Below are 115,343 nucleotides of genomic sequence, written 5' to 3' on the forward strand. Positions count from 1 at the left end.
GCGGCGGCAGGCGCGGCGTTATCGGCAGGCGGCCTGAGAAAAGGGCGGCCCGCAGGCCGCCCCATTCCGTGTCGCCAGACGCGGGAGCCGGGCCCGGGCGATGTCCGGCCTATCTGGCCGCGCCCGCGCCCGCATCCGGGCTTTGGCGGGCGACGGCTTTCGCCTTCGCCTGATCGTCCATCAGCTCGTACCACATGGCGTTGAGCACGGCGAAAGCGGCTGCGAGCGGCAGTCCGAGCATCCAGGAAAAATACCACATGCGATCGTCCTTCCTTTCTCAGTAAGCGTGACCGTCGCCGGATTCGATGGCTTTGGCGTCGACCTTGCCCCACAGCACCCGGTAAACGAAGGCGGTGTAGGCGAGGATGAGCGGCAGGAAAATCACCGTCGCCACCAGCATGATGAACAGGGTGAGGTGGCTCGACGAGGAGTCCCACACCGTCAGCGAGACGTTCGGATCGGCCGAGGACGGCAGGATGAACGGGAACATCGAGACGCCGACCGTGGCGATGACGCCGAAGATGGCGATGTTGCTGCACAGAAGGGCCGAAACCTCGCCCCGGGCCCGCATGGCGATGAAAGTCGCCAGCGCGCCGAGGACGCCGAGAACAGGCGCGATCAGTGTCCAGGGCGCCGCCTGGTAGTTGGCGAACCAGGCCAGCGGCGCCAGCGCCACTGTTTTGGCGTGCGGGTTGGAGGCGCCGCCGCGCACGATTTCGCTGGTGAAGCGGTAGCCGTCGATTCCGTAATACAGCCAGACGCCGGCCAGCACGAACAGCGCCAGCGTCAACAACGCCGTGACCGAGCCGATGCTCCGGGCCCGGTCGCGCACCACGCCTTCAGTCTTCACCTCGAGCCACGCCGCCCCATGGGTGAGCAACATGCAGACGGAGAGGACGCCGCACAGCAGCGCGAACGGATTGAGCAGGCCGAAGAAGGTTCCGTCGTAGAAAATCCGCATGGTGTCGTCGAGCCGGAAGGGCACGCCCTGCAACACGTTGCCAACGGCGACGCCGAAGATCAGCGACGGCACGAAACCGCCGATGAACAGCGCCCAGTCCCAGCCATTGCGCCAGCGCGCGCTGTCGATTTTGGAGCGGTACTTGAAGCCGACCGGCCGCAGGATCAGCGCCATCAATATGGCGAACATCGCCAGATAAAACCCTGAGAACGATACGGCGTAGAGCTGGGGCCAGGCGGCGAAAATCGCGCCGCCGCCAAGGATCAGCCACACCTGGTTGCCTTCCCACACCGGCCCGATGGAGTTGATGGCGACGCGTCGCTCCACATCGGTCCGCGCCACGAAGGGCAGCAGCGCGCCGACGCCAAGATCAAAGCCGTCGGTCATGGCGAAGCCGATCAGCAGCACGCCGAGCAGCACCCACCAGATCAGGCGCAGATGTTCGTAAGAGATCAGTTCGTGAAGGATCATGACTTACTCCGCAGGCGCGAGGGCGGCCGGAACGAGGGCGGCTTCCGGATCGTGATCCGGCTCCGGCCCCTTGCGGATGGCGCGCAGCATCAGCTTCATCTCGATGACGATCAGGACAAGATAAAGCGCCGTGAAGCCAATGATGGTCATCAACACGGTGTGCGCGCCAAGGCTCGACACCGCGAGGGCCGTCGGCAGCACGCCTTCGATCACCCACGGCTGACGGCCCAGCTCCGCCACCATCCAGCCCGCCTCGATGGCGATCCAGGGCAGCGGAATGGCCAGCACCGCCAGCCACAGCAGCCAGCGCGGCCCTTCCAGGCGGCGCCGGGCCGACTGGACGAAGAACACGGCGGTGAGCGCGATGAAGATCAGGCCGCAGCCGACCATGATGCGGAACAGCCAGAAGATCGGCGCCACCATGGGAACCGTGTCATTGGCCGCCCTGAGGATCTGCTCCGGCGTCGCCTGACGCGGATCGTCCACATAACGCTTCAGCAGCAGGGCGTAGCCGAGATCCTTGCCATTCTCCTCGAAGGTCTTGCGCAGATCCTCCGGGATGGCCGAGCCGCGCGGCAGGCCGCGGATCTTCTGCAGGGCGTCATAGGCGATAACGCCCTTCCTGATGAAACCTTCGGCGCGCTGCGTCAGTTCGTTGATGCCCATGATCGGGGTGTCGAGCGAACGGGTGCCGATCAGGCCCATCACCCAGGGAATGTGGATGGCGTAATGGGTCTCGCGCGCCGCCTGATCGGGGAAACCGACGATGGTGAAGGAGGCCGGCGGCGGCTCCGTCCGCCACATGGCCTCGATCGCCGCCAGCTTCATCTTCTGGTGTTCGCTGGTGAGGTAGCCGCTCTCGTCGCCAAGCACCACGACGGAGAGGGAGGCCGCCAGGCCAAAGGAGGCGGCCACGGTCATCGAACGCTTCGCCAGTTCCAGATGACGGCCCTTGAGCACGTACCAGGCCGAGACGCCGAGCACGAAAATGGCGCCGCAGACATACCCGGCGGAGACGGTGTGAACGAACTTGGCCTGGGCGACCGGGTTCATCAGCACGTCGTAGAAGCTGGAAACCTCCATGCGCATGGTTTCCGGGTTGAACACGGCGCCAGCCGGATTTTGCATCCAGCCGTTGGCGATCAGAATCCACAGCGCCGAGAAATTGGTGCCGAGCGCCATCAACCAGGTGACCGTCAGGTGGCCGACGCGGGACAGGCGGTCCCAACCGAAGAAAAACAGGCCGACGAACGTCGCTTCCAGAAAGAACGCCATCAGGCCTTCAATGGCCAGCGGCGCGCCGAAGACGTCGCCGACATAGTGGCTGTAGTAGCTCCAGTTCATGCCGAACTGGAACTCCATGACGATGCCGGTGGACACGCCAATGGCGAAGTTGATGCCGAACAGCACGCCCCAGAATTTGGTCATCTGTCGCCAGATGGGCCGACCGGTCATCACATAGACGGTCTCCATGATGGCGACGAGAATGGAGAGCCCGAGCGTCAGCGGCACGAACAGAAAGTGATACAACGCCGTTAACGCGAACTGCAGTCGCGACAACGCGACGATGTCCAGTTCCATCTGTTTCGCCAGGACGTCCGCCCTGGCCCCCTGGTTGATCCGCCCCGTGGGGGGCGAATGTCAGCGCCTCACCGGGTAGAACCCGGCGTGAGGCAATGCGGTCCCGCGTCTCGCCGGAAATTCTTGCCGGCGCGGTTGTCTGCGACGGCAAGGTTCTGGCTGGAGCGCCGCTCCATGGTTCCCGGAGCTGTCGCCGGAACGCGTGACCTTGCGTGTGCGGCGTTCGCCCGGACCGGGTTCAAGGCCCGGCGTTTCTGCCCCTGAGCGGTTCCGGTCCACAGACCAGAATTCGCTCAAGGGTTTGTTGTTCAGGGCGAATTCTGATCGACCAGACGATCCGGCCGGGTCAGAAAGCGCTCTGGCGCGACAACCTCCGCCGTCGCCGCCCCCGCCAATCCTCTCAAGGCGCAGCACGGGCTGCACGCCGGGCGCCGCCAGTCAGTCCGGCCGCAGCCCCGCCAGCAGGACGTCGAACGCCGGTTCGCCGCGCCGCGCCTCAGCCGTCAAACGGCCATGGTTCATCACCAGCAGCCGGTCGGCCAGGTCGGCCTCGCGGCGCAGATGGGTGGCGATGACCACGGCGCGCCCCTCCGCCAGTCGCGCCGCGCATCCCAGCACGTCGCGGGCGGTGGCGGCGTCCAGCGCCTCGGTTGGCTCATCCAGCAGCCAGAGCGGCGCATCGCGAAGCAGCAGACGGGCAAGCGCCAGCCGCCGGCCCTGGCCTCCCGAGAGGCCGGCTCCGCCTTCGCCCAGGGGGGCGTCAAGCGGTGATGTCATAGCCCCGGTGGACCGCCCCCGTATGACGTCGTCGAGGCTTGCCGCCGTCAGCGCCGCCATCAGCGTGGCGTCGTTGGCCTGGGGCGCCGCCAGTTGCAGATTGCCGCGCCAACTGTCCTGAAACAGTTCGGTGCGCTGGGTCAGCAGGCTGGCGGGACGATTGCGGACCTCCCCGGTGGTCGCTTCCAGTTCCCCGGCCAGCAACGCCAGCAGCGTGGATTTTCCGGCTCCGCTGGCGCCGATGATGGCGATGCGTTCGCCAGCGCCGACCGTCAGGTCGACATCGGCAAATACGGGGCGGGCGGCGCCTGGATGGCGCACGCTGACCTGGCGCAACGTCGCGACGACCTGGTCGTCCGCTGGCGCCTGCCGGACCGGCGCCGCGGACTGATCGACGAGGCGGGGGGCCAACCGGCCCACGGCCAGCAGGGCGCGGCCCAGTTCCATGGCGCCGCGCCGCAGGGCGGCGAAGGGTTCAAGCGCCGCGAGCGCCACCAGCACCGCCATGGCGGCGACGGGCGCGCCGATCGCGCCGCTTTCGGCAAGGGCGGCGACCGTCAGCAGGGCGGCGGTGAGCAGGAGCGCTGTCGCCACGCTGAACGCCGCCGTCACCCGGGCCTCGATGCGGTTCAGCGCATTGTCCGCGTCGGCGAGGCGCGCGTCGGCGGCGGCGAGGCCGGCCTGCGCCGCAGCCATGCGGCCGGTCATGACCAGGTCTGTCTGGCCAGCCGTGAGGTCGATGATGCGCTGCCGCAAGGTTTCCAGGCCACTGCTGCGGCGGCGCGACGGCGTCAGCGCGCGGCGGGCCGCGAGCGCCGGCACGCCAAGGCCGGCAAGCAACAGCCAGAGGCCGGCGAGCAGGCCAAACCAGCCGTTAACCAGCCCCAGGGACACGCCGGCCGCCAGGGCCGCCCCCAGCGCGGCGGCGGCGGGAACCAGAATGCGCAGGTAGAGCGAATCCAGCGCGTCAATGTCGCTGGTCAGGCGGAACAGCAGGCGGGCGGGGCGAAGCAACAGCCGCCGCGCCGCGCCGGGCTGGGCCCAGCCGCGAAACGCCCGTTCCCGCAATGCGGCCAGCACCGCGAAGGTCGCGTCATGGGTGACCAGGCGCTCGCCATAACGGGCGGCGGTGCGGGTGAGGGCGAGGAAACGGATGCCGGCCGATGGCGCGAACACGTCGAAGGCGAGGGCTGTCGCCGCCGACAGGCCCGCGATGGCGGTGGCGGTGATGAACCAGCCGGAAAGCCCGAGCAGGGCGATGCCAGCCAGCACGGTGAAGGCGGCCAGCGCCGCGCCCAGCAGCAGGTGGTTGCGCTGACCTGTCCAGAACAGCTTCAGCACGGCGCCAAGACTGCGGGGGAGACTGCGTGAAAGGCTGCGTTGAAGGGCGGGGCTGCGCGAGCCGGCCGGGTTGCCCGGCGGGGCGGGGCGCGGCGTGGTGGGCGCTGGAGCTGTCATGTCCGCTCCTCCGGCGCGTCTGTCGCCGCCAGGCGAATGGTCCTGTCCATGCGTGCGGCCAGCTCCGGGTCATGGGTGGCGACGATCAGCGTGCGCCCTTCCGCCAGATCCAGCAGGCTTTCCGTGACCGCGCTGGCGGTGGCGCGGTCAAGATGCGCCGTCGGCTCATCGGCAAGCACGAGGCCGGCGTTGTGGTTGAACGCGGCGCGGGCGAGGGCGAGCCGCAGCGCCTCGCCGCCGGAGAGGCCAACGCCGCCCTCGCCGATGATGGCGCCGCCACGGTTGGCGGCGACGTCGGCGAGATTGGCCCAGCGCAAGGCCTGCCGGGCGCTCGCGCCAACGTCCGGCGCGGGGCGGCCAAGACTGACATTGGCTTCAAGGGCGCCAGTGAAAATGTGCGGTTGCTGGCCGATCCAGGCCATGCGCTGGCGCAGCCCCGCGACGTTTGCGTCATTGAGTGGCTGGCCGCCGATGGCGATGACGCCGTGTTGCGGCGCGGCGAGGCCGGCCAGCAGCGCCAGCAGCGTGGACTTGCCGTCGCCGCTCGGGCCGAGCAGCGCTACGCGTTCGCCCGCGGCGATGTCGATGCTGAAGGCCTCCGGCAGGGCATGGGCCGTTGCGCCCGGATAGCGAAAGCCGAGGTCATGCGCCGCCACCGCCAGCGGACCCGCGGGCAGGGAGATCTCCAGGGGCGGGCCCATGGGGAAGGGGCTGGCCGCCGCGTCGGCTGGCGTTTCCGGTTGCCGCGCGCCGGGCAGGGGCAGCGCTTCGCCTGCCGTGTCTGGCGTCGACAGCCTGTCCAGCGCCGCCATGGCCGCTTCGCCGGCCGCCTTGTCGTGCCAGACGGCGGAAAGCTCGCGCAGCGGGTCGAAAAACGCCGGCGCCAGCAGCAGGATGAACAGACCCTGGGCGAGCGTCAGCTTGCCGCCCCAGGCGCCGAATGGCAGTTGGCCGAGCAGGTGAAAACCGATGTAGACGGCGACAAGCGCCACGCCGAGCGCCGAGAACAGCTCCAGCACCGCGGAAGACAGAAAGGCGATGCGCAGCACCGCCATGGTTTTGCGGCGCACGGTTTCGGCGTTGGCGCGCAGGCGCGTCGCTGTGGCTTCCACGGCCCCGAGGGTGCGAATGGTGGCGAGTCCGCGCAGGCGGTCGAGCAGAAAGGCGTTCATCGCGCCCATTTCCACCAGTTGCGCTTCGCTTGCGGCCTTGGCCCGCCAGCCGATCAAAGCCATGAACAGCGGAATGAGCGGCGCGGCGACAAGCAGGATCAGGCCCGCCACCCAGGAAAACGGAACGACGCAGGCGAGGATGACCAGCGGAACAATGCTGGCTTTCATGCGCGCCGGCTGGAAGCGCGAGAGCCAAGCCTGCACCGCCTCGGCCTGCTCGCCAACAATGGCGGCGGCTTCGCCGGAGGCGACCCGGTTCATGTCGAGCGGCGAGCGCGCCGCAATGGCTTCGCAGGCGGCGCGGCGGCGCGCCGTGAGCGTCGGGCGCGCGCCCCTGAAGGCCTGGCGCACGCCCAGTGCGTCGAGCGCGGCGCGCAACAGGCCAAGCCCCAGCACGCCAGCCGCCGGCGCGAGCATGGCGCTGGCTGGCGCGCCATGGGCGAGACCGCCGATCGCCCAGGCGATCAGCGCCGCCTGCGGCAGCCAGATGAGCGTCGCCGCAGCCTGGATCAGCGCGGCCTTGCGCGCGGCGTCCCGATCCTCGCGGCCGTGCTGGCGCTTGCGGGCTGGCTGTCTCGCGGGCGCGGCCCCAACCGCCAGTTGCCTGGCGGCAAAACGATCCGCGGCGACAGCGGCAGGGAAAGCGGCTGCGGCGTCGTCGGCGGCGGAAGCGACGCGTCCGGTCGCCGTCATCGTTTCGCGCTGTTGCAGGGGGGCGGGCGCGCCGCCAGTTTCCGCTGGCCAGGGATTGCCTCGCATGGCCTCAGCCCTTTGTGGTTGGGCGCCGTTTCCGGCCGAGGGACACGATCCTGTCTGTGGTTTCAAGCAGTCTGGTGACCCGCGACCCCAGGGTCAACAATGTCGCAAGCCTTTCCTGATCAAGCTGCTTCACATCATCGTACCAGGTGGTCAGCCGTTCGATCATGTTGTGCATTTCGGCCATGCGTTGCTGGGCGTGCCGTTCGATGTCGCTGGCCGGTTGCTCCATGAGAATTTCGCGCAATACCGAAAGGGTGGGATCGACTTCCCGTTTTTTGCGCTCTTCTGCGAGGGTGCGGAGAATGAGCCAGATATCGTCCGGCGTGGTGAAGAAATCCCGACGGTCGTCAGGCAGGTGCTTCAGCAGCACCAGACTCCAGGCTTGCAATTCGCGCAGGCCCATGGAGACGTTGGAGCGGGAAATGCCAAGCGCCGCGACAATCTCATCGGCGCACAGGGGCCCGGGCGAGACATAGAGCAGGGCGTAGATCTGGCCGACGGTGCGATTGATGCCCCAGCGGCTGCCCATTTCGCCGAAATGAAGCACGAAGGACTGGACAAGCGGCGGCAGGTTCATGGACATGACGGACCAAACGGTAGTTTCAGAAATTTCTGAAATTACCATACAGCCTGACGTCGAAATTTCAACGCCTGACCCAGGCGCGCGCCAGCGCGGGGGTTGTGGCCGGAGGTCGCGGCGGCTGTTGACGGACGTCAGACGGACGCGGAGCCGCCATGGCGTCGCCCCGATTGGGCGATTGCAATGAAACGCAGCCTGTGTATCCGCTTTTGTGGAAAAGGCGGCGGGGGCTGGCTACCAGGCCCGGCAAACCGGAATGTATGATGAGGCTGCGGCTGGCCGGGATCGCCCGGCAATGTCGGGACGCAGCGCCTCTGGCAAAGGGAGACTATATGTCGAGCGCCATCAGCCCGCTGGCGGGCAAACAGGTCGAGCCGTCGCAGCTGATCAATACGCCACGGCTGGTCACCGACTATTTCGTCCTGAAACCCGACGTGAACATCCCTGCCCAGCGCGTGGCCTTCGGCACCTCGGGCCATCGCGGCTCGGCGTTCGACGCCGCGTTCAACGAAGCGCACATCCTCGCGATCTCCCAGGCCATCTGCGAACACCGCAAGGCGGCTGGCGTCGATGGGCCGCTGTTCATCGGCAAGGACACCCACGCCCTGTCGGAACCGGCCTTCGCCAGCGCCATCGAGGTGTTCGCGGCCAATGGCGTGGATGTGCGCGTCGACGCTGATCTGGCCTGGACGCCGACGCCGGTGATTTCCCACGCCATCCTGTGCTGGAACCGGGGGCGCGACAGCGGTCTGGCCGACGGCGTGGTCATCACGCCGTCGCACAATCCGCCGGAGGACGGCGGCTTCAAGTATAATCCCCCCCACGGCGGCCCGGCCGGCGCCGACATCACCGACCTGATCCAGAACCGCGCCAACGACATCATCCGCGGCGGCCTCGCCGACGTGCGGCGCATGCCTTTTGCCCGCGCCATGGCCAGCGGCCACGTGCAGCGCCATGATTACGTGACGCCTTACGTGGCGGATCTTGGCGCCATCATCGACCTGGAGGCGGTGCGCAATGCCGGCGTGCGCATTGGCGTTGATCCGCTGGGCGGCGCCGCCGTGCGTTATTGGGGGCCGATCTTCGAGCGCTACGGCCTGAACGGAACCGTGACCAACGACGCGGTCGATCCGACGTTCCGCTTCATGACCGTCGACCACGACGGCAAGGTGCGGATGGACTGCTCCTCGCCCTGGGCCATGGCCCGGCTGATCGACCTGCGCGAGCGCTTCGACGTCGCCTTCGCCAATGACACCGATGCGGACCGCCACGGCATTGTCGCGCCGTCGGTTGGCCTGCTCAATCCCAACCATTATCTCACCGTGGCCATCGCCTGGCTGTTCGCCAACAGGCCGCAATGGGGCGCGCATGTCGGCGTCGGCAAAACGGTGGTGTCGAGCAGCGCCATCGACCGCGCCGTGGCGCGCCTCGGCCGCCGGCTGGTCGAGACGCCCGTGGGCTTCAAATGGTTCGTCGACGGACTGATCGACGGCTCGCTCGGCTTTGTGGGCGAGGAAAGCGCCGGCGCCTCGTTCCTGCGCCGCGATGGCGGCGTCTGGGCCACCGACAAGGACGGGCTGATCGCCGGCCTGCTGGCGGCGGAAATGACGGCGCGTTCGGGGAAGGACCCGGGCGAACTGTACCGCGATCTGACCCGGGAAATTGGCGAGCCGGTCTACGCCCGCATCGACGCCCCGGCCAACGCGGCGCAGAAGGCCGTGCTGAAGGCGATCACCCCGGAGCAGATCACCCGCGATACGCTTGGGGGCGAGCCGGTTACCGCCCGCCTGTCGCGCGCGCCCGGCAACAATGAAGCGATTGGCGGCGTCAAGGTGACGACGGAAAACGGCTGGTTCGCCGCGCGCCCGTCCGGCACCGAGGACGTTTACAAGATTTACGCCGAAAGCTTCCTGGGCGAAGACCATCTGAAGCAGATCCAGGCCGAAGCCCAGGATATCGTCTCCGCCTGCTTCAAAGCCGGCGGCGCAGCCTGAGGGGGGCTGGTCCCGTCAAACGGGGCGTTCTCGCCCCGGGGGCGGCCTGCGCATCAGGCCATGTCGCCAGACATCCGTGTGTTGGCCAGCCGCCTCCTTGGCCAGCCGGCCCTTGGCCCGCCGCCTTTTGGCCAGCCCGCTGCTCAACGCCGCGTTCGTGAATGGCGGGGCATGCCCGGGCATGAATGCGGCGGGCGGGGGATAGCCGTCCTGTCTGGCCAGAACGTGCGGCCGCGTAACCAGCCGGGGGCCGCCTGCCTGACGGCCCGTCCAGTCGCCGCGCGCTTCAGCTACCCGCCGCCGCCGAGACGGGTAGCTGTTTCGGATCCTGTGCCCACGCGTTCTGTCCTGTCTGTTCCTCGGACTTTTCCGCGGACGGAGCGATGGAAGCGGTTTCCGCCGGGGGCGTAGCGCTTCCCGCGCCACGGGCTTCCGCGCCATTGTCTCCCGCACTGACCGGCTGGCCCACTGGCCTTTCCGGCGCTTCAACACCAGGCGCGGGGCGCGGCGGCAGCGGGGCGGGATGGGGATTGGCGATTCCCTCCGGGAACAGCGGCAGGCGTTTTTCCGCCTCGAACATGTAATCGCGGGTCAGCGGAACCGTGTCCACCTTCTTCGCCATCTGGATCTGGAACACCATGTGGCCGCCGTAGCGGAAGGTGACTTCCGAGCCGGCCAGATAGAACTCCCACATCCGGCAGAATTTTTCGTCGTACAGCGAACGGATGGCCGCGCGATTGGCGTTAAAACGTTCGCGCCAGGCTTTCAGCGTCTCCGCATAGTGCAGGCGCAGGATTTCGATATCGGTGACGATGAGGCCGGCGCGTTCGATGGCCGGCAATACTTCCGACAGGGCGGGAGAATAGCCGCCGGGGAAGATGTATTTCTGGATCCAGGCGTTGGTGGCGCCGGGCCCGTCGGAGCGGCCGATGGCGTGCAGCACCGCGACGCCGTCGCCGGTCAGCAGATCGCGCACCTTGCGGAAAAAGCCGTCGTAATGGTTGATGCCGACGTGCTCGAACATGCCGACCGAGATGATGCGGTCGTAGCGTCCCCGCTCGTTGCGATAGTCGCAATGGCGGAAGTCGACGCGGTCGGCGAGGCCGCTCTCGGCCGCCCGCTCGCGCGCCACCAGCAACTGCTCGTCGGAGAGGGTGATGCCGCTGACCGAAACATCGGCGGCGCGGGCGAGGTAAAGCCCGAGGCCGCCCCAGCCGCAGCCGATGTCCAGCACCTTCTGCCCCGGCTCCAGCATCAGCTTGGCGGCGAGGTGGCGCTTCTTCTGCGCCTGGGCCAGCTCGATGCTGTCGTCGGGCCTGGCGAAATAAGCGCAGGAATACTGGCGGTCCGGATCAAGAAAATTATCGAACAGGGCGGCGGACAGATCGTAGTGGTGCGCCACCTGACGACGCGACGCGCCGACCGGGTTGAACTGCTGGGCGCGGCGAATGAGCCGCCGCCAGGTCTGGTTCAGGAGTTCGGTGGGCGGCGTGCGACCGCTGGCCCAGAGGTTCTTCGCCGCCAGTTCGAGCAGATCGTAGATGTCGCCTTCGACAATCTCCAGATCGCCGTCCATGAACGCTTCGCCGATCAGCAGGTCGGCGTTCAGCAGCAGGCCGGGGCGCGACAGCTTCTCGCTGACGCGGATGACGACGGGCCTGCCTTGACCATCGCCCCACATTGTCTCGACGCCGTCGGGGTTGATGAGTTTGAGTGAACCCGTTTTCACAAGCGATTTGAGCAGAAACGCAACGTAATCCATGAGACTGCCGCTCCACCTCGTCCTGGGACCAGCGGCAGGCGCAGGCCTGTCGCCACGGCGCAGCGCCTGAAGCAGCGGTGGGCGAAACCAGAACTGGCGTCGCCAGGGTCGCGCCCCAGGCTCTGGAAAAGAGGCGGTTCCCGGCTCAGGTCGCGACGCGGCGCGTTCTGGCATGAGGGGACCGGCTCCGGCGCGCCCGCTTCATGGGCGTCGCTATGGCCCAGCCTATGACTGCCGCGCGGCGGCGGCAATCCTTGCCGCCGGCATTTTTCCATTGCCAAATTGAGGCGATGCATGGGCTCCTCGGTGCGGCGAGCTGTCGCATGAACGGCCGGGGCCCAGCCGGGGGGCAGCCGTTGGCGTCGCCGGCTCGCGGCGCGATTCTTGACGCATCATGTATCTGCACATTAGCTTCCCGTCCGGTTGCTCCGCTGGCCGGTTGCGCTTCATAAAGAGGCGGCTTCCCCCGGGAGCGCGCGATGCCTGGAGCAGGCCCCCGGTCAAACCGGACCGGGATCTTGCTCCATCTCTTTGAACGAATGCATTTTCCTCACTTGCAGCGGCCTTCGCTCCGGTGGGAATACGCCAGGGCAGGTTTTTACGGATGACGCCTTTTTCGACGCTGATGGCGGGCATGACGCCCGCCGGCGATGGTTTTTCGACGTTTGTGAGTGAGGACTGGCAACAGGGGCGCACCACTTATGGCGGCATGTCGGCCGCCCTGTGCGCCCAGGCCGCGGCGCTGATGGACCCGGAGTTGCCGCCGCTGCGCTCGGCGCAGTTCAGCTTCATCGGCCCGGCCAGCGGCGCGCTGGAAGCCCGTCCGGCGCTGCTGCGCCGGGGCAAATCCGCCGCCTGCATCGGCGTTGATCTGGTCAGCGATCAGGGCGTCGCCACCCGCGCCATGCTGACCTATGGGGCAGCGCGTGAATCGCGCCTGCGATACCACGGCAAGCCCTATCCCCGCGCCGCCGCTGTGGAAGATTCGGCGGATTTCTTCGGTGGGCGTCAGGGGCCGGCGTTCTCCCGGCATTTCGAATTCCGCACCGCCGGCGGCGTCATGCCCATGTCCGGTTCGGCCGAGCCGGAATATCTGATCTGGCTGCGGCATCGCGATGAAGCCGCCGGCAGTTCCGCCGCCTCCCTGCTGGCGCTGACCGACGCGCCGCCGCCCACCGCGATGGCGCTGTTGCGTGAATTCGGTCCGATCAGCACCATGACGTGGATGGTGGATTTCACGGCCGAGGCGCACCAGGACACGCATGAGTGGCGGCTGTTGCGCATGTTCGCCGAGGATATCGGCGAGGGCTACTCCACCCAGGAGACCGCGGTCTGGTCGCCCTCCGGCAAATTGCTGGCGATTGCCCGGCAGACCATCGCGCTGTTCGTCTAAGGCAACCGGACGGCGGCGCCTCCGGGACGGGCGCGCCGCGCCGGATCCCGGCGCCGTTGTCGATCCGTATGGATCGGCAGCGGTTGTCGCCTTCTTTCGCTTTGAGCGAATTCCCGTCGACCAGCCAATGCGGTCTGGCGGCAAAGCGCCCTGGTCCCGCCGTTCTGAATTGACGCATTTTGCGCACGCGAGGCGGTATCCACTTCGCTGGCAAAATGCTTTAGGGATATGGGCGCGGCGGGCGTCGCCGTCCGGGATTGTGAACGCGTGTGGCGCTGTGACCTCCGACCTGACGGCCGGTTTTCTCCAGATCTGGGGTCTTCTCCAGATCTGGCCTGCACGGATCTGGTCTGGGCCGCGGCCTGCCTGTCGGCCGGCGATGCGCCGGGACTGGTGTTGCTCGACACCGCTGCGCCGGCGCCGGATGCGGGCGCCTTCCCCGTGGCGCGCTGGTCGTTTCTGGCGGCTGAGCCGTTCGGAATATTCCGGGTGCGCGAAGGGCAGGCGTTCTGGAACGAAGCGCCGCTCGCCGACGCCCCGCTTGTCGCCTTGCGCCGTCTCATCAACCGTTATCGTCTGCCGCCTGATCCTGCTGATCCGGCGCCGTTCCGGGGCGGGCTCGCCGGATACATTGCCTATGATTTCGGCCGTCGGCTGGAGCGGCTCGCGGAGCCGCGACGGCCAGCATGCGTCGACGACATGGCGCTCGGGTTCTACGATGTGGTCGTGGCGCTGGATCACGCCACTGGCCAGGCGGCGATCTATTCCTCGGGTTTTCCGGAAACCGGCGCCGCCGGCCAGCAGCGCGCGCGGCGACGGGGCGAGGCCATGCGCGCCCGGTTGCTGGACGCGGCGCTGCGGCCGGGGGCGCTGCCGCCTGGGGGGCTGCCGGCTGATCCGGAAGCCGGAGCGCCCGGCGATGCAACCGCAGCCGCGCCCGGCCAGCCAGAAAACGCGAGGGCGTTTCACCCCTCGACGGGGCGTCGCGCGGGTTTCCCGGCGGCCTTCCCCGAAAGCTTCCAGGCGAGTCATGATCGCGACGCCTGGCTCGCGGCAGTTGAGCGCGTGCGGGATTACATTCGCGCTGGCGACATCTTTCAGGCCAATATCGCCCGCCGCTTCAGCGTCGCGCTGCCGTCCGGCTTTGATCCGTTCGCCTTTTACCGCGCGTTGCGCATGGAGAATCCGGCTCCGTTCGCCGCGTTCGCGGATTTCGGCGACGTCGCCATCGCTTCCAGTTCGCCGGAACGTTTCCTGACCTTGCGCGGCGGAATGGTGGAAACCCGGCCTATCAAGGGCACGGCGCCGCGCGGCGCCGACGCCGCCGCCGACGCGGCGGCCGCCGCTGCCCTGCAGGCTTCGGAGAAAGACCGGGCCGAGAACGTGATGATCGTTGATCTGCTGCGCAATGATCTCTCCCGGATCTGCGCCCCGCACAGCGTGCAGGTCGATTCGTTGTGCGACCTGGAGACCTACGCCAACGTGCACCATCTGGTTTCGGGCGTGCACGGCCGCCTGCGGGAGGGGCGCGACGCCGTCGATCTGATCGCCGCCACCTTTCCCGGCGGCTCGATCACCGGCGCGCCGAAAATCCGCGCCATGGACATCATCACGGAGATCGAGGGCGTGGCGCGCGGCGTTTATTGCGGCGCCATCGGCTATATTGGTTTCGACGGCGACATGGATCTGAACATCGCCATCCGCACCGTGGCGTTCCAGCATGGCGAAGCCGTGTTCCAGGCTGGCGGCGGCGTCACCCTGCTGTCCGATCCGTCGCAGGAGTTCGATGAGACGGAAACCAAGGCGGCGCGGCTGTTTTCGGCCTTCGCCCGTTACCGGAGCGGCGCATGCTCCTGATCATCGACAATTACGATTCGTTTGTCTTCAACATTGCCCGTTATTGCGAGGAACTGGGAACGCCGACGCGGATTGTCCGCAACGATGCGATCGCGCCCGGCGAGATCGCCGCCATGCACGCCGCCGGGGCCATTGACGGGGTGCTGCTGTCGCCGGGGCCATGCACGCCGGACGAAGCGGGGGTTTCGCTGGCGGTGGCGCGCGAACTGTCGGGGCGGACGCCGATCCTTGGCGTCTGCCTGGGTCACCAGTGCATCGGCGCGGCGTTCGGCGGCGTCATCGCCCGGGCGCGCGAGCCGTTGCACGGACGGGCCACCGCCATCCGGCACAGGGGCCAGGGGCTGTTTGCGGGATTGCCGACGCCGCTGACTGTCGGTCGTTACCATTCCCTGGTGGTGGAGGAGCGCCCGGCCATGGCGGAGCATCTGCGGGTCGACGCCCGCAGCCCGCAGGGGGAAATCATGGCTCTGTCGCATGTGCGGCATCCGACATTCGGCGTGCAGTTTCATCCCGAATCGGTGCTGACCCGGCATGGTCATGCGTTGCTGGCCAATTTTATCCGCCTCGCTGCCGCATGGAGGCGCGCATGATCTGGCTCAACGGCGAACCGCTTGCCGGAACGCGCGCCGGCTTTGACCTGACCGACCGGGGGCTGCTGCTGGGCGACGGCGTGTTCGATACGGCGCTGGTGATTGACGGCGCGCCGGTGTGGCGGGATGCGCATTTGCGGCGGCTGTGCGACGCCTGCGCCGTCATCGGTCTGGACGTGCGCGAGCGTGACCTGGAACGGCGGATCGACGCGGCGATGACGCTGGCCTCCGCCGGGCTGGCGGCTGGCTCCCTGCGGGTGACGGTGACGCGCGGGCCGGGGCCGCGCGGCGTCGCGCCGCCGGAGCAAACGGCGCCGACGGTCATTGCTTCCCACGCCGCGCTGACGGCGTTGCCGGCCTTCCAGCCGCTCAGCCTGTGGCTGTCGCCGGTTCGGCGCAACGAAACCTCGGTGACGTCGCGAATCAAGACGCTCGCCTATCTGGACAATGTTCTGGAAACCGGACGGGCGCGGGCCGCCGGCTGCGACGAGCCGCTTTTTCTCAATACGCGCGGCGATGTCGCCTGCAGCGGCGTCGGCAATATTTTTGCCTTGTCTGGCGGACAACTGTTAACGCCGCCGCTGGCCGCCGGCGTGCTGCCTGGCATCGCCCGCGCCGCCCTGCTGCGGCTGGCGCCTGCCGCGCGCCTCGTCGCCGGCGAGCAGACGCTGGGGCTGGACGATCTGAACCGCGCTGACGCGGTGTTCGTCAGCAACAGCCTGCGATTGCTGGCGCCGGTGACGCGCATGGGCGACGCCCGGTTGCGCCAGGCGCCGGAGGTGTTCGCCCGTCTCCGCGCCGTACTGGCGGAGGCGGCGGGCGTCGGCGCGCATGCCGGCGAAGCGGGCGCGACTTCAAGCCAGAGCACGCCCGGGAGACCCACGCCCGGCCTTTCGTGAAAAAGGCGGGCGTGTCGCGAGCAAAATGCGTCAGGCCAAAGCGGCGGGTGTTGTCTGTGATCCATCTTCATCAACGGCCCCCTGGCGGAAGCGCGCGGGCGATGCGCGCAACGCCAGCTCCATCATCCGGCGCTGCGGGCCGGGGCCAGCAAGGCCATGACCACTTGCTGGCTTCTTCGCGGGACTGATGAGTTTGGCATTTGCGCGCGGCGAGACGTGAGGCCGGAGCAAACGCCCGAACTGTTCCTGTGGAACAGAACTCGTTCATTCTGAACCAGGTTTTCGCCAGATCTCTTTAATTCGACGCGTTTTCTTCACGCAAATTGGGCGCTATTTTTGCCGAAACTGCTTTAACCGCCGGCCTGGTCCGACAGGCGGCAGACGGCCTGCTTTGGCCGGTCGTCGACAATCAGCTGGAAGATGTCCGGTCGCGCATAATGTCCGGTTACGTCGAAGTCATATTTGCCGCGGGCGATCGCCGCCGGATCAATATCGGCGTAGAGCAGGGTTTCGCTGTCGAAGGCCGGTCCGGCCAGCACCTCGCCCAGCGGATCGACGATGCAGCTTCCGCCACGCAACAGCACCGTCTCTGGGGCGTCGCCGAGGGCGCAGGCATAGTCCTCGGGCCAGGCCTCGCGACGGATGTACTGGCATGAGGACAGCACGAAACAGCGCCCTTCGCGCGCGATGTGGCGCATCGAGGGCAGCCAGGTTTCACGGTCGTCCGCCGTGGGGGCGCAATAGATCGAGACGCCCTGGCTATACATGTGCATGCGCAGGGCGGGCATGTAATTTTCCCAGCAGATCACCGCGCCAATGCGGCCGATGGGCGTCTCGAACACCGGCATGGTCGAACCGTCGCCAAAACCCCAGATCAGCCGCTCGGCGGCGGTGGGCATCAGTTTGCGGTGCTTGCCGATGAGACCGCGGGCGCCGTCGAAGAACAGGGCGGTGCAATAAAGGGTGCCGAGGTCGCGCTCGATGCAGCCGATGACCACGAACATGCCGGTGGCGGCGGTCGCCTCGGCGATGATCGCCGTCTCGTCGCCGTCCAGATCGATGGCTGCGTCATAGTATTTGCGCCAGGCCTCCCGCCCTTCGGGCGTGCGCATGCCGACGGGGGCGCCAAAGGAGTTGCCCTTGGGGTAACCGCCAAGAAAGGCTTCTGGAAAAACGATCAACCGCACGCTTTTGCGAGCTGCCTCCCGGATCAGGGTCGCGGCCTTGCGGGCCGTCGCAACCGTGTCGGTGGGCAGGGACGCCGCCTGGGCGACGGCGACGCGAACCGGTCCTGCTGTGTTCCCTGACATGACGCTCCTCGCCTGATGCGTTTCCATTCGCCATGCGGGCGCCGGCGCATGGCTGGACGTCCTGGCGCAAGGCGCGGAAATCCACGCCTGACGGGGCGCGTTCAAGCAGGGCGTCGGGAGCATGGCCCGGCTGGCGGCGCGGATCAAGGCTCGGTGGCGTGCGGCCGGGTGAGGGGCTGTAAAGAATATTTCATGTATTAATTGTATATTCTCAGCAATTAATCAATAATAATTTTAAATGAATCATGTGTATCTGGCGCGGGGGTGGGTAATGAAGCTGACCGGCTATGTTCTTGAGGGGCAGACCATCAGCGTCCGGCCGGCTCCGCTGGAACGGGCGTGGATGGACGCCACGCCAAACCGTTTCGCCTATCGCTGTCTGCCGCTCAATATCGCCAACTGCCATGGCTGGGAGGTGTTATGTCGACGGCGCCTCGCTGCGGTGTGGGACGGGGGCGTGGGACCTGAGGCGATCCAGGTAAGTTGCGATGGCGACAGCATGGCGGTCAGCCATTTTGGTAGCGGCGTCCTGACCTTTCACGTGCCGGTGCTGTTCCGCACCGAGCCGGGTCACGACATTTTCGTCACCGGACCGCTCAACCGGCCGAAGGACGGGATCGCGCCGCTGACTGGCGTGATCGAGACGGACTGGGCGCCTTACACCTTCACCATGAACTGGCTGTTCACCCGGCCTGGCCATCCGGTGGTCTTCGAGGTCGACGAGCCGGTGTGCCACTTCTTTCCCGTGGCGCGCGGCGCGCTGGAGGCGGTGTGTCCGGCGTTCGAGGCGATCCAGCAAGACGGCGATCTCAACAGCTCATACCGGCGCTGGGCGCGCGAGCGGGACGCCTTTAACGATGGCCTGAAACAGGGAGATCCGGATATGGCCCGCGCTGGCTGGCAGAAGGCTTACTTTCGTGGCCACATGCCCGATGGCCAGCACGGCGCCGGCGACCATCGCAGCAAATTGCGGCTACGGGCCTTCACGGTCGGGCAGGGGGAACTGGTCAGGGAGTCTGAGTAACACCCAAACCCGACTGGCTCGGCTCACCGGATTTGGGTAAAACTTGGGGTGGCCTTTGAGGTTTTCAGGTCATGGATGCGTTTGCGGTTTCGTAATCTGACGTAAGGCCGGGCGCCTTGCGAAATGACGCCCGCGTCGCGCATGACAATGGCATGATCATCCGTGCGGGTTGTTCGGGACAGTTTCAGATCCAGGTGGATTGGAGACTGCGCATACCCCCGTTCGTTCTGAGCGAATGCAGGTCGGCCAGGCTGCTGTTCAGGCAGGACCGCGCCATGACTGCACAGCAACGGGCCAAATGGCGAAAGGGCGCATCATGCGCTGGATGGACTGGTTCAGGAAACGGCCCGCGCCACGTCCGTTCAGCGGGGCCGCGTGGCCCGGGCGCCAGACGCCGCGCATGGTGTTCCACGCGATATCGGATGGAGAGACCGACGCTTTCGGCTTCGTCGGCTGGGACCATGGCGAGCCCTGGCTGAACCTGACGGCGCATGGAGCGCCCGGTGGGGACGGCGTTTCCCTGGGCATGGTAGTGGGCGGGCGGTTGCTGGACGCCGGGGACATTGCGACGCTTGTTGATGGTCTGCGGCGGGAGACGTGGTTTCGGGGCGTTCACCTCGTTTCCTGTCACGGCGGATCGGATGCGCTGCTGCGGCGTTCCTTTGCCCAGGAGGTCTCGGAAAAACTGGGGGACATGCCTGTGCTGGCCTATCGCGGGGTCGTGCGGAGCGCGAATTTCTCATCGCTTCCCCCCATTCCCCCTTGACGAGATTGAGGGCAGCGTCCCGGTCCGGCGCTGGCTGCGGGCGTATATGGTGAACGGGCCTGTCATTCAGTCAGGGCGCGTCGCCGCGCCGGTCCGGTTCCATGGACCGATTGCCGAGCACGAAGTCCGGGACGATTTGCCGGTGGCTGGAGCGCGCGAGAGGGCAAAGCTCTCAAATCTCTATGAGAAATTATTGCACGATGGCGCGGTAGAGGCTGTTTAGGGCATATGTATAGTGTTTATGCAACCCCAAGGTTGCTGGAGGATAACTCATAATTGTGCATTTATAGCTGTCAGCGTGCTGGAGTGGTCGCGTCAATGAAAGACTATGGTCTGATGTTTTATCCAGGGCGCGGGGCGGGTAGCTATCTCGATTTCGAGAACTTCTCCCTTGAATTTCGCTGGAACGCCAGGACGAAGCAGTGGGACCTGATTACGCATCTGCCGTTTCCCGGCGGCGGCGGGCTCCAGCATTTCTGTGGCGGCCTGTTCAGGCTCGACGGGCCGGCCCTGTCCGTCGATCTCTTTAATCGTCAGGTTGGGGGCCGCAACGGAGCCGCTGTCGGCTACGGTTTCCATCCCTATGCCTTCAACTGGATCTCGGGCCTGGGCGGCGGGGGGATTGGCCGGACGGCCTCGGTGCGTCTGAGTGGGAAGGGCCTTGTCAACGGTTCCGGCGAAGGCGCGCTGGACGCGGCCATGAGTTACGTTTCTCACGACGCCGGCATACCGCTGATGGATCTGGGTCCGGTCGGGCCGATTGCGCGGGAGATGCTCGGCCCCGGCGACCAGGCCAGCGACGGCGGTGCGGATCGCGCAGCGGCCAGCCGGCCGCCTGCGCGATCCGGGGTGGGCGCGGCGGGGCGCTTTGGTGGCGATGACAGGGCGGGCTCCTGGCCCGCTGCGATGCCGGCGCCTGCCGATATGGGCGCCGGGCGCATCCGGCGCCTTTCCGTTGGCAGGGGCGACGCCCTGATCGACGGGCTTGAGCGGGAGGTTCGCGCCGGGCTCATCTGCTGATGCAACCGCATCGCCCCGCAGATATGGCCTGGGGCGTTCGCGAGTTGGAGCGCCTGTAACCTGAAGCCCCACGATCTGTAGCGCCATGCGCAAGCCGGAGCGTGACGGGCAGGGTGTCCGGCGGCGCTACATGGCGCTGGTGTCGACGTGATCCTGCCAGGCGGCGCGGACGATTTCATCGGCCAGCACCCGGGCCATGCAGGCGTAGCCGCGATCGCTCATGTGGAACTCGTCCGACGACAACATGGCGCGCAGTGTGTCGGCGGAGTCCTCGCCCCATTGCCGCATCAGGGCGTAGCGGTTGAAGACGCAGGCGCGCTTCTTCAGGCCGGCGTCCTGCACCATGCGGACGAAGCGTTCGTAGCGGGCCTTGTGACGGATGGACGGGAAAAACTGCTGGTTCATCAGCACCAGGTCGGCCTGGGTGGCGTTCACCGAAGCAATGCCTTTGTCCAGCAGGGTTTTGAAGGTCTCTTCGCCGACGTCCGAGAGGGCGTCGTTGGTGCCGACCTGCCAGATCACCAGGTCCGGATTGTGCGCCGCCAGCTCACGCTCCAGCCGGGCCAGGGTCTGCACGGCGGTTTCGCCGCCGACGCCAGAAATGCGCATGTCCACTCTGGCGTGCGGCAGCAGCCGCTCGATCTCTTTTTCAAGCTGGACTGGATAGGTCCGGTCCGGCGCCGTGGCGCCGACGCCCTCGGTCGTGGAGGAGCCGATGGCGAGAATGCGCAGCGGCCTGCCTTCGGCCAGCCGCTGGCCGGTGTGCCGCAACGTGCCGGACGTCGCCAGCAACGGGCGGGCCGAGACGCAATCCGGCGCGCTGAGGCGGGGGCGCATCATGGGGCGCGCCGGCGCGTCGCCATGGGACATCTCCGGAATCTTCCGCTCAATGCCTCCGCGCTCCTGTGATTCACCGGATTTCAGGGCGTCGCCTCCAGGCGCCGACGGCGCCAGGGCGGCGGGCTTCGGCGGCGCCATCATGGCGTCGCCGGCCGCGGCCGTCATCACCGGCGGCCCCGCACCTGCTTCGCCGGCGCGCGCACACGACAGCGCCGTGAATGTCATCAGATAGCCTGCGGAGAGGGCGAGAATCAGGCTTCGGCGCCATTGTGCTGGCTGGCGTCGCCGGGTGCATGGGACTGACGGGCGCTGCCCCGCTGTGAGCGTGCGGTTGAAAACCATTCAAGACAACTTGCAAAGGTCACGAGACCGGCAATACCCGCGACGACATAGACGACGCCCACAATGGGCGAACCATGGCTGACTGCAAGCAGAATCTGTCCGAGCGCGCTGGCCAGCGAACCGGCGGCGAACACCGCCAGGCCGTGACGCCCCATCAGGGTGAGCTTGTCGGCGCCAGGCAGGCGCAGGATGGCTTCGCCAACCCGCATCTGGGACAGCACATAGGCCAGAGCCAGGAAGTGGAACATGCGGCCGAGGCCGAGATCGGTCTTGCTGAGATCGGCCCAGGCGCGCGCCTCATCATATAGTCCAGGGGACTGGCCGAAGCCGTTGGTGACCACGATCAGGCTGATCAGCAGCCAGGCGATCGAGAGGCCGAACAGGGTGGGCGAGAATGGCAGCTTGCGGCCGCGCCACACCACGCCGCAAACGATGCCAACGGTGAACAGCAGTTGCCAGCCCAGCGGATCGAAAAACCAGCGGCCTTCAATGGGCCAGGTTGGCAGGCCGAAATCGCTGAAACGCGACCAGGCGTAAACCGCGATGGAGATCGCCAGCGCCAGTACGGGCCGCACCCAGGCCAGCATCAGTAGCGGAACCGCCACCAGCATCAGCAGGATGTACAGCGGCAGGATATTGAAGTAGCCGATCTGGTGACTGAGCAGCGCCAGTCCGGCCAGGGCCCGCGCCGGCTCCATGAAGCTGATGTCGCGACCATGGTTGGTGGCCAGTTCGGTGATGCCGGTGGCGAGGAATGCCTGGCCGAACATCACCAGCGCCGCCAGCGTGAGCAGCAGGTGCACGCCATAGAGCTTGACGGCGCGTTTGACGCAGCGTCGCGCCGTGCCGAACCAGTCGCCAGCGTTCAGTTTCGGGAAGTAGGCGAGGGCGACGGCCAGACCGGAGACGAAGACGAAGGCTTCGGCGGAATCGGAGAAGCCGAAGTTCTTCATGGTCAGGTGTTCGAGCAGATTGCCGGGCACGTGATTGATGAAAATCACCACCAGCACGAGCCCGCGCCACATGTCGATGGTTTCAACCCGCCTGGAGGCGGGAGGCGCGGCGGCCTCCAGCTGCGCGTCGGCGCGCGCCTGCAACTCAACCGGCGAAGCCCCTGTTGCCTGCCGCCGCATGCCAGTGGTGTCGGAGGTTTCCGGGCGCATTGCTGGGTCCCTGTGATTCCGGCGTTGGCGTCAGGCCTGACAGGCCCAGGCGTCGACCGATCCCGAAAAAATGCGATCCAGCCCGAGGCGAGAAAGCGCATCGTCACAACCTGACCCGGATTTGGGTCGGTAATTGGGCGTTTGTTTGAGCAAATTGCATGCCAACGCTGGTCGTGATGCGTCGCGGACATATCATTGTCCCGCAGTCATGCAAAATTGGGCGATGCGCCCAATATGTCATTGCCGGGCCGTAGCGTCGGGGTTAGAGCGCTGTCCGGCTAGGCAGCGCTGTCTGGTCGATCAGAATTCGTTCGAAACAGGAAAATCTGGACCGGTTGCCGATCCAGCCAGCCTGCAGTTTCCTTCAACAAGATGTGACGACAGTCCGTCCGCGCCGGGACGGTCGTCACACGTGGCCGCGACCGCTGTCAGGTCATCCGCCCAGGTCTTTCCATGAATATCCGCGATTTTGTCCTTCTCGTGCTGATTTGCCTGGCCTGGGCGTTCAGCACGGTGCTCAGCAAGGTGGTGATCTCGGAGTTGAACGCGCCGCCGCTGTTCTATGCCGCCGCGCGTTTCATGGTGGTGGCGCTGGTGTGCGCGCCCTGGCTGCTGCCTGTTCCAAAACCATTGTGGCGCATCATTCTTGTCGGGCTGTGCATGGGCGCGGGCAGCTTCGCGCTGGTGTTCATCGGCCTGGAGACTGCGACGCCTTCGGCCACCGCCATCGTCAGCCAGCTTGGCGTGCCGATCACCACCATCCTGTCCGTCATTGTGCTCGGCGAGGTTATCGGCTGGCGGCGCAGGCTGGGCATTCTGCTGGCGTTTAGCGGCACCATGCTGGTGATGTGGGACCCGCGCGGCGTCAGCGCCTCGACGGGACTGGCCTTCGTCGCCGCGGCGGCGGTGTGCTCCTCCGTCGGCGCCATCATGATGCGGCAGATGTCCAGGGTGCGGCCGCTGCAGTTCCAGGCGTGGGTGGGGCTGGTCAGCGCCATTCCGCTGGCGTTCGGCACGCTGCTGCTCGAGGATCAGGTGATGCCGCGGGCGATCAATGGCGGCTGGATGCTTTTCTTCGCCGTGATGTTCGCCGCCCTTGTCGTCTCGGTCTGCGCTCACACCACCTATTATGGCCTCATCAAGAAGTACGAGGCCAGCCTGATCGCGCCGCTCACCCTGATGTGCCCGCTGTTCACCATCGCCCTCGGCATGGCGATGACGGGCGACCGGCTCACCGTCAGCACGGTGCTGGGCTCGTCCATCGCCCTTGGCGGCGTGCTGCTGATCGCCGTGCGCCGCAACAGCAAGCTGCCGATTTCGCGAACGGCGGCGGCGACGCGATAGCGCATTTTCCGGTCCATGCGGATCGGAAAATGCCCATGATTTCCCGTTTTGCGCGAATTCTGACCGATCAGGCTTCTGTCTGGTGAAATAACCGCCCCAGGCTCGGGCGCATTTGTCGCTTGACCATATAAAGATATGTTTATATCTATTCGGCAACGCTGATTTCAGCGCCGGGGCCGTGTGCGCGTCCCGGTTTCCTTCGTGGGGTTGCGCGTGTCCGTCGTCGACAACGTCTCGTTTGACGCCATTCTGGCCGCGCTGAAGGCGGCGGCGGAAGAAACGCGCCTGCGCATTCTGTATCTGCTCGCCCGGGGCGAGTTCAGCGTCTCCGATCTCACCGACATTCTCGGCCAGTCGCAGCCGCGCATTTCCCGCCATTTGCGCCTGTTGTGCGAGGCTGGCCTGGTGGAGCGGCGGCGCGAGGGCGCCTGGGCATTTTTCCGCCTCGCCGGCGGCGGCGGCCTGCCTGCGCCGCTGCGGGCGCTGGTCGACGCCCTGCCACAGGACGACGCGCTGCTCGCCCGCGATCTCGAACGTCTCGCCCAGGTGCGCGAGGAGCGCGCCCGCGCCGCCGGCGCCTGGTTTGCGCGCATCGCGCCGGAATGGGACCAGTTGCGCTCGTTGCACGCGCCGGAAGCGGCGGTGGAGCAGGCGATCCGCGATCTGGTCGGCCCGGCGCCGGTGCGCGCCCTGCTCGACCTTGGCGCGGGCACCGGGCGCATGTTGCAATTGCTGGCGCCGCAGGCGCAACGTCTCGTCGGCGTCGACGCCAGCCCGGCCATGTTGCAGGTGGCGCGCGCCAATCTGGAGCGGGCGGGCGTTACCCGCGCCGAACTGCGCCAGGGCGACATCAACGCCCTTGATGTGGAGCGCGGCGCCTTCGACCTGGTGGTGGTGCACCAGGTGCTGCATTTTCTCGACGACCCCGGCCGCGCCCTGCGCGAGGCCGCCTCGGCGCTGGCGCCGGGCGGGCGGCTGCTCGCGGTCGATTTCGCCACGCACGAGCACGAGTTTCTCCGCACCGGGCACCAGCACCGGCGGTTGGGATTTGACGATGCGCAGATGGCGGCGTGGTTCACCGCCGCCGGGCTTGAGCCGCGACAGAGCGTGCGTTTGCCCACCGATGGGCCAGACGCGGCGAAGGCAGGCTGCGCCGGAAGCGGCGGGGACGGCCTGACGGTCGTGCTGTGGCTGGCCCGCGATCCGCGCGTCATTACCGACTGGTCGCCGGACGGCCAGAATTCAGGGGTTGCATGATGATTGCCCAGGGAACACGAGAAGAGACGCGCGACGTGGTTCGCCAGGGGTTCCGTCCGAGCCGCGACAGCCTCCGCGTCCCGCGCGCCTCATTCGAGTTCTTTCCGCCGAAAACGCCGGCCATGGAGGAGCAGCTGTGGAGCGCCATCCGGCGGCTGGAGCCGATGCAGCCGCATTTCGTTTCCGTCACCTATGGCGCCGGCGGCTCCACCCGTGAGCGCACCCACGCCACGGTGAAGCGCATCGTCGATGAAACGGCGCTGACGCCGGCCGCGCATCTCACCTGCGTCGCGGCCTCGCGCGATGAGGTGGATGAGGTGATCCGCGGCTATCACGCCGCCGGCGTGCGCCACATCGTGGCGCTGCGCGGCGACGCCATCGAGGGGCCTGGTCACGCCTTCCACGCCCATCCGCAGGGATATCAGTCTTCAGCAGATCTGGTGGCTGGCATCCGCGCCATCGGCGACTTTGAGGTGTCGGTGTCGGCCTATCCGGAAAAGCATCCGGAAAGCCCTGATCTCGACGCTGACATCGACATGCTGAAGCGCAAGATCGACGCGGGCGCCACGCGGGCCATCACCCAGTTCTTCTTCGATAACGACGTCTACTTCCGCTTCCTCGACCGGGCGCGGGCGCGCGGCGTCGATATTCCGATCGTGCCCGGGCTGCTGCCGGTGCAGAACTTCACCCAGGCGGCCAGCTTCGCCGCCCGCACCGGCGCCAGCGTGCCGGGCTGGCTGGCGCAGCGCTTCGAGGGACTGGACGATGACCCGGAAACCCGGCGGCTGATCGCCTCCGCCGTGGTGAGCGAGCAGGCGGCGGAGCTGATTGATCGCGGCGTCGCCGATCTCCATTTCTACACCATGAACCGGGCCGACCTGGTTTATGCGGTTTGCCATCTGCTGGGCTTGCGCCCGGCCGCCGGAGCACCCGGCCAGCAGGCGGACTGACGCCAGCCCTGTCCCCGGGCGACCGGCCGGCTGCCGGGGGCGATTGATGCCAGGGCGAAACCGGTTCATGCTGAACCGGAGTGTCGCCCTATCTATTTGAGTAAATGCACTTTTTCACGCCGGGCGATGTTCGCCTCGCTGGAAAGGTGCGCCAGCCCGACGGCGCGGCCGGCCTCCGGCAGCCTGCCGGTGTTTGCCCGTTGCTCCAGCCGGCGCTTTTCGCGCAACCGGATCAAGCCATGACCCAGACCACGACCCTGCCGATCAATTCCACCGCCGCCAGCCCGGCCGATGGCGACGCCGTGCGCGCCGCCCTGGACGCCGCCGCCCGCGAGCGCATCCTGGTGCTCGACGGCGCCATGGGCACGATGATCCAGGGACGGAAGTTCTCGGAGGAGGATTTTCGCGGCGATCGGTTCCGCGACCATGGCCACGATCTGCGCGGCAACAACGACCTGCTGATCCTGACCCAGCCCGACGCCATTCGTGAGATTCACCTCGAATATTTCATGGCCGGCGCCGACATCGTCGAGACCAACACCTTCTCGGGCACGGCGATCGCCCAGGCCGATTATGGCCTTGAAGCCATCGTCTATGAGCTGAACCGCGAAGGCGCGCGGCTGGCGCGCGAGGCGGCTCAGGAGGCGGAGCGCCGCGATGGCCGCCCGCGCTTCGTCGCCGGCGCCGTGGGGCCGACCAACCGCACCCTGTCGATCTCGCCGGACGTCAACAATCCGGGTTACCGGGCCGTCAGCTTCGACGAGGTGCGCGACGCCTACGCCGAGCAGATCCGGGGGCTGGTCGACGGCGGGTCGCACATCATCCTGATCGAGACAATCTTCGACACGCTGAACGCCAAGGCGGCGGTGGTGGCGGCGGGGCAGGTCTTTGCGGAGAAGGGCGTGCGCCTGCCGCTGATGATCTCCGGCACCATCACCGATCTCTCTGGCCGCACCCTGTCCGGCCAGACGCCGGAGGCCTTCTGGAATTCGCTGCACCACGCCCGGCCTTTCAGCATCGGTCTCAACTGCGCCCTTGGCGCCCGGGAAATGCGCGCCCACATCCAGGAGCTGTCGCGGGTCGCCGATACGCTGGTCTGCGCCTATCCCAACGCTGGCCTGCCCAACGAATTCGGCCTGTATGACGAGAGCCCTGAGGCCATGGCGACGCTGGTCGGCGAGTTCGCCGCCTCCGGCCTGGTCAACGTGGTGGGCGGCTGCTGCGGCACGACGCCGGCGCATATCGCCGCCATCGCCGGAGCGGTGGCCGGCAAGGCGCCGCGCGTCGCGCCGGAGGTGGAGCCGCGCCTGCGGCTGTCGGGGCTGGAGCCATTCACCCTCACCGACGACATTCCGTTCGTGAACATCGGCGAGCGCACCAATGTCACCGGCTCGGCGAAGTTCCGCAAACTGATCACCGCCGGCGACTACGCCGCCGCGCTCGACGTGGCGCGCGATCAGGTGGCCAATGGCGCCCAGATCATCGACGTCAACATGGACGAGGGCCTGCTCGATTCGCAGCAGGTGATGACCGACTTCCTCAATCTGGTCGCCGCCGAGCCGGACATCGCCCGCGTGCCGGTGATGGTCGATTCCTCCAAGTTCGAGGTGATCGAAGCCGGACTGAAGTGCCTGCAGGGCAAGGGCATCGTCAACTCGATCTCGCTGAAGGAAGGCGAGGAGAAGTTCATTCACGAGGCGCGCATCGTCCGCGCCTATGGCGCCGCCGTGGTGGTGATGGCCTTCGACGAGCAGGGCCAGGCCGATACGGCGCAGCGCAAGGTGGAGATCACCGCGCGCGCCTACAAAATCCTCACCGAACAGGTCGGCTTCCCGCCCGAGGACATCATCTTCGATCCCAACATCTTCGCCGTGGCGACGGGCATCGAGGAGCACAACAACTACGGCGTCGACTTCATCCAGGCGACGCAGCGCATCCGTCAGACCCTGCCGCACGCCCATATTTCCGGGGGCGTTTCCAATCTGTCGTTCTCCTTCCGCGGCAACGAGCCGGTGCGCGAGGCGATGCATGCGGTGTTCCTGCTGCACGCCATCCGCGCCGGTATGGACATGGGCATCGTCAACGCCGGCCAGCTCGCCGTCTACGACGAGATCGATCCGGACTTGCGCGAGGCCTGCGAGGACGTGGTGCTGAACCGCCGTCCTGACGCCACCGAACGGCTGATGGACGTGGCGGAGAAGTTCCGTGGCGGCGCCGGCCGCCAGGCGCGTGAGGCCGATCTGACCTGGCGCACCTGGCCGGTGGAGAAGCGGCTGGAGCACGCCCTCGTCAACGGCGTCACTGAATATATCGACGCCGACACCGAGGAGGCGCGCCTCGGCGCCGCCCGCCCGCTCGACGTGATCGAGGGGCCGCTGATGGCCGGCATGGGGGTGGTTGGCGACCTGTTCGGCGCCGGCAAGATGTTCCTGCCCCAGGTGGTGAAGTCTGCCCGTGTCATGAAGCAGGCGGTGGCTTGGCTGATGCCGTTCATGGACGCGGAGAAGGCGGCGGGCGGCGATGGCCACAGCAGCGCCGGCAAGGTGCTGATGGCCACCGTGAAGGGCGACGTGCATGACATCGGCAAGAACATCGTCGGCGTCGTGCTGGCCTGCAACAATTACGAGGTGATCGACCTCGGCGTCATGGTGCCGGCAGCCAAGATCCTTGATGTCGCCCGCAAGGAGCGGGTGGACGTCATCGGCCTCTCCGGGCTGATCACCCCCTCGCTTGACGAGATGGTGCATGTGGCTTCGGAGATGGAGCGCGAGGGGTTTGACATTCCGCTGCTGATCGGCGGAGCGACCACCAGCCGCGTGCATACGGCGGTGAAGATCCATCCCAATTACCATCGCAACCAGGCGGTCTATGTCGCTGACGCCAGCCGCGCCGTCGGCGTGGTCTCCAGCCTGCTCTCTGACATGCAGGCGACGGACTATGTGGCGGGCGTGCGGGCCGAGTACGAGAAGGTGGCGGCCGGGCACGCCCGGGCCGAGGCGGAGAAGCAGCGCCTGCCGCTGGCGAAGGCGCGCGACAACGCCATGAAGGTCGATTGGGCGGCGCTGACGCCGCCGAAGCCGACGTTCCTCGGCGAACGGGTGTTCCGCAGCTACGACGTGGCCGAGCTGGTTCCCTATATCGACTGGACGCCGTTCTTCCAGACCTGGGAGCTGAAGGGGCGCTTCCCGGCGATCCTGGAGGACGCCAGACAAGGCGAGGCGGCGCGTCAGCTCTATGCGGACGCCCAGGCCATGCTGAAGCGCATTGTCGATGAGCGCTGGTTCACGCCGAGGGCGGTGATCGGCTTCTGGCCGGCCAACGCGGTGGGCGACGACATCCGCCTTTATACCGGCGAGAGCCGTCAGGAGACGCTGGCGACCTTCTTCACCTTGCGTCAGCAACTCAGCAAGCGCGATGGCCGCCCCAACCTGGCGCTGGCCGATTTTGTCGCGCCGGAAGGCGTCGGCAAGCCGGATTATGTGGGCGGATTCGTCGTCACCGCCGGCCCGGAGGAAGATCGCATCGCCAGACGCTTCGAGGGCGCCAACGACGATTATTCGTCGATCATGGTCAAGGCGCTGGCCGACCGCATCGCCGAAGCCTTCGCCGAGCGCATGCACCAGCGGGTGCGCGCCGAGTTCTGGGGCTATGCGCCGGGCGAGAACCTGAGCAATGACGAGCTGATCGCCGAGACATACGACGGCATCCGCCCCGCGCCGGGCTATCCGGCCCAGCCGGACCATACCGAGAAGGCGACGCTGTTCGACCTGTTGCAGGTGGAGAAGCGCATTGGCGTGAAGCTCACCGAGAGCTACGCCATGTGGCCAGGCGCCTCGGTGTCGGGGCTCTATCTGTCGTGCCCTGAGGCCTATTATTTCGGCGTCGCCAAGGTGGAGCGCGATCAGGCCGAGGACTACGCCCGGCGCAAGGGCATGGACCTCGCGGAAGTGGAGCGCTGGTTGGCGCCGGTGCTGAATTACGACCCGGCCGCCTACGCGAAAAGCGCCGCCTGAACAGCTTCCGGCCAGACACATCTTCGGGTCGCCGCGCATCCGCCAGGCGGACGCCCGCGGTCCATGAATCGAAACGCCGCCCTCAAGCAACACGCGGGCGGCGTTTTCGCGTCTGGATTCCGTGTGCGCCGGAGGGGCGCGGGGAACAAAATCCGGATGTTAACGGTTGGATGTCTGGGCTTCGTTGGCGGCGGTGCGGACCACCGGCGTCACCACGACAGGCGCGACGCCGCCCATTCCGAGGGCGCGGGCCGCAGCGGCGGACAGATCAATCACCCGGCCGCGCTTGAAGGGGCCGCGGTCATTGATGCGGACCACGATGGAACGGCCGGAACGCTTGTCGGTGACGCGAACCATGGAGCCGAAGGGAAGGGTGCGATGCGCGGCGGTGAGGGCCTTGCCCGTGAAACGCTCGCCGCTGGCGGTCTTGCGACCGTAGAAGCCGGGTCCATACCAGCTGGCGACGCCATGCTGGCCGGATTGGCTGGATGAAGGTGTATCTGCGAATGCTGCTGATGTGGTGAAAGCTGCGAACCCGACCAGGGTGGCGGCAAATACTTGTTTCCTGGATAGCAACGATCCGTCCTTTGTTGTTGCGGATCGCGCCAGAAAATGGCGGGTCGTGACCACAATGTGGCGCACGGTTTCACCTGCAACGGTGAAGCTGTGGCATGAATGCACATTGCTTGACTATATTCCTCCAGGCGCGGGTTCGGCTGTGCTGGAGGGGGTATTTCATGTGAGCGCATGAATACTTGATAATGCAATATTGGTCGGCTGCGGCCCGCATCTCCCATGATCTGGGGACGTTATGGGCAAGCAACGCGCAGCAATCCGGCGCGCCGCCAAAATGCGCTGTGGATACCGGAGTCGTGCGACAATCCGTCGTCGTGAAAAATACAAACGATTCATACGCGGGTAATGATTTGCCGATTTGGCTCCCCGGCTCCCCGGACCTCCAGGGGCGGAATGTGCTCCGACCGAATCGGGTTCGCTCCTGCGCCCCTGCGTCTGGACACACGTCCGCTGAATGGACGCGTCCCGCGCGTCAGCCGCCGCCCTGGAAAACGCTCAGGGCCGGCAAACGTTGCCGATGTCCAGGATCAGAATGCCGGCCCATGCGCCGCGGAGAGCCAGCCGCAGCCCGGCTGGTCCGTTTCGTCCAGTGCGGGGCGGACGCGTCAGGCGCCGTGACCGGCAAACGCCAGCCAGGCGGCGACGCGCGCTTCCGGATCGGCGTTCATGGTGACGTCGCTGACCACGGCGATGGAGTCGGCGCCGGCGGCGAAAACGTCCGGGGCGCGCTCCAGGGTGACGCCGCCGATGGCGATCAGCGGCGTCGCGCCAAGCCTGCGTTTCCACTCGCTGATCCGCTCCAGCCCCTGTGGTGCAAAGCGCATGACTTTCAGGGTGGTGGGCCAGATCGGGCCGAGCGCCACATAGTCGGGCCTTGCCGCGAGCGCCGTCTCCAGCTCCGCTTCGTCATGGGTGGAGACGCCCAGCGTCAGCCCGGCGTTGCGAATGGCGGTGAGGTCGGCCTCGGCCAGGTCTTCCTGGCCCAGGTGCAAATGGCCGGCGCCGGCGTCGATGGCCGCCTGCCAGTAGTCGTTGACGATCAGCTGCACGTCGGCGGGCAGGGTGATCGCCAGCGCGGCGCGGATCATCGCCACCGCGTCGGCGTGATCCAGCTCCTTGGCGCGGAGCTGCACCGTGCGCACGCCGCAGCGCACGAGGCGATCGACCCAGGCGACGCTGTCGACGATGGGATAAAAACGGTCAGGAGTTTGCAGCATGCCAGAACGGCGTCCCTGGAACAGGCGTTGACGGAGAGGCGAAATCGCGCGGGGGCATCAGGCCGGCTTCCCACGCGGCGCGGCCGGCCTCCACCGCCTGGCCGAAGGCGCGGGCCATGGCCACCGGGTCGCCGGCCTTCGCCACCGCCGTGTTGAGCAGCACCGCGTCATAACCCAGCTCCATGGCGTGGGCGGCGTGTGAGGGCGCGCCGAGGCCGGCGTCGACCACCAGGGCGATATCCGGAAAACGGTTGCGCAGCAGGGTCAGCGGGCCCGGGTTGACGATGCCTTTGGCGCTGCCGATAGGCGCGGCCCAGGGCATCACCACCTGGCAGCCGGCGTCGACCAGCCGGGTCGCAACGGTCAGGTCCTCGGTGCAATAGGGAAACACCTGGAAACCGTCGCGGATCAGGATGTCGGCGGCCTCGACCAGCGCCACCACGTCCGGTTGCAGGGTGTCGTCGTCGCCGACAACCTCCAGCTTGATCCAGGGAGTTCCGAACAGTTCGCGGGCGAGCCGGGCGGTGGTGACCGCCTCGCGCACCGTGCGACAGCCGGCGGTGTTGGGCAGGATTTTCAGCCCCAGCTCGCGGATCAGCGCCCAGAAACTGTCGCCGGTGGCTCCGCCCGCCGTCTCGCGCCGCACCGACACGGTGAGGATGCCGGCGCCCGAGGCGCGCACCGCCGCCTGCATGACGGCGGGGGAGGGATACAGCGCCGTGCCGATCATCAGTCGGGAGGCGATGTCCTCGCCATACAGTTTCAGCATGCTGGTCATCCACCCTGTCGCGGCGAGACGATTTCGATGTCGTCGCCGTCGCGCAGCAAATCCTCACCCCACCGTCCGCGCGAAACCACCGACTGGTTGACGGCGACGGCGATGAATTCGCCGTCATAGCCCAGGGCCTCGAGCAGCGCCCGCACGCTGGCGGCGGCCACCTGCTGGCCTTCGCCATTGACGGTGAGCCTGAGGACGGGCGCGTCGGTCATCAGGTTGTCGTTCATGGCGTCGCCTCCTCAAGCGCCGGGGCCGCGGTCGCGCGGCCCGCCATATGAAACAGTTCGTCATCCCGCACGCCGTCGACGATCCAGCGGGTCACAGCTTCAGCGATGGCCGGGGCCATCAGGAAGCCGTGCCGGTAGAGGCCGTTGACGCGGGCGATGCGGCCGGCGACGGTGACGCGCGGCGCATGGTCCGGAAACGCCGGCCGGAGTCCCGCGCCCATTTCGACGATGCGCGCCTCGCCGAAGGCCGGATGGATGGCGAAGGCGGCGCTCATCAATTCGAGCGCCGAGCGGACGGAGATGCGGTCATCCTCGCTCTCGATGGTGGAGGCGCCGATGACGAATCGGTTGTTGGGGCGCGGGATCACATAGAGCGGCCAGCGCGGATGCAGCAGGCGCACCGGGCGGGTGAGGCTGATTTCCGGCGTCTCGATGGTGACCACCTCGCCCTTGACGCCGCGCAGGGCGGGCAGGGCGTCGCGCGCCGCCATGCCCCGGCAATCGATCACCAGGCCGTCCAGGCTGTCCGGGTCGACCGGCGCGCCGAGGCGCAGGCTGACGCCCAGCGCCCGCAGCCGCTCGTGGATCGCCGGCACCACCCGGCGCGGCTCCACATGCCCTTCCGCAGGGAAGAACAGACCATCGCGAAACCGGCCTTCCAGCGCCGGCTCCAGCGCGGCGATCTCCGCAGCGTCAACCCGCTCGTGACCGGGGGTGATGCGGGCGAAGCGCTCGAAATCGGCGCGGTCGCGCGGGTGGGCGACAATCAGCGAGCCGTGGAACGCCGCATCGGGAAACGCCGCGCGCCACAGGGCGAGGGAGCGGTGGCCAAGGCGCATCACCAGCGGCTCGGAAACCTCGGCCTCGCAATCGGGCGCCAGCATGCCGCCAGCCCAGTAGCTGGTGGCGCCGGCCAGATCGCCGGCCCCCTGATCATACAGGGCGACGGCGCAGCCCGCCTGCGCCAGCGCCAGCGCGCACCAGCTTCCGGCGACGCCGGCGCCGACCACCGAGACGGTGGGCGCATCACGGAGCGTGTCTGGAAGGTGGGTGTTCGCTGTGGTCATGCCGTCCCTCCGCCGATGCGGGACATTCCTGGACGCCGGGAAAGCGTCCAGGAATGTCCCGTGCCTTGAGTCGGCGCCGGATCAGCCCGGAAAGCGGTCTCCACTCTCCGGCCCGGCGCCAGCCGGATCAGGTTCAAAGGATTTGGCGTCGCGCCATCTCAGCCCTGACCATCAGGCAGGGCACTCCCCGGACTGTCGTGAGTTAGCGCTAACTCACAAAATGTAGATACGCCCCGGCCGCCAGCTCCGCAAGGCGAGGGCCGGTCAGGCCACCAGCGGACCCTGCCGGCTGGCGATGAGGTCGCGCAGGGTGGTGATGGTGGATGCGTCTGCGACGCCGTCCACCAGCTCTGGCCGGAAATGCCGCTGGAAGGCGCGCACCGCCGCCTCGGTGCTGGCGTCATAGTCGCCGTTCATGTCAACGCCATAGCCGTAAAGCGCCAGCATTGCCTGCAGCGCCTCGACCGGCGGGCCGCTCTCGCCAGGGCTGAGGAAACGTCCGCCGCTGACCGGGGCCGGGCGGACCCAGTGGCCGACGCCAGCCTGGGCGAGGCGCTCCCACGGAAACAGCTCGCCGGGGTCTTCCTTGCGCAGGGGCGCCACGTCCGAGTGGGCCAGCACGTTCCCGGGCAGGATCGACCAGCGCTGGATGATGTCCTGGGCAAGGCGCGTCACCGCGGCGATCTGCGCGTCCGGGTAGGGCGGCAGGCCGCCTGGATGGCCGGCGTTGGCGATCTCGACGCCGATGGAGGCGGAGTTCACGTCGGTCACGCCATTCCAGAAGCTGGCGCCGGCGTGCCAGGCCCGCCGCGCCTCAGGAACCATCTGGACCACATGGCCGTTTTCGAAAACGAAATAATGCGCCGAGACTTCCGCCACCGGATTGCACAGCCGTTGCAGCGCCTCGCCGGCGTCCGGCATGCCGGTGTAGTGCAGGATCAGCAGGCGCGGCGCCTGGCCGCCCGTGCGTTCACCGTGGTTTGGCGAGGGAAACACCCTGGCGGCGACCGGGCTGTCAGGTTCCAGTCGGGACATGAACACTCCTGCAAACAAGGCCTCTGCAAACAAGGCTGCTGCAAACAAGACCCCTGCCAATCCGCCGTGCGCGGCGAGCCGCGGCGCGACCGGCGGCCCGCAGAGGTTGCGCCTGTTTCACCTGAACGCCGGCAAAGCTCAACCCGTTGCCGGCGATGTCAGGCGGCGTCAGCGCTTTTGCCGCCGCGCAGGGCGCGGATGCGGGCGAAGGCGTCATTGATGGCGGCGGCGCGGTCGTTGGCGACGACGATCGCCTCCTGCGGCATGCCGGCGGCGATCAGCCGGTCCGGGTGATGCTCGGCGATCTGCCGGCGGTAGCACTGCAGCAGTTCCGCGTCGCTCATGTCGCGGCGGGCGCCGAGGATGCGCCAGGGATCGTCCGGCATGGCCATGTGATTGGCCTGGATGGCGACGAACTCGTCGTGGCTGAAGCCGAAAATGCGCCCCACTTCCTCCAGAAACGCCAGTTCCGCTTCATGGATGGCGTGGTCGGCGCGGGCAATCTCGAACAGCGCGTCCAGCACGCTTTCCAGCAACGGCCGGTTGTCGGCGAAATGGTCGGCGAGCTGGCGGGCGTAAGCGTCGAAACCGTGGATGGTCTGGCGGGCGAGATTGAACAGGCGCTCGACGCGCGGCAGATCCTCCGCCGGCACGTCGATGATGCGGCGGAAGGCGGCGATTTCGTTGTGGGTAACCACCCCGTCGACCCGCGCCATCTTCGCGCACAGGGCGACGAGGCCGGTGGCGTAAACCACCTCCGGCGGCGGCGGCCCGAAAATTCCGCCCGGTGCGAACAGCCCGGTGCTCTCCAGAAACCGTCCGGTGGCGGCCCAGGCCTGGGCGCCGGGGCTGTCGCTCCGGTCGAGCAGCACGTGGCCCGTGGCGGCGCCAACCAGCGCCCCAAGCGGTCCGCCGAGCACCGCGCCAAGCCCCAGGCCGCCCAATTTGCCCCAGACGCTCATCGGCCGCTCCCGCAGCCGGATGCGTCCGTCCGGTCGCCGGGAAACCGGGACGGGCAGGAGGCGCTGGGGCATGAGGCGGAAGGGCGCGAAAGGGAATCAGGCGTCATCGAACGCGCATCGGAACATCAGAACGCGTATTTTTCGAGGCGCCTCAGGCAGGTTTCGCGCAAAAAAAAAGCGACGCCGTCACCGCCGTCGCCACCCGTCGTCAGCGAGAGCAAAACCCGCCATTGCGGCGGCGTCTTGCCCTGACTGTCCGTTGCCCTGCGTTCTTCCAGCGCGTGGCAGGCCGGGCCACGCCAAAAAACGCTTCAGGCGAGGTTCAGTAGCATTCCTGGTAGCGGCGGCCGCCGTAGTAGTAGCTGCGGCAATTGGCCGTTCCGGCGCCGACAATCGCGCCCGCGCCCGCGCCCAGGGCCGCGCCGGCAAGAGCGCCGCCGCCCGTTCCCGTGGCCGCGCCGCCGACCGCAGCGCCGGCGAGGCCGCCAATGGCGGCGCCGCCCACAGCGCGCTCGCCGGGGGTTTGGCAAGCAGCCAGTCCAACCGTCACCAGTCCGATAGCCAGCAGTTTTTTCATGGATCCTCTCCCTCGGAGTTGCAGCATGACCTGTGCCGGGAATGCGCCCCGAAACGGTTTGGTTCCCGGCAATGCGCCGGGAATGGGGCGGGCGGGCGGGGCCGCCGGCCAGAGCCCGGACGCTCACCAGGCTGACGGTGAAGCGTGGCGCAGGAATGGCGAAATTGTCCCGGTCAACACCCGGGTTCAGACGGGAAAAATTCGGGCCGCTATCCCAGGTGAGACAAGGGTTTTCACCGCGAGTTTCATGGCTCAAAATCCAGGGTTGATCGCGAAATCGTTGAAAAAATGCCTGTTTGCTGCAACAGTGCGGAAATTGATAACCTTAAAACGCTGCGGCGATTGCATCAGTCCTTGCCTGATCCCTGCCGCATTTTGAGGAAAATTTGCGCCGTCATCTCTCGCGGGGCGAAGCCGCGTCGGCAGGGGTGATGCGTGACAATGAATGGGTGGAGCGGGCGCCGGCTGGATCGATCACAGCGTTGATCCCCGCCGCTCGGGGGCGCCCACGCCTGGTGGCGGAGCCTGCTCCGCCAGGGTGTTGCGAAAACGGAATTCGCTGCGCCTGGAAGCAGGTTCAGGGCCGGATTCCGGATAGCTGCGACCGCGCCGCCCGTTTGCCGGGCCTGGCGCGGTTTGCGGATATCGGGTCGCCGGATGGGGCGTCGCGAGACGCCATTCCAGCGCCGGGAGTCCCCGGGCGTTTTTGGGCGGAGCGGACGCCGCTTTGCGTTGAGAACGCGCGTAAACCCAAAAGGATAGTGCAAAATCCGCTCAAGACTTGAGGGGACTTTGCCCTAGAACATTTTCAAGGGAAGTGGACCCACTTTTCGTGGAGAAAATGTTTCAAACCAAAGAGATAGAGCGCTTCCGCCGAGCCTGGGTTCGGAGGGCGCGCTCCCGGTCCACCACCATCTGGGGGTAACGCGGTTTGAATTTGAAAACGACAACAGCCCTGTCGCTGGCGTGCTTCCTGGCTTGTGGAAGCGCCGCGATGGCGCAGGCGCCGTCTGGCGAAGTCGTGGCCCAGGGGCCCGGGCCACTCGGCGGTTTCGGCGGTCACGGATATTCCAAGGGCACGCCCTGGGGCAAAGCCGGCGATACGTCTGGCAAGGAGGGCGGCGTTCCAGCCGCCGCGCCGTCAGGCGGCAAGCCTTCAGGCAAAAAGTCTGGCTCCGGAAAAGCGGCTCCCAAAAGCGGCTCCCAGAAGAAGTCCGGACACGAGGCTGGCGGCCCGGCGCATGCGGCTGCGGGCGGCGCGAGCGTGGTGCAGGCGTCGCTTCATGTGGATGACGGGGCAGGCGAAGCGCCCGGCGCCGGCGCGGAGCCGCAGGCGGCGGAAGGCGCCGCGCCCGGCGCAGCGCCCAAACCGCGCCACGCCGTCGTGCGCGCGCCATTGCCGCCGCAGCGACCGGCCGATCTCGACAGCGCGCCGCAGACAGCCGCGGCCCCGGCGACACAGACGCAGGCAACGGCGCCGGCCCAGCCGCAGGAAGCTGCGCCGCAAACGGCGGAAGCCCAGCCGCCGGCGAACGAAACGCCCATGAAGGCGGATACGCGTCTCGCGGCCCGCGCGCCGCTGCCCCCCGCGCGTCCCGATGATCTCGATAGCGGCGCCTCCCAGGTGGCGATGACGGCGCCGGCCCAGCCCGCGGAAGTCGCCGATCAGGCCCGGCAGGCCGCGTTGCAGGCGCCGGCCGCGCCAGCCCCCGCCCCTGGCGGTGGTTTCGACCTGTTCAAATTCCTTGCAGGAAAGCCGCAGGGTGGGACGACCCCGACTGCTGGCGTCGCTGAGGACGAGCCCCGGCGTGGCCGTCGCCATGCGCGCGGCGCGGCGCGCGACGCCGCCGCGCGCGCCAACATCGCGCCGCTGATCGAGCGGCACGCCCGCGCCTATGGCATTCCGGTGGCGCTTGCTGACGCGGTGGTGCGTGTGGAGAGCCGCTACAATCCGTCGGCGCGCAACGGCCCCTACCTTGGTCTGTCGCAGATTCATCTCAACACCGCCCGCGCCGTGGGCTACGGCGGCGGCGCCCAGGGCCTGATGGATGCGGACACCAATCTGCGCTACGGCATGAAGTATCTGGCGATGGCCTACCGGCTGGCCGGCGGCGACACCTGCCGCACGATCCTGAAGTATCAGGCTGGCCACCGGGCCGAGCGCATGACCTCCCACGCGGCGCGCTATTGCTCGCGGGTGCGGACCATGATGGCGGCGTTCTGAGCCTGACGGGTAGCGCCCGGCTTCGCTGAACCGCGCTGGCGAGGCGCCTGCCTTCCATACGCTCCCCGTTGGCGACGGGGAGCGTTTTTTATTGACTGTCTGCCCGTTCGGCGGCACACCACCCCCCGCCAGTTGGCCGGACGACCGCTGCCCCGCAGAGGAAAGTCCGGGCTCCACGGAAAAACGGCGCCGGATAACGTCCGGCGGGGGTGACCCCAGGGAAAGCGCCACAGAAAGCAAACCGCCGCCGGTCCGCCGGCGGTAAGGGTGAAAGGGTGCGGTAAGAGCGCACCGCGGATGCGGCGACGCAGACGGCATGGCAAGCCCCGCCGGGAGCAAAACCAAATAGGGGCGACGTGCGCGCAAGCGCGGGCTTTTCCGGCCAGATCGCCCGGGTTGGTTGCTTGAGGCGATCGGTAACGGTCGTCCCAGAGGAATGGTCGTCACGTCCTGCGCCGCTTGCGGCGTGGGGCCTTACAGAACCCGGCTTACAGGCTGACTGGCGCTTTTTCCCCATCTGATGCGCGCGGGATGGGCTGGGCTCCCCGCAACGGCGGGACCTCGGCGCGCCGCGCATCCGCGCATGAATGGCGCGCCGCCGCGTCAGGAGGCTGTTGGCAGGCAGCCATGGCGCATGCGCACATAACGCGTTGCGTCCGCAAATCGCGTTACATCAAATCCGGGCATGGTGTGTTGATGGCCAGGCTTCGTCCGGCCATCCAGCGCTTGCCTTGCCTTGCCTTGCCTTGCCTTGCCTTGCCTTTCCTTGCCTTTCCTTCCCTTTCCTGGCCTCCTGGCCCGCCAGCGCAGCACGCCCTCTGGGGCACCTGCTGGCGCATCGCCCGGGGTCTGGATCGGGCGGCGCGCTCGCTGACGATCCGCCCGGGCCGCTCCCTGTCCCCTTCAAAATCGATCCGTCTTTTTCGTCAGCTGCGACGGCCGGAAAACCGCGTCCAAACCGTGTGCGATAGCAGATTCATTAACCTTGTCAGGATGACAATGCGTGACGGGGCCGTGCGTTTCCGAATCGGCGACGCCAGGCTCAGAAGCCCTTGATTCCATTGACGCCCAAGATATCCCATGGTATCCCAAATCATCCCGCATGAAGATGTGGCGCCAGTGCTGGCGTCAGCCGGGCTGCGGCTCCCCGGTGGGGAGCGCGCGGACATGCGCGGAACGACGCCCGCCGCCAGCTCCGGCGCGGGTTTCGGCGTTGCGGGGAGCTGCAAGGTCAGGGCGGCTGGCGGCGATGGACCGGTTCGTGTCCAACTTCACCAACCGGCTCGATTCCAAGGGCCGGGTATCGATCCCGGCGCCGTTCCGGGCTGTGCTGGCGCGCGACGGTTTCGAGGGGCTTTATGTGCATCCGGGGCTGGACGCTCCGGCGCTGGATGCTGGCGGCAACGCCTTGCTGGCGGAGATCAACGCGCTGCTGGAGACGCTGTCTCCCTACTCGGAAGAGCGGGATTTCCTGTCGACGGCGCTGCTTGGCACGAGCGAAATCCTGAAGGTCGATCCGGAGGGCCGGGTGACCTTCTCAGACGCGCTGAAGGCCCACGCGGGCATCACGGATACGGTGACCTTTGTGGGGCATGGACACAAGTTTCAGGTCTGGGAGCCGGAGCGTTTCCGGGCTCATCTGGACGAGGCGCGGGCGCGGGTGCGCGAACTGAAGAAGAATCTGGGCCGGTCTGGGGCGAATGGCTCCCCTGTCCGGTCTGCGACGTCTCTCTCCCCAGGGGCGTCAGGCGCATGACGGGTCACGGCGACGGCAATGCCGACGCCGATGGCGGACCGGCCCGGCATGTTCCTGTGCTCCTGGGGGAGGTGCTCGAAGCTCTCCAGCCAGCGCGCGGCGGCGCATTCCTCGACGGCACCTTCGGCGCGGGCGGTTACGCCGCGGCAATCCTCAAATCCCATCCCGACGTTCGGCTGACGGCGCTGGATCGTGATCCGTCGGCGATTGCCGGCGGGCAGGCGCTGGTTGCTGCTTCGGGCGGGCGGCTGCAACTGGTCGAGGCCTGCTTCGGCGACATGGAGCAGGCGGCGCGCGACCTGGCGCTGCCACCGCTGGACGGCGTTGTCCTCGATATTGGCGTGTCATCGATGCAGCTCGATCAGGCGGAGCGGGGCTTTTCGTTCCGCTTTGATGGCCCGCTCGACATGCGCATGGCCTCGTCCGGCGAGAGCGCCGCCGATCTGGTCAATGGCGAGAGTGAGGAACGCCTCGCCGACATCATCTATCATTTTGGCGAGGAGCGTCGCGCGCGCGCGGTGGCCCGCGCCATCGTCGCGGCGCGCAAGGAAGCGCCCATCCTCACCACGCGCGCCCTGGCCGATCTGGTGGCGCGGGTGGTGCGCGCTGATCCCAATGGTCCGCACCCGGCGACCCGCACTTTTCAGGCGCTGCGCATCGCGGTGAACGATGAACTGGGCGAGCTTGTCCGCGCCCTGCATGCGGCCGAGCGTTTGCTGGCGCCGGGCGGCCGCCTGGTGGTGGTGACGTTCCATTCGCTGGAAGACCGCATCGTCAAGCAGTTCTTCGCCCGCCGCCAGGGACGGGGCGGCGGCAACCGCTTCGCGCCCTCGCTGGCCCCGGTCGCGGCGGCGACCTTCACGGCGGTGACGCGCAACCCGGTGACCGCCTCGCAAAACGAGTTGCGCGCCAATCCGCGCGCCCGCTCGGCCAAGCTGCGCGCCGCGACGCGCACGGATGCGCCCGCCCAGGACGAGGATGGCGACGTGACCAGCCTGGCGATGCTGCCAGCCCCGACGGGACGGAGAGCGCGATGATCCTTCGCATTTTCCACATCGCAGCTATCGGCGCGCTGATCGCTTCGGCGGTCTACGCGTACTCGATCAAATACGACACCATCTATCTGGCCGAGCAGGTCGCGAAGCTGAAGCACCAGATCAAGCGCGAGAAAGACACGAACGCGGTGCTGGCCGCGGAGTGGCAGCGCCTGACCCGGCCGGACCGCCTGCAGATCCTGGCGGAGCGGCATCTGGACCTGAAGCCGATGGCGATTGACCAGCTGGTGCGCGCCAGCGATCTGCCGCAGCGCCAGGAGAAAATTGACGCTATCGGGCGCAAGCTGGCGGATCTGGGGCTCTCGGAGCCCACCACCACGCCATCGGCCGGAGCCGAAAGCGCGACGGCGGCGCCGGAACAGCGCGCCGCGCCGCGCACGCCCGCGTCCGCCCGTACGCCAGGGAGGTAATGTTGCAGGATCGCTCCACGCCCCCCGGCGGCAAATCTCCTGATCGCGCTGGCCCCCGGCTGCCCGGGGCTTCGCCGCGCCCGCCGCAGGCGGGGGGCAATGCGCCCCAGCCCAAAGGCGCAACGTCGCAAAAGCCCGCAATGCAAAAACCCGCCATGTCTGGCGCGAGGGCCGCGGGGCAAGCCGGCCAGCCTTCAGGCCGGGGCGCGGGTCTGTGGCGGGGGCTGCAGGCGTCGGCTGCGCGCATTTTCTCCCGGGCTGGCGCGCCCCCGGGCAAAGCCACTTCCGGTAAAGCCACGCCCGGCGGAACCTCCTCGGGTCAAACGCCGTCTTCAGGCCAATCTGGCGGGGCGCCGCGTCCCAGCGTGGCCAGCGTGGGCGCCAGCGCCCTGGCGATGCTGGCCGCCGGCGCCGGCAAGACGAAAGCCGCACTCACGCGCGGCGGGGCGATGACCTGGCGCAGCTTCTTCCGCGCCGCCCGCACCATGATTGGCGACATGTTCCGCATGCGCGCCGACAAGGCCAATGGCCGCATCATGCTGGTGGGCGCCGGCTTCGTCTTCATTTTCGGCGCGGTGATCGTGCGGCTGGCGACCTTCGCCATCATGCCGCCGCCTGTTTCGGAACGTTACGTGGCGGGAAACACCGTCGGCGTGGCGCGCCCGGACATCGTCGATCGCAACGGGCTGCTGCTGGCCACCGACATCAAGACCTATTCGGCCTTCGCGGAGCCACGCAATATTCTGGACGCCGATGAGGCGACAGAACTGCTGACGGCGGTGCTGCCGGATCTGAACGCCCGTGAGTTGCGCGAGAAGCTGTCGACCAAAAAGGGCTTCGTCTGGATCAAGCGCGAGATGACGCCGAAGCAGCGCGCCGAGGTGCATCGTCTGGGCATTCCGGGCGTCGGCTTCCTGCCCGAGAACAAACGCGTCTATCCCAATGGTCCGGTGGGCGCCCATATTCTCGGCTTCGCCAATGTGGACAACCAGGGCATTGCCGGTATTGAAAAATACATCGACAATCAGGGGCTGAAGGATCTGGCCGGCCTTGGCTTCGCCAACAGCGCCGCTGACCTGAAGCCGGTGAAGCTGTCGCTGGATTTGCGCGCCACCCACGCGGTGCGCGACGAGCTGGTGAAGGGCATGGCCCACTTCAAGGCCAAGGCCGCGGCCGCCATGATCATGGACGTCAACACCGGCGAGGTGATCGCCCTGACGTCCCTGCCGGACTATGACCCGAACAATCCCGTCGACGCCCTCGAGAAGGATCGCATCAACCGGATGATGGTCGGCGTCTATGAAATGGGCTCGACCTTCAAGGCGCTGACCACAGCAATGGCGCTCGATTCGGGCAAGGTGAACATCAACTCCAGCTTTGATGCGCGCGGCGGCCTTCACTATGGCCGCTTCACCATTCGCGACTACCACGGCACCAATCGCGTCCTGACCGTGCCGGAAATCTTCCTGCATTCGTCCAACATCGGCACGGCGCGCATGGCGCTGGCGATCGGCGTGGAAGGGCACAAGGCCTTCCTGCGCAAAATGGGCCAGTTGACCCGCATGCAGACGGAGCTGCCGGAAAGCGCTGCGCCGATCGTTCCGGCCCGCTGGGGCGAACTCAACACCATGACCATCGCCTTCGGTCACGGTCTCGCCGTGGCGCCCATCCAGGCGACGGCGGCGGTGGCGGCGCTGGTCAACGGCGGCAAGCTGATGGCCCCGACTTTCCTGAAGCGCACCGAAGAGGAAGCCGCCAACGTTGGCAAGCAGGTGGTCTCGCCCCAGACCAGCGAGGCCATGCGCTACATCATGCGCCTCAATGGCTACAAGGGCTCGGCCAGGAAGTCGCTGGTGCAGGGCTATTACGTGGGCGGCAAGACCGGCACAGCCGAGAAGGTGATCGGCGGGCGCTATGCGCGCAACCGGCTGTTCACAACCTTCATGTCGGTGGCGCCGGCCAACAAGCCGAAATACCTGTTCCTCACCATCTATGACGAGCCGCAGGGCCTGCCGGAAACCTACGGCTACGCCACGGCGGCGTGGAACTCCGGCGTGACCACCGGCAAGATCATCGCCAGGGTGGCGCCGCTGCTGGGATTGCCGCCGATCTTCGAAGAGCCCAGGAATCCGTTCCCCAACATGGTTCGGCTTGGCGCCTGGGGCACGCGGTGAGGGCGTCGCGCCGCTGAACGCCGTCATCCCGGCAGGCTGGGCCTGGCGGCGCATGCGGCGTGCGTCGCCCGCCCGCGCGCGGCTCTTCACGCGCGATGGCCCCCACTTCGCTATCCACTTCGCCGGGAAACGCTCTATGTTGTCGCCTTGATGCAGACGCGCCGGCTTGCGCCCGGCGGATCAGGAGCAGTTTTTCCATGACCGATGCGCCAGTCGCCAGCGCCCCGCCGGTTCCGGCGAGGCTGGAGAAAGTTTTTCCCGGCCTGTTCACTGGCGAAATGGCGGCGCGCACCACAGCCGAGGTCACGGCCGACAGCCGGGCCGTGGTTCCGGGCGCCGTATTCGTGGCCGTGGCCGGCGCGAAGGACGATGGCCGGCGTTTCGTCGCTGACGCAGCGGCGCGAGGCGCCATCGCCATTGTCGGCGAGGGACCGCGACCAGAAGATCTGCCGCAGGAGATTGCCTGGGGGCAGGCGCCCAATGCCCGTCACGCGCTCGCGCTGGCCGCCGCCGCCCTGTATCCGGCCCAACCGGCCTGCATTGTCGCGGTGACCGGCACTGCCGGCAAAAGCTCCGTGGTGGATTTCGCCCGGCAGCTGTTCGCCGCTTGCGGCCGCGCGGCGGCGTCGCTCGGCACGGTGGGCGTCATTGGCCCATCCGGCGCCGCGTATGGTTCGCTGACAACGCCCGACCCGGTGACGCTGCACCGGACCCTGGCCAGCCTTGCTGCGGACGGCGTCACGCATCTCGCCATGGAGGCCTCGTCGCATGGCCTCGACCAGCACCGGCTCGACGGCGTGCGGCTGCAGGCGGCGGCCTTCACCAATCTGGGGCGCGACCATCTCGACTATCATCCTGACGAAGAGAGCTATTTCGACGCCAAGGCCCGCCTGTTCTCGGAGGTCGCCCCGGCTTCGGCGGCCGCGGTGGTCAACGCTGACTCCAGTCACGGCCAGGAAATTCTCGTCATCGCCAGCACGCGCGGCATGCGCACCCTGACGGTGGGCGAGAGCGGGGCCGACATTCAGTTGCTGAAGCATCGACCGGAGGGTTTTGACCAGCAATTGTGCGTCAGCGTCGAGGGGGTGACGTACGATATTCGCCTGCCGCTGTGCGGTGGTTTTCAGGCGCAGAACGCCCTGATCGCCGCCGGATTGTGCATCGCCACCGGCGAGGAGCCTGACGTGGTGATGCCGGCGCTGGCCAATCTGCGCGGCGTGCCGGGGCGCATGGAGCGCGTCGCCGAGGTCAATGGCGGTCTGGTGATCGTCGATTACGCCCACAAGCCCGACGCCCTGCGCGAGGTGCTGAAGGCGTTGCGCCCCTTCGCCAGCGGCCAGCTGGTTTGCGTGTTTGGCGCCGGCGGCGACCGCGATCCTGGCAAGCGGAAAATCATGGGCGAGATCGCCGCCAGATATGCGGACCAGGCGATCGTCACCGACGACAATCCCCGTTCCGAAGATCCGGCGGCGATTCGCGCCGCTATCCTCGCCGGCGCCCCGGGGGCGCGGGAAATTGGCGACCGGGGCGAGGCGATCGCCACAGCCATCGCGGAATTGCGCGCCGGCGACGTGCTGGTGATCGCTGGCAAGGGCCATGAAACCGGGCAGATCGTCGGCCAGAACGTGTTGCCGTTTTCGGATCACGAGGCGGTGCGCGCCGCCGTGCAGAAGGCCCCGGCGTAAAGGGCGTTCTCCACGCACAGGCGGATTTGTTAAGACCGCCGGGCTATGGTCAGGGTCAAAGTTTCTGATGGCGCGCGCCCGGCCTGTTCCGCCGGACGACGTATTTTACCGATTCGCTCCCCTGAGCGCGATCCAGCTCCCATGAAGCGCCTTGCCGTTCATGGGAGCTGGCCAATCGCCCTCTAATTTTGGACAGAGACGGATTCACCGTTCATATGGCGTCGCTGATGCGTCGGCATATGAACGGAGCCGGCTCCTGGAGAATGCAGGGCATGACATCGAAGGCATCGCCGCTCTGGACTGGCGAGGAACTGCGGCGGGCGATGGGCGCCCGGGTGATCGGCGCGCTTCCCGACGCCATCGGCGGCGCATCGATCGATACGCGCACCCTCCAGCCTGGCGATGCGTTCTTCGCCATCACCGGCCTTGCGCGCGACGGGCATGAATTTGCCGCCGCGGCGCTGGCGGCTGGCGCCGCCGCCGTGGTGATCGACGAGGCCCACGCCGCCGCACTGGCGCCGCTGGTCGCGGACAAAGGCGCGTTGCTGGTGGTTCCGGACGTGCTGGGCGGGCTGGAGGCGGCCGGGCGGGCCAGCCGGGCGCGCTCTCGTGCGCGCATCGTCGCCGTCACCGGTTCGGTGGGTAAAACCAGCACCAAGGAAGCGTTGCGGCTGGCCCTGGTCGGTCAGGGCCGCACCCACGCTTCGGTCGCCAGCTACAACAACCATTGGGGCGTGCCGCTGACCCTGACCCGCATGCCGCGGGAGACGGAGTTCGGCGTTCTCGAAATTGGCATGAGCGCCCCTGGCGAAATCCGCGCCTTGACCGCAATGGTGCGGCCGCATGTGGCGATCGTGACCACCGTGGCGCCGGTGCATCTGGAGTTCTTTCCTTCCGTCGAGGCCATCGCCGACGCCAAGGGCGAGATCTTCGAGGGGCTGGAGCCGGAGGGCGTCGCCATCATCAACGCCGACAATCCGCACGCGCCGCGTCTGCGCGCCCTGGCGGAGCGGGCCGGAGCCGCGCGCATCCTGACATTTGGAGAAACCGCTGGCGCGGACGTGCGCCTGACCCGGGAGATTCTCCAGCCGGACCTGTCCATCGTCGAGGCCAATGTTTTCGGTGAGGCGGCGACATGGCGCGTCGGCGCGCCGGGCCATCACATGGTGATCAACAGTCTCGGCGTGCTGGCGGCCGTGCATGCGCTGGGCGCGGATGTCGCCCTGGCCGCCCTGGCGCTTGGCCGGATGAGCGCGCCGCAGGGACGCGGCGAGCGCACCCGGCTTGCCGCCCATGGCGGCGCGTTCCTGCTGATCGATGAAAGCTACAACGCCAATCCGGCCTCGATGCGCGCCGCCATCGCCGCGCTGGGCAAGGTGGAGCCGGGGCCGCGCGGCCGCCGCATCGCCGTGCTGGCCGACATGCTGGAGCTGGGTGAACAGGGGGGCGCGCTGCACGCCGGCCTCGCTGGCGATCTTGAGGCGCATGACATTGATCTGGTCTACGCCGCCGGCCCGATGATGCAGGTTTTGTGGGAGGCGCTGCCGCCGGCGCGCCGGGCGCTGCATTGCGCCGCGCCCGCCGGACTGGAAGACGCCATTGTCGCCGCCGTTCACGCCGGCGACGTGGTGATGGTCAAGGGCTCCAACAGCACGCGGATCTCGCGCATCGTGACGGCGCTGAAGGCGCGGTTCCCGGCCGCCGGCTCCTCCAGGGACTGAACAGAGAAAGCTTCACCATGTTGTACTGGCTCGCCGACTATTCGACGTCGTTCAGCGCCCTGAATGTTTTCCGCTACATCACCTTCCGCACCGGCGGGGCCATCGCCACCGGGCTGTTCTTCGTGTTCCTGTTCGGCCCGGCGATCATCGCCAGCCTGCGCATCCGCCAGGGCAAGGGGCAGCCGATCCGCACCGACGGTCCGCTGTCGCACCTGTCGAAAAAGGGCACGCCGACCATGGGCGGCCTGATGATCCTCTCCGGCGTCATCGTTTCCACGTTGCTGTGGGCGAACCTGGCCAACCCTTATGTCTGGATCGTGCTGCTGGTTACGGTCGGCTTCGGCGCCATCGGCTTCTATGACGACTACCTGAAGGTGACCAAGCAGAGCCACGCCGGTCTCTCCGGCAAGGCGCGCCTCGCCATCGAGTTCATCATCGCCGCCTCCGCCTGCTTCGCCATCGTTACCGTTGAGCGCAACGCCGGCGGCGGCGCGACGGCGCATATGGCCACCTCGCTGGCGATCCCCTTCGCCAAGGACGTGATGCTCGATCTCGGCTGGTTCTTCATCGTCTTCGGCGCCTTCGTGGTCGTTGCCGCCGGCAACGCCGTCAACCTCACCGATGGCCTCGACGGCCTCGCCATCGTGCCGGTGATGATCGCCGCCGCCGCCTTCGGCCTGATCGTCTATCTGGTTGGCAACGTGAAATTCGCCGACTATCTGCAGATCAATTTCGTGCCCGGCTCCGGCGAGATGGCGGTGATCTGCGGCGCGCTGATCGGCGCTGGCATCGGCTTCCTCTGGTTCAACGCGCCGCCAGCGCAGATCTTCATGGGCGACACCGGCTCGCTGGCCCTCGGCGGCCTGCTCGGCACCATGGCGGTGGCCGCAAAGCACGAGATCGTGCTGGCGATCATCGGTGGTCTGTTCGTTCTGGAGGCCCTGTCGGTCATCATCCAGGTGGCGTCGTTCAAGCTCACCGGCAAGCGCGTGTTCAAGATGGCGCCGATCCATCACCATTTCGAACAACTGGGCTGGACGGAGCCGCAGGTGGTGATCCGCTTCTGGATCGTCGCCGTGGTGCTGGCGCTGATCGGCCTGTCCTCGCTCAAGCTGCGTTGAGGCGCATTCTTTCATGACCACGACCCAGGAGAGCACGAACCAGGAGGCCGGGATCCAGGGCGCGATGACGCCTGTCGCGACCTTCGCCGGCCGCGCCGTGGCGCTGTTCGGCCTGGGCGGCTCGGGCCTCGCCACCGCCCGCGCCCTGCTGGCCGGCGGCGCCGACGTCACCGCCTTCGACGACAGCGCCGCCTCGCGCGAGCGGGCGGAGGCGGCGGGCGTGCGCGTCGCCGATCTGCGCGACGTCGACTGGAGCGCATTCGCCGCCCTGATCCTGTCGCCAGGCGTGCCGCTGACCCACCCGGAGCCGCACTGGACGGTGAAGCTGGCCCAGGCAGCCTCTGTCCCTGTCATCGGCGACATCGAGTTGTTCTGCCGGGAGCGGACGGCCCGTGCGCCTCTGGCGCCGTTCGTCGCCATCACCGGCACCAACGGCAAATCCACCACGACGGCGCTGATCGCCCATCTGCTGACCCACGCCGGCCGCGAGGTCGCGCTGGGCGGCAATATCGGCACGGCGATCCTGTCGCTGCCGCCGCCGGACGTGGCGCGGGTGCATGTGGTGGAGTGCTCCTCCTACCAGATCGATCTGACGCCGTCGCTTAACCCGACCGTCGGCGTCTTCCTCAACGTTACGCCGGATCATCTCGACCGTCACGGCGACATGACCCATTACGCCGCCGTCAAGGAACGGCTGGTCGCCGGCGCCGACATAGCTGTGATCGCCGTGGAGGACGACTGGACCCGCGCAGTCGCCGCCCGGCTCGAAGCGGACTGCAAGCCGGTTGAACGCGTGCGCAGCGACGCCGCGGAAGCGAATGGCTGGTCGTGCGAGGGCGCGAAACTGCTGCGCCATGGCGTGGTTTTCGCTGATCTGACCGGTTCGTCGTCGCTGCGCGGCCGTCACAACGTCCAGAACGCCCTTGCCGCCAGCGCCGCCGTCGCCGCCCTTGGCGTCGGGCTGCCGGTGATCGCGGCGGGGCTCGCCACGTTTCCGGGCCTCGCCCACCGCATGGAGCAACTGGCCCGACGCGGTCCTGTGGCGTTCATCAACGATTCGAAGGCTACCAACGCCGATTCGGTGGAAAAGGCGCTGGCGGCGTTTCCCTCCGGCGTGTTCTGGATCGCCGGCGGCAAGGCCAAGGCGGGCGGGATCGCTTCTCTTAACGGTTTGTTTGCCAGGATCAGCAAAGCCTATCTCATCGGCGAAGCAACCGAATCATTCGCCGCGACCCTCGACGGGAAAGTGGAATACGCCCGCTGCGACACCCTTGACCGGGCGCTCGCGGCGGCCGCGGACGACGCCGCCGCCTCCGGCCTGCCGGAAGCGATCGTGCTGCTGTCGCCCGCCTGCGCGTCATTCGACCAGTATCCGAACTTCGAGGCGCGCGGCGATCATTTCCGGCGGCTCGTCGCCGCGTGGCTGGCGGCCCATCCGGGCTGACGCCGGCCGTTCCTGACGTTGCAAAGGCTTCGGGAACGGTCGACCAGGACGCGGTTTCGCATTGAGAGGCATGTTTCGCGGATGGCAGCCGCCGTCCGCCGCATGCGCCGGAACAGAAAGACACGTCCATGGCGTCGCGCGCCGAACGCACCTATCTGGGGCAGTGGTGGTGGACCGTCGACCGGGTTCTGCTGGTCGCGCTCGGAGCCGTCATGGTCAGCGGCCTGGTGCTGCTGATGGCCGGCGGCCCGCCGGTCGCCGAGCGCCTCGGCCTCAGCACCTTCCACTTCGTCAATCGCCAGGTGTTCTTCCTGGCCCCGGCGCTGATCGTGCTGGTGGCCACGTCGTTCCTGTCGCCGCGCCACGTGCGGCGTCTCGCCCTGTTCATCTATCTGGTCTCGATGCTGCTGGTGTTCGCGGCGCTGCAGTTCGGGCCGGAAGTGAAAGGCGCGCACCGCTGGCTCAACATCGGCAGCGTCACGCTGCAGCCGTCCGAGTTCGTCAAGCCGGCTTTCGTCATCCTCGCGGCCTGGGCCTTTTCGGAGGGGTCGCACCGGCGCGATGCGCCCGGCACGCTGCTGGCCATCATGATCCTGCCGGCGACGATCATTCCGCTGATCCTGCAGCCGGATTTCGGCCAGACCATGCTGATCACCATCGTCTGGGCCGGTCTGTTCTTCGTCGCCGGCCTGCACATGATGTGGATGATCGGCCTCGCCGGCGTCGGCGGCGTCGGCATCATCATCGCTTACACCTTCGTGCCGCACGTGCGCGCCCGCGTCGAACGCTTCATGGACAAATCGTCCGGCGACACCTTCCAGGTGGATACGGCGCTGGAGTCGTTCTACCAGGGCGGCTGGCTGGGCAAGGGGCCGGGCGAGGGCACGGTGAAGCGCATCCTGCCCGACGCGCACACCGACTTCATCTTCGCCGTCACCGGCGAGGAACTGGGCGTCGTCGCCTGCATGGTGCTGGTGCTGCTGTTCATGCTGATCGTGCTGCGCGGCCTGGTGCTGGCGCGCCGGCTGGAAGATCCGTTCTGCCGCTTCGCCGCCACTGGCCTGGTGTTGCTGTTCGGCATCCAGGCCTGCATCAACATGGCGGTGAACGTGCATCTGATGCCGGCGAAGGGCATGACCCTGCCATTCATCAGCTATGGCGGCTCGTCGCTGATCTCGCTGGCGCTCGGCATGGGCTTCCTGATCGCGATCACCCGCAAGCGGCCGACAGCGCCCCTGTATGACCGGATTTCCCCCCTCCATCGCAGTGACGCCTGACATGAGCGCCCGTCCCGTTATCCTTCTCGCCGCCGGCGGCACCGGCGGCCACCTGTTCCCCGCCGAGGCGCTGGCCCGCGAACTGAACGCGCGCGGCCTGCGCGTGGCGCTGGCCACGGACAGCCGCGTCACGGGCCATGTGGCGGAATTTCCGGCGGAAAAGATCTATGAGATCCCTTCCGCCACCCCGTCGCGAAAATCCCTGCCGGTGATGGCCAAAGCCGCGCTGACCCTGGCGCGCGGTTTCTGGCGCGCCCGCGGGCTGATGCGCAAGGAGCTGCGGCCGGCCGTGGTCGTCGGCTTCGGCGGCTATCCCAGCGTGCCGCCGCTGGTGGCGGCGGCCTCCGCCGGGGCCCGCAGCATCATTCACGAACAGAACGCCGTGCTGGGGCGCGCCAACAAGTTTCTAGCCGGCCATGTGACGGCCCTGGCCACCGGCTTCGCCGAGGTCGGCGGCGTGCCCGACAGCGTGCGGGGACGCATGCACCATGTGGGCAATCCGGTGCGGCCGGCGGTGCTGGAGGCGGCGCAAACGCCAATGCCGGCCTTCGCCGCTGGCGGAACCTTGCGGCTGCTGGCTTTCGGCGGCAGTCAGGGCGCCCGGGTGATGAGCGATATCGTTCCGGCCGCCGTGGCGCTGCTGTCGCCGGCGCAGCGAGCGCGGCTGCACGTGACCCAGCAGGCGCGTCCGGAGGATCTGGAGCGCGTGCGCGCCCGCTACGCCGAGATGAACGTCGACGTCACGGTGGAGCCGTTTTTCAGCGATCTGCCGGCCCGGATCGCCGCCAGCCATCTGGTGGTGGCGCGCTCCGGCGCGTCCACGGTGGCGGAACTGGGGGTGATCGGCCGGCCGTCGATCCTCGTGCCGCTGCCCGGTTCACTGGACCAGGACCAGGCCGCCAACGCCGCCACCCTGGCGGCCATCGGCGCCGCCGTGGTCATACCCCAGCCAGAATTCACCGCCACGCGTCTGCACGACGAGATCGCCGCCCGGCTGGCCGACCCGGCGCTGCTGGCGGCGGCGGCGGAAGCAGCCCGCGGCGCCGGCATTCCCGATGCGGCCAGCCGGCTGGCCGATCTGGTGATGCAGATCGGCGGTCTCACGGCCTGAAACGCCGTCACATAACAATTGGCAGGATGGGCGTCGCCGTTTGAGACGTCTGGTCCGGACTGGAGAGCACTGATGAAACTGCCGCGCGAGATCGGCCCCATCCACTTCATCGGCATTGGCGGCATCGGCATGTCCGGCATTGCTGAAGTGCTGCACAATCTCGGCTATCGCGTGCAGGGCTCGGACGCCAGCGAGAACGCCAATGTGAAGCGCCTCGCCGGGCTTGGCGTGCGCACCTTCGTCGGCCATGACGCGGCCCATGTCGGCGACGCCGGCGTCGTCGTGATCTCCACCGCGATCAAACCGGACAATCCGGAGCTGAAGGCGGCGCGCGAGGCGCGCATTCCGGTGGTGCGCCGCGCCGAGATGCTGGCGGAGCTGATGCGGCTGAAGACCTGCGTCGCCATCGCCGGCACCCATGGCAAGACCACCACCACCTCGCTGGTGGCCACGCTGCTCGACGCCGCCAATTTTGATCCGACGGTCATCAATGGCGGCATCATCAACGCCTATGGCACCAACGCCCGGCTCGGCGCCGGCGACTGGATGGTGGTGGAGGCGGACGAGTCCGACGGCACCTTCCTCAAGCTGCCAGCCGACGTCGCCGTGGTCACCAATATTGACCCGGAGCACCTCGACCACTTCAAGACCTATGACGCGGTGAAGCAGGCGTTTCGCTCGTTCATCGACAATCTGCCGTTCTATGGCTTCGGCGTGATGTGCATCGACCATCCGGCGGTGCAGGACCTGGTCGGCCACGCGCTCGACCGGCGCGTCATCACCTATGGCGAGAATCCCCAGGCCGACGTGCGCCTCATCGACGTGGACCTGCGCGGCGGCCGCTGCCGCTTCTCGGTGCAGGTGCGCGAGCCCAAGGGCGGCGACGAACTGCTGATCCCGGACCTGGAAATGCCCATGCCGGGCCTGCACAACGCGCTCAACGCCACCGCCGCCATCGCCGTGGCGCTGGAACTGGGCGTGACGCCGGACCTCATCCGCAAGGGGCTCGCCGGTTTCGGCGGCGTCAAGCGCCGCTTCACGCGCACTGGCGAGTGGAACGGCGTCGCCGTGTTCGACGACTATGGTCACCATCCTGTGGAAATCGCCGCGGTGTTGCGCGCCGCCCGCGCCTCCACCGACGGGCAGGTGATCGCCGTGGTGCAGCCGCACCGCTACACGCGTCTGTCGGCGCTGTTCAACGATTTCTGCACCTGCTTCAACGACGCCGACGCCGTGGTGGTCGCGCCGGTCTATGCGGCGGGCGAGCAGCCGATACCGGGCGCCGGGCAGCAGGACCTGGTCGACGGTCTGAAGGCGCGCGGCCACCGCAAGGTCGTCGCCATCGCCGGACCGGAAGAGCTGGCCGGCGTGGTGAAGGACCTGGCGAAGCCGGGCGACTATGTGGTGTGCCTCGGAGCCGGCAGCATCAGCCAGTGGGCCTACGCCCTGCCGGAACAACTGGGCGCGGCCTGACGCATTCCCGGGACGAAGCGCGATTGCCTTTCCGGCAAGCCCCCTGATTGGGCGTTTCCGGGCAGGCTTTTCCGGGGAAACCCGCTTCGCCGGAAAGCGATATCAGTTTGATTTGACGCATTTCATTCACAAAAAGTGGCCCACTTTCCTCGAAAACGCCTCAGGAGAAGGCAATGAGCGCCATCAGCGGCAATCCGGTTGCGGATATCGTCGCCGGCCTTGACGGCATTCGCGGCGACCTGGAAGCGAACGCGCCCATGGCGCCGCTGTCGTGGTTTCGCGCCGGGGGACCGGCCGACGTGCTGTTCACGCCGGCGGACGAGGACGATCTGGCCAATTTTCTGCGCCAGTTGCCGGCTTCGGTCCCGGTGCTGGTGGTTGGCCTCGGCTCCAACCTGCTGGTGCGCGATGGCGGCTTCCCCGGCGTCGTTATCCGGCTGGGCCGGCCGTTCGCGGCCATCGCGGCGCTGGATGGCCATCGCGTCAGCGCCGGCGCAGGCGCGCCCGACGTCAAGGTGGCCAATGTCGCCGCCAAGGCGGGCGTTGCCGGCCTCAGCTTCATGCGCGGCATCCCCGGCGCCATTGGCGGGGCCTTGCGGATGAACGGCGGCGCCTATGGCGGCGAGACCTCTGACGTGCTGGTGGAGGCGCAGGGCGTCGACCGCAGCGGCGCGCTGCGTGTGTTCAGTCACGCCGATATGGGCTTTTCCTACCGCCACAGCGACGTTGCTGAAGATGTGATCTTCACTCACGCCCTGTTCCAGGGGCGCCCGGGCGATCCGGCGGACATCGCCAGGGAGATGGCGCAGATCACTGACGCGCGCAGCGCCACGCAGCCGGTGAACACCCGCACCGGCGGGTCGACCTTCAAGAACCCGCCTGGACGCAAGGCCTGGGAGCTGGTGGACGCCGCCGGCTGTCGCGGCCTGCGGCGCGGCGCCGCCCAGGTGTCGGAGATGCACTGCAATTTCCTGATCAATCACGGCGGCGCCAGCGCCGCCGACATCGAGGAACTGGGGGAGGAGGTGCGCCGGCGCGTGCTGGAAACCTCGGGCGTGCAGCTTGCATGGGAAATTCGTCGTGTTGGCCGGGCGCTTTCGCCTGATCGACCAGGGCCCGGCGTCTGAAGCGCGGGGAAAGGCGATCGCCCATATCCTGACGCGGTTATTTTGAGTTTACGCATTTTCTTTACGGAAAGTGGGGCCGCTTTCCTGAAGATGCTCTTGCGATTTCATTCCTGCCAGGGCGCGACGTGTCGCGACCTGCAAAGCCTGGAGCAAAACCCGTTCATCCTGAACCGGAGTTTCGCTCCATCATTTTGAATGAACGCGTTTTCCTTACGCGAAATGGCAACCGCTTCGCTGGAAAACGCTCCAGGCGCCGCTCTGGCGTCGGGACGCTGCGGCGTCCGGAAGGAACATGGACATGACAGCGCGGGACACGAGGCATGTGGCGGTTCTGATGGGCGGCTGGGCGGCCGAACGCGAGGTGTCGCTGCGCTCGGGCGCGGCGTGCGCCGCTGCGCTGGAAGGCGAGGGGTTTCGCGTCACCCGCGTCGACGTGGACCATGATGTCGCCGCGCGGCTGGCGGACCTGAAGCCCGACGTGGCGCTGAACGCCCTGCACGGGCGCGGCGGCGAGGACGGCGTCATCCAGGGCGTTCTGGAGACCCTGCGCATTCCCTACACCCACTCCGGCGTGCTGGCCTCGGCGCTCGCCATGGACAAGGGGCGCGCCAAGACGGTGATGGCCGCCGCCGGGATTCCGGTGGCGGTGGACCGGGTGGTGACCCGCCAGGAGGCCGCAGCCGGTCACATCCTGCCGCCGCCTTACGTGGTGAAGCCGGTGGCGGAAGGCTCATCGTTCGGCGTGATTATCGTCCGTGAAGGGCAGTCGCACCCGTCCCAGGAGCTGTTGCGTCCCGACTGGCCGTATGGCGAACGGGTCATGGTGGAAAAATATGTGGCGGGGCGGGAGCTTACCTGCGCCGTGATGGGCGACAGGGCGCTCGACGTCATCGACATCCGCACCAGCGGCCAGGCGTTCTACGACTATGAATCAAAGTACGCCAAAGGCGGCTCCACCCACATCCTGCCGGCGGACGTTAAACCAAATATTTACCGTCTTGTACAAGAGTTGTCCCTCAGGGCGCATCAGGCGCTCGGCTGCCGCGGCGTAAGTCGCGCGGACTTCCGGTGGGACGATACGCCCGGTGGAACCGGGGATCTGATCTGCCTGGAAGTCAATACGCAACCAGGCATGACCGAGACGTCCCTTGTTCCCGAGATGGCGGCTTACGCCGGGTTCTCTTTCGGTGAGTTGATGCGATGGATGGTGGAGGACGCCTCCTGCGATCGGTAACGTCGGGACTGCCCGGCGCCGGCATGTCGGCGATGGCGATGAGCCACGACGGCCGCACGGTTCCGGTCGACCTCGACGCACTGTCGGGCCTGCGTCGCAACCGCCTGCCATTCCTGCGCAAACTGACGCGCCGCGGCGTCTCCAGGCCGCTTGGCGCGCGCATTCCCCGCTTCGCCGGCACGGCCCTGCTGGCCGGCTTCATGACGCTGGTCGGCGTTGGCGGCTATTACATGGGTGGCCATGACGTCGCCTTCCGCGAAGCCTGGGGTGAGCCGCGCGACGCCTTCGCCCGCGCGGTCGGCCTCGGCGTCGACCGGGTGCAGATCACCGGCCTGGTGGAGCTGCATCAGGAAGAGGCGCTCAAGGCCGCCGGCGTCACCGATCGCACTTCACTGCTGTTTCTCGACGTGACCGCGGTGCGCGAGGCGCTGGAAAAACTGCCGCTGGTGAAAGAAGCGGCGGTGCGCAAGCTGTATCCGGACGAGCTGTCGATCACCATTACCGAGCGCAAGCCCGCCGCCCTCTGGCAGAAAAATGGCGAGCTGTTCGTGGTCGCCGCCGACGGCACGCCGATCGATCGCGTCACTGACATGCGCTTCGCGCGGCTGCCGTTCGTGGTGGGCGAGGGCGCCAATCTGCGCGCCGGCGAATACGCCGCGCTGCTCGACGCCGCCGGGGCGCTGCGCGAACGCATCCGCGCCGGCTCGCTGGAAGCTGGCGAGAACTGGACCCTGACCATGGACAACCGCGTGCGGGTGAAGCTGCCGTCGGCGGAGGCCGCCCGCGAGGCGCTGGCCCGCCTGGCCGCGCTGGAGCGCGAAAGCCGGATTCTTGAAAAGGACATCCTGCTGGTGGACATGCGCGTGCCTGATCGCGTCATCGCCCGCCAGAGCGTGGAAGCGGCCGCCGCCCGGGCGGAAATGTTGAAGAACAAGGCGAAACAGAAGGGGGGCGTCGTCCTGTGAACCACCATATCATCACCCCCCGGATGAAGCCGCTGTCGGCGCGTCGCAGCATGACGCTGTCGGTGCTCGACGTTGGCACGTCCAAGATCGTCTGCATCATCGCCGAGCTGAAGCCGGTGGCGGACGGCGAGGCGCTGCCGGGCCGCACCCATATCGCCCGCGTGCTTGGCATCGGCCACACGCGCTCGGCTGGCCTCAAGGGCGGCGCCGTCGTCAATCTCGAGGCGGTCGAGCAGTCGATCCGTCACGCGGTCGACGCGGCCGAGCGCATGGCCCGCGTCGAGGTGCAGTCGGTCATCGTCAATCTGACCGGCGGCCGTCTTGGTTCGCTGAAGCAGAGCGCTGAAGTCGACGTGCGCAGCGGCTCCGTGGGGCTGCGCGACGTGGAGCGGGCGCTCTCGGCGGCGGCCCAGCAGGGCATGCGTCAGGGGCGCGCCGTGCTGCACACCCTGCCGACGGGCTTTTCCGTTGACGGACAAAGCGGCGTTGTCGATCCGGGCGGGCTGCTTGGCCAGCGCCTCGGCGTCAACATGCATATCGTTTCGGCGGACGCTTCCGCCGCGCGCAACCTGATGCTCGCGGTCGAGCGCTGCCATCTCGACGTCGAGGCGGTGGTCTCCACCCCTTATGCCTCGGGGCTGTCCAGCCTGGTCGACGACGAGGCGGACATGGGCGTGGCGCTCATCGACATGGGCGGGTCAACCACCTCATTCGCGGTGTTCGCAGGCGGGGCGATCGTTCACACCGACGCCATCGCGGTCGGCGGTCACCACGTCACCATGGACGTGGCGCGGGGCCTGTCCACCCGCATCGCCGCCGCTGAACGCCTGAAGACCCTGTACGGTTCCACGGTGATGACCCCGGCGGACGAGCGCGAACTGATCGCCGTGCCGCTGGTGGACGAGTTCGAGCGCGACATTCCCAATCACGCGCCCAAGTCGCAACTGACGCGGATTATCCAGCCGCGCGTCGAGGAAATCCTTGAACTGGTGCGCGATCGCCTGCGTCACGCGGGGCTGGGGGCGGAAGCCGCGCGTCGCGTGGTGCTCACCGGCGGCGCCAGCCAGCTGAACGGCATGCACAACGCCGCCCAGCGCATTCTTTCCGCCGGCGTCGCGCCGGCCAGGGTTCGCACTGGCCGTCCACTGGGCGTGAAAGGCTTGCCGGAAGCAGCCAAGGGTCCGGCTTTCGCTGCGGCAGTGGGGCTGCTGGTTTATCCCCAGGTCGCGCATGTGGAGCATTTCGAGCCGCGCGCCAGCCACAGTTACGCGAGAACGGGCTCGGATAACTATTTTGCGCGCGTCGGACGGTGGATCAAAGAGAGTTTCTGAAGCATGATTATGGTTACCAATCCTGCTTCGCGATTGAAAAAATAATCAAATCAAACACTTGTGGGCAAATCAGCTGATTCGCCCCCGGTGTGGGATCTCAGGATGAATCCGCGTTTTCGGTGCGGCGGCCGAAGACCATTCACATTCCGAAGGGGGCGCGCAGCCGGCGCCGTTCTGGAAAGAGGCAATTTCAAATGGCGATCCAGCTGCAGGTTCCGGACATCCGCGAACTGAAGCCCCACATCACGGTGTTTGGCGTCGGCGGGGCCGGCGGCAACGCCGTCAACAACATGATCGAAGCAGGCCTTGAGGGCGTGGAGTTCGTTTGCGCCAACACCGACGCCCAGGCTCTGGCGTCGGCGCGGGCCGAACGCATCATCCAGATGGGCATCCAGGCGACCGAGGGATTGGGCGCCGGCTCCCAGCCGGATGTTGGCCGCGCCGCCGCTGAGGAGGTGATTGACGAGATCCGCGATCAGCTTTCCGGCGCACACATGGTGTTCATCACCGCTGGCATGGGCGGCGGCACCGGCACCGGCGCGGCGCCGGTTATTGCCCGCGCCGCCCGTGATCTGGGCATCCTGACCGTTGGCGTCGTCACCAAGCCGTTCCAGTTCGAGGGCTCGCGCCGCACCCGCGTCGCCGAGGCCGGCATCGCCGAGCTGCAGCAGGCCGTCGACACGCTGATCGTCATCCCCAACCAGAACCTGTTCCGCGTGGCCAATGAAAAGACCACGTTCGCCGACGCCTTCGCGATGGCCGACCAGGTGCTGTATTCCGGCGTGGCCTGCATCACCGACCTGATGGTGAAAGAAGGCCTGATCAATCTCGACTTCGCCGACGTGCGCTCGATCATGCGCGGCATGGGCAAGGCGATGATGGGCACCGGCGAGGCCTCTGGCGACAAGCGCGCCATCAACGCCGCTGAAGCCGCCATCGCCAACCCGCTGCTCGACGATGTCTCGATGAAGGGCGCGCGCGGCCTGCTGATCTCGATCACCGGTGGTCCCGACCTGACCCTGTATGAAGTTGACGAGGCGGCGACCCGCATCCGCGAGGAAGTCGATCCGGAAGCCAACATCATCCTGGGGGCCACCTTCGACCAGTCGATGGAAGGCCTGATCCGCGTCTCCGTCGTGGCCACCGGCATCGAGCCGGCCGCGATCTCCGAGGACGCAGACATCGTCGCCACCGAGAAGAAGATCGCCGAGGTCGCCGAGCGTCTGCGCACGGAAGCCCGCATGCGCGCCAACCAGGCGCCGCCGTCGATCCGCTCCACGGTCACCGCCCCTGCGCCGGTGTCTGAGGCCGCCGCCGCCTTCGCGCCGGTGCCGCCGGTTGCTGCTCCTGTCGCGCCGGTCGAGGCCGTGGCTCCGGCTCCGGAAGTCGCCGCAGCGCCCGCGCCGGTTCCGCCGGTCGCTGCTCCGGCTCCTGTCCAGGCTCCCGTGATGGCTGCTCCGGCCCCGCAGCAGGCTCCGATGGTTCGCCCGGCGGCGCCCGCGCCAAGAATGGCCCAGCCCCAGATGGCCCAGCCCCAGATGGCGCAGCCTCAGGCTCCGCAGCCGCAGATGGCGCAGCCGCACGCGCCTGAGCCCGAGTTGCACCAGAATCACTTCATCCCGCCGCAGGCCGAGCGGGTTGTCCGTCCCGCCCGCATGCCCCGCGTCGACGAGCTGCCGCTGCCGGCCCAGAACCAGCTTCGCGCCAGCCGGCCGGAGCATGAGTACGAGCCCGAGCACGAGACGCGCCGCATGTCGCTGCTGCAGCGCATCGCCTCTGTCGGCCTTGGACGCCGTGAAGAGCATCACGTGGCTCCGCACGCCGCCGCGCCGGCTCCCCAGGCTCCGCGTCAGCCGGCCGCCGAGAACCCCTCGTCGGTTCACGCCGAGTACGGCCGTCGTCCGGCCCCGGCGCCGCAGCATCGTCCCGAGCAGCCGGCTCCGGCGCCGCAGGGTCGCGGCTTCGAGGATGACCAACTGGAGATTCCGGCCTTCCTGCGTCGCCAGGCGAACTGATTTGACCTGACGTGAGCACGGCTGTAACAGGCTGTTAACAATAGTGGCGACCCCGGCTTTGGCCGGGGTTGTTTCGTTTTGAAAACCATTTGTTAATCAATTGGTTGGGCATGGCTCGCATGCGAATTTTTTCGTAACAGAACGTAAGAAAGCGTGATTTGGCCGACGGGGTCCACCGGACTATGTTCCTGCTCAGAAAACGGGGTTCCGGCAGCGCTGCTGCCTTAACGGCGCCCCGGTGGCAGACAGCAACGGACAGACGCCGGCGCGGCGGATCGCAGCGCCCGGAAGTCAGGAACGCCAGATGAAAGCCAGCCGGCAAACCACGCTTCGCTCCCCCATCGTCATCACCGGAAACGGCGTGCATGGCGGGCAGCCTGTCCGGATGACCCTTCATCCGGCCCCGGCCTCCAACGGCGTGACTTTCCTCCGCACGAATCTGGCCAATGGCCACGAACGTCTTCTCGAGGCCCGTCACCTGGCCGTCTCGGCCACCGCGCTCTGCACCGTGATCGGCGATGATGAATCCGGCTCCGTCGCCACCATCGAACATGTGATGTCCGCGCTTGCCGGCCTCGGCGTTGATAACGTCTGCATCGAGATCGACGGTCCCGAAGTTCCGATTCTTGATGGCAGCGCCGCCGAGTACGTCGATGCGATCGCCCAGGTTGGCGTCGTCGAGCAGGCGGCCTTCCGTCGCGTTATCCGCGTGCTGCGCCCGGTGCGCGTCGAGATGGGTCGCGCCTTTGCCGAGATGCGTCCGTACGAGCGTGGTTTCCGCCTCGACGTGGAGATCGATTTCGACACGGCGGTCATCGGTCGCCAGCGCATGGTGTTTGATATGTCGCCGGCTGCTTATCGCCGCGAGATCTCCCGCGCCCGCACCTTCGGTTTCATGCGCGACGTTGAAGCGCTGTGGAAGGCTGGCTTCGCGCGCGGCGCCTCGCTGGACAACACGGTGGCTCTCGGCGACGACGGCGTCCTCAACCCGGAAGGCACGCGTTGGCCGGATGAGTTCGTTCGCCACAAGATTCTCGACGCCATCGGCGACCTGTCGCTGGCCGGCGGGCAGATTCTTGGCTCCTATCACTCTTTCTGCGGCGGCCACCGCCTCAATTTCATGATGCTGGAAGCGCTGTTCGCTGATCGCGCCAACTACGCGATTGTCGACGCCGCGCCGCGCCGTGAGGTTGGCCACGCGGAAGCGGCTGTCGCAGCCGTCGCCTTCGCGCCGACCGTCAGCTAGGACTTTTTCGCGAAAAGTGGCTTCCGTCATTCGCGACGGGATGGATGCGGACAGGGTGCGCGACGCGCGGCGCCAAAAACACCGGGCGCCGCTGGTGAGCTGGATCTGGCCGCAAACGGTCCACAGCATTCCGGCAGCGCTTCAGCCGACCGTCACGTTGGCGGATGACGCGCCCCTGTCCTGAGGCAGGACTGTTCCAGGCGCGGGTCGTCCAGATTCGATTGGTTGTCCCCCGGTGGTTGTCCCCCCGGCGTCGGTTTGTGGTCCCGCCTTGGGGGCGTGTGTTCCGGTTTTGGTTGCGACGCGCCTGGCAGGCTTGCTGAAAGCTTGCCAGGCGTTTGTTTAGCCCAATGCGCGATGCTGTGGCTGAAGTTGCAGTTGCGCTGCGCACGCGCTCGTGTCCGGCGCGGCGCCGGCGCCACGCTCTGGTAATTCGCAACGGCGAGCCGTTCGCGGGGTTGGCGCGGCCGGCGAGTTCAGGATAAAAGCGTTGGCAGAAAGCGTAGCCAGGCGGCTATGTCCATGTCGCCCAGCGGGCGTTGTACAGGTAACAGATGGTTCCGGCTTGTGATCGCCGGGCCAGGCGCGCCGGGCCGGCGCGAAAAATGGCTGAAGGGAACGTCGCGGCATGCGTCTCGGATATTCGTTCAGGGCAGCTTCCATGGTGAGCGCTCGGGTCTTGCTCGCCGCCGTCGCCGTCACAAGCCTGGCTGCTTGCAGCGAGGGTCTCGACAAGTTCAATCCGTTCGCTGACGAAAAGTACAAGCCGGAGAAGGTGGTCGATACGCCGCCGGACCAGCTTTACAACGACGGTCTGGCCCGTGCGGCCAATGGTAATTTCGTTGGTGCGGCGAAGAAGTTCGATGAGGTCATCAAGATCCATCCGCATTCGCCCTACGCCAAGCAGGCGCTGCTGATGTCGGCCTACGCCAACTACGAAGGCGGCGCCTACGACGACGCCATCGGATCGGCGAAGCGTTACGTCACCCTGTACCCATCCGACAAGGACGCCGCCTACGCCCAGTATCTTCTGGCCATGTCGCACTACTCCATGGCACCAGACGTGTCGCGCGACCAGGAGCAGGCCGAGAAGGCCGGCCAGGCCCTGAACGACCTGGTGACCCGTTATCCGAACTCCGAGTACGTCAAGGACTCGAAGTGGAAGATTCAGGTCATCCGCGACCAGCTCGCCGGCAAGGAAATGGAAGTCGGCCGCTATTATCTGAACCGCCGCAACTACGGCGCCGCGATCAACCGCTTCCGCGTGGTGATCAGCCGCTACCAGACGACCCGCCACGTCGAGGAGGCGCTCGAGCGCCTGGTCGAGGCCTATATGGCCATGGGCATCGTCAACGAAGCGCAGACCGCCGCCGCCGTGCTTGGCCACAACTTCCCGGACAGCCAGTGGTATCAGGATGCCCACGCCCTGCTGACCAAGGGCGGCCTTACGCCGCGTGAGGACAAGGGCTCGTGGATCAGCCAGGCTTTCGGCAAGGCCATCAGCCTGAACTGAGGCATCATGCTCGCCCAGCTGTCGGTCCGAGACATTGTCCTGATCGACCGGCTTGACCTGACTTTCACATCGGGTCTGAGCGTGCTGACGGGTGAGACGGGCGCCGGCAAGTCCATTTTGCTCGACGCCTTTTCGCTCGCCCTGGGCGGGCGGGGAGACGGCGGCCTGGTCCGGCACGGACAGGCTCAGGGGCAGGTGACGGCGGCGTTCGATCTGCCACTCGCGCATCCGGCGCGCGCCGTCGCAGCGGCGCAGCAGCTGGAGGTCGACGGTGATCTCATCCTGCGTCGCCTGCAAATGGCGGACGGGCGCACGCGCGCGTTCGTCAACGACCAGCCGGTGAGCGTGCAGATCCTGCGCGCCGTCGGGCAGGAACTCGTTGAAATTCATGGTCAGCACGACGACCGGGCGTTGATGGACCCCGCGTCGCATCGGGCGATTCTGGACGCCTTTGGCGGTCTGGCCGGTCAGGCCGTCCGGGTGGCCGACGCCGCGCGCCGGCTGCGCGCCGCGGAGGACGAACGCGCCGCCCGCCTTGCCGCCATCGAAGCAGCGCGCAAGGAGGCGGACTACCTGCGTCATGCGGTGGATGAGCTGGGAAAGCTCGGGGCCGGGGCCGGGGAGGAGGAGCAACTCGCCGCCCGTCGCCAGGCGATGATGCAGGCGGAAAAGGTGGTGGCCGAGCTGAGCGAGGCGCATCAGGCGCTTTCCGGCCACGCCTCGCCGGTTCCCGCGTTGTCCGGCGCCATGCGACGGCTGGAGCGACGGGCTGACCAGGCCCCGCAACTCGTCGAGCCGGGCATCCGCGCCCTCGACGCGGCGCTGGTCGCGCTGGAGGAGGCGGCCAGCGTGCTGGAGCAAAGTCTGGCTGACGCTGAATTCGATCCACGCGAACTGGAGCAGGCTGAGGAGCGGTTGTTCGCCCTGCGCGCCGCTGGCCGCAAATACAGCGTGACCGCGGATGACCTGCCGGCGGTGCTGGCGCGTTTCGAAACCGAGCTGGACAATCTGGACGCGGGGGAAAAACACCTGGACGCGCTGGGCGCGGCCGTGGCCCAGGCTGAGGCTGACTATATCGCAGCCGCGCGCAAACTGTCCGATGGACGTCGCAAGGCCGCCGCCGCGCTGGACCGGGCGGTGTCGGCGGAGTTGCCGCCGTTGAAACTGGAGCGGGCCAAATTCATCACCGAGGTTGAAAGCGACGCCAGCGTGCGCGGGCCGGATGGCTTCGACCGGGTGTCGTTCGTGGTGCAGACCAACCCCGGGGCGCGGCCTGGACCGCTGATGAAGGTGGCCTCCGGCGGCGAGCTGTCGCGGTTCATGCTGGCGCTGAAGGTGGTTCTGGCCGACAAGGGCTCGGCTCCGACCCTGGTGTTCGACGAAATCGACACCGGCGTCGGCGGCGCTGTGGCCGACGCCATCGGCCAGCGGCTGGCGCGGCTGGCCGGCAAGGTGCAGGTTATCTGCGTCACCCACGCGCCGCAGGTTGCCGCACGGGCTGGCCACCATTACCTGATCGCCAAGGAGCCGGTGGCGAAATCCGGCGCCATCGCCACCCGCGTGGCGGCGCTGGAGGCGCGCCGCCGCCAGGAGGAGATAGCCCGCATGCTGGCGGGCTCAACCATCACCGAGGAAGCCCGCGCCGCCGCCGCCCGCCTGCTCGACGGGACGGGTTGAACGGCATAGATTTGTGCGGTGCATCGGATCATGGACATATCTGAGAGACGCAACGAGTTAAATTCACAGAGTTGAGTGAAATAGGTAGTCAATGATCACTGCCCTTCGCAATTTGACGCGAAATGAAAAAATCAACCTAATGGCGGATGATCTTTTGCTGCTCGATATGCATGCGGCAAAAGCTGATATTGTTTCCGGGCTTGGCCGCCTGAGTGATCTTACAATAGATAATTTATTTGATTATATTCACGTGCCTCTCTTCGGAATGGTTAAAGATGAGAAGATTGTCCAACTTAAGCGGGCTGATTCTATAGTTCTTGCAAAAATTGCTTTGGCAATTCGCCGAATCAATGCATTGGTTCGGGAAGCGAACCAACAGTATGAGCTGAGGGGGAGCAGTTTTCTTACCGATGCTGAATTTGATACGTTTAAGAGGATACTGAGAAATCTATCTGGCCAAGCTTTCTCTCTGCGGAAACTCGCTAGCTCGCTCTACAAAGTGGGGGCGTCACCTTCTGGTGAGTTTGCCAAGGTGCGTCACGCCGTGCCGATGCTGTCGCTGGGCAATGCTTTCAGCGATGCTGACGTTGAGGACTTCGTCGCCCGGGTGCGGCGGTTTCTTGGCGTTGACGATAACGCGCCGCTGCTTGTTACCGCCGAGCCGAAGATTGACGGCCTGTCGATCAACCTGCGTTATGAGCAGGGCGAACTGGTCAACGCCGCCACGCGCGGCGACGGCGAGGAGGGCGAGGACGTCACCGCCAACGTGCGGACCATCGCCGGCATTCCCCAGCGCATCACGGCGGACGACATGCCGGCGGTGTTTGAGGTGCGTGGCGAAATCTACATGCGCCACGCCGATTTCGCGGCGTTGAACGAACGGCAGCAGGCAGTGGGGCGGCCGGTGTTCGCCAATCCGCGCAACGCCGCCGCCGGCTCGCTGCGCCAGAAAGACCCGGCGATCACCGCCAGCCGGCCGCTGGCGTTTTTTGCCTATGCGTGGGGCGAGGCGCCCGTGTTGCCGGCTGACACGCAGATGGGCGTGATCGATGCATTCGCGCGCTGGGGCCTGCCGGTCAATCCGTTGACCGTGGTCTGCGATGGCGCCGCTGACCTGCTGGCGCATTACCGCGATATCGAGGCGCAGCGCGCCACGCTCGGCTACGACATCGACGGCGTGGTCTACAAGGTCAACGATCTGGCCATGCAGCGCCGGCTCGGTTTCGTGGCGCGTTCGCCGCGCTGGGCCATCGCCCACAAATTTCCGGCGGAGCGGGCCACCACGGTGCTGCACGATATCGACATTCAGGTCGGCCGCACCGGCGCGCTGACGCCGGTGGCCAAATTGCAGCCGGTGACGGTGGGCGGCGTCGTGGTTTCCAACGCCACCCTGCACAATGAGGACGAAATCGTCCGCAAGGACGTGCGCATCGGCGACACGGTCGAGGTGCAGCGCGCCGGCGACGTGATTCCGCAAGTGGTCGGCGTCGTGCTGGACAAGCGGCCCGATGGAGCAAAGCCGTTTGTGTTCCCCGACCATTGTCCCGCCTGCGGCAGCCACGCGGTGCGGGAGATCAATCCGCGCACCGGCAAGCAGGATGTGGTGCGTCGCTGCACAGGCGGCCTGATCTGCCCGGCCCAGGCGCGCGAGCGGCTGAAGCATTTCGTCTCGCGCAACGCCATGGATATCGATGGCCTTGGCGACAAGCAGATCGACATGCTGTTCGACGAGGACATGGTCCACAGCCCGGCGGACATTTTCCGCCTTGATGGCGAGGCGGTGAAGGCGGCGGAATTCCGCCGTCGCCAGGAGTTGTCGGCGAAGCGGACTGGCGATGACGCCGATGTGGTTGAGGGCGAAAAGCTATCTTCCCGCAAGGCGAAGGCTGCGCCCGAATACAAATCCATCGACAAACTGCTGGAAGCGATCGATGCGCGGCGTGAGCCGCCGCTCGACCGTTTCCTCTTCGCTCTGGGCATCCGCCACATCGGCGAGGCGACCAGCCGGGCGTTGGCGCGCAAATATGGCTCCATGGCTGCGCTGCTCGCCCGCATCGATGAAGCCATCGCTGGCCGGCCAGGCCTGGCGCTGCACCGGTTGCAGGCGGTGGAGGGCGTTGGCGCGACCTCGCAGCAACGGCTGTTGCAGATGGCGGCGGAGGGCGGCCTGCCCATGGAGGGCCTGCGCCGGGCGCCGGCTGGCGGCCTCAAGGCCGCCGGGCTGAACAAAAAGGCCGTGGACGCCATGCTGGCCGAATATGGCGACGGCGAAGCGCTTCACGCCGCGCTTCAGGAGGCGGCGGCGCACCAGCCAGGCGCGGCCTGGACGGAGATGGCCGGGTTGCAGGACGTGGGGCCGGTGGCGCTCGACGCGTTGCTCGACTTCTTCTCCGACGAACATAGCCGGGCCGCCGTCGCGGATCTGCTGACCCAGGCAACGCCGAAGCCGCTGGAAATCGCCGCGGCCGCCGCCAGCTCATCCATCGCCGGCAAGACCCTGGTGTTCACCGGGACGCTGGAGCATATGACCCGCTCCGAGGCGAAAGCCACGGCGGTGCGCCTTGGCGCCCGCGTCGCCAGCTCGGTGAGCCGCAGCACCGATCTGGTGGTTGCCGGGCCGGGCGCCGGCTCCAAGCTGGCCGAGGCGCAGAAGCTGGGGGTGGCGGTGATGAGCGAAGCCGAGTGGCTGGCGAGCCTGCCGCCGGACGTTGCCGGTTGAGGAAATATTTCGCGCCATGAAAGCCGTCGCCATCGACTTTGAAACCGCCAACGAGCGCCGTGACAGCGCTTGCGCCATCGGCCTCGCGTGGATCGACGACGGGGCGGTGACGCGGCGTGAATACCGGCTGATCCGGCCGCCGGAGATGCGCTTTCATCCGGGCAATATCCGGGTGCATGGCATCTGGCCGGAGCAGGTGGCGGATGAGCCGGAGTTTCCCGAGATCTGGGCCGCCTTCGCCGATGACGTGCGCGATCGCCTGTTCATCGCTCACAACGCGGCGTTCGACAGCGCGGTGCTCGCCGGCATGCTGGCGCGCTATGGCATGTCGACGCCGCAGTTCCGCTTCGCCTGTTCGCTGCAGATGGCGCGGCGGGCCTGGCCGGAGCTGCCGGGCCATCGCCTGAACCTGGTCAGCGAGTTTCTCGGCGTCAGTTTCCAGCATCATCATGCGGGCGAGGATGCTTTCGCCTGCGCCCAGATCGCCCTGGCGGCGCTGCGCAAGGTTGGCGAGGCGGCGTTTGAACCGGCGCGGGCGCGGGCGCCGCGTCGTGGATCAAGCGCGCCGGCGTTCACGCCGGGCCGCAAGTCACGTATCGACAGGCTGGCCGGCGGGCGTGGCCATCCGGTGATCACCGTGCGCGGCAGCCGGGGCGACGCCTGGCGGGTGCGGGTGGCCATGGAGGCCGGGGCGCGCACGTCCTGTGATTGTCCCGCGGGACGCTTCGGCAGACTTTGCCGCCACGTTCAGGCGCTGGCCGACGGGGTGATCGATCATGTCATCACCTGCGAGAACGTGGAGCTTGCCGAAGCGGTCCAGCGCATCAGCCGCCAGATCAGGCGGTGAGGGTGAGGCGGCGGTAGCCCGTGCATTTTCGAGGAAAGTGGCGTCCACTTTTCCCGGAAATGTCTCAAACGAAAGAGGTGGGGCGTTTTCTGTGAACCGGTTTTCACCGAAAGGGCTCTGGACGGAAGAACGCCGCAGTTCCGCTCAGTCGCCGCTCAGGTGCAGCACGATTTCGCGCCTGTGGGGCGCGCGGCGGTGCTCAAACAGATAGATCCCCTGCCAGGTTCCCAGCAGCATCCGTCCGTCCGCCACTGGGACCGACAGATGCGTCTGGGTCAGCGCCGTGCGGATGTGAGCCGGCATGTCGTCCGGGCCTTCGCTGTCATGCACGTAAAGTCCGCGTCCCTCTGGCGCGACATGCCGGAAAAACGTCAGCAGGTCGGTCTGCACGTCCGGGTCGGCGTTCTCCTGGATCAGCAATGACGCGGAGGTGTGGCGGCAGAACAGGGTGAGCAGGCCGCAAGACAGGTTCCGGCTGGTCGAAGCCTCGCGCACGAAGGCGGCGGCTTCGCCGGTGAACTCGTAGAAACCCTGGCCTTTGGTGGCCAGGGTCAGGCGATGCTGGACATGGGCCATGGCTGGCTCAGCCCGTGGCGGCGATGACGCCGGCCACCCTGTCGACCAGCGCGGCGATGTCATCCTCGCTGGCGATCAGCGGCGGCGACAGGGCGATGGTGTCGCCGCCGAGGCGCAGCAGCACGTCATGATCGTGGAAGCCGCTTTCGATGGCGGCGAGGCCACGCTTGCCTGGCGCGTCCTTGCCGGCGTCGTCCTTCGCCGGCGCCAGGTCAATGCCGGCCGCCAGGCCGATGTTGCGGATGTCCAGCACCCCCGGCAGCCCTTTCAGCGCCTGCACGGCGTCGCCAAACGCTTTCTCCAGTTTCCGGGCGCGGGCAAACAGGTCCTCGTCGCGATACAGGTCGAGGGCGGCGAGGCCGGCGGCGCAGGCCAGCGGGTGGGCGGAATAGGTGTAGCCGTGGAACAGTTCGATCATGTGCGGCGGCCCCTGCATGAAGGCCTCGAACACGCCGGCGCGGGCGATGACGCCGCCCATGGGCACCGTTCCTGAGGTAACGCCCTTGGCGAAGGTCAGCATGTCCGGAACCACGCCAAAGCGCTCCGCCGCAAAGGGTGCGCCGAGGCGGCCGAAACCGGTGATGACTTCATCGTAGATCAGCAGGATATCGTGGCGGTCGCACAGGGCGCGCAGGCGCTCCAGATAGCCCTGCGGCGGCGGCAGCACGCCGGTGGAGCCCGCCATGGGCTCGACAATGACGGCGGCGATGGTGGAGGCGTCGTGCAGCGCGACCAGCCGCTCCAGCTCGTCGGCCAGATGCGCGCCCCACGCGGGCTGGCCGTGCGTGAAGGCCTGCTCCGCCCGGTTATACGTGTGGGGCAAATGGTCGACGCCGGCCAGCAGCGTCCCGAAACTCTTGCGGTTGCCGGAGATGCCGCCAACGGAAATGCCGCCGAAGCCGACGCCGTGGTAACCGCGCTCGCGACCGATCAGCCGCGTCTTGGTCGCCTTGCCTCGGGCCTGCCAGTAGGCGATGGCGATTTTCAGCGCCGTGTCGGCCGCTTCCGAGCCGGAATTGGCGAAGAACACATGGTTGAGATCGCCTGGGGCCAGCTCGGCGAGGCGGCTGGCCAGGGTGAAGGCGGCCGGGTGGCCGTACTGGAAGGTTGGTGAGAAATCCAGTTGCGCCGCCTGGGCCTGGATGGCCCGGACAATTGGCTCGCGGCCGTGGCCGGCGTTGCAGCACCACAGGCCGGCGGCGCCGTCGAGAATGCGGCGGCCGTCCACCGTGACGTAGTGCATGCCCTCGGCCCCGGCGATGAGCCGTGGGCGCGCCCGGAAGGCGCGATTGGCGGTGAACGGCATCCAGAAGGCGTCGAGATCGTTGGGGGCAAGACTGGTGGATTGGGATGTGCTGGCGGCGTGCGGGTTATGCTCGTTCATGTCGCCTCCTGCGCGGCTGGCTGGTTGCCTAGCAGGCCGCGTTTCTGACTGGATGATCGGCGTCACTATAGCGCGTCGGGGCGCGCGGCGTCTTGTTGTTGCGGCATTGCCTGGCCATAAGGGGCCGCGTCGGCCATGGGGTCGGTCTGGATTCTGAATCATGTCTGCCACGCCAGGGCCCGATTGCGGCGGCGCGTGCATGCAGCGTGCTTCGGGCGGCTCATGGGCGCCGCCAGCAGGAAAGGCATGCGGATGAACGCAACGCAGGGGTCGGCGGGCGCCGGCGTTCAACTGGTCAGGGGGCTGTCGGAGCTTGCTGTCGGCAAGGATCTGCTGGTCTGCGATATCTGGGGCGTCATTCACAATGGTGTTGAGGCCTTCGCTGATTCCTGCGCCGCCCTGGCCCGGTTTCGTGCTGGCGGCGGCGTGGTGGTGCTGGTGTCGAACGCGCCGCGCCCTTTCCACCTGGTGCGCGACATGCTCGACCGGCTGGGCGCCCCACGCGACGCCTATGACGCCATCGTCACCTCTGGCGACATCACCCGCGGCGCCATCGCCGAACGGGCCAATCTGCCGGTGTTCATGATTGGGCCAGGGCGGGATCGTCCGATCTTTGAAGGCCTGGGGGCGGATTTCGTCTCGGTGGACGAAGCCGGTTACGTGGTTTGCACCGGCCTGTTCGACGATGAAACCGAGACCGCCGAAACCTATCGCGCAACCCTGGAAGGGCTGCTGGCGCGCGATGTGGAGATGATCTGCGCCAATCCAGACCTGGTGGTGGAGCGCGGCGACCGGCTGATTCCCTGCGCGGGCGCCGTGGCGGCGCTGTATGAGCAGATGGGCGGCCGGGTGCTCTACGCCGGCAAGCCGCATGGTCCGATCTACGCCGCGGCGTTCGATATGGGCGAGCGGCTGAAGGATGCGACCATCGCCCACAACCGCATTCTCGCCATCGGTGATTCGATCCACACCGACGTCGCCGGCGCCGTCGCCGCCGGCATCGACGTGCTGTTCGTGGCGCGGGGCATTCATGCGCACGAAGTGATGACGCCCGACAAACTGACGGCTGCCTCCGTCAATGAATGGGCGTCGCGTCAGCGCGTGCGGCCGACGGCGCTCATTGATCATCTGCGCTGGTGACGCCGGCGGTGCGGGTTTGACGCCCGCATCCGGCTTCAACGCGCTGCGCGCAGGTTACATTCACAAGTTCCGCCAGACATTCAACAGGTGCCAGTGGTCTTTTTGCTTCCTGCATTCGCTCCACCTCTCTTTACGGAAGGAGGCGAACGCCAAAGCCAGACCGCTGGAACGCTCCGGCCAGAGGGCATCGCCCGGTCGATCGGAGTTCGCTCAAAACAGGAAACTTTGGGGGTGCTTCCGATCAGTATGGGGCGGAAGCAGCGACAGGCCGGGCCCGGGCTTTGCAGCTTGCGGACGTAGGGACGTTTCCGCGACCTGATGCGCCCCATCTGGAATGCCGGGCGGCGTCCACGACCCGTGCTGTCGCGCGGCGTGACCAAAGTCCAATTGGCCGCGCCCATCTTCGGCGGCACTCTGGCGACTGGCCCTGCGGGGGACAGCGGCCGGGGCGTGGGTGGGCGCATGTTGACCCCGTATGGGACACGCTGGAGCGCGGTCCCCGTCTGCCAGTCGCGGAGCGGCTGCGCAGCCGGGATAAATCGCCCTCCAGGAATTGGATGGAGACGGATGCGCCGCTCACATGGAGTCGCTGAAGCGATCTCTTGTGACGGCTCCGGCTCCAGGAGACTGGAGGCGTCATGGGATCGGCATTGCAGGCCTATGCGTTTGACGACCTGCGGCTCGGAATGCGCGAGACGTTGATGCGCACCATCATGGAAACGCACATCAGCGACTTCGCCGCCATTACCGGCGACCGCAATCCCCTGCTGCTGGACGAAGCGTTCGCGGCGCAGTCGCTGTTCGGCCAGCGCATCGCCCATGGCATGTTCACCGCCGGCATGATCTCGGCGCTGATCGGCACGCGGTTGCCGGGTCCAGGCTCGGTCTATCTGTCCCAGACCCTGCAGTTCCTGGCGCCCGTGCGCATCGGCGACGTGGTGACCGCCGCCGTCGAGGTGGTGGAACTGGTGCCGGCTCGCCAGCGCGTGCGGCTGTTTTGCGAATGTGTGGCCGATGGACGCGGCGTTCTGGAAGGCGAAGCCTGGGTCGCGATGCCCGAAAACGCGTCGGGACTTCCTCCAGTCTGATGGCGGCGTGCAAATATTTCCGCGTCGCCAAAATCGTTCGTCGCCAAGCTGTGAAATAATCACGCCGCCGCCATGAAGTCGTCGCCCGTTATGTGTCATATCGATCCGCCGGATACATCAACTGTTCCGGCGTTAATTCCATATTTTACATATTGGATATCGATAGAACGCATACGAAGCGATGTGTGGCCGGATTGCTGGCCGGCATGATCGTGATGGGCGCTGGCGCGGCCAGCGCGGCCCCCGCCGCCCCTGCCGCGCGCGGAGCAGGGCGCCGGGTGATGCTGGAATGCGTGTATCCTGACGCATCCATTCCAGACAATATTCAGGCGTTGCCATAAGTTATCCCGTCCGCGCCAGGCTTGCCTGAAGTGAGCGAATGCTGATCGGCCAGACAATTCCGTCCGGGTGGGGAGCGCTCCCGCCGGACCGCGGATGGGGTGGCCGACGATCTGAAATCCTGACCGTTCCCCGGCATGGGCGCTGCCCCGCCGAACATGGCGGGGCGCTTCCTGGCTCCGCGCCCATGACATTGACGGCTGGGCAACGTCTGCTTCGCCCTTGACCTGACCCGCAGGATGTTGGCAGGTTTCGCCGGCCGTCGCTCGGACGGCTGGTTGACGGGTTCATGGCGCAGACACCGCAATCCGGTTCAGGACCGGCTCTGGATTTTTTTCCCCCTCCGGCGCAACCGCGCGCCTTTGCGGTGCAGCGCTGCATCGATGACGCAGCCGCGGCCGCGCTCGCTGGCGCCGCCATCGGCTGTGGCGAGGCGGCGCTGGCGCGGCCGGTCGTCGCCATCGGCAATTTCGACGGCGTGCATGCTGGCCACAGGGCGGTGATCGCCGCCTGCCGCGCCCTGGCCGATGAACTGGGCCGGCCCGCCGCCATGCTGACCTTCGCGCCGCATCCGCGCTCGTTCTTCAATCCTGACAAGCCGGTGTTCCGCATCACTCCCGACGGAGTGGAGGAGACGCTGCTCGCCCGCCTCGGCCTCGACGGCATGATCGTCCTGCCGTTCAACGCCGCGCTCGCCGCCATGACGGCGCAGTCGTTCTTCGATGATCTGCTGGTGCGTGGGCTGGGCGTTTCCGGCATCGTCGTCGGCCATGATTTTCATTTCGGCAAGGGCCGGGAAGGCTCACCGGCCTTCCTGCAGGCGCGCGGCGCCGCCGCCGGCGCGCCAGTGCGCATCGTCGACAAGGTGACCGGCGACGGAGACGACGCCGCGGTGTCCTCAAGCCGTATTCGCGCGGCGTTGCGTCAGGGCGATATCGCCGCCGCCAATGCGCTGCTTGGCTATCGCTGGTTCGTGCGCGGCGAGGTGCGGCATGGCCAGAAGATTGGCCGCACCCTGAACTACCCGACCGCCAATATCCGCTTGCCGGATGACTGCCAGCTTGCCCACGGCATCTATGCGGTGCGGGTGCTGGTCGACGGCGTGGTGCGCGGCGGCGTCGCCAGTTTCGGCCGCCGCCCCACCTTCGACAATGGCGCGCCCCTGCTGGAAAGCTTCCTGTTCGATTTCAGCGGCGATCTGTACGGCAAGACGCTGGACGTGGAGTTCCTCGGCTTCCTGCGCGGCGAAGCGAAGTTTGACAGCATCGAGGCCCTGGTCGAGCAGATGGATCGCGACAGCGCCGAAGCGCGCCGCATCCTGGCGGCTGATCCGTCGCCGCCGTCGGTGCTTGGCTGAAGCGCCGACGATCCGCAGCGACTTCCTTTCGTCTGGAAATGCTCTATGTTGCCGGCATGACGCGCCGGAGCAGCCTTTTCAGTTTGCGAATTACCGGCCCGGCTTCCGCGTAACCGGAGCGCGGACGCCGGGATGCGCCCCTTTGCGACGCCCGCCAGAGCGCTTGCCGACCAGATGGAATTGTCGGGTCGACCAGAATTCGCTCAAAACAGGAAAACCTGAAGCCGGCGGAATTGATGAGGGCCTGTCGCCAGCCGCGCCGGGCAGGGGATGTCGCTCCGGATCACCCCGATCAGCGAATGGTTCGCCGTCGACGACGCCAGGATCTTTTCCAGCGGTGCGCTGCGCCAACCGCATCTGGCCGCCGGTTTTGCCCGTCGCTCTTGATTGATGGCGCGGGGCATGTCACGGCGTGAACTCCGGTTTTTCCATTCGCCAGTTTCGGGCGATGTCCGCGTTTCCAGCGGCATGTCGCCAATCCATTTGACGCGGTTCCCCAGGCGCGCGCCTTTGCCGGAACCGCTCCACGGGAATGAGCCAGTTCGATGAACGACAGCAGCAAGGCCGGGGCGGCCAACGCCAGCCAGAAAAACGCCGCCTCCAAAGCCGGGGACAAGGCCGACTATTCGAAGACGCTGTTTCTGCCGCAGACGGATTTCCCCATGCGCGCCGGCCTGCCGGAGCGCGAGCCGCTGCTGCTGGAGCGCTGGAACGACCTCGATCTCTACCGGCGGCTGCGCGAGCAGGCGAAGAGCGCGCCGCGCTTCACGCTGCATGACGGCCCACCTTACGCCAACGGCAACATCCACATCGGCCACGCGCTGAACAAGATCCTGAAGGATCTCGTGACCCGCTCCCAGCAGATGCTCGGCTATGACAGCAATTACGTGCCGGGCTGGGACTGCCACGGCCTGCCGATCGAATGGAAGATCGAGGAACAGTACCGGGCGAAGGGCCTCGACAAGGACGATGTTCCGGTTCTGGAGTTCCGCTCCGAATGCCGCGCCTTCGCCGACAAATGGGTCGACGTGCAGCGCGAGGAGTTCAAGCGCCTTGGCGTCACCGGCGACTGGGACAATCCCTATCTCACCATGTCCTATCCGGCCGAGGCGCAGATCGCCCGCGAACTGATGACGTTCGCCATGACCGGCCAGCTCTACCAGGGCTCCAAGCCGGTGATGTGGTCGATCGTCGAGCGCACGGCGCTGGCGGAAGCCGAGGTGGAGTACAAGGACCACGTCTCCAGCACCATCTTCGTCAAGTTCCCGGTGGCGGCCTCCGACAATGCGGCGCTGGCCGGCGCTTCGGTGGTGATCTGGACCACCACGCCGTGGACCATTCCGGCCAACCGCGCCATCGCCTGGTCGCCGGACATCGCCTATGGCCTCTATGAGGTGACGGAGGCGCCGGAGGACAATTGGGCGAAGCCGGGCGACCGCTTCCTGCTGGCCGACGCGCTGGCGGAGACCGTGCTGGGCGTGGCCAAGGTCGCCGGTTTCCGGCGCGTCGCCGACGTCAATGGCGTCGACCTCGCCGGCGTGCTCGCCCACCATCCGTTGCACGGCCAAGGCTATGACTTCGGCGTGCCGCTGCTGCCGGCGGACTATGTCACCGCCGACGCCGGCACGGGCTTCGTGCACACCGCCCCCGGCCACGGCGCCGACGACTATATGACCTGGGTGCGCCACCGCGCCGCTTTCGAGGCGGCCGGCACGCCGGAAGTGCCGCACACGGTGCAGCCGGACGGCAGCTATTTCCCGCACGTGCCGCTGTTCGCCGGCGCCCGTGTGCTGGACGACAATGGCAAGGAGGGCGACGCCAACGCCCGCGTCATCGCCGCTCTGGCCGACGCCGGGGCGTTGATTGCCCGTGGCCGCCTGCGCCACAGCTATCCGCACTCCTGGCGTTCGCGCGCGCCGCTGATCTTCCGCAATACGCCGCAATGGTTCATCGCCATGGACCGCGACATCGACGGCGGCGGCGACACCCTGCGCGCGCGTTCGCTGACCGCCATCGCCGACACCCAATGGGTTCCGGCCGCCGGCGAGAACCGCATCACCGCCATGGTCTCCGGCCGTCCGGACTGGGTGATCTCGCGCCAGCGCGCCTGGGGCGTGCCGATCACCGTGTTTGTCGATCGCGAAACTGGCGCGCTGCTGTGCGACGAAAAGGTCAACGGCCGCATCGCTGACGCCTTCGAGGCCGAGGGCGCCGACGCCTGGTTCGCCGATGCCGACGGGGCGCGGTTCCTGGCCCCCGACTACGATCCGGCCCGCTTCGAGAAGGTGACCGACGTGCTCGACGTCTGGTTCGATTCCGGCTCGAGCCATGCCTTCACCCTGGAGCCGCGCGCCGATCTGCGTCCACGCAAGCGCCGGCCCGAGGGTGAGAAGCTGCCGCTTGCGGACCGGACGCCAGATTTCGACACCGTGATGTATCTGGAAGGCTCCGACCAGCACCGCGGCTTCTTCCAGTCGTCGCTGCTGGAAGCCTGCGGCACGCGCGGCCGCGCGCCCTATGACGTGGTGGTGACGCACGGCTTCACCCTCGATGAGCAGGGCCGCAAGATGTCCAAGTCGCTGGGCAACACCCTGGCACCGCAGGATGTCATCCGCCAGTCGGGCGCCGATATCCTGCGCCTGTGGACTGCTTCGGTCGACTATTGGGATGACCAGCGCATCGGGTCGGAAGTGCTGAAGGGCGTCACCGACCAGTATCGCAAGATCCGCAACACCCTGCGCTGGATGCTGGGCTCGCTGCACCACTTCTCCGGCGCCGATCTGGTGGCGGCGGAGCGGATGCCGGAGCTGGAGCGGCTGATGCTGCACCGGCTGGTCGAGCTTGACCAGACCGTGCGGCAGGCCTACGCCGCTTACGACTACAAGCGCGTGCTGGCGGCGCTGTCCCCGTTCCTCACCACCGAGCTGTCGGCGTTCTACTTCGATATCCGCAAGGACACGCTGTATTGCGACCCGGCTTCCAGCGTCCCGCGCCGGGCGGCGCTGACGGTGATTGACCAGATCTTCCGTTGCGTGACGACGTGGCTGGCCCCCGTGCTCGCCTTCACGGCGGAAGAGGCGTGGCTGAGCCGCTTCCCCTCCGAAGCCGGCTCGGTGCATCTGGAGCGCTTCCCGGAACTGTTGCCGACCTGGCGTGACGACGCCCTGGCGGCGCGCTGGGCGAAGATCCGCAAGGTGCGCCGCGTGGTCACTGGCGCGCTGGAACTGGAGCGGGCCCGGAAGAACATTGGCTCCAGCCTGGAGGCGGCGCCGGTGGTCCATGTGTCGGACGCTGATCTGCTCGACGCGCTGAAGGGCGTTGATTTCGCTGAGGTCTGCATTACGTCGGCCATCAGCATCCGCGACGGCGAGACCCATGAAGAGGCGTTCCGGCTGGACGACGTTCCTGGCGTCGCCGTGGTGTTCGCCCGGGCGGAAGGGCGCAAATGCGCCCGCTCGTGGAAGGTTCTGCCGGACGTCGGCGCGGATCCGGAATGGCCGGATCTCAGCCCGCGCGACGCCGCCGCCATGCGGGAGTGGACCAAAGCGCACCCGGGAGCGCTGTGATGGCGGCTGGCGACGGCCCCGCCAGCCAGCCTGACCAGGCAGACCGGACCGGCGGAACGCAGGGGCGGGCGGGCTTGGGCCCGGTCCGCCTTGGCGTCGCGCTCGCCATCATCGTGCTGGCGCTGGATCAGGCCAGCAAGCTCTGGCTGATGTTCGGCGCCGATATCGCCAACCGGCCCCCGATGGTGCTGGCGCCGTTTCTGGAGTTCGTGCTGGTCTGGAACCGGGGCATTTCGTACGGCCTGTTCCAGATGCCCCACGCCGTGGGGCGCTGGGCGCTGGTGATCGGCTCGGTGATCGCCACGGTGCTGCTGGGCGTCTGGCTGGCGCGAGCCAGGACCCGCATGCTGGCGTTGGGGCTTGGGCTGATCATCGGCGGCGCCGTCGGCAATCTGATCGACCGGATCTATTGGGGCGCGGTTGTCGATTTCGTCCACTTTCATGTGGGCGATTTCAGCTGGTACGTTTTCAACGTGGCTGACGCGGCCATTGTTTTTGGCGTGATCGCGCTGCTGTACGACTCGTTTTTCGGCTCTGGCGCTGGCCAAAAGAGCGCGGATTCACCCTGAGGCGTCATGACCGGTGGCCATACTGGCGCCGCATATGTAGGCTTCAAAAATGCTGGATCTGCGCGCGCGCCGGATCTGGTGGGGCGGAGTTTCGGTCAAAACGGCTCGGAGCTTTGCCGTATGTCTTTGGTCTTGCTATCATTGATCTTGCGCGTTTTCCTGACGCAAGGCGGCGTTCGCCCCGTCGGGGCATGCGGTGGCGGAAGCATCAATTATCGACCTGTCGGAGCGCCCGGACGGCTGGCGCGCCCCGGCGAGCATATTGTTGACGGCGGCGACCCAGGGGAGGCAGCCGCAGGGGGATAAAGAACCAATGGCGCTCAAGTTTTCCAAACGCGTCGCGCGCCCGGCCAGGGCCGTGGCCATGTCGCGCCGCGCGCCGCTGGCGTTCGGTTTCGCCGCTGTGATCGGTTTTTCGACGCTCGCCGTTTCCGCCGCCCATGCGCAAGAGGGCGTGTTCATGAAGAACCTGCTCGGCAAGATGGGCGTGATTGACGAAGAGCGCGATCCGATCAGCTATCATGAGCGCGCGCCGCTGGCGCTGCCGCCCTCCACCGGCAAGCTGCCGACGCCGTTGCCTCCGGCCGCCAGGCGGGCCGAATCCTGGCCGGATGACGCCGATCTGCAACGTCGCCGTCGCGAGGCCGCCGAGCGGCAGAAGCCGGTGCCGTTCCCGAGCGACAACCGCGTGCAGGACGGTGGTCGCCTCAGCGTCTATGAGATGGAGCGGATTTCGCGCAAGCCAAAGCATGCGGCGGAAGACAACCAGCCGCGCAAGGTGCTGGGCGATGGCCGCGCGGCGACGTGGGTCGATCCCGATGAGCTGCGGGCGACCGCGACCGACGGGGACGGCAAGAAACTTGACCCGAACTACGAGCCCAGGCGTGAAACCCTGCTGCAGCCGCCGACAGGCTATCGCAAGCCGGCCGGCACCGCGCCGATGCGCGCGACCAAGGATGACCCGGTTCCTTATAACAAGGACGGCACGCCGGAACGTGACTTCCTGAAGCCCAGCGAAGACTGATCCGGCGCGGGTCTGGCTGGACCCGCGGTGATGGACGTTTGATCGATGATTTTGCCCGGCGGCCCTGTGGTTCGCCGGGTTTCGTTTTGGGTGGGAGGAGGCCCGACTGATGGGACCATGCTCCGCCGCTCATCGGCGGTCACGGCGCCGCTTCCATGTGAATGGAGCCATCGCCGGCGCGGCGGTTCGCCATGCCGCTTACAAAGCGCGGCGCCAGGGACTATGTTGCGAAGCATATGCGCGTCGCGGATGCGACGCATGAAGGTCAGGAGCAAGCATGAGCAGCGCCACAGACGCCGCGCGTCGTGTTGAGGAGCAGGCGCAGGCCGGCGCGGACGGTCCGGTCGTGTGCGCCAGCACGCTGGACAACGGGCTGGACGTGGTGGTGATTCCGGACCGACGCGCCCCGGTCGTCACGCATATGGTGTGGTACCGCAACGGCTCGGCCGATGATCCGGTCGGCAAATCCGGCATCGCCCATTTCCTCGAACACCTGATGTTCAAGGGCACGACGCAGCACCCGGAAGGCGAATTCTCCGACGCAGTCGCCGCCATCGGCGGCCAGGAGAATGCCTTCACTTCCTACGATTACACCGCCTATTTCCAGCGCGTCGCCAAAGAGCATCTGGGCGAGATGATGCACTTCGAGGCGGACCGGATGACCAATCTGTCATTCGATGAAGCGGTTGTCGGGCCGGAGCGCGACGTGGTCATCGAGGAGCGGCGCATGCGCACCGATTCCGATCCGGACCAGCAACTCTCCGAGGCCATGGACGCGGCGCTGTTCACGCACCACCCTTATGGCTTGCCGATCATCGGCTGGATGCACGAGATCGAGGGGCTGAGCCGCGACGACGCCTTCAATTATTACCAGCGCTTCTACACGCCCTCCAACGCCATTCTGGTGGTCGCCGGCGACGTGGAGGCGGAGGCGGTGCAGGCCCTGGCCCAGGAGCACTATGGCCGCATCGCTTCGGCGGCGCGACCGCAGCGGCTGCGCCCGCAGGAGCCGCCGCCGCGCGCGGCGCGCCGGGTGACGGTCTCCGACGCCCGCGTCGAGCAGCCGTTGCTGCGCCGGCTGTATCTGGCGCCGTCGACGCTGACGGGCGGTCACGAGGTCGCCTGCGCGCTGGACGTGCTGGCCGAGGTGCTCGGTGGCGGCGCGACTTCGGTGCTGTATCGCAAGCTGGTGCTGGAGAAGGCCAAGGCTGTCTCCGCCGGCGCGTGGTATTTCGGCTCGGCCGTCGACCAGACCCGCTTCGGCGTCACCGCCGCGCCGGCCCAGGATGTCTCCCTGGATGACCTGGAAAAGCACATCGACGACGCCGTGGCGGATTTCATCGCCAGGGGCGTCGACGAAGCGGATTTCCGCCGGGCGACAACGCGGCTGGTGGCCGACATGGTCTACGCCCAGGACAGCCAGGCGACGCTCGCCCGGGTCTACGGTTCGGCGCTGGCCATCGGTGAGAGCATCGCCGACGTGCAGCAATGGCCGGCGCGCATCGCCGCCGTGACGCCGGAGGGCGTGATGGACGCCGCCCGCGCATGGCTGAACGCCCGCACGGCGGTGACGGGTCGTCTCGAGCCGCAATAGTTCGCATTTTCAGGCGCGGCGCGGCGGCTTTCGCTTGCGCCGTCGCCCTGAACCTGTTGTCCGCCCCGGCGCGTCCGCGCCCTACGGAATGAACATGACAGATACTCTCGACAGAGCCGCCGTCGGGGCGGAGCGCAAGAAATCGCCCGCCAGCGTGCAGGTCGTCGCCTCGCCAGGCGGGGTTCACGCCTGGCTGGTGGAAGAGCACGCCGTGCCGCTGCTGGCGCTGGAGTTCGCCTTTGTCGGCGGCGCCTCGCAGGATCCGGCGGAACGACCAGGCGTCGCCAACATGCTGTCCGGCATGCTGGATGAGGGCGCCGGGCCGTATGATTCCGACGCCTTCCAGACGCAATTGGCCGACCACGCCATCGAACTGCGCTTCAGCGCCGATCGCGATGCGTTCCGTGGTTCGCTGAAGACCCTGGTCAGCCATCTGCCCAAGGCGGTGGAGTTGTTGCGCCTGGCGCTGAACGAAGCGCGGCTGGAGCCGGAGGCCATCGCCCGGGTGCGCGGCCAGATCGAAGCCGGGCTGCGCCATGACGCCAGCAATCCGGACGTGCTGGCCATGCGCGCTTTCAATGAAACGGCCTTCGCTGGCCATCCCTACGGCCGGTCGGTGCGCGGCTCGCTCGACAGCGTCGCCGCCATCAATCGCGACGATCTTTCGGCCTTCCGGGCCGGCGTGCTGGCGCGCGACAATCTGCACGTGGCGGCGGTGGGCGCGGTGAGCGCCGACGTGCTCGGCACCCTGCTGGACGATGCGTTCGGCGATCTGCCGCAGGCCAGCGATCTGACGCAGGTGTCGCAGATCGAACTGCAGGGGCAGGGCGTGCGCCGCGTGGTCGAGGTGGATACGCCGCAATCGGTGGTGCGCTTTGGCGCGCCTGGCGTCGCCCGGCATGATCCTGACTACATGGCCGCCTACATCGCCAACCACATTCTGGGCGGCGGGGTGTTTTCGGCCCGCCTGTTCAGGGAGGTGCGCGAGAAGCGTGGCCTGGCCTATGGCGTCTCCAGCGCGCTGTATCCGATGCGCCATGCGGCGATGTTCTTCGGCGGCACCGCCACCAAGAATGAGCGCGTGGCCGAATCGATCGAGGTCATCTCCGCCGAGATCGCCCGCATGGGCGCCGAGGGACCGGACGAGGACGAGGTGCGGCTGGCCAGGCAGTATCTGATCGGCTCCTACGCGCTGCATTTCGACACGTCGTCAAAGATCGCCGGCCAGTTGCTGCATCTGTCGCTGGAGAAGATGGGCGTCGATTACATCGACCGCCGCAACGATCTGGTGGCCTCGGTGACGCGCGAGGACGTGCGGCGCGCCGCCGCCCGCATCTTCGACGCCAGCAAATTGCTGGTGGTGACGGCAGGCAAGCCGGTTGGCCTGACGGGCCAGGGCTAGTTCGTTCATATTGACCGGAGCCTGCCAGACCCCGCAGGTTTGACGCGTTTGCCCGCTGATTGAGCGCCTTCCCCTACGTGAGGCGGCGTGTGCTTCGCCGGGAAACGCTTTGAGGAGTATCCAGAATGGCGGTTCGGCGCCTCGACCCGGTTCTGGTTGACCGCATCGCCGCTGGCGAGGTGGTGGAGCGCCCGGCCGCCGCCGTGAAGGAACTGGTGGAGAACGCGCTCGACGCCGGGGCGACGGCGATCGAGGTAGTGGTTGAGGCCGGCGGCCGCCGGCTGATCCGCGTCACCGACGATGGCTGCGGCATGGGGCCGGAGGATCTGGCCCTGGCGGTCGAGCGCCACGCCACCTCAAAAATTCCCGATGGCGACCTGTTCGCCATCGCCACCCTGGGGTTTCGCGGCGAGGCGCTGCCATCGATTGGCGCGGTGTCGCGGCTCAGCATCGTCACGCGCACGGCCGATGCGGACGCCGCCAGCCAGATCGTGGTGGAGGCGGGCGTCAAGGGACCCGTGCGGCCAGCCTCCGGGGTGCGCGGCTCCCGGGTGGAAATCGCCGACCTGTTCATGGCGACGCCGGCGCGGCTGAAGTTTCTCAAGACCGACCGGGCCGAGGCCCAGGCCGTCGCCGACGTGGTGAAGCGTCTTGCCATGGCGCATCCTGGCGTGGCTTTCACCCTTGCCGGCGATCACCTCACCCCCATCACGCTGCCCCGCGAAACCGGCGCCAATGCGCTGCTGGCGCGCCTGACCCGACTGTTGGGCAGCGACTTCGCCCCCAACGCCATCGCCATCAACGCCGCGCGCGAAGGCGTGGAGCTGAGCGGCTTCGCTGGTCTGCCCACATGGCATCGTGGCAGCCCGAGCCATATCCACGTCATGGTCAACGGGCGGCCGGTGCGCGACAAGCTGGTGCAGGGCGCGGTTCGGGCCGCCTACATGGACGTGCTGCCCGCCGGGCGCCATCCGGCGCTGGCGCTGCTGATCGCCTGCGATCCGCGCCACGTGGACGTCAACGTGCATCCGGCCAAGACGGAGGTGCGGTTTCGCGATCCCGGCCTGGTGCGCGGCCTGATGATCGGCGCCCTGAAGGAGGCCATCCATCGCGCCGGCCACCGTTCATCCACCACCGGCGGCTCGCGCACGCTGGAGGCGTTGCAGGCCGGCCGGCCGCTGGGCGGCGACGCCTGGTCCGGCTCCGATCGCGCTTCCGGCCGGGTGACCTCCGGCCCGCAACCGGCCGCCGCCCGGGTGGTGAATGCGTGGGACCAGCGCTGGCGCGAGGCGCCGCGCCACGCGCCGCCGCCGGCAAACTGGCAAGCTCCTGTTGATGCTGGGGCGGGACCTGATCACACCGCTGCACGCAACGGTGCGCCGCACACCGACCTTTCATATGAGGCGGCCGCCCGGGATTGGGCGGGCGATGGCGCCGTAGCCGGTTTCTCCGATGGCGCTCAGGGCGTGTTCAGCGATCTGGTCGCTCCCTCCGCCGATGCGCGGGCGTCAACGCCGGCTGGCGTGGATGGCGATGATCCGCAGGCTCAGGGGGCGGCTTTCGATCAGGATCTGGCGCGACAGGAACAGCCGCTGGGCGCCGCCCGCGCCCAGGTGCACGGCACTTATGTCATCGCCCAGACCACTGACGGCGTGGTCATCGTCGACCAGCACGCGGCGCATGAGCGGCTGGTGTATGAGCGGCTGAAGGCCCAGCGCGCCGTACAGGGCGTCGCCCGGCAATTGCTGCTGGTGCCGGAAGTGGTCGAACTCGATCCGGTGGACGCCGACCGGGTGCTGGCGGCGGCGGAGCAACTGGAAGCGCTGGGGCTGGTGGTGGAAGGGTTTGGCGCCGGCGCCCTGTGCGTGCGCGAAACGCCGGCGCTGCTGAGCAAATGCGATCTGCGCCGGCTGGTGCGCGATGTGGCCGACGCTTTGGCCGAATGGGACCATGTGGGGGCTCTGGAGGAAAAGCTGGATCACGTGCTGGCGACCATGGCCTGCCACGGCTCGATCCGCGCCGGGCGCCGCCTGCGGCCAGAGGAAATGAACGCTTTGCTGCGTGAAATGGAAGCGACGCCGCTGTCCGGCCAGTGCAATCACGGTCGCCCCACCTGGGTGGAGCTGAAGCTGACGGATATCGAGAAGCTGTTCGGGCGGCGCTGAGGCGGGAACCCGTGTCAGGCCGCCGGGTTCGCGCTGCCGCGCGCTCTCACTATGCTGACGTTCACCTGACCGGACAGGACGCCAGGCGTAAGCCGCGCCACCAACCTCCGCCCCGTTGCCGGATCTGTTCCTGTCAGCCACGGAGAGCTGCGAGGCTCATTGCCGGCTCTGGCGCGTCGCATCCGGCCCAGCGCCGGGCAACTCAGCGGAGGCCTGCCGGCGAAGCAGGCGCGGCTGCCCGAAACGCGCGCGGCGTGATGCGTTTTGGGATGCGGGCGGTTATGTGGATCGCGGCGGCGGCCAGCCGTGGAGCATGGTCCCTTAAACGCCGCCAAAATAGACGGTGGTGTCGCCGTAGCTGCGTTCCTCATAAGCGGTGAAGCCGTCGGGCCAGGTGAAATTGGCGTCGCTGGCTTCCTCGACGACGATCAGCGCGTCGCCGGTCAGCCAGCCGCCCGTGCGGGCGCTCGCGAGCGCCTGCTCAGCCAGCCCCTTGCCATAGGGCGGATCGCAGAAAACCATCGAAAATGGCGGCATGCCGCTGATCGCGCCGAGTTTTGTCGCGTCGCGGCGGAACAGCCGGCTGGTTCCGCCAAGACCCAGTGCATCGACATTGGCGCGGATCAGGCCGCGCGCTTCAGCGGAATCATCGACGAACAGGGCGAAGGCGGCGCCGCGCGACAGCCCTTCGATCGCCAGCGCGCCCGTGCCGGCGAACAGATCCAGCACCCGGGCGTCGCGCAGCGGGTCGTCATAGGCGTGGCTGAGCACGTTGAACACCGCCTCTCGCAGCCGGTCCGAGGTGGGACGCACCGCCTGGGTTTTGGGCGAGGCCAGCGCGCGGCCCCGGAACTTGCCGGCGACAATCCTCAAGGGGAGACGTCCTGTGTTCGAAGGTTGCCCGCTCGAGCGCTCTCCGATCAACCGGAAACGGCGGATCGATCAGAATTCGCTCAAAACAAAAAGAACTGGAGCAGTTCGCGATCCAGATTGATCGAAGCCTGCTTTAAAGCATTTTCCGGAAAAGCGGAAACCAACTTTTCATAAAGAAAATGCGTTGAATGAAAGCGGTCGAGCATTTTATGCGACCTGGCTTTCACTGGAAATGCTCAAGCGTTTTCAAGCTGGGTCAATGCCGGTTCGCGTGAAGAACCCGTGTTCGTTCAAACGGATGAAGCGAAAACCTGCTTCTGTATGAACGGATTTCTGCTCCAGGGGGGGCTCAGGTCCACATTCGTATCCCGCATAAAACGGTGGAATGAGGATGCCCGCGACACGTGCGGGCATGAGGTGTTGATGCAGCGGGGCGCCATCCGGAGCGGACGTCGCACCGCTGCAAGTGCTTTGGCAAGTACCTTGGCAAGTACTTTGGCAAGTGCTTTGGCGGCCTGGCGGCGGCGGCTCAGCGGCCAGGGCGACCGCGACCACCGCCTGGCTTGCCTCCAAACGGCTTGCCCCCAAGGGGTTTGCCGCCCGGTTTGCCAAACGGCCTGCCGCCTGAGGGGCGCTCGCCAAACGGCTTGCCGCCGGGCTTTCCAGCGAAAGGCCTGCCGCCGGACGGTTTGCCGCCGAAGCTCTTTCTGTCGCCAAATTCCCGCCTGTCGCCACCGTCCTGCCGACCGCGCCCATCGCGCCGATCGTCAGCGAAACGGTCGCGGCCTGGGCCAGGCGCGCGCTCGCCGCGCGGCGGCCTGTCGCCGAAACCGCTGTCACGGGCGCCGAAACCGCCGGAGCGTCCCTTGCCGCCAAATGGCCTGTCGTTGCTGCGGAAGGGACGGTCGCCAGATGGGCTCCTGTCGCCGAACGCGCGCTCGCCAAAGTCGCCGCCGCGACCCCGGGCATTGCGCCGCGGCTCATCCACCGGCTTTTCGCGAACCACCTTTTCCACCAGCACGCGGCGGCCGCCAGGGCTGGCGACGGCGCCAGCGCGGACATGGGCGCGTTGGCCGCTTTCGGCGCGGGCGGCCAGCGGATCATCGCCGCGACGCGGCTTGCGGCTGCCGGCGCCAGCGCGCGCCGCTTCCGTATCGGCGTCGCGCCAGGTGCTGCGCTTCAGGCCGACGCGCGAGCCGACGGCCTTCTGCGGCGCCGGATCGTCAGGGGAGGGGCGCCAGGGGTCCGGCGTGCCGCGCGGCGCCGGCGGGGCGGCTGCGGGCGCGGTCCGGGCGTAAGTTTCGCCCTCAGCCGCGCGCATCGCCGCCCTGCGGCCGCCAGGCTCGAACCAGCCGTCCTCATGGTCGAACGGCGCGTTGTCCTTCCACGGCTTGCCCTTGATGGCCTCGCGGAACTCTTCCTCCACGCCTTCGTCAAACGACGCATCGACCGCCTCTTGCTCGGGCAGGCGGTGCGGAATGCGCGGCGGCAGCAGCGACGCCGGGCGGCCTTCGCCAGGATCGCGCTCATGCGCCGGAGATTCAAAGTCAACGCCGGCGCGGCGGGCTAGGTCGTCGCCAAGCTGACTTTTCAGCACGGCGAGGCGCACCTCGTCGGCGGCGCCCTCCGGAATGTCGCCAAGCTGGAACGGGCCGAAGGAGATGCGGATCAGGCGGTTCACCCTGAGGCCAAGGTGCTCAAGAATGCGCTTGACCTCACGGTTCTTGCCTTCACGCAGGCCGAGCATCAGCCACACATTGTGGCCTTGCTGGCGCTGGATGCTGGCCTGCACCGGACCGTAGTGAACCCCGTCGATGGTGACCCCGTCCTCAAGCGCCAGCAGCGCGTCGGGCGTGATCTGACCATAGGCGCGGACGCGATAGCGGCGCAGCCAGCCAGTTTCGGGGTGCGACAGCACCCGCGCCAGACCGCCGTCGTTGGTGAGCAGCAGCAGGCCTTCGGTGTTGATGTCGAGACGACCGATCGAGATCACATGCGGCAGGTCGCCCGGCAGGTGCTGGAACACCGTGGGGCGGCCTTCCGGATCGAACTGCGTCGTCACCAGCCCTGCGGGCTTGTTGTAGAGCCACAGCCGGGTGCGCTCGCGCGCCGGCATCGGCTTGCCGTCGATCAGGATGTGATCGGCCGGGCCGACGTTGATGGCCGGCGACTGGATGACCTGGCCGTTCACGCTGACGCGGCCGGCGGTGATGATGATCTCGGCGTCGCGGCGTGAGGCCACGCCAGAGCGGGCCATCACCTTCGCCAGACGCTCGCGGCCATCGGGACGCTCGACGCGCTCGGTCTGCGGACGCGGACGGTTGCGATCGGGGCGATCTCGCTCCTGACGCCCGGCCGGGCGATCGCTGAAACGTTCGCTGTAGCTGCCGCGACCGCTCTCCGGGCGCGGGCGACCGGAAAAGGCTGGCCTGGCGTCGCCATAGTGGCCGGCGTCGCGCCGGGGCGCGCCGTCGCGCTTGCCGAAGCCCCGCTTCTCAAAGCCTCTGTTTTCGCCGCCATGGCGGCTGAAGTCGCGCTCGCCGCCGAAGCGACGGTCGCCGTCACGCCCGTCCTGACGCCCGGCGAAGCCACGCGGACGCTCTTGTCCCCCGCGTTCCTGCCCACCGCGTTCCTGCCAGTGGCGTTTCTGCCCGTCGCGCTCTGGTCTGCCGCGCGCCGGTCCGCCACGCTCCTGGTGCGGACGATCCTGACGCGGACGGTCCTGGCCGAAGCGCGGGTTGTCGGGACGCTCGCCGCGGAATGGCCGGGGGCCGCGATCCGGCCGGCCTGGGCCGCCTTCCGGCCGGCGTTCGCCGAAACCGCGCTTCTCGCCGAAGGGGCGCTTCTCGCCGAAGGGCGGCCTGTCGCCGCCGCGACCGCCGCGCGCGCCAAAGCCGCCGCCTGCGGGCTTGCCGCCAGCGGGTCTGTCGCCGCGCGAGTCCCGGTCGCGTCCGCCACCGAAGCCGCCAGTTCTGGATCCGCGCGCGCCGCCGCCGTCACGGCCGCCGCCATTGCCATTGCCGCCGCGTCCTGGGCGGGGCGGGCGCCTGTTATCCGTTTTGTCCGTCATTGCGGCGTGATAGCAGAGGCGGGGCCGCTTAGCGAGAAGATCAATGCAGGATGATCGCATGGAAAATGCGCGATGGACGCGGGGCGCCGGCTCGATGATGGATGCGGCCCTGGGCGAGGCCCGCGCCGCCGGGGCGCGCGGCGAGACGCCGATCGGCGCCGTGGTGGTGCGCGATGGGGTTGTGATCGCCAGCGCCGGCAACCGTCCGCGTGAGTTGAAGGACCCCACCGCCCACGCGGAAATCCTTGCAATCCGCGCCGCCGCCGCTGTTCTGGGCAACGAGCGGCTGATCGGTTGTGATCTTTATGTGACCCTTGAGCCGTGTCCGATGTGCGCGGCGGCGATTTCCTTCGCCCGCATCCGGCGGCTGTATTACGGCGCCGCCGACCCCAAGGGCGGGGCCGTTGACAGCGGCGTGCGCCTTTACGCCTCACCCACCTGTCATCATGCGCCGGAAGTCTATGGCGGCATCAGCGAGACAGCCTCAGCGACGCTGTTGCGGGATTTCTTCGCCGCAAAGCGCTGAAACAGGGCGCGAATCAGTTCCGGCCGGGCGAGGGCAATCCCGGCGCGCGGCGAGGCTGGCGTTTGCGATCAGACCTTGCTCGCCAGCACCTTGTCGACGCGCCTTCCGTCCATGTCGATTACCTCGAAGCGCCAGCCGAGCGCCTCGACGGCTTCCCCGGTTTGCGGCAGACGGCGCATGGCGTCGATCACCAGGCCGGCGACGGTGTCGTAGTCGCGTTCCTCAGGCAGATCGAGACCGAGCAGATCGCCGAGTTCATCCACATACATGGAGCCTGAGAGCAGCCAGGAGCCGTCCTGCCGCTGCACCGCGTCCTCATCGTCCGGCTCGTCGGAAATGAAGGCGCCGACAATGGCCTCCAGTGCGTCGGCGGGCGTGACCACGCCTTCGAAATGGCCGTATTCGTCATAGACCAGCGCCATGGGCACGGCCGACTTCTGCAGGGCCTCAAGCACATCAAGGGCGCTGAGCGTGTCCGGCGCCACCGGGGCCGCCCGCACATGGCTGCGGATGTCGAGGGGCGCGCCGGCGCGCAGGCCGCGCAGCAGGTCGCGCGCCACCACCACGCCGATGACATTGTCGGCGTCGCCCTCAATCACCGGGAAGCGCGAGTGCGGACTCTCGGCGATCTGGGCGTAGATGGCGGCGTCATCGTCATCGACATTGATCCAGTCCACCTCCATGCGCGGCGTCATCAGGCCGCGCACCGAGCGGTCGCCGAGGCGCAGCACGCCGCCGATCATGCGGTGCTCGGCCGGCTCGATCACGCCGGCGGTGCGGGCTTCGGCGACGATGGTGCGGATTTCATCGTCGGTGATGGAGCTGCCGCCGTCGTCGCGGGCGCCCAGCAGCCACATCAGGGCGCGGGTGGTGACATTGAGAAACCACACCAGCGGCGCCGCCGCCTTCGACAACGCCGCCATGGGCGGAGCCATGACGCATGCGATAGGCTCCGGATGGCGCAGGGCGAACTGCTTGGGGACCAGCTCGCCGATAACCACCGACATGAAGGTGATCACGGCGACGACGCCGCCATAGCCCAGGGCGTCGGACATCTGGCGGCTGAAGCCGAACCCGGAGAGGATCTCTGAAACCCGGCCGCCCAGCGCGGCGCCCGACACGGCGCCGGCGAGGATGCCGATCAGCGTGATGCCGATCTGCACGGTGGGCAGGAAGCGGCCGGGCTCTTCCGACAGCGCCAGCGCCGCCTCGGCGCCGCGTTGGCCGCGTTCAGCCATCACGCGCAGGCGGGAGGCGCGGGAGGAGACGATTGCGAGTTCGGAAAGCGCGAAAAGGCCGTTAAGAACGATAAGCAGAAAGGCGATTAAAAGTTCAAGCACCGGTTACAGGCAAGCTTGCTCAGCCGCCTCTCCCTCAGAAGGCAAGGGAGGATGAGGTTTCTGCTTCTGCAAATCAATAGGCGCAAATCAACAAGCCATGGCGAGAGGTTGAGGAGCGCGTTCGGGCGTTCGCGGCCTGGCGCGATGCGGAATACGAGGCCGTCGCGCACCCGCGACGCATGTCGGGTTTGGCGCCGCGTCACCCCTTTGTCATAGTTCGGTAACCGGCGGGTTTGATATGGTAAAAGCCCGGCGAACCTGCTCTATGGTGCGCCAGCCAGCCCCATTCGCACGTCTCCTCCGGGCTGGGCTTTTTTGCAGAAGGCCGCGCAGGTTCCCGCCAGATGATCACGCAACCGTTCCTGGGCCGTCGATGGTTTCCAAATGTTTGGGATATCGTCGCTTTCGCCCTGCTGGTCGCGATCATGGTCAGCATCGCCATGGGCGCGCGCGACGCCGCGGCGCCGCTGGAGGCGTTGCGTTCTCCGCCGGTCACCACTGATCCGGCGCATCTGCCTTATTACGCGCTGCGCACCACTTTGCGCATGCTCGCCGCCATGGCGGCGTCGCTGGCCTTCACCATGGCTTTTGGCGCGTTGTGCATCCGCAGCCGCAAGCTGGCGATGGTGCTGGAGCCGGCGGTCGACATCCTGCAATCGGTGCCGGTGCTGGGCTTTCTCACCTTCACCATCACGTTCTTCCTGGGGCTGTTTCCCGGCCAGATCATCGGCGCGGAATTCGCCGCCGTGTTCGCCATTTTCACCAGCCAGGCGTGGAACATGGCGCTGAGCTTCCTGCAGTCGGCGCGCAATACGCCGCGCGACCTGGAGGAGGCGGCGGCCAGCCTGCAACTGTCCGCCTGGCAGAAATTCTGGCGCCTGACCGTGCCCTTCGCCATGCCCGGGCTGGTGTGGAACATGATGATGTCCATGTCGGGCGGCTGGTTCTTCATCGTCGCATCGGAGGCGCTGACGGTTGGCGACCAGCACATCATCCTGCCTGGCGTTGGCTCCTATCTGGCCAGGGCGGTGGATGAAGGCAATCTGCACGCGGTCGGCTACGCCACGCTGACCATGATCGTCGTCATTCTCATCTATGACCAGGTTCTGTTCAGGCCGCTGACAGCCTGGGCCGACAAGTTCCGCATGACGGGCGACGGCGGCGACGCCGCCGAGGCGCCTGGCGCGTGGCTGCTGGATTTTTTCCGCCGCACCCGGGTGCTGCGGGCGATCGTGGCGCCGGCGGGGGGCCTGCTGCGCCAGCTCGGGCAGTTGCGGCTGGATGGCGGACCAGGCCGGCGCCGGCGCATCATGCCGCAGCTGCCGCCCGGGATCGCCCGGATGCTCGACCTGTTGTGGATGGTGGTCGTGGTCGTCGGGGCGCTGTGGGCGTCGTGGCTGATCATCTCCTTCATTCGCGTCACACTTGCTCCGGCGGATTTTGTCGAGGCGATCCGGCTCGGCTGCTTCACTTTCCTGCGGGTGATGGCGGTGGTGATCCTCGCCAGCATTTTCTGGACGCCAATTGGCGTGTGGATCGGCATGCGGCCGTGGGTGGCGGTGCGGGCGCAGCCCATTGTCCAGTTCGCCGCCGCGTTCCCCGCCAACCTGCTGTTTCCCGTGGTGGTGGCGGGCATCGTCGCCTTTCACGGCAATCCCAATATCTGGCTGACCGTGCTGATGGCTCTTGGCGCCCAGTGGTACATCCTGTTCAACGTGATCGCTGGGGCCAGCGCCATTCCGGGCGATCTGCGCGAAGCCGGTCGCAGCCTGAGCCTGAGGGGAGCGCTGCGCTGGCGCACGCTCATCCTGCCGGGGATTTTGCCCTATTATGTCACCGGCGCGCTCACCGCCGCCGGCGGAGCCTGGAACGCCAGCATCGTGGCGGAAATCGCCCAATGGGGCAGCGTGAAGCTGGTGGCGGCCGGGCTTGGCTCCTACATCGCCCAGGCGTCGGAGGCGGGGGATCTGCCGCGCGTGGTGCTCGGCGTCACCGTCATGTCGCTGTTCGTGCTGGCGCTGAACCGGGTGCTGTGGTTGCCATTGCGCGGCTGGATCGAGCGCCGGTTCCGGCTGTGAAACCCATTTGACGCATTCTTCCGGCGGCCGGTTGTCTTCCCGCCGGGAAATGCCGCAAGAGCCCTGAAATCGACGCGCCCGGCTTTGGCGCGCAAGCGGAGTGCAAGCGGATGTCGCGCGATACAGCCTGGCCGCAGCAGGAGCGCACCGGGCGGCCAACCCTGCTGGAAGTCCGCCACGTCAAGCGTGATTTCGCCAAGGCGAGCGGCGAGGCCCTGGCCGTGCTCGACGGCGTGAATTTTGAGGTGCGCCAGGGCGAGATCATCGGCCTGCTTGGCCGCTCGGGCTCAGGCAAGTCGACGCTGCTGCGCATCGCCGCCGGGCTGCTGCCGCCGACCTCGGGCGAGGTGCTGTTCCATGGCCAGCCGGTGGACGGTCCGCCGCGCGGCGTTTCCATGGTGTTTCAGAGCTTCGCCCTGTTCCCGTGGCTGACGGTGCAGGAAAACGTTGAACTGGGGCTGGAAGCGCTGGGCGTCGACACGCCGGAGCGGCGCCGGCGCGCCCTGCAGGCCATCGACCTCATCGGCCTTGACGGTTTCGAGAACGCCTATCCACGCGAGCTGTCCGGAGGCATGCGCCAGCGCGTCGGTTTTGCCCGCGCGCTGGTGATGCATCCGGATCTGCTGCTGATGGACGAGCCGTTCTCGGCCCTCGACGTGCTGACCGCCGAGACCCTGCGCACCGACCTCGTCGATCTGTGGATGGAAGACCGCCTGCCGGTGGGCGCGGTGCTCATCGTCACCCACAACATCGAGGAAGCGGTGCTGTTGTGCGACCGCATCCTGATCTTCTCGTCCAACCCCGGCCGGGTGGCGGCGCAGGTGCGCATCACCCTGCCGCACCCGCGCAATCGCCAGGACCCGCGTTTCCGCAAGGTGGTGGACGACGTTTACGCCCGCATGACCCGGCGGTCCCCGGCGCAGCTGGAGGGCGAAGGCGAGGGCGGCGCCTCGCCGCTGGCGTTGCAGCCGGTTTCCACCAATATCATGGCCGGCATGCTGGAAGCGGTGGCCGGCGAGCCATGGAACGGTCGCGCCGACCTGCCAGACCTTGCCCGCGACCACCAGCTGGAGGCCGACGAGATGGTGCAGTTGGGCGAGGCGCTGCAACTGCTCGGTTTCGCCGACATGAAGGACGGCGATCTGCATCTGACGGACGCCGGCATGGCGTTCGCCGGCATGGAGACCGATGCGCGCAAGGATCTGTTCGCCCAGCAACTGATCGAGCACGTGCCGCTGGTGCGGATGATTCACCAGGAGCTTGAGCAGCGCGCCGACCATCGCGTTCCCGCCGCCAAATTCCGCGCCGAGCTGGAGGACGCCATGTCCGAAAACTACGCGGAGCAGACCTTGAACACGGCGGTGTCATGGGGCCGCTACGCCGAACTTTTCTCATATGATGAGCAGGCAGAATTTTTCAGTCTAGATGATCCTGAGTGAGGCATTCGACAGGTTGTTGTAATGCTCAATTTTTGACATATTGTTTTGAATATTTAATGATTACGCAAGCGCGCTTCAGGGCGCGGAGCAGAGACGCCGCGATGTGGCGCGCCAGATGAAGGCGTCGTCCCTGATGTAGAGAGGTTGCGCCGACAGGATAGAGCCGGGAGGTTGTCGTCGTTCGTTCCGGGCGCGCGAGTCCCACGAGATGGAATGGGCGATTTTTGCTCTTGAACAGGTTCCTGCCAGACTGAAACGGGAATGTGTTCAGCCCCTTCGAAGCAGCTTATCTTTCTGTTTCGGAAAAAGGCATGCGCTTTACTGGAAGGCGCCCGGACCCGGACAACGCCCGGGCCTCATGGACTGCGGAGCCGAGGCCTTCGCAATCCGTTGTGAGATCGTCAATTTGTGCTGAGCGGCAGTTGATCGGGGCGGGGAACACTGCTGTTCTGTTCGCATCAACCAGGGGTCAGACTGATGGCGTATCATATTTCCCGCACAAGATTTCCGGCATCGCGGACAGGCGTCGACACTGGAGCGTTTCCGGCGCCGGCGTGGCGCGCGATGGCGCTGGGCGGCCTGGCGGCGTTGGGCGCCAGCCTGTTGATGGCGGCTCCGGCCAGCGCCCTCACCATGCAGGAGTGTAGCGCGAAGTATAAGGCGGCCCAGGCCGCTGGAACGCTGGGCTCCATGAAATGGAACGACTTCCGCAAGGCCCAGTGTGGAGAAGGCGGAGCCGCCGCTGCTGCTCCGGCGGCGCCTGCGGCAAGCCAGGGCGCCGCGCCAGCTACAGGCCAGACGGCGCCGGCGCGACCGGGCCAGCAGGCGGCGCCGGCCCAGCCGGCCCAACCAGCGGCCGCCGGATCCGCGGTGTTCCCGCGCGCGATCGCGCCCAAGTATTCGGCCGAAAAACCGGCGAAGCAGCGCATGCATACCTGCCTGGACCAGTACAACGCCAACAAAACCACCAACGGCAATGGCGGGCTCAAGTGGATCCAGAAGGGCGGCGGCTACTACAGCGAATGCAACAAGCGCCTGAAGAGCTGAGACAGGCGGCGAACGCCCTTGCCCGGGTGCGATGGCCTTTTGTCTGATATGCGGGACAGGGACGATCCTTGCTCCAGAGCAGGGCTGTTGGGCTTGGGCTGCGTGATTCCGGATTGACAGGACAGCCGGGCTGGCCGGTTCGCCTTTGTCGGCCGCGCGGTTTTTGCCGCGCGGCTTTTTCGCCTGTCCGGAGCACTTTCCGGCCAGGCCAGGTCGGGCTCCGGAGCTTGGTGACGGCGCAAAAAGCGCTGGGGCAGGACATGGGCGGCGCCGGTTCGGAAGCACCCCATGAAGGAAAAAGGCTGGGCGGAAAAGCCGCTTGGGCGGATCTGCCCCGTTCGGGCAGGCAGGCGCCGGTCGGCGCCTGGGGCACAGGGGGGCGCTGGTCTGCGCCCGACTTGGCCCCGGGCGCCAGGCGCGGTAAAACCGCTCGGTCAGGTTTGGCCTGAATGGGGCGCCGGCGCTTGCCGGCGCGGGTGTTGGCGTGGTCGATCTGGCGGCGCGCTGGCGGGCCGGACGGGAGCAAATATGGTCAGCGGAAGCTGAATTTGCTCCGGCGGTTTGAATTGACGCATTTTCTTCAGCGCGAAATGCTATTTACTCCGTCTGAAAATGTATCAGAACAGGCAGGAAACGAGTGAGAACGATGGCTGAGGGCGATCAGGCGACGGCCTGGAACCGGGTGTTAACTTACGACGCAATCGTCAATTTTCGTGATTTCGGCGGCTATTCCACCGGGGCTGGCGGCCGTGTCGTGACGGGTCGGCTGTTCCGCGCCGCGCACCAGAATCTGGCGACCGACGCGGATCTGGAGCGCATGGCGGGGCTCAATCTGGCCCTCGTCGTCGATCTGCGCCGGCCAACGGAGCGCCAGAACCAGCCCTCCCGCCGCCCGGCAAACTGGGCTGGCTCGGTCATTGACAATGACATCGGCGATGAGGCCGAAACGCCGCATCTGGCCTTCCTGCGCAAATCCGACGTGACTCCGGCCTCCATCGAGGCCTATCTGCAGGGCTACTACAGCAAGGCGTTGCATGAGGAGCGTCATCAGGATCTGTTCAGCCGGGCATTGCGGGCCTTGCCAGAGCTGGACGGCGGCGTGCTGGTGCACTGTGCGGCGGGCAAGGACCGGACCGGCCTGCTGGTCGCGCTGATTCATTCCATCCTCGGCGTGCATCGCGATGACATCATCGCCGACTATCTGCTGACCAACGAACTGACGATGACTGACGCCCGTCGCGAACAGGTGCAGCAGACCCTCTCCGAGGCGCTCGGCCGGCCGGTTCCTGAGGAAGCGGTGCAGGCGTTCCTTGGCGTCGCTGGCCACCATCTGGATATCGCCCTGACGTCGGTCAACGAGGAGTACGGCTCCGTCGAGGGCTACCTGCGCCATCTCGGCTTCGGCGACGCTGACCGCGACGCGGTGATCGCCCGCTACACCGCTTGAGAGCGTAACATCGACAAGGCCAGAACCCGATGCGCCTGGCTCATGGGGTTCTGTCTGCTTCATGCCTGAGGTCGGCGGCGCGCCGCCCCTCGCATCGCCTGAGGCCGGGCGCTGGAATGTCAGAACCGGCGTTTTGGCAATCTGTTGATTTTATGATGGAATTTATGAGTTTTTCATTGGCGCGTCGCCAGATGTGACAGCGGCTGCCCATGCCTGGGCGCGCTCCACGCGCGCGCCCGGCGTAACGCCTTGCGGTGAAGGGCGCGCCGGACCTCGGGCGCCGGAAAACATCCGTTTCAGCCCGGATGAATTTTGTTCTGGCTTCAGCGCGGTTCCTGATGCAAGGACAGCCTGCATCCTGCATGCGCCATCTCATCTGCCTCTGCTGACAGCAGACCGTTGCCGCGGATATATCGTCATGTCGTTCCTGACCCGGAAAACCCTGTTCACCGTCGCCACCGGCGTATTCGTCGCCGGCATCGCCGCCATGGTCTTCATGCAGGACGCGGCGGATATTTTCTGGGTGGACAACAGCCTCGTTTCCGATACGCCGACCCGCGATCTGCATGCTTCGGAGCAGGCGGCGCTGGCCAAATCCCTGTCGCCGGGCCTGAACGATCCGGAGAGCGTGCAATGGCGTTGGCTGCCGCTGAACATGCAGACTTTCGAGAAGGGCCAGGGGCGTTATTGCGCTTACCTGAACGCCAAGGACGGGTCTGGCAACTATCTGGGCTTCCAGCCGTTCCTCGCCGCGGTGCGCACCGCCCGCAAGGAAATCCGCTCCGGCGAGCTTGCCCTGGTTGCGACCGACGCGGAGGCTTTGCAGGTGGTGAAGCGCATGTGCGCCCAGTCTGGCTATAATCTTCCCTGAAACGCAGCGGGCGCCCTGGAACAGCAGGGCCATCCGTTCCATCGTTCCGGAAAACGGCGCCGCCCGTTTTCCGGTTTGCGTCTTCCGGCCAGGGCATCTTCCGGCCAAGGCATCTTCCGGCCACTGCGCGTCTGGCGCGCTCCGGTCAGGCTGAAGCGCCCCGCGTTTCTTCCTGCGTTCCCTGTCTGACCAGAAAACACCACAGGCAGGATTCGCTTCGCCGGAGCGGCGGCAGCTTCCACGCGGATTGCTCCGTCGTCCAGATCCGATGGATCTGGCCCGACGTTTCCATGTCCCTTCAGGGGGACGTCCGGCTGCTTTGCCTGGGCCTGTTCAGTTCGTCCGGATCACGTCCTGCAGCAACGACAGCAGATGCTGCGCCACCGGCTTGCTGATATTGCGCCGGTATTTGGAATGGACGAGCTGGCCATTGTGGTAGACGTCGCATTCCATATACAGCCGCACGCCGTCCCAGCGGACAATGTTGTCGCTCTCGATGGTTTCGATCACCCCGAGGTTATCGAGAAAACGGCCTTCCTGCGGCTTGTCGTGCATATGGTGTCTCCTGAACCGCGTGCTGCGCTCCGGCCGCGTGACGGCCGGAGGTTCATTGTAGAGCCAATTCCGTCGCGGCTGGAATGCCCATCCGACAGGAAGTTACAGAGCTTCTACAAAAGTTGCAGACGGGCGCGGATAACCGCAGCTCAGAACACGCATTCAGTAAAAGTTGGCAGCACCGATTCGCGCCAATCCCCGTGGTAACGCGCCAGCAGCCGCGCGGCGTTGCTGCGGCCTTCCGCCACGATGGTCTGGAGCGGCGCCAGCCAGATGCGCTCGTCGGCGCCAGCGGCGTTGCTGCGCGCCCGGCGGGCCAGCCCCTGCTCCGACAGGGCGAGCACGTCGGCGGCCAGTTCCCGCATGCTCCGCCCGTCAATGCGGGCGTCAAAGCCCTGGGCGGGAACGTCGTCGCGCAATTGCTGACGCTGCTCCGCCGTCCAGCCCTTCGCCAGCTCCCAGGCGGCGTCGAGGGCGACGCTGTCATAGAGCAGGCCGGTCCAGAAGGCGGACAAGGCGACGATCATGTCGCGGTCGCCCACGTCGGCGCCGCGCATTTCCAGGAAGCGCTTCAACCGCACTTCGGGGAAGATGGTGGAGAGATGGTTGGCCCAGTCGGCCAGCGAGGCGGTTTCGCCCGGCAGCGCTGGCAGCCTGCCGTCGAGAAAGTCCCTGAACGAGGCGCCCGCGACGTCGATATAGGTCTCGCCGCGCTTGACGAAATACATTGGCACGTCGAGCGCATAGTCGACATAGCGCTGGAAACCCATGCCGTCTTCGAAAGCGAAGGCCAGCATGCCGGTGCGGTCGGCGTCGGTGTCGCTCCAGATATGCGAGCGCATCGACAGCAGGCCGTTGGGCTTGCCTTCCGTGAACGGCGAATTGGCGAACAGCGCCGTGGCCACCGGCTGCAGGGCCAGCGAAACCCGCAGCTTGCGCACCATGTCGGCTTCACTGCCGAAGTCCAGGTTCACCTGAACCGTGGAGGTGCGGAACATCATGTCGAGGCCGAGCGATCCGACCTTCGGCATGTAGCGCCGCATGATGCCATAGCGCTGCTTGGGCATCACCGGCGTTTCGGCGCGGCTCCACAGCGGGCTCATGCCCAGGGTCAGGAAGCGGATGCCCAGCGGCCCGGCGACCGCCTTCACGTCGGCCAGGTGGGCGTCAAGTTCTGCGGCGGTGTCGTGCAGCGTGGCGAGCGGCGCGCCGGACAGTTCGAACTGGCCGCCGGGCTCCAGCGAGATGGCGCCGCCGTCTTCGCTGTACAGCCCGATCGGGTGGTCGTCCTCCATGATCGGCGCCCAGCCGGTGCGGGCGGCCAGGCCGTCGAGCAGCGCGCGGATGCCGGCGGGATGATCGTACGGAACCGGGCTGTGATCGGCGACGTGGAAGGGAATCTTCTCGTGCTCGGTGCCCAGGCGCCAGTCATCCGCCGGCCGGCAGCCGCTTTCCAGCCAGCTGACCAGCTCGTCACGGGAACCGATCGGCGTGGCATCGGAAACATCGCGCGCCATGTGTGTCTTTCCGGAAATCGCCAGGAGCATGTTGCGTCGGCCCGGCGCCCGAAATTGGCTCCGTCCCGGCGCACCGCCAGACTCGTCGATGAGAGACGGCTGTGCGGTTTACAACGGCGCGCAGCGCGCATCCGTGTAAACGCATCCGGCTCCCGGACCGATCGCCGCGGGAACGAATCCCGGCGGCGGGGGAGGGCCGCGCGGGGACGCGCAGCCTGCCTTCCGCCATGTTCATAAGGGCCCTGAAGGTCGCCTGCAATCTCTGCCGTCGCCGCGTCGCCATGCGCGGAACGCCAGCAGTCAGGGCAGGTTGCGCGGGGCTGATGTCATTCCACGTCGTGAAAGCGCGATAAATCAGAATGATAGCGTAAAATTCGCCGCCCATAAGGACGTATTTTCTTCGTGAAAAACGCGCCGGGGCTGCTGCTGCCCGCCTCAGTCCGTCAGTTGGCCCCAGTCGCCAAGCGTGGCCTGAACCACGGCCAGGGCGGCGATGGCGGCGGTGTCCGCCCGCAGGATGCGGGGGCCGAGGGAGATGCGCGCGACGTTGGACCGTCGACCGATCAATGCGCGCTCGGCGTCGGAAAAACCGCCTTCTGGCCCAATCAGCAACGCCAGCGGCTGGCCGGCCGGCAGGGCGCGCAGCGCCTCCACGGGATTGGCGCACGGCGCGTCCTCGTCGCAGAAGATCAGCGCGCGGGCTGGCTCCAGCCGCTCAAGGGCGGCGGCAAGGCGCTCTTCGCTGGCGATGTCGGGAATCGCCAGCAACTCGCACTGCTCCGCAGCTTCCACGGCGTTGGCGCGCATGCGGTCGAGATTGACGCGGCGGGCCTCGGTGCGTTCGGTGATGACGGGCGCCAGGCGACTGACGCCCATTTCGACCGCCTTCTGCACCATGTAATCGAGGCGGGCGTGCTTGAGCGGCGCGAACAGATAATGCAGATCCGGACAGAAGACTTGCGGGCGGGTGCGATCATCAGGCGCCAGGGTGACCACGCCGCGCGCCGCCCCGACGATCCGGGCGCTCCATTCGCCGTCCATGCCATTGAACAGCAGCACCCGCGCGCCCACGCCCAGCCGCAGCACATGGGTGAGGTAGTGCGACTGCTGCTTCTCCAGGGTCACGGTTTCGACTGGCGTCTCGCCGGTCGCCAGGGACTGGCTGACGAACAGCCGCGGCGCGCGGCGGTCGCGCTGGCGGGGCGGAGAGGCGTCATGGCCGGAGACATCGTTCTGGCGCAAATCGGGCATCCCTGTCATTCGTCCCTGCTGTTCGTCCCGGTTGTTCGTGCTGTCATTCACGGCGCACAGGCCGCGCCGTCAGGCCGGATAGCGTGGGCGGCGCTCCCAAAACAGCCCCCCGGTCACCTCCGCCGGCGTCGCCATGGCTCGTCGCGGCGCGAAAATGGCGATGTTGAACCCATAATAAACCATATTGATAAACACTTGTGGTTAGCGCTAGTTGTGTCGGAGTGATCGCAGCCCGTGATCCTGGTCCAATGGGGGCCATAATTCACTGGCATGTTGCGGTTTTACATTTTTGGCTGGGCGTGACGTGAGGTCGTTGTTGCGGCGACGGCGTTGCGAATCTGCGACGCGGCAGGCAGCCAGACGGTCGCCGCGACAGCGCTGGCCGGACCTGGCGGGCAAGGTGGTTTGCAGCGTGGTTTGATGGCGTCGTGGACAGAAAACGGGGAATGTTAATGAGTTTGCCAGTTCGGCGTATGTCGCTCGCCATGTCGATCGCGACGGGAATCGTCAGCCTGGGCGTTATGGCGTCTGCGCCAGCCCTGGCGCAGACGCCGCCGCCTGGATGCGAAAAGATGCAGACGCTGCTGCTCCAGCGTAAATCGCTTGTGGACGGCATTCAGAAGCTGAGCAAGGGCGGCAAGAAAATGGACGCCCGCGCCGCTTGCGGCGCTTTTGGCAAGCTGGTGTCCAACGGCGCCGAAACCGTCAAGTGGATGGAAGCCAACAAGGCGTGGTGCCAGATCCCCGAGAATTTCCTTGGTGGCCTCAAGTCGGATCACGAGAAGGCGATTGGCATCCGGGGCCAGGCCTGCAAGGTGGCGGCGCAGATCCAGCAGATGGAGAAGCGCGCTCGCGCCCAGGCGGCGCAGGGCGGCGCTGGCGGCGGCGGCGGCCCCTTGGGCGGCCCTGGTCTGACCGGACAGCGCAGCATCCCTGCCGGCGCGCTCTGAGCCGCTGGCGCCAGACGCGGCGCGTGCTGGCCTGATGGCGACCCCCGTCAGGGCGGAGACCGGCCTGGCGCCGGGTCTGACAATTCTGGAATTGTTGGCGGCGGCGCGATCTGATCGCGCCGCATTGCCTTGTCGGGGGCCTGTTGAGGCGGCGCTCGCGCCGCCGGCTGCCCGCCGGCCCCCGGATCATGGTTCGCCGTAACGCGCCTCGCCAGAACGGTGAAACCGTCTCCGTTCAATGGTAGAGGGCGAAATACCAGATCTGGATCAGGTTTCAGGGGGCAAAGCCATGAACGACGCCATCGACAGGCAGGCGGCCGACCCGTTGACGTTGCCAGACGCGGATCGCGGCAATTGGGTGGACCGGCGCGCGCCGGCGTCCGCGCGGCCTTTCCTCAAGATGGCCCGCGTCGACCGGCCGATCGGCTGGTGGCTGTTGCTGCTGCCCTGCTGGTGGTCGGCGACCCTGGCGGCCATCGCCGCAGGACATCCGTGGCCCAATCTGGCCCACATGGCGCTATTTTTCGTCGGCGCCGTGGCGATGCGCGGCGCCGGCTCAACCTGGAACGACATCACCGACCGCAACCTTGACGGCAAGGTGGCCCGCACCCGCATGCGGCCGCTGCCTTCTGGCCAGATCACGGTGCGTCAGGCGCTGGCCTCGATGGCGCTGCAATGCCTGATCGGTCTCGCGGTCCTGTTGTGCTTCAACGGCTTCACCATCTGGCTGGGGATCAGCTCCCTGGCGATCGTGGCTGTTTATCCGTTCATGAAGCGCATCACCCATATGCCGCAGTTCGTGCTGGGGCTGGCGTTTTCGTGGGGCGCGCTGGTGGGGTGGGCGGCGGCGTCCGGCTCGCTGGCCTGGCCGCCCGTGGTCATGTACGCGGCGGCTGTGCTGTGGACCATCGGCTATGACACCATCTACGCCATTCAGGATCTGGAAGACGACGAGATCGCCGGCATCAAATCCTCGGCCCGGTTGTTCGGCGCCCATGTGCGGACGGCGGTCGGCGTGCTGTACGCAGCCGTCGTGGTTCTGCTGGCGCTTGCCCTGTGGGGCGTGGGCGTCGGTCTCGCTGGCTGGCTGGGCCTCGCCGGTTTCGCCGCTCACCTGGCCTGGCAGACCAGAAGCATTTCCCGGGACGAGCCAGCCCGGTCGCTGAGGCTGTTCCGCTCCAACCGCGACGCCGGGCTGATTCTGCTCGCCGGCCTGCTCGCCGATGCGTTGACAGCGATGGCCTGACCGCGGCGGGGCGCAACAGGGCAAGGCGCGCGAAACGCCTTGTGAGCGAGCCAGCGCAGGCGTATGTATCTGGCGTTCCGCGTATTCTTCACGCGGGGCAGACAGACGATCATGCCAGATTGGCGTTTTGCTCCGTCTTTTTAAGTCGACATTTTTTGACGCGGGGCGGCGTCCGCTTCGCTGAAATGCTCCAGGGAGCCTGTCCGATCTCCGCGCGCATTCCCCCAGCCCGTACGCCCATCATCAGCACGGCCGGCAGCGGCGCCGACGCCGAGGCCCTGCGCGTGGTCATGCGCCAGGCGGCGATTGCCGGCGGCGACATCGCCATGGCCTCGTTCCGTCCAGGCCAGCAGACCAGCGCCAGGGTGCGTTACAAGACCGGCAATTCGCCGGTGTCCGACGCAGACGAAGCGGTTGACGCATATCTGAAGGAGACCCTGACGGCGGCGTTTCCCTCCGCAGGATGGCTCTCCGAGGAAACCCGCGACGACCGCGCCCGTCTCGACCATGACCTGTGTTGGGTCGTCGATCCGATCGACGGCACGCGCGCCTATTGCGCCGGCGACAGTAACTGGACCGTGGCGATCGCCCTGGTGGAGAAGGGCCGGCCTCTGGCGGGCGTGGTTTATGCGCCAGCCCTGGGCGAGCACTACAGCGCCGTGCGCGGCGCCGGGGCCGAAATGAACGGCGCGCCCATCGCCGCTTCGCTGCGCGAGCAGGCGGGGGGCGCCCGCACCGCCGGCCCGGGGCCGATGATCGACAAGCTTGAGCGTTACACCGGCGCGCTGACCAGGATGCCCCGATTGCCGTCGCTGGCGTTGCGGCTGGCGCGGGTGGCCAGCAACGACCTTGATATCGCCCTGGTGTCGGCGCATGCGCGCGACTGGGACATCGCGGCCGCCGATCTGCTCATAGAAGAGGCGGGAGGACTGTTGACGGGGCTGGACGGCTTCCGGCCAGTGTATAATTTGCGGGATCCGCAGCACGAGACCCTGGTTTCGACCGGCGCGCCGCTGCATGGCGAAGTGCTGGAAGGCGTGCAGGATCTCATGCGCCGTAATGGCTGGACCTGACCGGCGCTGCCTGGCGCAACTGTCATGGTGACCAGATAAACAGGTGAGGAAGCGCTGCAGGCCGGGCGGGTTTGCCGGAGTCCCCGGTTCCTGCCTGTGCCATCGGCCTGATGCGTCGGCGCCCGGGGCGGCGGCGGCCATCAGGCCGGAGATGCGCGGGCAGGGCGGCGTCGCGGCGGTTGAAGCAGTCAGTTACAGAGGCTTTCATGGCAAACGGATCGTCAAAACAGCTTCTTCACCTTGTGTTTGGCGGAGAACTCACCGACCTGGAGCACATCGAGTTCCGGGATCTCAAGAAGCTGGATATTGTCGGCATGTACCCCGACTACGCCAGCGCCTACGCGGCGTGGAAGGGCAAGGCGCAGGGCAGCGTCGACAACGCCCTGATGCGTTATTTCATCGTCCACCTGCATCGCCTCATCGATCCCGAGACCGCCGGCCCGTAATGCCAAAACCCCAGGGAGCCCGACACACTGGGGTTTTTGGTGGGGGGGCCAGACCCAGGCGGCGCAAGGCGCGCCCTGGCGGGGCATGCGGCGCGCCGACCTGAGTTTTGTGGATCGTGGGATGCGCCCGCCTGTTCGCGATCTGGCGCCAGGCTGGAGCGCCGCGCGCGGATGCGGCGTCGCCGAAACGCCCGGCGCGAGGGGCAAGGCGCCAGACGGCGGTTTTCCCCGCAACCCGCCTGGCAGGGTTAACCCGCGCGTTGATGGCGCGAATCTGCGCAAAGCCCTTGCATTTCATGCAATTTTCGGCGATCTGGAGCCGCGCACCATCACGCGATGCGTGAGAGGCGGCGTTTGCGTCCGGGCAGGATCTTCGCGCGACCCACCGCGGGTTGAGCAGCTTCGGCGCGCGCCGACGGAGCGCGCTCGCCCGTGGGCGCCGCCATGGCTGGCGGCGTTCGCAAACAGATCGGCAGGTCCGGACATCGCTCCAGGCTCCTGATTGCCCCGCGCGTTCGGACGTGGCGACGCCAGTTGCGTCTGATAATGCGCTATCCTGCTGATTCGATGCGGCTTGCGCGACTGTCTGCGCGCCCATCCTCAGACGCCAGCAAGGCCGGAAGCCGGTCGGAAATTACGGAATGGGTCTCATCAAACGCATTGGGCGGTCGCGGGCGGTGCAGGAAACGCTTGGGTTCCTGCTTGCGCGCTATCTCGACCTTGTCCAGGCGACGACCCGTTTCCAGATGGACCCGCCGGACATCTATGATCGTATTGGCCCCCAGATGCCGGTGATCGCCGCCATGTGGCACGGGCAGCATTTCATGATCACCTTCGCCAAACGCCGGCAGGATCCGGCGGCGGCGCTGGTGTCGCGCTCCGGCGACGGCGAGTTTAACGCCATTGCCCTCCGCCACCTGGGCGTGCGGGCCATTCGCGGCTCTGGCGCGCGCAAGGCCAGCCAGATCCGTGACAAGGGCGGCGTGCGGGCGCTGATCGCCATGAGCCGGGCGCTGGCCAACGGCGAAATGGTGGTGATGACAGCCGACGTGCCCAAGGTTTCCCGTATCTGTGGACCGGGCGTCGTGGCGTTGGCCCGCATGTCTGGCCGGCCGGTGTGCCCGGTGGCGGTGGTGAGCAGCCGGCGCATTGATTTCAGGAGCTGGGATCACGCCTCGATCGGTCTGCCGTTCGGGCGCGGCGCCATCGTCATCGGCGAGCCCGTGCATGTGCCGGCGGACGCCGGCGAAGCCGCCATGGAGGCGGCCCGGCTTGCCGTCGAACAGGGGTTGGATGCAGTCCACGCGCGCGCCTACGCTCTGGTGGGAACGCCAGATCCTGGCGCCAAAAAGCCGTTGGAAAATCAGCCGGCAGCCCCGGATGCGGGATCCCGCGCAGGAGAGTCGCCATGACCGATACGCCGCTGACCCTGCGCCTGTATCGCGCCGCCATGTCCCTGGCGGAGCCTTTCGCGCCGTTGCTGCTGGCGGCGCGCCGGCGGCGCGGCAAGGAGGACGGCGATCGCATCGCGGAGCGGCGCGGCGTCGCCAACACGCCGCGCCCAGCCGGTCGTCTGGCATGGCTGCATGGGGCCAGCGTTGGCGAAACCATCTCCATCCTGCCGATCATCGAGCGGCTGACCCAGCGCGGCTTTACCGTGCTTGTCACCTCCGGCACCGTGACCTCGGCCGGCGTGCTGGCCGAACGGTTGCCGCCCGGGGCTTTCCACCAGTTCGCGCCGCTGGATACCCCGCGCTACATCCGCCGCTTTCTCGATCACTGGCAGCCGGACCTGGCGCTGGTGGCCGAATCCGAGCTGTGGCCGAACATGATCGTAGCGCTGGAAAAACGGGGCGTGCCGCTGATCCTCGTCAACGGTCGCATGTCGGAGCGGTCGTTCCGGCGCTGGCAACGGGCGCCGAAGACGGCGCGGGCGCTGCTTGGCTGCATCGACGTCGCCCTGACCCAGACGCCAGCCGACGCCGAGCGTCTCGCCCGCCTTGGCGCGCCGCGCGTCACCATCGCCGGCAATCTGAAATTCGACGCGCCGGCGCCGCCCGCCGACACCCAGACGCTGGCGTTGATGCAGGGGCAGGTGAGCGGCCGCCCGGTCTGGCTGGCGGCAAGCACCCACGGCGTGGAAGATGAAATCGCCTGCTACGTGCACATGACGCTGAAGGAACGCTGGCCCGATCTGCTGACCTTCATCGCTCCCCGCCATCCCCATCGCGCCGAGGATGTGGCGCGCATGGCCGAGGAGGAGGGGCTGGAGGCGATGTTGCGCTCTGAAGGCTATGCCCCGGGCTCGGCCACGGAGATTTACATTATTGATGTGATGGGTGAACTCGGCCTGTATTTCCGCCTCGCCCAGGCCGCCTTCATTGGCGGTTCGCTGGTCAATCATGGCGGGCACAATCCGATCGAGCCGGCCAAGCTGCGCACGCCAATCCTGCATGGCCCGCATGTGCACAATTTCAGCGACGTTTATGCGGCTTTCGACGGCGCCGGCGGCGCCGTGCCGGTGACCGACGCCGAGGAACTGGCGGAGGCGATATCGACGCTGTTGCAGGACGCGGCGCGCGGGCGCGACATGACGCGGGCCGCTGCCGGTGTGGTCGATCGCTATGGCGGGGCGCTGGAACGCACCTTGCAGGCCATCGAACCCTATATCCTGCAAATGGAGCTGGAGCGGCTCTGATGCGCGCGCCGGGCTTCTGGCAGCAGCGCAATCCCGGCTTGCCAGCGCGCCTCGCCATGGCCCTGCTGGCCCCGGTCGCCGCCATCTATGGCGGCGTGACGGCGCGGCGCATGGCCAGGCCTGGCGGTCACGCCGGCATTCCGGTGATCTGCGTTGGCAATTTTGTCGCCGGCGGCGCCGGCAAAACGCCCACCGCCCTCAGCATCGCCGCCCATCTGGCGCGGCGCGGTTTGCGGCCCGCCTTCGTCAGTCGCGGCTATGGCGGCGCGCTATCGGGCCACAACAGCGTTACGCGCATCGACCCGGCCGTGCATGACGCGCGCCTCGCCGGCGACGAGCCGCTGCTGCTGGCGGCGTCGGCGGCGACCTTCGTGGCCCGTGACCGCCTCGCCGGCGCTTTGGCCGCTGCCCAGGCGGGCGCAGATGTGATCATTCTCGACGACGGCCTGCAGAACCCGGCGTTGCACAAGGATCTGGTCCTGGCTGTGGTCGATGGCGCCGTCGGCGTCGGCAATGGTCGCGTCGTGCCGGCGGGGCCGTTGCGGGCGCCGTTGCCGGCGCAATGGCCGTCTGTGCATGCTGTGGTGGTGATCGGGCCCGGCGAGGCGGGAGAGGCGCTTGCCCGGGGGGCGCAGGCGCGCGGCAAGCCGGTGCTGCGGGCGGCGTTGCGGCCGGATGCGGATGTCGCCGCTCATCTGGCCGGCCGGCGGGTGCTGGCGCTGGCCGGCATCGGCCGCCCCGAAAAATTTGTCGCCACCCTGCGGGAGGTTGGCGCGGAGGTGGTCGATCTCGCCGCCTTTGGCGACCACCATCCTTACAGCGTCGCCGATCTGGCGCCGCTGGCGGCCCGCGCCGCCCGCGAGGGCCTCGCGCTGGTCACCACCGCCAAGGACGGGGCGCGCATGGCCGGCGATCTTGGCCTGGCGCCGATGCTGACGCAGATGACCGTGCTGCCGGTGACGCTGGCGTTCGCGGATGACGCGGCGCTGGACGCCTTGCTTGCGGGGGTGTTGGGCGGATAGGCGCGGCTGTGTCATGCCCAGCGTGCTGCGGGCATTCACGCGGGAGGCAGGCGCAGGCGCGCCGCCTGGAAGGGCCGGCGGCCTTGTGGGTGGCCGGGCCAGGCGCCGCCATGAGGCCCGGAAGCATGGCGGGCTGGCGGACGCCAGCGGACGGCTGGACCGTCGCCGGCGCGCGCCGGCGCCCTGGCCTTACTGCTGCGGACCGAGCTTGAGCTTGTGGGCCTTCAGCACCTCGGCGGGCGACAGATAGGCCTCCTGGCGCTCAGCGCTCCAGTAGTGCAGTTCGTCCAGCGGAATTGGGGTTCCCGTCACGGCGCAACGGACAAAATCGCCGGCGCGGATCACGCGATAGTCGCCAGATTCATAGTGCAGCTTCGCTTCGTTCTGGCCGGCGTTCAACCTGTCCATGTCCTGCTCCGTGCGGCCGCCTGGCCGCGTTAAAAATCGCTCGCGCCTTCCTGACGCCAGATCGCGAAGCTGCTGACGCATCCACGACCTGCAACGCCCGGGCGCCGCTCTGGCGGCGTCAAACCCCCATGAGCCTGACTCATTGGGGGTTGGTCTTACAGGTCCAGCAGCGGCGTGTCATCGTCCTGAGTCTTGCGGGGGCGCGCGCGGCGTCTGGCGGATGGCGGGTCTTTGGCCGTCGCGGGCGTGGCGTCGCCGTCGGGAACTGTGGCCCGCACGGCGCCGTCGACGAACTGCAATTCCAGGCGCGCCCCCGGCGGGGCGCCGCTGACGCTGCGCACCGGGGCGCCTTCCAGGGTGCGCACCAGGGCAAAACCGCGCGCCAGCACGCCCTTGTAGCTGAGGCTGCGCAGCATCTGCTCCAGCGTTTCCAGCCTGGCGCGGCGCTGACGCTCCACCACGCTCCAGGCAGGCATGAGCCGGCCCGAGAAGGCGTCGAACCGCGCCCGGCGCGCCCGCAACTCCGCCCATGGCGAGTGGCGGGCGAGAGCGGTGGCGGCGCGGCCCAGCCGACGACTGGCGGCTTCGAACTGGCGGGCGCTGGCGGAGGTCAGCCGGGTCGCGGCCAGATCGAGCCGTTGCCGCGGCCCTTCCAGCGCCGCATGGGGGCGCGGCAGGGCGCGGGCGAGCGCGCGCAGGGCGTCGTGACGCTGGCGGGACAGCCGGCCGGCCGCGCCGTGATGACGGCGGGCGAGGTCGCCCAACTGGGCCAGCAGCTCCATGCGCACTGGCACAACCTTTTCGGCGGCGGCCGTAGGGGTGGGCGCGCGCAGGTCGGCGGCGTGGTCGATCAGCGTCCAGTCGGTTTCGTGGCCGACGGCCGAGACCAGCGGAATCATGCTGTCGGCGGCGGCGCGCACCACCGCTTCGTCGTTGAAGCCCCACAGATCTTCCAGCGAGCCGCCGCCCCGGGCGACGATCAGCACGTCCGGTCGCGGCAGGGCTGCGTCCGGCGGACCTTCCGGCAAGGCGTTGAAGCCATGGATGGCGGCGGCGACCTCGGCGGCGCTGCCTTCGCCCTGCACCCGCACGGGCCAGACGATGACGCGGCGGGGGAAGCGATCTTCCAGCCGGTGCAGGATGTCGCGGATCACCGCGCCGGTGGGCGAGGTGATGACGCCGATCACCCGGGGCAGGAACGGCGGGATCTGTTTGCGCGCTTCATCGAACAGCCCCTCCGCCGCCAGCTTGCGCCGCCGTTCCTCCAGCAGGGCCATGAGCGCGCCGACGCCGGCCGGCTCCAGATGCTCCACGACGATCTGGTATTTGGACTGGCCGGGGAAGGTGGTGACGCGCCCGGTGGCGATCACCTCCATGCCTTCCTCCGGACGCACGCGCAGTCGCCCGAACACGCCTTTCCAGATCACGGCGTCGATGCGGGCCCCATCGTCCTTGAGAGCGAAATAGCAATGGCCAGACGAATGCGGGCCGCGATAGCCGCTGACCTCGCCGCGCAGCCGCACGTGACCGAACTGGTCCTCCAGCGTCCGCTTCATGGCGCCGGACAGGCTGGAGACGCTCCATTCGTGCGCGTTGGAGCCGTTGTCCGCCGTGGAGGCCACGCCAAACAGACCATCGTCGGCCGGCGGGCTGGAGCGGGTGGCGCGGGAGGAGGTTCTGGGGATGCGGGGCGGGGCCATGGCGGCCATTGTAGCTGGCCTGCCGGCGCCCTGAACAGTCCGCAAACGCCGCCACGCCGGCCTTGCCCCCGACTGGCGGATGCGCCGGGGTCGTGGCCGTGACAAATTTCCGGGAATTTTTGTCGTCAGGGTGCTATTCAGCCAGCGCGCCCCGATGGCGCGCCTTTTTTCGCGTCGCTCACGCACCGCCCAGGAGACGAGCCCATGTCCCGCCAGTTGTCCCTCGCCAAAGACAAGATTCGCGTCCTGTTGCTGGAGGGGATCAGCGATACGGCGGTCGATCTGATGCGCGCCGCCGGCTACACCAACCTGGAGCGCCTGACCACGGCGCTGGATGGCGAGGATCTGCGCAAGGCGCTGGAAGGCGTGCGCCTCGTCGGCGTCCGTTCGCGCACCCAGCTCACCGCCGAGGTGATTGGCGCCGCCGACCGCCTGATCGCCATCGGTTGCTTCAGCGTCGGCACCAACCAGGTGAACCTGCCGGCCGCCGCCGCCCGGGGCGTGCCGGTGTTCAACGCGCCGTTCTCCAATACGCGCTCGGTGGCCGAGCTGACCATCGGCGAAATCATCATGCTGATGCGCCGCATCCCCGAGCGCTCCACGGGCGCGCACGCCGCCAAATGGGACAAGTCGGCCACCGGCAGCTATGAGGTGCGCGGCAAGACCCTGGGCATCGTCGGCTACGGCAACATCGGCAGCCAGCTGTCGCAGCTTGGCGAAGCGCTCGGCATGCGGGTGATCTACCACGACCAGACCGACCGCCTGCGCTACGGCAACACCGAGCCGGTGGAGACCCTGCAGGAACTGCTGGCCCAGAGCGACGTGGTTTCTCTGCATGTGCCCGACACCCCGGCCACCCGCAACATGATCGGCGAGGCGGAAATCCGCGCCATGAAGCCAGGCGCCTATCTCATCAACAATGCGCGCGGCAAGGTGGTGGACATCGACGCTTTGGCCGCCGCGCTGCGCGATGAGCATCTGGCCGGCGCCGCCATCGACGTGTTCCCGGTGGAGCCAGGCTCCAACAAGGAGGCGTTCGTCTCGCCGCTGCAGGGGCTGCCCAACGTCATCCTGACGCCGCACATCGGCGGCTCGACCCAGGAGGCGCAGGAGCGCATCGGCGCAGAAGTGGCGCGCAAGCTGGTGGAATATTCCGACGTGGGCTCGACGCTCGGGGCCGTGAATTTCCCGCAGGTGCAACTGCCGCCAACGCCGCGCGGCGCGCGCTTCATCCACGTGCACCGCAACGTTCCCGGCGTGATGCTGCGAATCAACGAGGTGTTCTCCAGCCACAAGCTGAACCTCTCGGCCCAGTATCTGCAGACCGCGGGCGATATCGGCTATGTGGTGCTCGACGCGGAAGGCGATGGCGAGCACGCGGCGGCGGCGCTGGGCGACCTGCGCGGCATTGACGGCACCATCCGGGCGCGGCTGCTGTACTGAGGTCGGCCCTGGCGTTTCGGGGAGGCCCCGCGACGTTGTGGACGGCGGCGGCCCTGGCCGGAACAGGTTGAGCTGCCGTGCTGAGAGGTCGCGCGGCGTGGAAAAACGTGGATGGCCGGGTCAAGCCCGGCCATGAGGCGTTGGGGGCATGGCGCGTTGTGGCGTGGGCCTGATGGCGGTCGCCAGGGCGTCGCCCCGACGCAGCCTCCTGGGATGGATTTGCCCTATCCAGGCTCGCCCAGCATGGCGAACAGGGGCAGCGCCGACAGGGGCGCTTCGATTTTTTTATCGCCGCGTTTTGGCTTGTCGTTGAAGTCCGCGCCTTCGTGGGTCAACAGCCAGCGCTTGCGGGCGAGGCCGCCAGCGTAGCCGGTGAGCGTGCCGTCGGCGCCGATCACCCGGTGGCAGGGCACGACGACGCCAATGGGGTTGGCGCCATTGGCCAGGCCCACCGCCCGGACCGCCGTGGGCGGGGCGCCAATCGCCGCCGTCAACTGGCCGTAGCTGAGGGTTGTCCCGGCGGGGATCCGGCGCAGGCCCGCCCACACCCGGCGCTGGAACGCCGTGCCGTTGGTGGCGACGGGGATGGCGTCGATAGCTGCGATGTCGCCGCCGAAATAGGCGTCGAGCGCGTGGGCGAGGTCAGCCGGCGTTGCGCCGGTTTCGGGCTCGACAGGGCCGTAATGTCGCGCCAGCAGCCGGCGCATGCGCTCGTCATAACCTTCCCAGTCGAACACCCGCAGGGCGCCGGTTTCATCGCAGATCAGCAGCGCCATGCCGGCAGGCGTCGGCCACTGCGAGAGAACCAGGCGTTGCGGCGCCGGCGCGGCGGGCGGCGGTTCCAGGGCTGGCAGCATGGCGGGTGTCTCCAGATTGGCGCGCCTCCAGATCAGGCAGGGACACAACAACAGACACGGATGGCGGGAGCAAGTCGCGTCGTCGTGCGTGCGCGGGCTGTCGTCCCGACCCGCGGCCCGACCGTTGGGAGCGGCCGGCTTCCGGCAGTCGCGGGCGCCTCAGAATTTCGGCGCGCCGACATCCGGCGGGCCGCCAAAGCCGCCGGGGGCGGCCGGAGCCCCGGGCGCGCCGGGAAGGCCGGGGGCGCCTGGGAGGCCAGGGGCGGGAGCGCCGCCCAGATTGCGGAACTGCTCTTCCACCGCCTTGTCGTCGATCTTCTTCACGTCCTCCAGCCAGTAGGTGACGGAGTTGGGCCAGAAGATCACGATGGCCACCAGGATCAACTGCATGACCACCCAGGGGATCGAACCCCAGTAGATGTCGGAGCTTTTCACCGCCTTGGGCGCGATGCCGCGCAGATAGAACAGGGCGAAGCCGAAGGGCGGGTGCATGAAGCTGGTCTGCATGTTGACGCAGATCAGCACGCCGAACCAGATCAGGTTGATGTCCAGCTTGGCGGCCACGGGCGCCAGCAGCGGAATGACGATGAAGGCGATCTCGAAGAAGTCGAGGAAGAACGCCAGAATGAAGATGAAGATATTGACGAAGATCAGGAAGCCGATCTGACCGCCAGGCAGGTGCGACAGCATGTGCTCGATCCAGCGACCGCCGTCCATGCCCTGGAAAACAAGGCTGAAGCAGGTGGAGCCAATCAGGATGAACACCACCATGGCGGTGAGGCGCATGGTGTTCTCCATGCCCTCCCAGCACAATTTCCAGGTGAGCCGCCGGTGTAGCGCCGCCAGAACCAGCGCGCCGACCGCGCCCATGGCGCCGGCTTCCGTCGGCGTGGCGAGGCCGAGGAAGATGGTGCCCAGCACCAGGAAGATCAGCACGATCGACGGAATCATGCCCCACAGCACCCTGAAAACCAGGGCGCGGTTCAGCTCGCCGCGCGCTTCCGGCGGCAGCGGCGGCATGGCGCCGGGGCGCAGGAACGACAGCGCCACGATGTAGAGGATGAAGATCGCCACCTGGAGCAGCGAGGGGCCGATGGCGCCCAGATACATGTCGCCGACTGATTTGCCGAGCTGGTCGGCGAGGATCACCAGCACCAGCGACGGCGGGATCAGCTGGGTGATGGTGCCGGAGGCGGCGATGACGCCGGTGGCCACGCGCATGTCGTAGCCGTAGCGCATCATTACCGGCAGCGAGATGACGCCCATGGCGATCACCGAGGCGGCCACGGTGCCGGTGATGGCGCCGAGAATGGCGCCGACAATGATCACCGCATAGGCGAGGCCGCCAGGAATGGCGCCGAACAGTTTGCCGGTGCCCTCCAGCAAATCCTCCGCCAGACCGCAGCGCTCCAGGATCGCGCCCATGAAGGTGAAGAACGGGATGGCCAGCAGCAGGTCGTTGGAGATGATGCCGAAGAACCGCAGCGGCAAGGCGGTGAGGAAGTCAGGCGTGAAATGTCCGGTGAAGATCCCCAGCACGCCGAACGCCAGTCCGACGGCGGACAACGAGAACGCCACCGGGAAACCAAGCAGCATGAAACAGATCATGCCGGCGAACATCAGCGGCGGCAGCACCCCGTATGCGAACATGGTTCGGACCTCCCTGACCCCGCCTTGCCGGCATCGGTTGCGCTGTTATTGCAGCGGTTTTTCGTAATTGGTGTCGATGTCCGTCAGGCCGCGCAGCGCCGCCACGCGTTTGATCAGCTCTGAAACGCCCTGCAGCGTCAGCAGAAAGAAGCCGGCGGGCAAAACCAGCTTGGCCGGCCACAGGATCAGGCCGCCGGCGTTCAGCGAATATTCGCCCGAGAACCACGAGGTGAGGAAAAACCGCCAGCAGATAATGGTGAGGAATATGGTGACCGGCAGCAGGAACACCGTCAGGCCGATGGCGTCGATCCAGAGCCGCTTCCGCTCCGACACCGAGCCGTAAATCACGTCGACGCGCACATGCTCGTTGCAGGCCAGGGTCCATGAGGCGCCGAACAGCACCATGGCGCCGAACATGTACCACTGGATTTCGAGCCAGCCGTTCGAGCTGTAGTGAAACAGGTAGCGCACCGTGGCGTTGCCGGCGCTGATGAGCACGGTGAGCAGCACCAGCCAGCTCGCCACGTAGCCCAGCCAGCGGCTGAGCTGATCGATGCCCCTGCTCAGAACCAACAGGCCCTGCATGGTCGTCTCCCTGAACGAGGCTCCGGTCAAAACAGGCCGGAGACGGGCGTCAAGCTATTGTATTTGTGTGCATTTCCTCAACGCAACGAGCGCGGGTCGCGTCAGGGGCGTGGCGGAAGCGTCCGGGAGCCGGAGCTGGAGCTACCGATTCTGGAGTAGCGGATTCCCTTGCGATCGCAACCAAGACTTTTGGCATAGGG

Annotated in this window: 91 protein-coding genes and 1 other RNA gene; 59 read left to right on the top strand and 33 right to left on the bottom strand. The window is 67.3% G+C overall.

The genetic code is table 11. The annotated features are described in order from the left end of the window. Positions 1-109: 109 nt before the first annotated feature. From cydX to IE243_RS00780, 6 genes are all read right to left on the bottom strand, one after another. Positions 110-259, bottom strand: a complete 150-nt coding sequence (gene cydX, locus IE243_RS00755; RefSeq protein ID WP_191317440.1) for a cytochrome bd-I oxidase subunit CydX — start codon at positions 257-259, stop codon at positions 110-112. A gap of 18 nt (positions 260-277) precedes the next feature. After that, on the bottom strand, positions 278-1,432 hold the full coding sequence (gene cydB / locus IE243_RS00760; protein ID WP_191317441.1) for a cytochrome d ubiquinol oxidase subunit II: 1,155 nt from the start codon (positions 1,430-1,432) through the stop codon (positions 278-280). A gap of 3 nt (positions 1,433-1,435) precedes the next feature. Further along, a complete protein-coding gene (locus IE243_RS00765; protein WP_191317442.1) occupies positions 1,436-3,013 on the bottom strand; it encodes a cytochrome ubiquinol oxidase subunit I in 1,578 nt (525 codons plus the stop codon). Between the two features lie 438 nt (positions 3,014-3,451). Beyond that, positions 3,452-5,248, bottom strand: coding sequence for an ATP-binding cassette domain-containing protein (locus IE243_RS00770; RefSeq protein WP_191317443.1), 1,797 nt, complete (start codon positions 5,246-5,248; stop codon positions 3,452-3,454). Next, positions 5,245-7,113 (bottom strand): thiol reductant ABC exporter subunit CydD, encoded by a 1,869-nt coding sequence (cydD, locus tag IE243_RS00775; protein ID WP_191317882.1) that lies wholly within the window; start codon positions 7,111-7,113, stop codon positions 5,245-5,247. Before cydD ends, IE243_RS00770 begins: the two co-directional genes overlap by 4 nt. 70 nt (positions 7,114-7,183) lie before the next feature. Continuing rightward, complete coding sequence (locus IE243_RS00780; protein ID WP_191317444.1) at positions 7,184-7,756, bottom strand: GbsR/MarR family transcriptional regulator; 573 nt, start codon at positions 7,754-7,756, stop codon at positions 7,184-7,186. A 335-nt stretch (positions 7,757-8,091) separates the two neighbouring features. Here IE243_RS00780 and pgm point away from each other — a divergent pair, with 335 nt between their 5' ends. Continuing rightward, positions 8,092-9,753, top strand: coding sequence for a phosphoglucomutase (alpha-D-glucose-1,6-bisphosphate-dependent) (gene pgm, locus IE243_RS00785; protein WP_191317445.1), 1,662 nt, complete (start codon positions 8,092-8,094; stop codon positions 9,751-9,753). A gap of 286 nt (positions 9,754-10,039) precedes the next feature. Here the strand turns inward: pgm and IE243_RS00790 are convergent, their stop codons facing one another. Then, on the bottom strand, positions 10,040-11,515 hold the full coding sequence (locus tag IE243_RS00790; RefSeq protein WP_191317446.1) for a cyclopropane fatty acid synthase: 1,476 nt from the start codon (positions 11,513-11,515) through the stop codon (positions 10,040-10,042). Positions 11,516-12,119: 604 nt separating this feature from the next. Between IE243_RS00790 and IE243_RS00795 the strand changes: the two genes are divergently transcribed. From IE243_RS00795 to IE243_RS00810, 4 genes are all read left to right on the top strand, one after another. Next, positions 12,120-12,908, top strand: coding sequence for a thioesterase family protein (locus IE243_RS00795; protein WP_191317447.1), 789 nt, complete (start codon positions 12,120-12,122; stop codon positions 12,906-12,908). 267 nt (positions 12,909-13,175) lie between these two features. After that, positions 13,176-14,765 carry an aminodeoxychorismate synthase component I gene (gene pabB, locus IE243_RS00800; protein WP_244642572.1) on the top strand — a complete coding sequence of 530 codons (1,590 nt, stop codon included), beginning with the start codon at positions 13,176-13,178 and terminating at the stop codon, positions 14,763-14,765. Then, positions 14,756-15,355 (top strand): anthranilate synthase component II, encoded by a 600-nt coding sequence (locus IE243_RS00805; RefSeq protein WP_191317449.1) that lies wholly within the window; start codon positions 14,756-14,758, stop codon positions 15,353-15,355. Before pabB ends, IE243_RS00805 begins: the two co-directional genes overlap by 10 nt. Continuing rightward, positions 15,352-16,254: an aminotransferase class IV gene (locus IE243_RS00810; RefSeq protein WP_191317450.1), complete on the top strand. Its 903-nt coding sequence runs from the start codon at positions 15,352-15,354 to the stop codon at positions 16,252-16,254. Before IE243_RS00805 ends, IE243_RS00810 begins: the two co-directional genes overlap by 4 nt. A 350-nt stretch (positions 16,255-16,604) precedes the next feature. On the opposite strand, the gene IE243_RS00815 is transcribed toward IE243_RS00810, so the two are convergent. Continuing rightward, positions 16,605-17,564, bottom strand: coding sequence for a carbon-nitrogen hydrolase family protein (locus tag IE243_RS00815; RefSeq protein WP_191317451.1), 960 nt, complete (start codon positions 17,562-17,564; stop codon positions 16,605-16,607). 238 nt (positions 17,565-17,802) lie between these two features. On the opposite strand from IE243_RS00815, the gene IE243_RS00820 reads away from it, so the two are divergent. The 3 genes from IE243_RS00820 (at position 17,803) to IE243_RS00830 (ending at position 20,374) form a co-directional block, all read left to right on the top strand. Next, on the top strand, positions 17,803-18,588 hold the full coding sequence (locus tag IE243_RS00820; protein ID WP_210319777.1) for a DUF6065 family protein: 786 nt from the start codon (positions 17,803-17,805) through the stop codon (positions 18,586-18,588). Between the two features lie 298 nt (positions 18,589-18,886). Beyond that, positions 18,887-19,354, top strand: a complete 468-nt coding sequence (locus IE243_RS00825; RefSeq protein ID WP_191317452.1) for a hypothetical protein — start codon at positions 18,887-18,889, stop codon at positions 19,352-19,354. 318 nt (positions 19,355-19,672) lie between these two features. Next, entirely contained in the window at positions 19,673-20,374 is a 702-nt protein-coding gene (locus IE243_RS00830; RefSeq protein ID WP_191317453.1) for a hypothetical protein, read from the top strand. A gap of 126 nt (positions 20,375-20,500) precedes the next feature. On the opposite strand, the gene IE243_RS00835 is transcribed toward IE243_RS00830, so the two are convergent. Next, positions 20,501-21,439, bottom strand: coding sequence for an SGNH/GDSL hydrolase family protein (locus IE243_RS00835; RefSeq protein ID WP_191317454.1), 939 nt, complete (start codon positions 21,437-21,439; stop codon positions 20,501-20,503). 26 nt (positions 21,440-21,465) lie between these two features. Beyond that, positions 21,466-22,719 carry an OpgC family protein gene (locus tag IE243_RS00840; RefSeq protein WP_191317455.1) on the bottom strand — a complete coding sequence of 418 codons (1,254 nt, stop codon included), beginning with the start codon at positions 22,717-22,719 and terminating at the stop codon, positions 21,466-21,468. 453 nt (positions 22,720-23,172) lie between these two features. Between IE243_RS00840 and IE243_RS00845 the strand changes: the two genes are divergently transcribed. The 3 genes from IE243_RS00845 (at position 23,173) to metF (ending at position 26,270) form a co-directional block, all read left to right on the top strand. Further along, entirely contained in the window at positions 23,173-24,063 is an 891-nt protein-coding gene (locus tag IE243_RS00845) for a DMT family transporter (RefSeq protein ID WP_191317456.1), read from the top strand. 213 nt (positions 24,064-24,276) lie between these two features. Further along, positions 24,277-25,320, top strand: a complete 1,044-nt coding sequence (locus tag IE243_RS00850) for an ArsR/SmtB family transcription factor (protein ID WP_191317457.1) — start codon at positions 24,277-24,279, stop codon at positions 25,318-25,320. Then, on the top strand, positions 25,317-26,270 hold the full coding sequence (metF, locus tag IE243_RS00855; RefSeq protein WP_244642577.1) for a methylenetetrahydrofolate reductase [NAD(P)H]: 954 nt from the start codon (positions 25,317-25,319) through the stop codon (positions 26,268-26,270). The genes IE243_RS00850 and metF overlap by 4 nt, the downstream gene beginning before the upstream one ends. A gap of 92 nt (positions 26,271-26,362) precedes the next feature. Here the strand turns inward: metF and IE243_RS00860 are convergent, their stop codons facing one another. Continuing rightward, positions 26,363-26,506: a hypothetical protein gene (locus tag IE243_RS00860; RefSeq protein WP_191317458.1), complete on the bottom strand. Its 144-nt coding sequence runs from the start codon at positions 26,504-26,506 to the stop codon at positions 26,363-26,365. 3 nt (positions 26,507-26,509) lie between these two features. Between IE243_RS00860 and metH the strand changes: the two genes are divergently transcribed. Then, positions 26,510-30,283, top strand: coding sequence for a methionine synthase (gene metH, locus IE243_RS00865; protein ID WP_191317459.1), 3,774 nt, complete (start codon positions 26,510-26,512; stop codon positions 30,281-30,283). 159 nt (positions 30,284-30,442) lie between these two features. On the opposite strand, the gene IE243_RS00870 is transcribed toward metH, so the two are convergent. The 8 genes from IE243_RS00870 to IE243_RS00905 all read right to left on the bottom strand — a co-directional run bounded on the left by IE243_RS00870 (position 30,443) and on the right by IE243_RS00905 (position 36,722). After that, positions 30,443-30,859, bottom strand: a complete 417-nt coding sequence (locus tag IE243_RS00870; protein ID WP_191317460.1) for a septal ring lytic transglycosylase RlpA family protein — start codon at positions 30,857-30,859, stop codon at positions 30,443-30,445. A 605-nt stretch (positions 30,860-31,464) separates the two neighbouring features. Then, positions 31,465-32,073: a thiamine phosphate synthase gene (locus tag IE243_RS00875; RefSeq protein ID WP_191317885.1), complete on the bottom strand. Its 609-nt coding sequence runs from the start codon at positions 32,071-32,073 to the stop codon at positions 31,465-31,467. Next, the gene (locus IE243_RS00880; RefSeq protein WP_191317461.1) at positions 32,060-32,845 is read right to left on the bottom strand and encodes a thiazole synthase; all 786 of its coding nucleotides are present in this window, start codon (positions 32,843-32,845) and stop codon (positions 32,060-32,062) included. The genes IE243_RS00875 and IE243_RS00880 overlap by 14 nt, the downstream gene beginning before the upstream one ends. A gap of 5 nt (positions 32,846-32,850) precedes the next feature. Then, the gene (thiS, locus tag IE243_RS00885; protein WP_244642579.1) at positions 32,851-33,081 is read right to left on the bottom strand and encodes a sulfur carrier protein ThiS; all 231 of its coding nucleotides are present in this window, start codon (positions 33,079-33,081) and stop codon (positions 32,851-32,853) included. Beyond that, positions 33,078-34,148 carry an FAD-dependent oxidoreductase gene (locus IE243_RS00890; RefSeq protein ID WP_191317462.1) on the bottom strand — a complete coding sequence of 357 codons (1,071 nt, stop codon included), beginning with the start codon at positions 34,146-34,148 and terminating at the stop codon, positions 33,078-33,080. Before IE243_RS00890 ends, thiS begins: the two co-directional genes overlap by 4 nt. A gap of 264 nt (positions 34,149-34,412) precedes the next feature. Next, positions 34,413-35,183 (bottom strand): N-acetylmuramoyl-L-alanine amidase, encoded by a 771-nt coding sequence (locus tag IE243_RS00895; protein ID WP_191317463.1) that lies wholly within the window; start codon positions 35,181-35,183, stop codon positions 34,413-34,415. 158 nt (positions 35,184-35,341) lie between these two features. Next, positions 35,342-36,145 (bottom strand): TerB family tellurite resistance protein, encoded by an 804-nt coding sequence (locus IE243_RS00900; protein ID WP_191317464.1) that lies wholly within the window; start codon positions 36,143-36,145, stop codon positions 35,342-35,344. Between the two features lie 322 nt (positions 36,146-36,467). Continuing rightward, complete coding sequence (locus IE243_RS00905; protein WP_191317465.1) at positions 36,468-36,722, bottom strand: YMGG-like glycine zipper-containing protein; 255 nt, start codon at positions 36,720-36,722, stop codon at positions 36,468-36,470. Positions 36,723-36,747: 25 nt separating this feature from the next. Between IE243_RS00905 and IE243_RS00910 the strand changes: the two genes are divergently transcribed. The 24 genes from IE243_RS00910 to IE243_RS01025 all read left to right on the top strand — a co-directional run bounded on the left by IE243_RS00910 (position 36,748) and on the right by IE243_RS01025 (position 68,847). Next, positions 36,748-37,101: a hypothetical protein gene (locus IE243_RS00910; protein ID WP_191317466.1), complete on the top strand. Its 354-nt coding sequence runs from the start codon at positions 36,748-36,750 to the stop codon at positions 37,099-37,101. Between the two features lie 615 nt (positions 37,102-37,716). Then, on the top strand, positions 37,717-38,946 hold the full coding sequence (locus IE243_RS00915) for a lytic transglycosylase domain-containing protein (RefSeq protein ID WP_191317467.1): 1,230 nt from the start codon (positions 37,717-37,719) through the stop codon (positions 38,944-38,946). Positions 38,947-39,074: 128 nt separating this feature from the next. Next, positions 39,075-39,453: RNase P RNA component class A (rnpB, locus tag IE243_RS00920), an RNA gene on the top strand. Positions 39,454-40,195: 742 nt separating this feature from the next. Then, positions 40,196-40,702, top strand: a complete 507-nt coding sequence (locus IE243_RS00925) for a division/cell wall cluster transcriptional repressor MraZ (protein WP_191317468.1) — start codon at positions 40,196-40,198, stop codon at positions 40,700-40,702. Next, positions 40,699-41,739, top strand: a complete 1,041-nt coding sequence (gene rsmH / locus IE243_RS00930; RefSeq protein WP_191317469.1) for a 16S rRNA (cytosine(1402)-N(4))-methyltransferase RsmH — start codon at positions 40,699-40,701, stop codon at positions 41,737-41,739. The genes IE243_RS00925 and rsmH overlap by 4 nt, the downstream gene beginning before the upstream one ends. Further along, a complete protein-coding gene (gene ftsL / locus IE243_RS00935; protein ID WP_308432008.1) occupies positions 41,736-42,167 on the top strand; it encodes a cell division protein FtsL in 432 nt (143 codons plus the stop codon). Before rsmH ends, ftsL begins: the two co-directional genes overlap by 4 nt. A 449-nt stretch (positions 42,168-42,616) precedes the next feature. After that, complete coding sequence (locus IE243_RS00940) at positions 42,617-44,341, top strand: peptidoglycan D,D-transpeptidase FtsI family protein (RefSeq protein WP_191317888.1); 1,725 nt, start codon at positions 42,617-42,619, stop codon at positions 44,339-44,341. A gap of 197 nt (positions 44,342-44,538) precedes the next feature. Beyond that, positions 44,539-46,026 carry a UDP-N-acetylmuramoyl-L-alanyl-D-glutamate--2,6-diaminopimelate ligase gene (locus IE243_RS00945; RefSeq protein WP_373301522.1) on the top strand — a complete coding sequence of 496 codons (1,488 nt, stop codon included), beginning with the start codon at positions 44,539-44,541 and terminating at the stop codon, positions 46,024-46,026. Positions 46,027-46,289: 263 nt separating this feature from the next. Next, a complete protein-coding gene (locus IE243_RS00950) occupies positions 46,290-47,747 on the top strand; it encodes a UDP-N-acetylmuramoylalanyl-D-glutamyl-2,6-diaminopimelate--D-alanyl-D-alanine ligase (protein WP_191317470.1) in 1,458 nt (485 codons plus the stop codon). A gap of 17 nt (positions 47,748-47,764) precedes the next feature. Continuing rightward, positions 47,765-48,868 (top strand): phospho-N-acetylmuramoyl-pentapeptide-transferase, encoded by a 1,104-nt coding sequence (gene mraY, locus IE243_RS00955; RefSeq protein WP_191317471.1) that lies wholly within the window; start codon positions 47,765-47,767, stop codon positions 48,866-48,868. A 64-nt stretch (positions 48,869-48,932) separates the two neighbouring features. Further along, a complete protein-coding gene (gene murD, locus IE243_RS00960) occupies positions 48,933-50,312 on the top strand; it encodes a UDP-N-acetylmuramoyl-L-alanine--D-glutamate ligase (protein WP_191317890.1) in 1,380 nt (459 codons plus the stop codon). A 128-nt stretch (positions 50,313-50,440) separates the two neighbouring features. Further along, a complete protein-coding gene (gene ftsW / locus IE243_RS00965; RefSeq protein ID WP_191317472.1) occupies positions 50,441-51,589 on the top strand; it encodes a putative lipid II flippase FtsW in 1,149 nt (382 codons plus the stop codon). 1 nt (position 51,590) lies between these two features. After that, the gene (gene murG / locus IE243_RS00970) at positions 51,591-52,700 is read left to right on the top strand and encodes an undecaprenyldiphospho-muramoylpentapeptide beta-N-acetylglucosaminyltransferase (RefSeq protein ID WP_191317473.1); all 1,110 of its coding nucleotides are present in this window, start codon (positions 51,591-51,593) and stop codon (positions 52,698-52,700) included. A 72-nt stretch (positions 52,701-52,772) separates the two neighbouring features. After that, entirely contained in the window at positions 52,773-54,173 is a 1,401-nt protein-coding gene (gene murC / locus IE243_RS00975; protein ID WP_191317474.1) for a UDP-N-acetylmuramate--L-alanine ligase, read from the top strand. Positions 54,174-54,346: 173 nt separating this feature from the next. Further along, positions 54,347-55,300 (top strand): UDP-N-acetylmuramate dehydrogenase, encoded by a 954-nt coding sequence (gene murB / locus IE243_RS00980; RefSeq protein ID WP_191317475.1) that lies wholly within the window; start codon positions 54,347-54,349, stop codon positions 55,298-55,300. Between the two features lie 298 nt (positions 55,301-55,598). Then, complete coding sequence (locus IE243_RS00985; RefSeq protein ID WP_191317476.1) at positions 55,599-56,534, top strand: D-alanine--D-alanine ligase; 936 nt, start codon at positions 55,599-55,601, stop codon at positions 56,532-56,534. A 38-nt stretch (positions 56,535-56,572) separates the two neighbouring features. After that, positions 56,573-57,499 carry a cell division protein FtsQ/DivIB gene (locus IE243_RS00990; RefSeq protein ID WP_244642582.1) on the top strand — a complete coding sequence of 309 codons (927 nt, stop codon included), beginning with the start codon at positions 56,573-56,575 and terminating at the stop codon, positions 57,497-57,499. Between the two features lie 23 nt (positions 57,500-57,522). After that, a complete protein-coding gene (gene ftsA, locus IE243_RS00995) occupies positions 57,523-58,830 on the top strand; it encodes a cell division protein FtsA (RefSeq protein ID WP_191317891.1) in 1,308 nt (435 codons plus the stop codon). Between the two features lie 194 nt (positions 58,831-59,024). After that, a complete protein-coding gene (gene ftsZ, locus IE243_RS01000) occupies positions 59,025-60,845 on the top strand; it encodes a cell division protein FtsZ (RefSeq protein WP_191317478.1) in 1,821 nt (606 codons plus the stop codon). 304 nt (positions 60,846-61,149) lie between these two features. Continuing rightward, entirely contained in the window at positions 61,150-62,091 is a 942-nt protein-coding gene (lpxC, locus tag IE243_RS01005) for a UDP-3-O-acyl-N-acetylglucosamine deacetylase (protein ID WP_191317479.1), read from the top strand. Between the two features lie 661 nt (positions 62,092-62,752). Further along, complete coding sequence (locus IE243_RS01010; RefSeq protein WP_191317480.1) at positions 62,753-63,604, top strand: outer membrane protein assembly factor BamD; 852 nt, start codon at positions 62,753-62,755, stop codon at positions 63,602-63,604. A gap of 6 nt (positions 63,605-63,610) precedes the next feature. After that, entirely contained in the window at positions 63,611-65,281 is a 1,671-nt protein-coding gene (gene recN, locus IE243_RS01015; protein WP_191317481.1) for a DNA repair protein RecN, read from the top strand. Between the two features lie 265 nt (positions 65,282-65,546). Continuing rightward, a complete protein-coding gene (ligA, locus tag IE243_RS01020; RefSeq protein WP_191317482.1) occupies positions 65,547-68,000 on the top strand; it encodes an NAD-dependent DNA ligase LigA in 2,454 nt (817 codons plus the stop codon). A gap of 16 nt (positions 68,001-68,016) precedes the next feature. Next, positions 68,017-68,847, top strand: a complete 831-nt coding sequence (locus IE243_RS01025; RefSeq protein ID WP_191317483.1) for a 3'-5' exonuclease — start codon at positions 68,017-68,019, stop codon at positions 68,845-68,847. Positions 68,848-68,991: 144 nt separating this feature from the next. Here IE243_RS01025 and IE243_RS01030 read toward each other — a convergent pair whose 3' ends face one another. Both IE243_RS01030 and aptA read right to left on the bottom strand, forming a co-directional pair. Further along, positions 68,992-69,423 carry a secondary thiamine-phosphate synthase enzyme YjbQ gene (locus IE243_RS01030; protein ID WP_191317484.1) on the bottom strand — a complete coding sequence of 144 codons (432 nt, stop codon included), beginning with the start codon at positions 69,421-69,423 and terminating at the stop codon, positions 68,992-68,994. A 7-nt stretch (positions 69,424-69,430) separates the two neighbouring features. Then, positions 69,431-70,807, bottom strand: coding sequence for an omega-aminotransferase AptA (gene aptA / locus IE243_RS01035; protein WP_191317485.1), 1,377 nt, complete (start codon positions 70,805-70,807; stop codon positions 69,431-69,433). A gap of 252 nt (positions 70,808-71,059) precedes the next feature. Between aptA and IE243_RS01040 the strand changes: the two genes are divergently transcribed. From IE243_RS01040 to IE243_RS01050, 3 genes are all read left to right on the top strand, one after another. Next, the gene (locus IE243_RS01040) at positions 71,060-71,947 is read left to right on the top strand and encodes a TIGR01459 family HAD-type hydrolase (RefSeq protein WP_191317486.1); all 888 of its coding nucleotides are present in this window, start codon (positions 71,060-71,062) and stop codon (positions 71,945-71,947) included. A gap of 638 nt (positions 71,948-72,585) precedes the next feature. After that, positions 72,586-73,035 (top strand): MaoC family dehydratase, encoded by a 450-nt coding sequence (locus IE243_RS01045; protein ID WP_191317487.1) that lies wholly within the window; start codon positions 72,586-72,588, stop codon positions 73,033-73,035. Between the two features lie 628 nt (positions 73,036-73,663). Beyond that, entirely contained in the window at positions 73,664-74,731 is a 1,068-nt protein-coding gene (locus tag IE243_RS01050; RefSeq protein ID WP_191317488.1) for a bifunctional riboflavin kinase/FAD synthetase, read from the top strand. A gap of 203 nt (positions 74,732-74,934) precedes the next feature. Here IE243_RS01050 and IE243_RS01055 read toward each other — a convergent pair whose 3' ends face one another. Then, on the bottom strand, positions 74,935-75,135 hold the full coding sequence (locus IE243_RS01055) for a hypothetical protein (protein ID WP_191317489.1): 201 nt from the start codon (positions 75,133-75,135) through the stop codon (positions 74,935-74,937). A gap of 141 nt (positions 75,136-75,276) precedes the next feature. On the opposite strand from IE243_RS01055, the gene ileS reads away from it, so the two are divergent. From ileS to mutL, 6 genes are all read left to right on the top strand, one after another. Beyond that, positions 75,277-78,297, top strand: a complete 3,021-nt coding sequence (ileS, locus tag IE243_RS01060; RefSeq protein WP_191317490.1) for an isoleucine--tRNA ligase — start codon at positions 75,277-75,279, stop codon at positions 78,295-78,297. Positions 78,298-78,371: 74 nt separating this feature from the next. Then, positions 78,372-78,866: a signal peptidase II gene (gene lspA, locus IE243_RS01065; RefSeq protein ID WP_244642712.1), complete on the top strand. Its 495-nt coding sequence runs from the start codon at positions 78,372-78,374 to the stop codon at positions 78,864-78,866. 313 nt (positions 78,867-79,179) lie between these two features. Continuing rightward, a complete protein-coding gene (locus IE243_RS01070) occupies positions 79,180-79,890 on the top strand; it encodes a hypothetical protein (protein WP_191317492.1) in 711 nt (236 codons plus the stop codon). Positions 79,891-80,167: 277 nt separating this feature from the next. Next, positions 80,168-81,484 carry a M16 family metallopeptidase gene (locus IE243_RS01075; protein ID WP_191317493.1) on the top strand — a complete coding sequence of 439 codons (1,317 nt, stop codon included), beginning with the start codon at positions 80,168-80,170 and terminating at the stop codon, positions 81,482-81,484. Positions 81,485-81,572: 88 nt separating this feature from the next. Further along, complete coding sequence (locus IE243_RS01080; RefSeq protein ID WP_373301524.1) at positions 81,573-82,886, top strand: M16 family metallopeptidase; 1,314 nt, start codon at positions 81,573-81,575, stop codon at positions 82,884-82,886. A gap of 125 nt (positions 82,887-83,011) precedes the next feature. Continuing rightward, a complete protein-coding gene (mutL, locus tag IE243_RS01085; protein WP_191317495.1) occupies positions 83,012-85,051 on the top strand; it encodes a DNA mismatch repair endonuclease MutL in 2,040 nt (679 codons plus the stop codon). A 321-nt stretch (positions 85,052-85,372) separates the two neighbouring features. On the opposite strand, the gene rsmD is transcribed toward mutL, so the two are convergent. Then, the gene (rsmD, locus tag IE243_RS01090; protein ID WP_191317496.1) at positions 85,373-85,924 is read right to left on the bottom strand and encodes a 16S rRNA (guanine(966)-N(2))-methyltransferase RsmD; all 552 of its coding nucleotides are present in this window, start codon (positions 85,922-85,924) and stop codon (positions 85,373-85,375) included. A gap of 529 nt (positions 85,925-86,453) precedes the next feature. Next, entirely contained in the window at positions 86,454-88,994 is a 2,541-nt protein-coding gene (locus IE243_RS01095; RefSeq protein ID WP_244642585.1) for a pseudouridine synthase, read from the bottom strand. 58 nt (positions 88,995-89,052) lie between these two features. Between IE243_RS01095 and IE243_RS01100 the strand changes: the two genes are divergently transcribed. Further along, positions 89,053-89,520, top strand: a complete 468-nt coding sequence (locus IE243_RS01100; RefSeq protein ID WP_244642587.1) for a nucleoside deaminase — start codon at positions 89,053-89,055, stop codon at positions 89,518-89,520. Between the two features lie 68 nt (positions 89,521-89,588). Here the strand turns inward: IE243_RS01100 and IE243_RS01105 are convergent, their stop codons facing one another. Next, on the bottom strand, positions 89,589-90,860 hold the full coding sequence (locus tag IE243_RS01105; protein WP_191317497.1) for a hemolysin family protein: 1,272 nt from the start codon (positions 90,858-90,860) through the stop codon (positions 89,589-89,591). Between the two features lie 344 nt (positions 90,861-91,204). Between IE243_RS01105 and IE243_RS01110 the strand changes: the two genes are divergently transcribed. From IE243_RS01110 to IE243_RS01130, 5 genes are all read left to right on the top strand, one after another. Then, positions 91,205-92,938 (top strand): ABC transporter permease, encoded by a 1,734-nt coding sequence (locus IE243_RS01110; RefSeq protein WP_191317498.1) that lies wholly within the window; start codon positions 91,205-91,207, stop codon positions 92,936-92,938. Between the two features lie 110 nt (positions 92,939-93,048). After that, a complete protein-coding gene (locus IE243_RS01115) occupies positions 93,049-94,377 on the top strand; it encodes an ABC transporter ATP-binding protein (RefSeq protein ID WP_191317499.1) in 1,329 nt (442 codons plus the stop codon). A 564-nt stretch (positions 94,378-94,941) separates the two neighbouring features. Further along, complete coding sequence (locus IE243_RS01120; protein ID WP_191317500.1) at positions 94,942-95,424, top strand: hypothetical protein; 483 nt, start codon at positions 94,942-94,944, stop codon at positions 95,422-95,424. 646 nt (positions 95,425-96,070) lie between these two features. Next, complete coding sequence (locus IE243_RS01125) at positions 96,071-96,871, top strand: tyrosine-protein phosphatase (protein WP_191317894.1); 801 nt, start codon at positions 96,071-96,073, stop codon at positions 96,869-96,871. A gap of 418 nt (positions 96,872-97,289) precedes the next feature. Further along, the gene (locus IE243_RS01130; protein ID WP_191317501.1) at positions 97,290-97,742 is read left to right on the top strand and encodes a hypothetical protein; all 453 of its coding nucleotides are present in this window, start codon (positions 97,290-97,292) and stop codon (positions 97,740-97,742) included. Between the two features lie 333 nt (positions 97,743-98,075). On the opposite strand, the gene IE243_RS01135 is transcribed toward IE243_RS01130, so the two are convergent. From IE243_RS01135 to IE243_RS01145, 3 genes are all read right to left on the bottom strand, one after another. After that, entirely contained in the window at positions 98,076-98,297 is a 222-nt protein-coding gene (locus IE243_RS01135; protein ID WP_191317502.1) for a hypothetical protein, read from the bottom strand. A gap of 149 nt (positions 98,298-98,446) precedes the next feature. Then, a complete protein-coding gene (locus IE243_RS01140) occupies positions 98,447-99,814 on the bottom strand; it encodes a glutamate--cysteine ligase (RefSeq protein WP_191317503.1) in 1,368 nt (455 codons plus the stop codon). 435 nt (positions 99,815-100,249) lie between these two features. Then, on the bottom strand, positions 100,250-101,065 hold the full coding sequence (locus IE243_RS01145; protein WP_191317895.1) for a 16S rRNA (uracil(1498)-N(3))-methyltransferase: 816 nt from the start codon (positions 101,063-101,065) through the stop codon (positions 100,250-100,252). Between the two features lie 452 nt (positions 101,066-101,517). Between IE243_RS01145 and IE243_RS01150 the strand changes: the two genes are divergently transcribed. The 7 genes from IE243_RS01150 (at position 101,518) to lpxK (ending at position 108,500) form a co-directional block, all read left to right on the top strand. Continuing rightward, positions 101,518-102,015 (top strand): hypothetical protein, encoded by a 498-nt coding sequence (locus IE243_RS01150; RefSeq protein ID WP_244642589.1) that lies wholly within the window; start codon positions 101,518-101,520, stop codon positions 102,013-102,015. A 289-nt stretch (positions 102,016-102,304) separates the two neighbouring features. Beyond that, the gene (ubiA, locus tag IE243_RS01155; RefSeq protein WP_191317504.1) at positions 102,305-103,261 is read left to right on the top strand and encodes a 4-hydroxybenzoate octaprenyltransferase; all 957 of its coding nucleotides are present in this window, start codon (positions 102,305-102,307) and stop codon (positions 103,259-103,261) included. Positions 103,262-103,446: 185 nt separating this feature from the next. Further along, positions 103,447-104,334 (top strand): inositol monophosphatase family protein, encoded by an 888-nt coding sequence (locus IE243_RS01160; protein WP_244642591.1) that lies wholly within the window; start codon positions 103,447-103,449, stop codon positions 104,332-104,334. Positions 104,335-104,540: 206 nt separating this feature from the next. Next, positions 104,541-104,780, top strand: coding sequence for a DUF4170 domain-containing protein (locus tag IE243_RS01165; protein WP_191317505.1), 240 nt, complete (start codon positions 104,541-104,543; stop codon positions 104,778-104,780). A gap of 641 nt (positions 104,781-105,421) precedes the next feature. After that, on the top strand, positions 105,422-106,192 hold the full coding sequence (locus IE243_RS01170; RefSeq protein WP_191317506.1) for a lysophospholipid acyltransferase family protein: 771 nt from the start codon (positions 105,422-105,424) through the stop codon (positions 106,190-106,192). Continuing rightward, complete coding sequence (locus IE243_RS01175; protein WP_191317507.1) at positions 106,189-107,478, top strand: 3-deoxy-D-manno-octulosonic acid transferase; 1,290 nt, start codon at positions 106,189-106,191, stop codon at positions 107,476-107,478. Before IE243_RS01170 ends, IE243_RS01175 begins: the two co-directional genes overlap by 4 nt. After that, complete coding sequence (lpxK, locus tag IE243_RS01180; protein ID WP_191317508.1) at positions 107,478-108,500, top strand: tetraacyldisaccharide 4'-kinase; 1,023 nt, start codon at positions 107,478-107,480, stop codon at positions 108,498-108,500. Before IE243_RS01175 ends, lpxK begins: the two co-directional genes overlap by 1 nt. 189 nt (positions 108,501-108,689) lie before the next feature. Here the strand turns inward: lpxK and IE243_RS01185 are convergent, their stop codons facing one another. Together IE243_RS01185 and xseA are read right to left on the bottom strand one after the other, a co-directional pair. Further along, the gene (locus IE243_RS01185) at positions 108,690-108,908 is read right to left on the bottom strand and encodes a DUF2093 domain-containing protein (RefSeq protein WP_191317509.1); all 219 of its coding nucleotides are present in this window, start codon (positions 108,906-108,908) and stop codon (positions 108,690-108,692) included. Positions 108,909-109,063: 155 nt separating this feature from the next. Next, positions 109,064-110,617, bottom strand: coding sequence for an exodeoxyribonuclease VII large subunit (gene xseA, locus IE243_RS01190; RefSeq protein ID WP_191317510.1), 1,554 nt, complete (start codon positions 110,615-110,617; stop codon positions 109,064-109,066). A 195-nt stretch (positions 110,618-110,812) separates the two neighbouring features. Between xseA and serA the strand changes: the two genes are divergently transcribed. Further along, on the top strand, positions 110,813-112,051 hold the full coding sequence (serA, locus tag IE243_RS01195; RefSeq protein ID WP_191317511.1) for a phosphoglycerate dehydrogenase: 1,239 nt from the start codon (positions 110,813-110,815) through the stop codon (positions 112,049-112,051). 224 nt (positions 112,052-112,275) lie between these two features. Here serA and IE243_RS01200 read toward each other — a convergent pair whose 3' ends face one another. From IE243_RS01200 to IE243_RS01210, 3 genes are all read right to left on the bottom strand, one after another. Next, positions 112,276-112,908: a methylated-DNA--[protein]-cysteine S-methyltransferase gene (locus tag IE243_RS01200; RefSeq protein ID WP_191317512.1), complete on the bottom strand. Its 633-nt coding sequence runs from the start codon at positions 112,906-112,908 to the stop codon at positions 112,276-112,278. Positions 112,909-113,067: 159 nt separating this feature from the next. Next, positions 113,068-114,558, bottom strand: coding sequence for a TRAP transporter large permease (locus IE243_RS01205; RefSeq protein WP_191317513.1), 1,491 nt, complete (start codon positions 114,556-114,558; stop codon positions 113,068-113,070). Positions 114,559-114,603: 45 nt separating this feature from the next. After that, positions 114,604-115,143: a TRAP transporter small permease subunit gene (locus tag IE243_RS01210; RefSeq protein ID WP_191317514.1), complete on the bottom strand. Its 540-nt coding sequence runs from the start codon at positions 115,141-115,143 to the stop codon at positions 114,604-114,606. Between the last annotated feature and the right edge of the window lie 200 nt (positions 115,144-115,343).

It is taken from the genome of Camelimonas fluminis (genome assembly GCF_014656355.1).
Taxonomy (GTDB): Bacteria; Pseudomonadota; Alphaproteobacteria; order Rhizobiales; family Beijerinckiaceae; genus Camelimonas; species Camelimonas fluminis.

What these genes read in the sequence shown, in the direction of transcription:
- cydX (WP_191317440.1), bottom strand. Translation starts at nt 259, where the DNA reads ATGTGGTATTTTTCCTGGATGCTCGGACTGCCGCTCGCAGCCGCTTTC.
- cydB (WP_191317441.1), bottom strand. Translation starts at nt 1,432, where the DNA reads ATGATCCTTCACGAACTGATCTCTTACGAACATCTGCGCCTGATCTGG.
- IE243_RS00765 (WP_191317442.1), bottom strand. Translation starts at nt 3,013, where the DNA reads ATGGAACTGGACATCGTCGCGTTGTCGCGACTGCAGTTCGCGTTAACG.
- IE243_RS00770 (WP_191317443.1), bottom strand. Translation starts at nt 5,248, where the DNA reads ATGACAGCTCCAGCGCCCACCACGCCGCGCCCCGCCCCGCCGGGCAAC.
- cydD (WP_191317882.1), bottom strand. Translation starts at nt 7,113, where the DNA reads ATGACGGCGACCGGACGCGTCGCTTCCGCCGCCGACGACGCCGCAGCC.
- IE243_RS00780 (WP_191317444.1), bottom strand. Translation starts at nt 7,756, where the DNA reads ATGAACCTGCCGCCGCTTGTCCAGTCCTTCGTGCTTCATTTCGGCGAA.
- pgm (WP_191317445.1), top strand. Translation starts at nt 8,092, where the DNA reads ATGTCGAGCGCCATCAGCCCGCTGGCGGGCAAACAGGTCGAGCCGTCG.
- IE243_RS00790 (WP_191317446.1), bottom strand. Translation starts at nt 11,515, where the DNA reads ATGGATTACGTTGCGTTTCTGCTCAAATCGCTTGTGAAAACGGGTTCA.
- IE243_RS00795 (WP_191317447.1), top strand. Translation starts at nt 12,120, where the DNA reads ATGACGCCTTTTTCGACGCTGATGGCGGGCATGACGCCCGCCGGCGAT.
- IE243_RS00805 (WP_191317449.1), top strand. Translation starts at nt 14,756, where the DNA reads ATGCTCCTGATCATCGACAATTACGATTCGTTTGTCTTCAACATTGCC.
- IE243_RS00810 (WP_191317450.1), top strand. Translation starts at nt 15,352, where the DNA reads ATGATCTGGCTCAACGGCGAACCGCTTGCCGGAACGCGCGCCGGCTTT.
- IE243_RS00815 (WP_191317451.1), bottom strand. Translation starts at nt 17,564, where the DNA reads ATGTCAGGGAACACAGCAGGACCGGTTCGCGTCGCCGTCGCCCAGGCG.
- IE243_RS00820 (WP_210319777.1), top strand. Translation starts at nt 17,803, where the DNA reads ATGAATCATGTGTATCTGGCGCGGGGGTGGGTAATGAAGCTGACCGGC.
- IE243_RS00825 (WP_191317452.1), top strand. Translation starts at nt 18,887, where the DNA reads ATGGCGAAAGGGCGCATCATGCGCTGGATGGACTGGTTCAGGAAACGG.
- IE243_RS00830 (WP_191317453.1), top strand. Translation starts at nt 19,673, where the DNA reads ATGAAAGACTATGGTCTGATGTTTTATCCAGGGCGCGGGGCGGGTAGC.
- IE243_RS00835 (WP_191317454.1), bottom strand. Translation starts at nt 21,439, where the DNA reads ATGACATTCACGGCGCTGTCGTGTGCGCGCGCCGGCGAAGCAGGTGCG.
- IE243_RS00840 (WP_191317455.1), bottom strand. Translation starts at nt 22,719, where the DNA reads ATGCGCCCGGAAACCTCCGACACCACTGGCATGCGGCGGCAGGCAACA.
- IE243_RS00845 (WP_191317456.1), top strand. Translation starts at nt 23,173, where the DNA reads ATGAATATCCGCGATTTTGTCCTTCTCGTGCTGATTTGCCTGGCCTGG.
- metF (WP_244642577.1), top strand. Translation starts at nt 25,317, where the DNA reads ATGATGATTGCCCAGGGAACACGAGAAGAGACGCGCGACGTGGTTCGC.
- metH (WP_191317459.1), top strand. Translation starts at nt 26,510, where the DNA reads ATGACCCAGACCACGACCCTGCCGATCAATTCCACCGCCGCCAGCCCG.
- IE243_RS00880 (WP_191317461.1), bottom strand. Translation starts at nt 32,845, where the DNA reads ATGCTGAAACTGTATGGCGAGGACATCGCCTCCCGACTGATGATCGGC.
- thiS (WP_244642579.1), bottom strand. Translation starts at nt 33,081, where the DNA reads ATGAACGACAACCTGATGACCGACGCGCCCGTCCTCAGGCTCACCGTC.
- IE243_RS00890 (WP_191317462.1), bottom strand. Translation starts at nt 34,148, where the DNA reads ATGACCACAGCGAACACCCACCTTCCAGACACGCTCCGTGATGCGCCC.
- IE243_RS00895 (WP_191317463.1), bottom strand. Translation starts at nt 35,183, where the DNA reads ATGTCCCGACTGGAACCTGACAGCCCGGTCGCCGCCAGGGTGTTTCCC.
- IE243_RS00900 (WP_191317464.1), bottom strand. Translation starts at nt 36,145, where the DNA reads ATGAGCGTCTGGGGCAAATTGGGCGGCCTGGGGCTTGGCGCGGTGCTC.
- IE243_RS00905 (WP_191317465.1), bottom strand. Translation starts at nt 36,722, where the DNA reads ATGAAAAAACTGCTGGCTATCGGACTGGTGACGGTTGGACTGGCTGCT.
- IE243_RS00910 (WP_191317466.1), top strand. Translation starts at nt 36,748, where the DNA reads ATGACCTGTGCCGGGAATGCGCCCCGAAACGGTTTGGTTCCCGGCAAT.
- IE243_RS00915 (WP_191317467.1), top strand. Translation starts at nt 37,717, where the DNA reads ATGGCGCAGGCGCCGTCTGGCGAAGTCGTGGCCCAGGGGCCCGGGCCA.
- IE243_RS00925 (WP_191317468.1), top strand. Translation starts at nt 40,196, where the DNA reads ATGGACCGGTTCGTGTCCAACTTCACCAACCGGCTCGATTCCAAGGGC.
- rsmH (WP_191317469.1), top strand. Translation starts at nt 40,699, where the DNA reads ATGACGGGTCACGGCGACGGCAATGCCGACGCCGATGGCGGACCGGCC.
- ftsL (WP_308432008.1), top strand. Translation starts at nt 41,736, where the DNA reads ATGATCCTTCGCATTTTCCACATCGCAGCTATCGGCGCGCTGATCGCT.
- IE243_RS00940 (WP_191317888.1), top strand. Translation starts at nt 42,617, where the DNA reads ATGACCTGGCGCAGCTTCTTCCGCGCCGCCCGCACCATGATTGGCGAC.
- IE243_RS00945 (WP_373301522.1), top strand. Translation starts at nt 44,539, where the DNA reads ATGACCGATGCGCCAGTCGCCAGCGCCCCGCCGGTTCCGGCGAGGCTG.
- IE243_RS00950 (WP_191317470.1), top strand. Translation starts at nt 46,290, where the DNA reads ATGCAGGGCATGACATCGAAGGCATCGCCGCTCTGGACTGGCGAGGAA.
- mraY (WP_191317471.1), top strand. Translation starts at nt 47,765, where the DNA reads ATGTTGTACTGGCTCGCCGACTATTCGACGTCGTTCAGCGCCCTGAAT.
- murD (WP_191317890.1), top strand. Translation starts at nt 48,933, where the DNA reads ATGACGCCTGTCGCGACCTTCGCCGGCCGCGCCGTGGCGCTGTTCGGC.
- ftsW (WP_191317472.1), top strand. Translation starts at nt 50,441, where the DNA reads ATGGCGTCGCGCGCCGAACGCACCTATCTGGGGCAGTGGTGGTGGACC.
- murG (WP_191317473.1), top strand. Translation starts at nt 51,591, where the DNA reads ATGAGCGCCCGTCCCGTTATCCTTCTCGCCGCCGGCGGCACCGGCGGC.
- murC (WP_191317474.1), top strand. Translation starts at nt 52,773, where the DNA reads ATGAAACTGCCGCGCGAGATCGGCCCCATCCACTTCATCGGCATTGGC.
- murB (WP_191317475.1), top strand. Translation starts at nt 54,347, where the DNA reads ATGAGCGCCATCAGCGGCAATCCGGTTGCGGATATCGTCGCCGGCCTT.
- IE243_RS00985 (WP_191317476.1), top strand. Translation starts at nt 55,599, where the DNA reads ATGACAGCGCGGGACACGAGGCATGTGGCGGTTCTGATGGGCGGCTGG.
- IE243_RS00990 (WP_244642582.1), top strand. Translation starts at nt 56,573, where the DNA reads ATGAGCCACGACGGCCGCACGGTTCCGGTCGACCTCGACGCACTGTCG.
- ftsA (WP_191317891.1), top strand. Translation starts at nt 57,523, where the DNA reads ATGAAGCCGCTGTCGGCGCGTCGCAGCATGACGCTGTCGGTGCTCGAC.
- ftsZ (WP_191317478.1), top strand. Translation starts at nt 59,025, where the DNA reads ATGGCGATCCAGCTGCAGGTTCCGGACATCCGCGAACTGAAGCCCCAC.
- lpxC (WP_191317479.1), top strand. Translation starts at nt 61,150, where the DNA reads ATGAAAGCCAGCCGGCAAACCACGCTTCGCTCCCCCATCGTCATCACC.
- IE243_RS01010 (WP_191317480.1), top strand. Translation starts at nt 62,753, where the DNA reads ATGGTGAGCGCTCGGGTCTTGCTCGCCGCCGTCGCCGTCACAAGCCTG.
- recN (WP_191317481.1), top strand. Translation starts at nt 63,611, where the DNA reads ATGCTCGCCCAGCTGTCGGTCCGAGACATTGTCCTGATCGACCGGCTT.
- ligA (WP_191317482.1), top strand. Translation starts at nt 65,547, where the DNA reads ATGGTTAAAGATGAGAAGATTGTCCAACTTAAGCGGGCTGATTCTATA.
- IE243_RS01025 (WP_191317483.1), top strand. Translation starts at nt 68,017, where the DNA reads ATGAAAGCCGTCGCCATCGACTTTGAAACCGCCAACGAGCGCCGTGAC.
- IE243_RS01030 (WP_191317484.1), bottom strand. Translation starts at nt 69,423, where the DNA reads ATGGCCCATGTCCAGCATCGCCTGACCCTGGCCACCAAAGGCCAGGGT.
- aptA (WP_191317485.1), bottom strand. Translation starts at nt 70,807, where the DNA reads ATGAACGAGCATAACCCGCACGCCGCCAGCACATCCCAATCCACCAGT.
- IE243_RS01040 (WP_191317486.1), top strand. Translation starts at nt 71,060, where the DNA reads ATGAACGCAACGCAGGGGTCGGCGGGCGCCGGCGTTCAACTGGTCAGG.
- IE243_RS01045 (WP_191317487.1), top strand. Translation starts at nt 72,586, where the DNA reads ATGGGATCGGCATTGCAGGCCTATGCGTTTGACGACCTGCGGCTCGGA.
- IE243_RS01050 (WP_191317488.1), top strand. Translation starts at nt 73,664, where the DNA reads ATGGCGCAGACACCGCAATCCGGTTCAGGACCGGCTCTGGATTTTTTT.
- IE243_RS01055 (WP_191317489.1), bottom strand. Translation starts at nt 75,135, where the DNA reads ATGCCCCGCGCCATCAATCAAGAGCGACGGGCAAAACCGGCGGCCAGA.
- ileS (WP_191317490.1), top strand. Translation starts at nt 75,277, where the DNA reads ATGAACGACAGCAGCAAGGCCGGGGCGGCCAACGCCAGCCAGAAAAAC.
- IE243_RS01070 (WP_191317492.1), top strand. Translation starts at nt 79,180, where the DNA reads ATGGCGCTCAAGTTTTCCAAACGCGTCGCGCGCCCGGCCAGGGCCGTG.
- IE243_RS01075 (WP_191317493.1), top strand. Translation starts at nt 80,168, where the DNA reads ATGAGCAGCGCCACAGACGCCGCGCGTCGTGTTGAGGAGCAGGCGCAG.
- IE243_RS01080 (WP_373301524.1), top strand. Translation starts at nt 81,573, where the DNA reads ATGAACATGACAGATACTCTCGACAGAGCCGCCGTCGGGGCGGAGCGC.
- mutL (WP_191317495.1), top strand. Translation starts at nt 83,012, where the DNA reads ATGGCGGTTCGGCGCCTCGACCCGGTTCTGGTTGACCGCATCGCCGCT.
- IE243_RS01095 (WP_244642585.1), bottom strand. Translation starts at nt 88,994, where the DNA reads ATGACGGACAAAACGGATAACAGGCGCCCGCCCCGCCCAGGACGCGGC.
- IE243_RS01100 (WP_244642587.1), top strand. Translation starts at nt 89,053, where the DNA reads ATGGAAAATGCGCGATGGACGCGGGGCGCCGGCTCGATGATGGATGCG.
- IE243_RS01110 (WP_191317498.1), top strand. Translation starts at nt 91,205, where the DNA reads ATGATCACGCAACCGTTCCTGGGCCGTCGATGGTTTCCAAATGTTTGG.
- IE243_RS01115 (WP_191317499.1), top strand. Translation starts at nt 93,049, where the DNA reads ATGTCGCGCGATACAGCCTGGCCGCAGCAGGAGCGCACCGGGCGGCCA.
- IE243_RS01120 (WP_191317500.1), top strand. Translation starts at nt 94,942, where the DNA reads ATGGCGCTGGGCGGCCTGGCGGCGTTGGGCGCCAGCCTGTTGATGGCG.
- IE243_RS01125 (WP_191317894.1), top strand. Translation starts at nt 96,071, where the DNA reads ATGGCTGAGGGCGATCAGGCGACGGCCTGGAACCGGGTGTTAACTTAC.
- IE243_RS01130 (WP_191317501.1), top strand. Translation starts at nt 97,290, where the DNA reads ATGTCGTTCCTGACCCGGAAAACCCTGTTCACCGTCGCCACCGGCGTA.
- IE243_RS01135 (WP_191317502.1), bottom strand. Translation starts at nt 98,297, where the DNA reads ATGCACGACAAGCCGCAGGAAGGCCGTTTTCTCGATAACCTCGGGGTG.
- IE243_RS01140 (WP_191317503.1), bottom strand. Translation starts at nt 99,814, where the DNA reads ATGGCGCGCGATGTTTCCGATGCCACGCCGATCGGTTCCCGTGACGAG.
- IE243_RS01145 (WP_191317895.1), bottom strand. Translation starts at nt 101,065, where the DNA reads ATGCCCGATTTGCGCCAGAACGATGTCTCCGGCCATGACGCCTCTCCG.
- IE243_RS01150 (WP_244642589.1), top strand. Translation starts at nt 101,518, where the DNA reads ATGAGTTTGCCAGTTCGGCGTATGTCGCTCGCCATGTCGATCGCGACG.
- ubiA (WP_191317504.1), top strand. Translation starts at nt 102,305, where the DNA reads ATGAACGACGCCATCGACAGGCAGGCGGCCGACCCGTTGACGTTGCCA.
- IE243_RS01160 (WP_244642591.1), top strand. Translation starts at nt 103,447, where the DNA reads ATGCTCCAGGGAGCCTGTCCGATCTCCGCGCGCATTCCCCCAGCCCGT.
- IE243_RS01165 (WP_191317505.1), top strand. Translation starts at nt 104,541, where the DNA reads ATGGCAAACGGATCGTCAAAACAGCTTCTTCACCTTGTGTTTGGCGGA.
- IE243_RS01170 (WP_191317506.1), top strand. Translation starts at nt 105,422, where the DNA reads ATGGGTCTCATCAAACGCATTGGGCGGTCGCGGGCGGTGCAGGAAACG.
- IE243_RS01175 (WP_191317507.1), top strand. Translation starts at nt 106,189, where the DNA reads ATGACCGATACGCCGCTGACCCTGCGCCTGTATCGCGCCGCCATGTCC.
- lpxK (WP_191317508.1), top strand. Translation starts at nt 107,478, where the DNA reads ATGCGCGCGCCGGGCTTCTGGCAGCAGCGCAATCCCGGCTTGCCAGCG.
- IE243_RS01185 (WP_191317509.1), bottom strand. Translation starts at nt 108,908, where the DNA reads ATGGACAGGTTGAACGCCGGCCAGAACGAAGCGAAGCTGCACTATGAA.
- xseA (WP_191317510.1), bottom strand. Translation starts at nt 110,617, where the DNA reads ATGGCCGCCATGGCCCCGCCCCGCATCCCCAGAACCTCCTCCCGCGCC.
- serA (WP_191317511.1), top strand. Translation starts at nt 110,813, where the DNA reads ATGTCCCGCCAGTTGTCCCTCGCCAAAGACAAGATTCGCGTCCTGTTG.
- IE243_RS01200 (WP_191317512.1), bottom strand. Translation starts at nt 112,908, where the DNA reads ATGCTGCCAGCCCTGGAACCGCCGCCCGCCGCGCCGGCGCCGCAACGC.
- IE243_RS01205 (WP_191317513.1), bottom strand. Translation starts at nt 114,558, where the DNA reads ATGTTCGCATACGGGGTGCTGCCGCCGCTGATGTTCGCCGGCATGATC.
- IE243_RS01210 (WP_191317514.1), bottom strand. Translation starts at nt 115,143, where the DNA reads ATGCAGGGCCTGTTGGTTCTGAGCAGGGGCATCGATCAGCTCAGCCGC.